The organism is Kiloniella spongiae (genome assembly GCF_001026905.1).
GTDB classification, from domain to species: domain Bacteria; phylum Pseudomonadota; class Alphaproteobacteria; order Kiloniellales; family Kiloniellaceae; genus Kiloniella; species Kiloniella spongiae.
Map to the genome: position 1 here is coordinate 173,015 of NZ_LAQL01000004.1, position 87,764 is coordinate 260,778.

84 protein-coding genes and 4 tRNA genes (1 of these 88 cut by a window edge) are annotated in these 87,764 nt (G+C 45.2%); 18 read left to right on the forward strand and 70 right to left on the reverse strand.

The window, feature by feature from the left end:
• Nucleotides 1-372: the 5' end (the start) of an adenylate/guanylate cyclase domain-containing protein gene (locus WH96_RS07330; RefSeq protein WP_053005756.1), read on the reverse strand. The gene continues 861 nt to the left of window position 1, outside the view; the window shows 372 of its 1,233 coding nt (coding positions 1-372); it begins with the start codon at nt 370-372; the stop codon falls past the left edge of the window.
• Between the two features lie 150 nt (nt 373-522).
• Between WH96_RS07330 and trmFO the strand changes: the two genes are divergently transcribed.
• Nucleotides 523-1,884 (forward strand): methylenetetrahydrofolate--tRNA-(uracil(54)-C(5))-methyltransferase (FADH(2)-oxidizing) TrmFO, encoded by a 1,362-nt coding sequence (gene trmFO / locus WH96_RS07335; RefSeq protein WP_047763610.1) that lies wholly within the window; start codon nt 523-525, stop codon nt 1,882-1,884.
• A 56-nt stretch (nt 1,885-1,940) separates the two neighbouring features.
• Here trmFO and WH96_RS07340 read toward each other — a convergent pair whose 3' ends face one another.
• From WH96_RS07340 to yajC, 5 genes are all read right to left on the reverse strand, one after another.
• Entirely contained in the window at nt 1,941-2,810 is an 870-nt protein-coding gene (locus WH96_RS07340; RefSeq protein ID WP_047763511.1) for a phytoene/squalene synthase family protein, read from the reverse strand.
• 23 nt (nt 2,811-2,833) lie between these two features.
• The gene (locus WH96_RS07345) at nt 2,834-3,211 is read right to left on the reverse strand and encodes an Mth938-like domain-containing protein (RefSeq protein ID WP_047763512.1); all 378 of its coding nucleotides are present in this window, start codon (nt 3,209-3,211) and stop codon (nt 2,834-2,836) included.
• A gap of 12 nt (nt 3,212-3,223) precedes the next feature.
• Nucleotides 3,224-4,201, reverse strand: a complete 978-nt coding sequence (gene secF / locus WH96_RS07350) for a protein translocase subunit SecF (protein WP_047763513.1) — start codon at nt 4,199-4,201, stop codon at nt 3,224-3,226.
• A gap of 15 nt (nt 4,202-4,216) precedes the next feature.
• Nucleotides 4,217-5,785, reverse strand: coding sequence for a protein translocase subunit SecD (gene secD, locus WH96_RS07355; RefSeq protein WP_047763514.1), 1,569 nt, complete (start codon nt 5,783-5,785; stop codon nt 4,217-4,219).
• Nucleotides 5,786-5,911: 126 nt separating this feature from the next.
• Nucleotides 5,912-6,289, reverse strand: a complete 378-nt coding sequence (gene yajC / locus WH96_RS07360) for a preprotein translocase subunit YajC (protein WP_047763515.1) — start codon at nt 6,287-6,289, stop codon at nt 5,912-5,914.
• Between the two features lie 211 nt (nt 6,290-6,500).
• On the opposite strand from yajC, the gene WH96_RS07365 reads away from it, so the two are divergent.
• Nucleotides 6,501-7,373 carry an ATP-binding protein gene (locus tag WH96_RS07365; protein ID WP_047763516.1) on the forward strand — a complete coding sequence of 291 codons (873 nt, stop codon included), beginning with the start codon at nt 6,501-6,503 and terminating at the stop codon, nt 7,371-7,373.
• A 70-nt stretch (nt 7,374-7,443) separates the two neighbouring features.
• Here the strand turns inward: WH96_RS07365 and WH96_RS07370 are convergent, their stop codons facing one another.
• From WH96_RS07370 to WH96_RS07440, 15 genes are all read right to left on the reverse strand, one after another.
• Complete coding sequence (locus WH96_RS07370) at nt 7,444-8,652, reverse strand: M23 family metallopeptidase (protein ID WP_053005757.1); 1,209 nt, start codon at nt 8,650-8,652, stop codon at nt 7,444-7,446.
• Nucleotides 8,653-8,699: 47 nt separating this feature from the next.
• Nucleotides 8,700-9,341, reverse strand: coding sequence for a protein-L-isoaspartate(D-aspartate) O-methyltransferase (locus WH96_RS07375; protein ID WP_047763517.1), 642 nt, complete (start codon nt 9,339-9,341; stop codon nt 8,700-8,702).
• Nucleotides 9,338-10,126, reverse strand: a complete 789-nt coding sequence (surE, locus tag WH96_RS07380) for a 5'/3'-nucleotidase SurE (protein WP_047763518.1) — start codon at nt 10,124-10,126, stop codon at nt 9,338-9,340. The genes WH96_RS07375 and surE overlap by 4 nt, the downstream gene beginning before the upstream one ends.
• Entirely contained in the window at nt 10,119-11,396 is a 1,278-nt protein-coding gene (serS, locus tag WH96_RS07385) for a serine--tRNA ligase (protein ID WP_047763519.1), read from the reverse strand. Before serS ends, surE begins: the two co-directional genes overlap by 8 nt.
• A 148-nt stretch (nt 11,397-11,544) precedes the next feature.
• Nucleotides 11,545-12,369, reverse strand: a complete 825-nt coding sequence (gene tatC, locus WH96_RS07390; RefSeq protein ID WP_047763520.1) for a twin-arginine translocase subunit TatC — start codon at nt 12,367-12,369, stop codon at nt 11,545-11,547.
• A gap of 3 nt (nt 12,370-12,372) precedes the next feature.
• Nucleotides 12,373-12,846, reverse strand: coding sequence for a Sec-independent protein translocase protein TatB (tatB, locus tag WH96_RS21270; RefSeq protein WP_053005758.1), 474 nt, complete (start codon nt 12,844-12,846; stop codon nt 12,373-12,375).
• 69 nt (nt 12,847-12,915) lie between these two features.
• Entirely contained in the window at nt 12,916-13,125 is a 210-nt protein-coding gene (locus WH96_RS07400) for a twin-arginine translocase TatA/TatE family subunit (protein ID WP_046505231.1), read from the reverse strand.
• Nucleotides 13,126-13,240: 115 nt separating this feature from the next.
• A complete protein-coding gene (locus WH96_RS07405) occupies nt 13,241-14,302 on the reverse strand; it encodes an ABC transporter ATP-binding protein (RefSeq protein WP_047763521.1) in 1,062 nt (353 codons plus the stop codon).
• Between the two features lie 134 nt (nt 14,303-14,436).
• Nucleotides 14,437-15,129 (reverse strand): SMC-Scp complex subunit ScpB, encoded by a 693-nt coding sequence (gene scpB / locus WH96_RS07410; protein ID WP_047763522.1) that lies wholly within the window; start codon nt 15,127-15,129, stop codon nt 14,437-14,439.
• 49 nt (nt 15,130-15,178) lie between these two features.
• On the reverse strand, nt 15,179-15,982 hold the full coding sequence (locus WH96_RS07415) for a segregation and condensation protein A (protein WP_047763523.1): 804 nt from the start codon (nt 15,980-15,982) through the stop codon (nt 15,179-15,181).
• Between the two features lie 16 nt (nt 15,983-15,998).
• Nucleotides 15,999-16,691, reverse strand: a complete 693-nt coding sequence (locus WH96_RS07420; RefSeq protein WP_047763613.1) for a site-2 protease family protein — start codon at nt 16,689-16,691, stop codon at nt 15,999-16,001.
• 72 nt (nt 16,692-16,763) lie between these two features.
• A complete protein-coding gene (nagZ, locus tag WH96_RS07425; RefSeq protein WP_047763524.1) occupies nt 16,764-17,780 on the reverse strand; it encodes a beta-N-acetylhexosaminidase in 1,017 nt (338 codons plus the stop codon).
• A 17-nt stretch (nt 17,781-17,797) separates the two neighbouring features.
• The gene (locus tag WH96_RS07430; protein WP_047763525.1) at nt 17,798-18,862 is read right to left on the reverse strand and encodes an SPOR domain-containing protein; all 1,065 of its coding nucleotides are present in this window, start codon (nt 18,860-18,862) and stop codon (nt 17,798-17,800) included.
• On the reverse strand, nt 18,862-20,616 hold the full coding sequence (gene argS / locus WH96_RS07435; protein WP_047763526.1) for an arginine--tRNA ligase: 1,755 nt from the start codon (nt 20,614-20,616) through the stop codon (nt 18,862-18,864). The genes WH96_RS07430 and argS overlap by 1 nt, the downstream gene beginning before the upstream one ends.
• Entirely contained in the window at nt 20,613-21,800 is a 1,188-nt protein-coding gene (locus WH96_RS07440; protein WP_047763527.1) for a deoxyguanosinetriphosphate triphosphohydrolase, read from the reverse strand. The genes argS and WH96_RS07440 overlap by 4 nt, the downstream gene beginning before the upstream one ends.
• Nucleotides 21,801-22,101: 301 nt before the next feature.
• Between WH96_RS07440 and erpA the strand changes: the two genes are divergently transcribed.
• The 4 genes from erpA to ilvD all read left to right on the forward strand — a co-directional run bounded on the left by erpA (nt 22,102) and on the right by ilvD (nt 26,125).
• Nucleotides 22,102-22,449, forward strand: coding sequence for an iron-sulfur cluster insertion protein ErpA (gene erpA / locus WH96_RS07445; protein WP_047763528.1), 348 nt, complete (start codon nt 22,102-22,104; stop codon nt 22,447-22,449).
• Between the two features lie 80 nt (nt 22,450-22,529).
• Nucleotides 22,530-23,315, forward strand: a complete 786-nt coding sequence (gene xth, locus WH96_RS07450) for an exodeoxyribonuclease III (protein ID WP_047763529.1) — start codon at nt 22,530-22,532, stop codon at nt 23,313-23,315.
• Between the two features lie 29 nt (nt 23,316-23,344).
• Nucleotides 23,345-24,076 (forward strand): rhomboid family intramembrane serine protease, encoded by a 732-nt coding sequence (locus WH96_RS07455; RefSeq protein ID WP_047763530.1) that lies wholly within the window; start codon nt 23,345-23,347, stop codon nt 24,074-24,076.
• Nucleotides 24,077-24,274: 198 nt separating this feature from the next.
• The gene (gene ilvD, locus WH96_RS07460) at nt 24,275-26,125 is read left to right on the forward strand and encodes a dihydroxy-acid dehydratase (protein WP_082130379.1); all 1,851 of its coding nucleotides are present in this window, start codon (nt 24,275-24,277) and stop codon (nt 26,123-26,125) included.
• Nucleotides 26,126-26,230: 105 nt separating this feature from the next.
• Here the strand turns inward: ilvD and WH96_RS07465 are convergent, their stop codons facing one another.
• The 5 genes from WH96_RS07465 to WH96_RS07485 all read right to left on the reverse strand — a co-directional run bounded on the left by WH96_RS07465 (nt 26,231) and on the right by WH96_RS07485 (nt 32,978).
• Complete coding sequence (locus tag WH96_RS07465) at nt 26,231-26,854, reverse strand: TetR/AcrR family transcriptional regulator (protein WP_082130380.1); 624 nt, start codon at nt 26,852-26,854, stop codon at nt 26,231-26,233.
• 180 nt (nt 26,855-27,034) lie between these two features.
• Entirely contained in the window at nt 27,035-29,686 is a 2,652-nt protein-coding gene (locus WH96_RS07470; RefSeq protein WP_047763533.1) for a valine--tRNA ligase, read from the reverse strand.
• 86 nt (nt 29,687-29,772) lie between these two features.
• Entirely contained in the window at nt 29,773-30,519 is a 747-nt protein-coding gene (locus tag WH96_RS22660) for a DUF2497 domain-containing protein (protein ID WP_047763534.1), read from the reverse strand.
• Between the two features lie 105 nt (nt 30,520-30,624).
• Entirely contained in the window at nt 30,625-32,016 is a 1,392-nt protein-coding gene (locus WH96_RS07480; protein ID WP_162200130.1) for a TolC family outer membrane protein, read from the reverse strand.
• Between the two features lie 290 nt (nt 32,017-32,306).
• Nucleotides 32,307-32,978, reverse strand: a complete 672-nt coding sequence (locus WH96_RS07485) for a protein-L-isoaspartate O-methyltransferase family protein (RefSeq protein ID WP_047763535.1) — start codon at nt 32,976-32,978, stop codon at nt 32,307-32,309.
• Nucleotides 32,979-33,268: 290 nt separating this feature from the next.
• On the opposite strand from WH96_RS07485, the gene WH96_RS07490 reads away from it, so the two are divergent.
• The 4 genes from WH96_RS07490 to WH96_RS07505 all read left to right on the forward strand — a co-directional run bounded on the left by WH96_RS07490 (nt 33,269) and on the right by WH96_RS07505 (nt 35,513).
• Nucleotides 33,269-33,342, forward strand: a tRNA-Cys gene (locus WH96_RS07490).
• Between the two features lie 494 nt (nt 33,343-33,836).
• Nucleotides 33,837-33,912 (forward strand) — tRNA-Asn (locus tag WH96_RS07495).
• A gap of 69 nt (nt 33,913-33,981) precedes the next feature.
• Nucleotides 33,982-34,284: a Rap1a/Tai family immunity protein gene (locus tag WH96_RS07500; protein ID WP_047763536.1), complete on the forward strand. Its 303-nt coding sequence runs from the start codon at nt 33,982-33,984 to the stop codon at nt 34,282-34,284.
• Nucleotides 34,285-34,559: 275 nt separating this feature from the next.
• Nucleotides 34,560-35,513 (forward strand): tetratricopeptide repeat protein, encoded by a 954-nt coding sequence (locus tag WH96_RS07505; protein ID WP_162200131.1) that lies wholly within the window; start codon nt 34,560-34,562, stop codon nt 35,511-35,513.
• Nucleotides 35,514-35,544: 31 nt separating this feature from the next.
• Here the strand turns inward: WH96_RS07505 and WH96_RS07510 are convergent, their stop codons facing one another.
• Nucleotides 35,545-36,156 (reverse strand): hypothetical protein, encoded by a 612-nt coding sequence (locus tag WH96_RS07510; RefSeq protein WP_047763538.1) that lies wholly within the window; start codon nt 36,154-36,156, stop codon nt 35,545-35,547.
• A gap of 197 nt (nt 36,157-36,353) precedes the next feature.
• Here WH96_RS07510 and WH96_RS21275 point away from each other — a divergent pair, with 197 nt between their 5' ends.
• From WH96_RS21275 to WH96_RS07550, 8 genes are all read left to right on the forward strand, one after another.
• A complete protein-coding gene (locus WH96_RS21275; protein WP_053005760.1) occupies nt 36,354-37,688 on the forward strand; it encodes a pentapeptide repeat-containing protein in 1,335 nt (444 codons plus the stop codon).
• Nucleotides 37,689-37,764: 76 nt separating this feature from the next.
• Nucleotides 37,765-38,409: an NUDIX domain-containing protein gene (locus tag WH96_RS07520; RefSeq protein WP_047763539.1), complete on the forward strand. Its 645-nt coding sequence runs from the start codon at nt 37,765-37,767 to the stop codon at nt 38,407-38,409.
• A 63-nt stretch (nt 38,410-38,472) separates the two neighbouring features.
• The gene (locus tag WH96_RS07525) at nt 38,473-39,474 is read left to right on the forward strand and encodes a cysteine synthase A (RefSeq protein ID WP_047763540.1); all 1,002 of its coding nucleotides are present in this window, start codon (nt 38,473-38,475) and stop codon (nt 39,472-39,474) included.
• A gap of 118 nt (nt 39,475-39,592) precedes the next feature.
• Nucleotides 39,593-41,170 carry a hypothetical protein gene (locus WH96_RS07530; RefSeq protein WP_047763541.1) on the forward strand — a complete coding sequence of 526 codons (1,578 nt, stop codon included), beginning with the start codon at nt 39,593-39,595 and terminating at the stop codon, nt 41,168-41,170.
• A 172-nt stretch (nt 41,171-41,342) separates the two neighbouring features.
• Complete coding sequence (locus WH96_RS07535) at nt 41,343-42,053, forward strand: alanyl-tRNA editing protein (RefSeq protein ID WP_047763542.1); 711 nt, start codon at nt 41,343-41,345, stop codon at nt 42,051-42,053.
• Nucleotides 42,054-42,086: 33 nt separating this feature from the next.
• Nucleotides 42,087-42,935, forward strand: a complete 849-nt coding sequence (sseA, locus tag WH96_RS07540; RefSeq protein ID WP_047763616.1) for a 3-mercaptopyruvate sulfurtransferase — start codon at nt 42,087-42,089, stop codon at nt 42,933-42,935.
• Between the two features lie 132 nt (nt 42,936-43,067).
• Nucleotides 43,068-44,633, forward strand: a complete 1,566-nt coding sequence (locus WH96_RS07545) for an MATE family efflux transporter (RefSeq protein WP_053005761.1) — start codon at nt 43,068-43,070, stop codon at nt 44,631-44,633.
• A gap of 21 nt (nt 44,634-44,654) precedes the next feature.
• Nucleotides 44,655-45,194 carry a GNAT family N-acetyltransferase gene (locus WH96_RS07550; RefSeq protein ID WP_047763543.1) on the forward strand — a complete coding sequence of 180 codons (540 nt, stop codon included), beginning with the start codon at nt 44,655-44,657 and terminating at the stop codon, nt 45,192-45,194.
• 12 nt (nt 45,195-45,206) lie between these two features.
• Here the strand turns inward: WH96_RS07550 and WH96_RS07555 are convergent, their stop codons facing one another.
• From WH96_RS07555 to WH96_RS07765, 43 genes are all read right to left on the reverse strand, one after another.
• Complete coding sequence (locus WH96_RS07555) at nt 45,207-46,208, reverse strand: type 2 periplasmic-binding domain-containing protein (RefSeq protein WP_156176738.1); 1,002 nt, start codon at nt 46,206-46,208, stop codon at nt 45,207-45,209.
• 56 nt (nt 46,209-46,264) lie between these two features.
• Nucleotides 46,265-46,669, reverse strand: coding sequence for a lactoylglutathione lyase (gene gloA / locus WH96_RS07560; protein ID WP_047763545.1), 405 nt, complete (start codon nt 46,667-46,669; stop codon nt 46,265-46,267).
• Between the two features lie 38 nt (nt 46,670-46,707).
• Nucleotides 46,708-47,886: a lipid-A-disaccharide synthase gene (gene lpxB / locus WH96_RS07565; RefSeq protein WP_047763546.1), complete on the reverse strand. Its 1,179-nt coding sequence runs from the start codon at nt 47,884-47,886 to the stop codon at nt 46,708-46,710.
• Nucleotides 47,879-48,706 carry an LpxI family protein gene (locus WH96_RS07570; protein WP_047763547.1) on the reverse strand — a complete coding sequence of 276 codons (828 nt, stop codon included), beginning with the start codon at nt 48,704-48,706 and terminating at the stop codon, nt 47,879-47,881. The genes lpxB and WH96_RS07570 overlap by 8 nt, the downstream gene beginning before the upstream one ends.
• Nucleotides 48,707-49,495: an acyl-ACP--UDP-N-acetylglucosamine O-acyltransferase gene (gene lpxA / locus WH96_RS07575; protein ID WP_047763548.1), complete on the reverse strand. Its 789-nt coding sequence runs from the start codon at nt 49,493-49,495 to the stop codon at nt 48,707-48,709.
• The gene (gene fabZ / locus WH96_RS07580; protein ID WP_047763549.1) at nt 49,492-49,962 is read right to left on the reverse strand and encodes a 3-hydroxyacyl-ACP dehydratase FabZ; all 471 of its coding nucleotides are present in this window, start codon (nt 49,960-49,962) and stop codon (nt 49,492-49,494) included. The genes lpxA and fabZ overlap by 4 nt, the downstream gene beginning before the upstream one ends.
• A complete protein-coding gene (gene lpxD / locus WH96_RS07585; protein ID WP_047763550.1) occupies nt 49,963-50,991 on the reverse strand; it encodes a UDP-3-O-(3-hydroxymyristoyl)glucosamine N-acyltransferase in 1,029 nt (342 codons plus the stop codon).
• Nucleotides 50,992-51,012: 21 nt separating this feature from the next.
• Entirely contained in the window at nt 51,013-51,573 is a 561-nt protein-coding gene (locus WH96_RS07590; RefSeq protein WP_047763551.1) for an OmpH family outer membrane protein, read from the reverse strand.
• Nucleotides 51,574-53,862: an outer membrane protein assembly factor BamA gene (gene bamA, locus WH96_RS07595; RefSeq protein WP_047763552.1), complete on the reverse strand. Its 2,289-nt coding sequence runs from the start codon at nt 53,860-53,862 to the stop codon at nt 51,574-51,576. It lies immediately after the preceding gene.
• A 55-nt stretch (nt 53,863-53,917) separates the two neighbouring features.
• Nucleotides 53,918-55,006 (reverse strand): RIP metalloprotease RseP, encoded by a 1,089-nt coding sequence (gene rseP / locus WH96_RS07600; RefSeq protein ID WP_047763553.1) that lies wholly within the window; start codon nt 55,004-55,006, stop codon nt 53,918-53,920.
• Between the two features lie 113 nt (nt 55,007-55,119).
• Entirely contained in the window at nt 55,120-56,241 is a 1,122-nt protein-coding gene (locus WH96_RS07605) for a 1-deoxy-D-xylulose-5-phosphate reductoisomerase (protein ID WP_047763554.1), read from the reverse strand.
• 80 nt (nt 56,242-56,321) lie between these two features.
• Nucleotides 56,322-57,146 carry a phosphatidate cytidylyltransferase gene (locus WH96_RS07610; protein ID WP_156176740.1) on the reverse strand — a complete coding sequence of 275 codons (825 nt, stop codon included), beginning with the start codon at nt 57,144-57,146 and terminating at the stop codon, nt 56,322-56,324.
• Nucleotides 57,109-57,825, reverse strand: a complete 717-nt coding sequence (locus WH96_RS07615; protein ID WP_047763556.1) for an isoprenyl transferase — start codon at nt 57,823-57,825, stop codon at nt 57,109-57,111. Before WH96_RS07615 ends, WH96_RS07610 begins: the two co-directional genes overlap by 38 nt.
• A gap of 26 nt (nt 57,826-57,851) precedes the next feature.
• On the reverse strand, nt 57,852-58,373 hold the full coding sequence (gene frr / locus WH96_RS07620) for a ribosome recycling factor (protein WP_047763618.1): 522 nt from the start codon (nt 58,371-58,373) through the stop codon (nt 57,852-57,854).
• A 53-nt stretch (nt 58,374-58,426) separates the two neighbouring features.
• Nucleotides 58,427-59,143: a UMP kinase gene (gene pyrH, locus WH96_RS07625; RefSeq protein ID WP_047763557.1), complete on the reverse strand. Its 717-nt coding sequence runs from the start codon at nt 59,141-59,143 to the stop codon at nt 58,427-58,429.
• A 177-nt stretch (nt 59,144-59,320) separates the two neighbouring features.
• Complete coding sequence (gene tsf, locus WH96_RS07630; protein ID WP_047763558.1) at nt 59,321-60,247, reverse strand: translation elongation factor Ts; 927 nt, start codon at nt 60,245-60,247, stop codon at nt 59,321-59,323.
• A gap of 96 nt (nt 60,248-60,343) precedes the next feature.
• Nucleotides 60,344-61,189: a 30S ribosomal protein S2 gene (gene rpsB / locus WH96_RS07635; protein WP_047763559.1), complete on the reverse strand. Its 846-nt coding sequence runs from the start codon at nt 61,187-61,189 to the stop codon at nt 60,344-60,346.
• A 218-nt stretch (nt 61,190-61,407) separates the two neighbouring features.
• A complete protein-coding gene (gene dnaE, locus WH96_RS07640; protein WP_047763560.1) occupies nt 61,408-64,893 on the reverse strand; it encodes a DNA polymerase III subunit alpha in 3,486 nt (1,161 codons plus the stop codon).
• A 188-nt stretch (nt 64,894-65,081) separates the two neighbouring features.
• A complete protein-coding gene (locus tag WH96_RS07645) occupies nt 65,082-65,762 on the reverse strand; it encodes an ABC transporter ATP-binding protein (RefSeq protein ID WP_047763561.1) in 681 nt (226 codons plus the stop codon).
• Complete coding sequence (locus WH96_RS07650; protein WP_047763562.1) at nt 65,755-66,999, reverse strand: lipoprotein-releasing ABC transporter permease subunit; 1,245 nt, start codon at nt 66,997-66,999, stop codon at nt 65,755-65,757. Before WH96_RS07650 ends, WH96_RS07645 begins: the two co-directional genes overlap by 8 nt.
• 26 nt (nt 67,000-67,025) lie before the next feature.
• Nucleotides 67,026-68,345, reverse strand: a complete 1,320-nt coding sequence (proS, locus tag WH96_RS07655; protein WP_047763563.1) for a proline--tRNA ligase — start codon at nt 68,343-68,345, stop codon at nt 67,026-67,028.
• A 173-nt stretch (nt 68,346-68,518) separates the two neighbouring features.
• Nucleotides 68,519-68,908: a hypothetical protein gene (locus WH96_RS07660; protein ID WP_156176741.1), complete on the reverse strand. Its 390-nt coding sequence runs from the start codon at nt 68,906-68,908 to the stop codon at nt 68,519-68,521.
• Between the two features lie 176 nt (nt 68,909-69,084).
• Entirely contained in the window at nt 69,085-69,327 is a 243-nt protein-coding gene (locus WH96_RS07665; RefSeq protein WP_047763565.1) for a DUF1467 family protein, read from the reverse strand.
• Nucleotides 69,328-69,345: 18 nt separating this feature from the next.
• Nucleotides 69,346-69,750, reverse strand: a complete 405-nt coding sequence (gene mce, locus WH96_RS07670; protein ID WP_047763566.1) for a methylmalonyl-CoA epimerase — start codon at nt 69,748-69,750, stop codon at nt 69,346-69,348.
• 13 nt (nt 69,751-69,763) lie between these two features.
• The gene (locus WH96_RS07675; protein ID WP_047763567.1) at nt 69,764-71,449 is read right to left on the reverse strand and encodes a ribonuclease J; all 1,686 of its coding nucleotides are present in this window, start codon (nt 71,447-71,449) and stop codon (nt 69,764-69,766) included.
• 12 nt (nt 71,450-71,461) lie between these two features.
• The gene (locus WH96_RS07680) at nt 71,462-72,238 is read right to left on the reverse strand and encodes a type III pantothenate kinase (RefSeq protein WP_047763568.1); all 777 of its coding nucleotides are present in this window, start codon (nt 72,236-72,238) and stop codon (nt 71,462-71,464) included.
• Between the two features lie 14 nt (nt 72,239-72,252).
• Nucleotides 72,253-73,020 carry a biotin--[acetyl-CoA-carboxylase] ligase gene (locus WH96_RS07685; protein WP_047763569.1) on the reverse strand — a complete coding sequence of 256 codons (768 nt, stop codon included), beginning with the start codon at nt 73,018-73,020 and terminating at the stop codon, nt 72,253-72,255.
• A 4-nt stretch (nt 73,021-73,024) separates the two neighbouring features.
• A complete protein-coding gene (gene nuoN / locus WH96_RS07690; protein WP_047763570.1) occupies nt 73,025-74,479 on the reverse strand; it encodes an NADH-quinone oxidoreductase subunit NuoN in 1,455 nt (484 codons plus the stop codon).
• Between the two features lie 13 nt (nt 74,480-74,492).
• Nucleotides 74,493-76,019 carry an NADH-quinone oxidoreductase subunit M gene (locus WH96_RS07695; RefSeq protein WP_047763571.1) on the reverse strand — a complete coding sequence of 509 codons (1,527 nt, stop codon included), beginning with the start codon at nt 76,017-76,019 and terminating at the stop codon, nt 74,493-74,495.
• A 5-nt stretch (nt 76,020-76,024) separates the two neighbouring features.
• Nucleotides 76,025-77,956, reverse strand: a complete 1,932-nt coding sequence (gene nuoL / locus WH96_RS07700) for an NADH-quinone oxidoreductase subunit L (RefSeq protein WP_047763572.1) — start codon at nt 77,954-77,956, stop codon at nt 76,025-76,027.
• A 7-nt stretch (nt 77,957-77,963) separates the two neighbouring features.
• Complete coding sequence (gene nuoK, locus WH96_RS07705; RefSeq protein WP_046505092.1) at nt 77,964-78,275, reverse strand: NADH-quinone oxidoreductase subunit NuoK; 312 nt, start codon at nt 78,273-78,275, stop codon at nt 77,964-77,966.
• A gap of 2 nt (nt 78,276-78,277) precedes the next feature.
• Nucleotides 78,278-78,892, reverse strand: coding sequence for an NADH-quinone oxidoreductase subunit J (locus WH96_RS07710; protein WP_047763573.1), 615 nt, complete (start codon nt 78,890-78,892; stop codon nt 78,278-78,280).
• Between the two features lie 73 nt (nt 78,893-78,965).
• Nucleotides 78,966-79,454, reverse strand: a complete 489-nt coding sequence (gene nuoI / locus WH96_RS07715; RefSeq protein ID WP_047763574.1) for an NADH-quinone oxidoreductase subunit NuoI — start codon at nt 79,452-79,454, stop codon at nt 78,966-78,968.
• A gap of 56 nt (nt 79,455-79,510) precedes the next feature.
• Nucleotides 79,511-80,542 carry an NADH-quinone oxidoreductase subunit NuoH gene (gene nuoH, locus WH96_RS07720; protein ID WP_047763575.1) on the reverse strand — a complete coding sequence of 344 codons (1,032 nt, stop codon included), beginning with the start codon at nt 80,540-80,542 and terminating at the stop codon, nt 79,511-79,513.
• A complete protein-coding gene (gene nuoG / locus WH96_RS07725; RefSeq protein ID WP_047763576.1) occupies nt 80,535-82,601 on the reverse strand; it encodes an NADH-quinone oxidoreductase subunit NuoG in 2,067 nt (688 codons plus the stop codon). The genes nuoH and nuoG overlap by 8 nt, the downstream gene beginning before the upstream one ends.
• Nucleotides 82,602-82,610: 9 nt before the next feature.
• A complete protein-coding gene (gene nuoF / locus WH96_RS07730) occupies nt 82,611-83,903 on the reverse strand; it encodes an NADH-quinone oxidoreductase subunit NuoF (RefSeq protein WP_047763577.1) in 1,293 nt (430 codons plus the stop codon).
• Nucleotides 83,903-84,508 (reverse strand): NADH-quinone oxidoreductase subunit NuoE, encoded by a 606-nt coding sequence (gene nuoE / locus WH96_RS07735; RefSeq protein WP_047763578.1) that lies wholly within the window; start codon nt 84,506-84,508, stop codon nt 83,903-83,905. Before nuoE ends, nuoF begins: the two co-directional genes overlap by 1 nt.
• Nucleotides 84,505-85,683 (reverse strand): NADH-quinone oxidoreductase subunit D, encoded by a 1,179-nt coding sequence (locus WH96_RS07740; protein WP_047763579.1) that lies wholly within the window; start codon nt 85,681-85,683, stop codon nt 84,505-84,507. The genes nuoE and WH96_RS07740 overlap by 4 nt, the downstream gene beginning before the upstream one ends.
• Nucleotides 85,683-86,303 carry an NADH-quinone oxidoreductase subunit C gene (locus WH96_RS07745; RefSeq protein WP_047763580.1) on the reverse strand — a complete coding sequence of 207 codons (621 nt, stop codon included), beginning with the start codon at nt 86,301-86,303 and terminating at the stop codon, nt 85,683-85,685. Before WH96_RS07745 ends, WH96_RS07740 begins: the two co-directional genes overlap by 1 nt.
• Nucleotides 86,304-86,338: 35 nt before the next feature.
• Complete coding sequence (locus tag WH96_RS07750; RefSeq protein WP_046505071.1) at nt 86,339-86,893, reverse strand: NuoB/complex I 20 kDa subunit family protein; 555 nt, start codon at nt 86,891-86,893, stop codon at nt 86,339-86,341.
• Nucleotides 86,884-87,240, reverse strand: a complete 357-nt coding sequence (locus tag WH96_RS07755) for an NADH-quinone oxidoreductase subunit A (RefSeq protein WP_179188007.1) — start codon at nt 87,238-87,240, stop codon at nt 86,884-86,886. Before WH96_RS07755 ends, WH96_RS07750 begins: the two co-directional genes overlap by 10 nt.
• Before the next feature lie 309 nt (nt 87,241-87,549).
• A tRNA-Asp gene (locus WH96_RS07760) sits at nt 87,550-87,626 on the reverse strand.
• A gap of 30 nt (nt 87,627-87,656) precedes the next feature.
• Nucleotides 87,657-87,733, reverse strand: a tRNA-Asp gene (locus WH96_RS07765).
• Between the last annotated feature and the right edge of the window lie 31 nt (nt 87,734-87,764).

The window sequence follows — 87,764 nt, forward strand, 5'->3', positions numbered from 1 at the left end:
GAAATCATGGATAGCACCTTCGCCAACTAACCGGCGCCTCAGCAGGCCGATCTCTTTACTCAGCATAAAATAAAACGGGCTTCTGCGCCATTCTTCAGAGCCGGAACTTTCATGTGACATGCCGACAGTTTTGACGCCGTTGCCAAGTTCCCAAGTCAACCCCATCGCACTATACAAAGGATGCAGCGTACGAAAAGCGATATACCCGCGAGCAATAGGTAACCCCGCAGACCTCAGCCTTAGACAGCACCCTTCAAATAACTCTTCAATCGTCGTATCCCGAAGTGCTTGCGCCATCACCCAATCAACTACAGAGCCGATCAAGCTGTCTTCATCGCCACCACGTCTAACGCGATCATCTATTCGTTGCATAAAATAAAGAGCTCCGGTTTATTATGTTATTATAGGGAATGAGACAGAAAATATATTTATTTAAAACATATGGGTGCAAAGCAGCTTTTTAGTAGATATAACACAAAAAATTTTATTATTGCAGACGCAATGAATAGTAAAGAGACAATCATGAGCAAGAGTGACCTAAAAGAGATCCATGTCGTTGGCGGTGGTATGGCCGGAACGGAAGCAACCTGGCAGATCGCACAGGCTGGCGTTCCCGTAATACTTCATGAAATGCGTCCGGTTCGGAAAACAGAGGCTCATCAAGGCGAAGGCCTTGCCGAATTGGTCTGTTCCAATTCTTTCCGGTCTGATGATTATGAGAATAATGCCGTTGGTCTGTTGCACGAAGAAATGCGCAGAATGGACTCACTCATCATGTCCTGCGCAGCAAAGCACATGGTACCTGCCGGCGGTGCACTGGCTGTCGACAGAAACGATTTTTCTGATGAAGTCACCAAGCGATTGGAAGATCACCCTCTTGTAACCATCAAGCGAGAAGAAGTTTCAGCACTTCCGCCAGAAGAATGGGATTCCGTCATTGTCGCCACAGGTCCTTTGACATCAGAAAGCATGAGCGAAGTCATTGCCTCTATCACAGGGGAAGAATACCTCGCATTTTTTGATGCTATTGCACCGATTGTTTACAAAGATTCGATCAACTTTGACAAAGCCTGGTTCCAGTCCAGATACGACAAGGTTGGCCCCGGTGGTGACGGTGCCGACTACATCAACTGCCCAATGAATAAAGAACAATACGAAGCCTTTATTCAGGCATTGATAGACAGCGACAAAACAGATTTCAAAGAATGGGAAGAGAACACTCCCTATTTCGAAGGCTGCTTACCAATCGAAGTTATGGCAAGTCGAGGTGTCGAGACGTTGCGCTTTGGTCCCATGAAGCCTGTTGGTTTGACAAACCCACACGGTGATGAGGAGCCCTATGCTGTAGTTCAACTCCGTCAGGATAATAAACTAGGCACCATTTATAATATCGTCGGCTTCCAGACTAAAATGAAATACGGCGCACAAATGGAAATCATCCGTGCAATTCCTGGCCTTGAAGAAGCTGAATTTGCCCGTCTTGGCGGCCTTCACCGTAACACTTTCTTGAAATCACCTAAGTTGCTTGATCATTCGCTTCGCATGAAGCCAATGCCTCGTCTCAGGTTTGCAGGACAGATTACAGGTGTTGAAGGATATGTGGAATCAGCTGCGTCAGGCCTGATGGCCGGACGTTTTGCAGCAGCGGAACGTTTAGGCAAAGATCTACCTGCGCCCCCGATTACCACTGCACACGGCGCGCTGATCAATCACGTCACAGGCGGCGCAGATGCAAAAACATTCCAGCCTATGAATGTAAACTTTGGTATTTTCCCGAATATCCCGAAAGGACCGGGTAAAAAGCTTAAGAAAAAAGATCGTAAACCACTCTATTCAAAACGAGCGCTCGAAGATTTGAAAACGTGGCTGGACGAAAACCAATAATATTGGGAAACCGGTTACTCAGTTTAAAAGGTCGCTCCAGTGGGCGACCTTTTTATTTAATACCGAGAACAAATATTGGCCCACATAAGCTTCCATGTCGTAGAAGCTTTGGGATGATGGAGTACGGCATCAAAAGGATCGTAACTATTGCTCTCAAGCCTTTTGACATACTGATCAGCCAAAGCACCAAGTAACAAAGGGGATTTAGCCAATTTGGGTATGTTATCCGAAAAACTTCGCGCCCTGCTCAAGTGTATTTTGATCTGCTCAGTCAAGGCCTTAGAAATCAAACACAACTCCGGTGATGATTTCAACTCGAAAAGTGTTGAAGTGTTAAGCCCATACTGGTTCATAAGATCTTGAGGCAAATAAACTCTTTTTTTCGCAGCATAAAAAGGCGTTGCCCGAATAATACCAAGTATTCCCCAAGCCAGCCCCATAGATTGGCAAGCCTGCCCTAATGCTTCTGTGGCGCTTTCATCCGCATTTTCTTTGTCATACGTAATATCGGTTGCCAAACTCAATAGAGCAGAAGACGTTCTCACCACATATCCCTCAAGAGCATCAAGGTTTTGCGGGACAGCATCTTCAAGATCAAACTCTCTGGCATTAATAAACTCATCAAGTTTTTCACGCTGCAGTCCGTGATCTTTGACAGCCTTTGCTAATGCTTCAACAACCAGATGTTTACGTGGGTTACCTTCGAAAATACCTTCAATCGCTTCACGCCACCATTGCAACCTTATCATTCCAGTTAAGGGCTCACTGACGACCTCGGCTGTTTTAGCTACTTCCTGATTGAAGGCATAAAGGGCAAAGAGATTTTCCCGCGCCCTATCTTTTGCAAAAAGACAGGTCAGGTAACGATCATAATCGTTCTTCTTAATGTCTCCACCGCAATAGGAAAGGCCAGTATCATTCGACATGTGGTTCGTGCCCGCGGAAAATTTTACTCAACTGCAATCAAAGCAGCGGCAACATTACGCCCTTCAGAAAGAAGTACATTATAGGTACGACAGGCAGCACCTGTATCCATCGCATCCACAACCAGCCCTTTTCCCTTCAGACTATTCCGGAAAGTCGGCGTGATAAATTCACCTTTGGTACCGCACCCAATAATCAACACCTCAATCTCATTTGCTTTTTCGACCAGCGGATTGAGAGTTTCCAAAGACATATCGGAGAAGTTCTGAACGGACCAGGATTCTGTCAAATCTGGCAGTACCAGAATAGAACCTTCATGGTAATAGTCAGACACCATGAACCGACCATTACCATATTTTTCAATAACCTGTTTTCCTTCTGGAATTTTAAGCGATACTTCCATGAAGGTTAACTCCTAACTGGCTTTGTCGTTTTCCTGAACGAGTTCAATCTTCTGACCATTCTCATCCACAAGTCCTTCTTCCTCTTCTTCAGGAATAGAAGGTCTGACGTTTGTAGCAAAGAGTAACGGAACGGCAAGTCCGACAGAAGAATAGGTACCAATAGTAACACCCCAGATAAGACCAAGGCTCAAACCTCTGATAACTTCGCCACCAAACACAAAGAGAGCGATAAGAGCAAGAAGTGTCGTAACAGATGTCAGGATCGTCCGGGAAAGCGTTCTGTTAATCGACATGTTCAGTACGTCGATAACTTCCATCTTTTTATAACGGCGCAATTCATCGCGTACCCGATCAAAAATAACAACCGTATCGTTGATGGAATACCCCGCAATCGTCAATACAGCGGCCAGTGTCGCCAGATTGAATTCGTACTGGGTCAGAGCAAAGAAACCGATTGTCGTGATAATATCGTGTGTCAATGCCATCAACGCAGCGACCGAGAACTGCCACTCGAACCGGAACCAGATGTAGAAAGCGATACCCAGCAAGGCAAAAAGCGTTGCCAGTGCTCCGTCTTCTTTGAGTTCTGCACCAACCTTTGGACCAACAAACTCGACACGGCGATACTCTTCAACGGCGCTGCCCAGCTCATCCTTGACCAATTGAATGGCTTTCATCTGTTCTTTTTCATCACCATCCTGCTTTTGGATGTTGATCAGAACATCTGTTGGTGCTCCGAATTCCTGAAGACTAATTTCGCCCAGACCAAGTGATCCGATACGGGATCTTAAGGAAGACAAGTCAGCAGGTTCCGATGTTCTGATTTCAATCAGAATACCGCCACGGAAATCCACCCCAAAGTTCAATCCACGGGTCGCGACTAACACCAACGACAATGCAATCATGAGTACAGAGAAAGCCATGAATAGCTTTCTTTTGCCCATAAAGTTGATGTTAGGATCTGTCGGAAGCTTTTTAATTAACGCCATGATTTCAGCCTCCCCTTATATACCAAGTGACTGCGGTCGGCGACGGCGCAACCAAGTAACAATAAGCAATCGTGTAAACATAATCGCTGTGAACATAGATGTAATAATTCCAATGGTCAGTGTTACGGCAAAACCTTTGATGGGTCCTGTACCGAACTGGAACAATAAAACAGCCGCAATAAGCGTTGTAATGTTTGAATCCAAAATCGTTGCTATCGCACGTTTATAACCAGCATCAACCGCCATAACCGGCCCACGGCCGTTTCGTATTTCTTCGCGAATGCGTTCAAAAATAAGAACATTTGCATCCACAGCCATACCGATCGTCAGAACGATCCCGGCAATCCCTGGTAAAGTAAGTGTTGCCTGAAAAAGCGAGAGTACGGCAACAATAAGTATCAGGTTCGCGACCAATGCAAAGTTCGCCATGATGCCAAATAAGCCGTAGGAAGATCCCATAAAGATCAGCACCAGCACTAAACCGATGATACTAGCAACCTTACCTGCATTGACAGAATCTTCACCAAGCCCGGCACCGACGGTGCGTTCTTCTAGAATATCAAGCGGTGCAGGTAACGCACCAGCTCTGAGTAGAACAGCAAGTTCTTCTGCAGATTGCGGCGTAAAGTTGCCCGAAATAATACCATTACCCGTTAAAATTGGAGACCTGATAACTGGAGCCGAAATAACTTTACCATCCAGAACAATGGCGAAAGGACGATTAACATTTTCCTGTGTTACTCGTGCAAATCTTTGTGCGCCAGTCGTATCGAATGTAAATGAAATAACAGGTTGAGCATCTTGAAAAGTTGACTGCGCATCGATCAGATTCTCACCACTCACCATAACCCGCTTTTTGATCACATAGCGTTGTGGCTGACCACTAGCCTGAGTTTCCTGCGACAACATAATCTGCGATCCGACAGGCGCTTTTCCTGAATAAGGATCGGCGTTTTGATCAACCAAATGGAATGTCAACTTTGCGGTTTTACCGATCAGACGTTTAATTTCATCTGGATCTTTAACCCCCGGCACCTGAATAAGGATACGGCTTTCCCCCTGTCTTTGCAGGCTGATTTCCTTTGTCCCTGTTTCATCCAATCTTTTGCGTAAAACTTCAATAGATTGGTTGATCACAGCAATCCGACGCTCACGTAGGACTAAATCGCTGTATTCAGAAATAACCTTGGCGCCATCGGTCGAAATCAAAAGCCCCGGATTATTTTCAAAGATCATCTGGCGTACACGGGAAACCATTTCTTCACTTGCGTCACGAAGCGTAAATGTTGCCGCTTTACCCTCAACCCGAAGGTTTTGGTAGCCAATGCGATCAGTACGCAGATTTACCCGAATACCTTCAACCAGATTGGTAAGCTGCTCTTCTTCAACAGCTTCCAGATCAACTTCAAGCAATAGGTAAGATCCACCTTGGAGATCTAACCCCAGGTTAATCTGATCACTCGCGACCCAATCAGGGAACGTTTCAAGAGTTTGTTCTTTGAACAAGTTCGGCATGGCATAAAAAATACCGAGAACAAGAACACCAATAACTGCAAAAATCTGCCACTTGGAAAACTGAACCATAACGGGCCGTATTATCTGTTAATATATGAAATAAACCTGCTCTGGATATAGGGCCAGAGCAGGTAAAAACCACCTCTAAAGATGCTTTTCTAAAAACTTTCCTCTAAACGGAAAGTACAAAAGAAATCAATCTTTAGATTTTTTGTCTTTTTTATCTTTGTCATCGTTAGCCGACTTATCAGCAGGTTCCGTCTTGCTGACAACGCTGGCAATCGTGCTCTGAATAACAGTGATACGAACGTTTTCAGCAATATCCAGCTGAACTTCGCCACCGTCTTTAACTTTTGCAACGGTACCGATAACACCACCAGCAGTAACAACTTTGTCGCCGCGACGAATAGCTTCGATCATCGCTTTTTGCTGTTTCATCTTCTTGCTTTGCGGGCGAATGATCAGGAAGTAAAATACCGCAAAGATCAAAACGAGTGGAAACAGTGTCGCAAACAATTCATTTGGCGAACCAGCGCCACCAGCTGCCTGAGCATAGGCTGTGGAAATCAACATTAATCTCTCCAGAACAAAAGAACTTGGAATCGGTTGCCAAGCAACCCCCAAAAAAAATTACTCGCGGACTATAACTGTCTGGTCCGGAAATGCAAACGAACAGAAAAACAAAGAAAGCATCACGGAATGACAGAGGATTTGACTGACTTGGGCACGCCCGTTAGGGTTCGCCAAATGATTGATTGACAGGCTTTGCGCCGGAGCTAGATAAATGACTGATTTTAAAGACTTATACCCTGTATTGGAACGTATTGCTTCGGCACTGGAAAAACTATCACCACAAGCGCAAAATGTACCAGATCTTTCCCAGGCAGATGCCTATGTATGGCAGACTGATCCTGATGTACTGGAAGCCGTTGAAGAGGTGAATCGGGTTGATTTTGACCTTCTCAAAGGAATTGATCGCCAAAGAGAATCACTTTTGAACAACACCCTGCGTTTTGTCGAGGGGTATCCTGCAAACAATGCCTTGTTATGGGGTGCAAGAGGTACCGGGAAAAGTTCGATTGTCAAAGCCGTACATGACAAGGTGAATTCACTCGCAAAAGAGAATAAATTTAACAAAGTAACACTTGTTGAAATTCATCGTGAAGATATCCCTTCCCTTCCTCGGCTTTTAAAAGTTCTAAAGACCTCCGAACGCCCTTGCATCCTCTTCTGTGATGACCTGAGCTTTGACACTCAAGACGATACCTACAAATCACTCAAGGCTGTTCTTGAAGGTGGCATTGAAGGTCGCCCGAAGAACGTACTTTTTTATGCAACATCAAACCGTCGGCATCTAATGGCGCGTGATATGATCGAAAATGAAAGGTCATCGGCAATCCATACTTCTGAAGCAACAGAAGAGAATGTCAGCCTGTCTGATCGTTTTGGCTTGTGGCTTGGTTTCCATAACTGTGATCAGGATACCTTCTTTGCCATGATCGAAGGTTACGTGGAAAAATACGATATTAAAATTGATCGTGACGCCCTACATGCCGAAGCTCGTGAATGGTCTGTTACTCGTGGATCACGTTCTGGTCGTGTTGCATGGCAATTTATTCAAGATCTCGCCGGACGGATGTCTATCAAGATTCCATAAGCCTCACAAACACCGTTCTTTATAACAGGCACCGTTCTTTATAAGTGATACTTAAAAAATTACCCGCAAGCTAGTTTGTTAGTAATTTCTTTGGATTAACGGCTTCTGATCCTTTGCGAATTTCAAAATGAAGTTGGGGTTTGGAAACATTCCCGGTACTGCCCACCTTGGCAATATTCTGCCCCCTCTTCACCCGTTGGCCACGGCCAACCAAGAGTTGATCTGTATGGGCATAGGCTGTCACCCATCCATCAGAGTGTTTGATCAACAACATTTGCCCAAAGCCTTTTAGTTCGCTCCCGGCATAAACAACAACACCGTTTTCAGCAGCTTTCACAGGTGTCCCCCTGCGCGCGGCAATGTTGATACCATCATTGTGTATTCCGCCTTCCTTTGCGCCAAAGGAAGAGATCACCTTCCCCTTTACTGGCCGTAAGAAATTACTGAATGAACGTGGCAAGGGTTTTGGAACAGGCCCGGTAAAGTTCTTCGGGCTGACTGGAATAACGCTGCGAGTTGGTGTTTTTACCGGTAATTTCTGAGCATTTTTAGCAGCAATATTCGGCCTGTTTGTCGCAGGAGTAACGCTTGCTGAACGAACGGCATTATTCTGCCGTAACGCAGGTAAGTTCAAACGTTGCCCGATATAGAGTGCATAGGGTGGATTAATTTTATTCAATTTTACCAATGCCGTGGTTTCAACACCATAGCGACGGGATATGCTGTAGAGTGTATCCCCGGCAATCACCACATGTTCTTTCGAAACTGGTAACTTGATATTCTGCCCAACCAATAACTTATACGGCGGGGAAAGCCTGTTCAGGATAATAAGTTCGCGAATAGATACCCGCCTTTTACGGGCAATGGAATAGACCGTATCACCACGGTTTACAGTGTACTCGGTAGTTGAAACCTGTGCCAAGTTACTCGAAGACTGCGGAGCAACTCTCGCTTGTTGCAGAGTAACTGTCGCTGTATTGCTTTTCCTGCCCTGCCTTCTTGGGTTTCTTTTTGGCAACGGGATATTTTCAGGAAGCAACGCTGGAATGGCAACACCAGCAACCCGACCAGTTGTTTGCCCCGCGCTTGAAGGGCGCGGTGGGGGTGTTGGTTTCCTCTTTGGCAAGATAGAAGATGGATAATTATAAACGGTTTGGGTTGTCGTCGTTTTTTTTGTCGTTGTCGGAAAGGACGATGGATTGATCGTGCACCCGTTCAGCCCTGCGCATAACAGTAAAAAGACTAGTTTTAGAGTTGGTAGGCTGGTCCGATTAAACATCAAATTAGTTACGAGCGTATTCCTGTACTACAAATCGTCAAAGCCAATCAGTTATTTTTTGGCATCCCGTGAACAAGAGGAACAAAACGAACCCCGCCAAGGTTTTCTTGATCAAATCCGTTTTCGGTCCGCGTAATCCTGATTAATTCCTGATTATTCCCCTGTGAACCCAACGGTAAAACAAGAATACCACCAATTGCCAGTTGCTCAAGCAAAGCTTCCGGAATTTCCTTTGGTGCAGCTGTGATAATTATGCGCTCAAACGGTGCTTGTTCCTTCCACCCCTTGTAACCATCCCCCAACTTTGTGGTCACATTGTGAAGACGCAGATTTGTAAAACGCTCTTCAGCCTCGCTCAAAAGCTCTCGATATCGTTCTATTGTATAGACCCGCCGACATAGCCGCGAAAGAATCGAAGCCTGATATCCTGACCCTGTGCCAACCTCAAGCACTTTCATTCTTTTGGTCACTGAAAGCGCCTGGGTCATCATCGCAACAACCTGCGGCTGGCTCAGTGTTTGCCCCCTGCCAATTGGGAGCGCCATGTTTTCATAGGATTGATCTTGAAAAGGTCCCGGGACAAATGCTTCTCTTGGAATACGTTCAATCGCAGACAAAACACCTGTATCAGAAATACCGCCGCGCCTTAATTCCATAATTAGTCTGATTTTGCGTGCTTCCAGACTCATGGGAACAAAGGTCCCATTTTTATCAGCAGCTCTTTATCGGTCAGATCATACTTTAACGGCGTGATCGTAATATATCCTTCGGCAATTGCCGTCAGATCCGCATTGGGAACAGATGTGTGATGGCTGACAAATTGTCCAACCCACAAATAAGGTCGACCGCTGGGATCATTTCCTTCCACGACCGTTGTTCCTTCGTCGCGATGCCCCTGAGCACAAACCTTAATACCTTTGACTTTCTCAACGGGAATCCCTGGGAAATTCACATTGAACAGCAAGTTTCCAGGTTCGTCCCACGTCGCAAGTTTTGTGATAACTTCCGGACCAAATTTGGCAACAGTATCCCAATGGAACAGGCTTTCGTCCTGATCGTCGGGCCTTAAGCTAAGGGCAATGGATCTTGCACCAAGAATTGCGCCTTCCATAGCTGCTGCCACAGTGCCTGAATAGATAACATCTTCCCCAAGATTCGCCCCTACATTTACACCTGACAGCACAATGTCAGGCACCTGATCAGCCATCAGGTATTTCATGGCCATCAGAACACAGTCTGTTGGTGTACCATCAATGGAATAGCGTTTGTCATCAAGCTTGCGTTCCCGCAAAGGACGGCGCAGCGTCAGTGAATGGCTGGTCGCCGATTGTTCAGATTCAGGCGCAACTATCCAGACATCATCGGATAATTGGTGGGCTATTTCCTCTAGAACAGATAAACCTTTGGCGTGGATACCGTCATCATTTGATAACAGTATCCGCGCGTTGCCAAGATTCTGTAAGGTCTTAGTCATTCAGGAGGATACTTTCTTTACCCCCCATATATGGTCTGAGCACCTCGGGAACAATAATAGAGCCATCAGCTTGCTGATAGTTTTCCATAACCGCAATCAAACAACGTCCAACAGCAACACCAGAGCCATTCAAGGTATGCACAAAAGCAGGCTTCTTCGTTTCCGTAGATCTGAAACGTCCGTTCATCCGGCGTGCCTGGAAATCACCACAAGTAGAACAGCTGGAAATTTCGCGATACGCATCCTGACCGGGCAACCAAACCTCGATATCATAGGTTTTACGCGCACCAAACCCCATATCACCCGTACAAAGAACAACAACGCGATAATGCAGCCCGAGTTTTTTCAAAACGTCTTCTGCACAGCTTGTCATACGTTCCAGTTCATCATCGGATTTATCCGGATGAACAACAGAAACCATCTCTACCTTATCAAACTGGTGTTGACGAAGCATACCGCGCGTATCACGTCCCGCAGAGCCAGCTTCCGAACGGAAACAAGGCGTCAAAGCAGTCATGCGCTTTGGTAACTCGTCTTCCTTGAGGATTTCGCCAGCAACCGTATTTGTCAACGGAACTTCGGCTGTAGGAATAAGCCAAAAGCCATTTTCAGTTCTGAAAGAGTCTTCTGCGAATTTAGGTAGCTGGCTTGTACCGTACATTACATGATCGCGCACGAGAACCGGCGGAATTACTTCTGTATAGCCGTGTTCATCTATGTGCAGATCAATCATAAACTGTGACAAAGCACGGTAAAGACGGGCCACACTTCCTTTGAGAACAACAAATCTCGATCCTGAAAGCTTAGCTGCCAGTTCAAAATCCATTTCGCCAGATTCTTCGCCCAATTCAAAATGCTGTTTTGCGTCAAAGCTCAGTTCAGGCTTGTCACCAACAGTGCGCACAAGAACATTATCGTTCTCATCTTCACCAACTGGTATGTCATCTTTAGGACGGTTGGGAATACCAGCCAGGATCGTTTTAATCTGGTTTCCCAGATCTGATTCGACCGTCTCTTTTTCAGACATGCCTTCTTTGATGCCTGCAACCTCAGCCATTAGATCCGAAGCATCTTCGCCATTGCGTTTCGCAATACCAATCTGTTTTGATGCTTCATTACGGCGCGCTTGCATATCTTGCAACTCTGCCTGTAACGCGCGATGCTGTTTGTCTAGCTCTAGAATTTGAGCAGACATTAGTTCCATATTACGGCGCTTAAGCCCCTCGTCAAAAACTTCAGGGGTTTCGCGGATCAACTTTAGGTCATACATAGGTATCTCTGTCCTTGTACTGAGAGAGACAAAATTCAATTAAAACGATGTGCTTATCAACAGGGTATAGTCAACTCTGAAATAAGCAAAATCTCGATGTTAAGGGCCTTAAACGATCCCGGATTAGAAACATTGTTAGCGGAGAAACTTAGTCAGACGTCACGTCCGTCGAATCTGCATTTTCCGAATCTGCATTTTCTTCTGCGGCGCGTTTGCGTTCCACCATTTTGGCCATAAAGATCGACACTTCGTAGAGAAGTACAATCGGAATAGCCAATGCCAACTGACTCAATGGGTCCGGCGGCGTAAAGATTGCCGCAACGATAAAGACACCAACAATCGCATATTTACGCTTTTCAGCCATCCCTTTGGACGATGCAATACCAACCTTTGCCAAGAGTGTCATCAAAACAGGTAGCTGAAAACAGAGACCAAAAGCAAAAATCAACTTCATCATCAGTGAGAAGTATTCGTTAACCTTGGCTTCTAACTCAATAGCAATGGAGTTTTCTGTACCTTCAACCTGAAACGCGAGGAAAAATTCTGCAGCAAGTGGGAAGATGACAAAGTAAACCAAAGCTCCACCGATAAAAAACAAGATTGGTGACGCAATCAAGAACGGCGCAAAGGCTGACTTTTCGTTTTTGTAAAGGCCTGGGGCAACAAACAACCAGATCTGTGACAGGAAGATTGGACAGCTGATAAAAGCCCCAAAGAAGAAAGCCACTTTCACATAGGTGAAAAAGACTTCTGTAAGATCAGTAAAAATCAACCTCTGCTGACGTTCACTGACCGCGTTTTCTCGCATTACATCAGCCAAAGGGGCCGCGAGGTATTCAAAAAGCTGTTCGGCAAAAGCGAAGCAGGCCAAAAAAGCGACCAACAGAGTAACAACACTCCACAATAGTCGCCTTCTAAGTTCAATCAGATGCTCCAGTAATGGCATCTTCTGTTCTTCGGTTGTATCACTCACTGCTTAGCTGCTTTTTGAAGAAGTTGTATTATCTACCTGAACGGCCTCAGATTGAACCTTTTCAGGGACACTCTTTGGGGCACTTACAGATTCTGTTGTTGTCGAAGGCGTATCCGCAAGCGGCTTTTGAACAGAAGCAAAGGGATTATGATCCTCTTTGTCTTCTTTTGTTATCGCTTCGACCCCATCTTTGACTTCCTGCGATGTTTTGGTCAGCGCCTGTGTGGGATCAATAACATCTTCAACCGTCTTACGAATTGATTCGCTATTGGCCCCTTCCAGCGCTTTTCGCGCGTCCTGAAGATCAGATTCACGAATAACCTCATCAACACCGGATTGGAATTCCCGGGCAAGTCCCTTTGCCTTACGTACCCATTTAGAGACAGTACGAAGGGTATTTGGCAGCTCTTTAGGCCCCATGATCAAAAGGGTAAGAACTGCAACGACCATCATTTCCGACCAACCGATGTCGAACATTGGCTACTGCTCCCTAGGAATTACGGATCCCTGAATATAAATCAAACCCAGTCCTGAATAAGAACTGACTTATGCTTTATCTTTGTCTTCAGAGATTGTTTTGCTTTCTTCCTGATCAGAAGCAGCTGTGTCTTTATTCTCTTCTTTGAGGCCCTTTTTAAAGGCTTTAATGCCTGAACCTGCATCGCCCATAAGCTTGCTGAGCTTTCCGCCTCCACCAAAGAGAACCAAAACAACAACTAAAACAATCAGCCAATGCCAAATGCTGAACGCACCCATTACTCTCTCCTTAGAGACAATTACCTTTAATCTGTAAGGGACTATGGCAAAAAGAAAAGGCGCAAGCAACGATTCATACGTTAGAGCGCAGAGTGTTTTGCCTACGGTGTGTTTTTCAATCAGGTGTCTTAGCAGAAAAGACGAAGGTCAAGCGTTTGTCCAATTCAAGAACGCAGGCATTACCCACGACTGGAATAGTGTGACTATCCAAGCGAGCTTTCACATAAAGATCATCTGCTAACTCATTGGAAATCTTAAAATCTACAAGGTTTGATTTTCCAAGCATACGCGACTTCAGAACACTGGCCTCAACACCTGTTCCATTCACTTTTTCGCCCAGAACAATGCCTTCATGTCGCACCAGCACATCTACGGCGGTTCCATGTCGAAGATTGGGAACCTCAAGCGCACCAAAGGGTGTAGCAACGTGTCCGTCATTACAAATCCCTTTAAACTCATTCACTTCACCAAAAAAATGCGCGACAAAAGCATTTTCCGGATCACTATAGAGCTCGTTAGGAGGGGCAAATTGAACAATCTGCCCCTTGTTCATGATGGCAACGCGGTCCCCCATAAACATAGCCTCTTCCGGATCGTGGGTTACCATCAGAGTTGCAATATTATTTTCTTTGAGAACCCTGAGCGTTTCTTCTCGCACCTGATTTCTAAGCCTGACATCCAGACCGGAAAAAGGCTCGTCCAATAAAACAAGCTTGGGACGCGGGGCGATTGCTCTGGCCAAGGCAACCCGTTGTTGTTGCCCACCAGATAGTGTATGCGGATAAGAATGGAGATAATCCACCATCCCGACTTGTTCCAAGGTCTCTAGAACTCGTGCTTTTCGTTCCTGAGCAGAAAGGTGCTTTAGGCCAAACTCAATGTTTTTAGATACATCTAAATGAGGGAAAAGAGCATAATCCTGAAAAACCAGACCAACACTTCTTTTTTCAGGCGGTAAATCGGCTTTATCATTTGCGACAACGGTTTTACCCATTGTGATTTTTCCAGCTTGGAGAGGTTCCAGCCCCGCAGCCAATCGTAAGATTGTCGTCTTACCACACCCAGACGGTCCCAGCAGGCAAACGAATTCCCCAGCATCAATCGCCAGATTAACATTGTTCACTGCTGCTAGGGTGCCAAAGTTATGGCTAACATTCTCTAAACAGAGGGCCGACATATAGTAACCGTCTAAATTTGCATACAATCTTTGCAGCAACCTCGCAGAACTGCAGTTAAAAATCAATATCAACTAGCATCTTAATCCAAAATGTCGCAGTAAGTTGATTGATTTTTTTGTTTTACAGGGAATATTTATACAGGAAGTGAAGATTGTTCACTTTCTTCATTCGCCAAATCTTCACCAAACCCACTGCTCAGGCAGTCATCGTTATCTTCATCGCTACTTGTTTCCAGATCAACACCGTCGCCAGATACCGATAATAGATCACCATGATCGCCAAGGGCTGTAATTGCAGGTCTAGCGTCAAGTAACCCAGCAACTTTCAATTCATCAAACCCAGGAAGATCATCCAGGCTTTCCAGCGCAAAGTTATCCAAAAAATCCTGACTGGTTGCCCAAGTCACAGGACGTCCCGGTGTCCGCCGCCTACCTTTTGGCTTGACCCAACCGATTTCCAAAAGCGTATCCAAAGTTCCTTTGGATAAACTAACACCACGGATCTCCTCAATTTCGGCCCGCGTTACTGGCTGGTGATACGCAATGATTGCCAGTGTCTCGACACCTGCCCGCGTCAATTGTTTCGACTGGCTCTGTTCAACCCGTAGCAAAGGCGCCATATCAGGCGCTGTACGGAACGCCCATTTATCTTCAACTTTAATAAGGTTAACGCCACGGTTTTCATAATAAGATTTTAATTCCTCCAAAAGCGGCTTCAAATCCCTGTCTTTTTGGAAGTGTCTGGCAAGTTGTTCGACGGATAGCGGTTCTGTCGATGCAAAAAGCAACGCTTCCAAAAGTCGAAGATCATCAAAGCGTGTTTCCATATGCCTCCCCTATCATTCCCATACAAACTTCATCCAACGATTTTTCCGACTATCCGCGTCGCGTTATCGTGCCATCTTTAATATAGATCGGACCATAAACTTCATCTTGTTTAAGGTCGATTTGCCCTTCCCGACACATTTCCAAACTGGCCGCGAACAAAGAAACGATTGCAGATCTGGCAAGAATACCCTGTCCCATTTTAACAGGTAGAAAACGGCTAAGATCCCGCCAATCAGGTATAGTTCCCAGAAAAGCAGATAACCTTTTGATCGCCTCATCCACGGAATGGAGTTCCATCTGTTCTATGAGCAGGCTTTTTTCTTCAGTCCGTACCTGACTGTTTGCATAGGATTTTAACAAATCAAAAAGCGATACATCATAAGTTGTTTTATGGATTACCCCGGTGTTTTCCGGCAGTCCTCGCGCAAAAAAATCAATTCCCAACTGCGGCCTGGACATCAACGTTTTGCCCGCATCCTGCATCGCTTGCAAACGCCGCAATTGAAACTTGAGCGCGGCAGCAAGCTCAGCACCGCTAGGTTCTTCTTCGCCTTCGGGTTCCGGCAAAAGTAATCTTGATTTCAAATAGGCAAGCCACGCCGCCATGACCAAGTAATCCGCGGCCAGTTCCAGCCTTAATTCATGAGCCTGTTGAATAAAATCTATGTACTGATTGGCCAATTCAAGAATGGATATTTGTGTCAGATCAACCTTTTGATCCCGCGCCAACTGTAAAAGAATGTCAATAGGTCCCTCAAAGCCATCCAGTTCAAGAACAAGCGGATGAAGGGCTTTTAGCCCTTTCGACTGTTCTGATCTGTCATCTTCTTCAAAGGGAAGTGTTTCTGACACTGATTTCCTTAAAGAGCTAAGTAATGTTTAGATTTGCGATTGCCTGAAAGAAGGGAAGCATAGCATGAATGGATTTAACTATCACATAACTGATTAAATTCAGATCTACCCCAATTTGGCGACCAATCATCGGGAGAACAAAAATCAAACCGATAAGGATAATCATACCGTATTTTTCCAAACGAGAAAACGGGACAGCTAATGACGTTGGCAAGAGGCCAGTTAACACGCGACCGCCATCAAGTGGCGGTATAGGCAGCATATTGAAAACAGCAAGCATCAAATTAATCGTAATTGCATTTTCTAGGTTTTGCCCAACCCAATCCTTAGCTATATCAGGAACCAAACCAAATATAGCAAAGCCAAACGCAGCGATCAGCGCGATAAGAATATTTGATGCAGGCCCTGCCAACGCAACAAAGATCATATCTCTTTTTGGATTGTTTAAGCGTCCAAAAACAACTGGCACAGGCTTGGCCCATCCCAAAACAAAAGGAGATCCAATAAATATCAACATACTTGGAAGCAGTATCGTGCCAAACGGATCTATATGTTTCGCAGGATTCAAGCTGACACGTCCCAGTTTTGACGCAGTATCATCACCGAGAAGACGTGCAGCATAGGCATGTGCAGCTTCATGGAGAGTAACAGCCAACAGTACTGGCAAAACCCATACGGATGCACCTAAGAGAAACTCGTTAATATCCATAAAGAAAAAGACCTGTGTTTTTAAAATGAGTGCCCTGAAATCCAGAACCAATTGTTATTGCCAGTCTAGTGGCTATACCCAGTAAGAAGAAATTATTTCAGTAAGTTCCCCGAGTGTTGTATCCCAATCTATATGGTTATCTTGGCGCAACTTCCAAGCCAGATCCAATCGAGCAACCTTAGCGCTGTCAATTTCGTGCAGACCTTTAGCAACGGACATCATTTCTTCTTGATCTCCATTACAATGCAGCGCCAAGTCACAGCCAGCAGACAACGCGGCCTTTGCACGTTCTTCATAGGTGCCCACCATAGCTTTCATGGACAGATCATCTGAAAGTAAAATACCACTAAAGCCGATTTCATCACGGATAACTTGCTTAATCACCCTAGGTGATACTGTGGCAATATGTTCAGGATCAATCGCTTCGTAGATAACGTGTGCAGTCATCCCCCAAGGGGCAGAATTCAAGAGCTTGAAAGCCTTGATATCATGACTTGAAAGCTCATCCCGTGAGGTATCGACTCTTGGCAATTCTTTGTGGCTATCGACCATCGCACGACCATGTCCGGGCAAGTGCTTGACCACAGGCATAATACCACTGTGCAGGAAGCCCTCGACAACCTTGGCCCCAATGGTTGCTACTTTCTCTGGTGTCGCGCCATAAGACCGATCTCCGACAATTTCATGTGCGCCCGGTATTGTCAGATCCAATACGGGTGCACAGTCTGCCGTTACACCAAGCTCTCTAAGCTCGTAAGCGATCAAGCACGCATTGAGATAAGTGGCCTTTAGAGCCTTCTCCTGATCCTGATCAAATATTTGTCCAAAGATAGCTGCTGGCGGCGTCTTGCGCCAATGAGGGGGCCGTAATCGGGCAACACGTCCACCTTCTTGATCAATCAAAATAGGCAGGTCATCATTACCAGAAAGCGATTTTAGCTCGGAAGTAAGGTTCTTTATCTGATCAGGGGTATCACAGTTTCGGGCAAAAAGAATATAACCATAGGGCTTAACCTCGGAAAAAAAAATTTTTTCCCAACCGGTTAAACGATGCCCTTCGCACCCAAAAACAACTGAATTCACCCCCATGACCTCACTCCCGAACTCTATTTAACTTTTTTAACCAAGCAATCACGTTTGGCTGATTTCAGTTTTGAGCAAAAATCACTCGCGGCTTTTTTATTATCAAAAGGCCCTGTTTGCAGACGATAGCGAACACCGACGTCGGAAATAGACGCCTTTTCAATAATCGGCTGCTTACTGCTCAAAAGATCGCTCAACTTGCGCTGCATGTTTTTCCATTCAGTCATCGCACCTTCTTTGGATTTCAAAGAAGCCAATTGCAAAACGTACTGTCCGGACACAGGTTTTTGTTGAGTAACGACAGGGGTCGGCTCAACCTTCTTGGCAGTTGTCACAGGAGACGGCTCTGGCACCACAGGATCAGGCGCTTTCAGTGTTTCCACCTTTTTAGCCACTTCAACCTCAGACTTAGGCGCTAAAACGGACTCTACTTCTGATTTTTTTGGATCAGGCGCTTTTGGAATTGTATTCCCTTCACCTGAGTTAGGCAGAGGCTGTTCTTCAACTCTTGTCGTTTCAACCTTTTTGGCAGCAGATTGTGCTGCTTCTTCTGTAGCATTTACCTCTGATTCAACCGCGCTAGTCGTTGATTGAGCCGTTGTTTCAACGGAATTATCAACTGCTGGCTCTGGTGCCTTCGGTGGTTGTGGAATTTCCGGCGGTGGTAACAGCTTTTCGACCTGAGCGGTGCCACTTGCACTGGAATCATTATTAAGGACAAGTTTGTCCTGATGCGGAATAACCATTCCACCCGGTGATTCTGGTTTGGTTTTTTCCGGCGTGGTTTCAGCCTCAATAAGTGGTATGGCATCGGGTATATTATTACTTGGTTTGTTATCTCCAAGCATGATTAGAATACCGCCACCAACAACGGCAACAGCAATCAGACCGAGGCCAATCGGTACAAGCTTTTTAAACAGACCCGCACCGGGATCATCATCAAAATCTAAATCGTCTTCCCAGTATTCTTCATTTGAGAATTCGTCATGAATATCCTGCGCATCCTGATCAGTTGATGCACGCATACTCTCGTTTTGGCGAACTTTCTCAAAATCCTTAAGATCAGTATCGGAAGAGTTTGATGACATCAGCGCATCTCCTCAGCAGGTTCAATTCCAAAGACGTTAAGTCCCGAAGCGATCACAAGTGATGTTGCCTTGACCAGTGCCATACGCGCCTGTGTCAGATCTTGATCGTCAGTAACGATAAAACGTAGCCGGGCGTTGTCTTTACCTTTGGTCCAAAGGCCGTGAAGTTCAGCAGCCAGTTCGTAGAGATAAAAAGCAATTCTATGAGGCTCATGTGCTTCACCTGCGCTTTCCAGAAGACGCGGCCATTCGCAAAGGCGACGGATCAGGCTTAATTCGCCTTCACTGTTTAACTCTGACAGATCAACTTTCTCCAGAGCTGCTATAGACAGATCCATATCAGGAAACTCGTTCTGCGAGTGCTTGAGAACCGAACAAGACCGCGCATGGGCGTACTGAACATAGAATACGGGGTTATCGCGACTTTGTTCCACAACCTTCTCAAGATCGAAATCGAGCGAGGCATCATTTTTACGGGTCAGCATGATAAAGCGGACAACGTCTTTGCCAACCTCGTCAATCACCGATCTCAGGGTAATAAAGTTCCCAGACCGTTTTGACATCCGGACCATTTCACCGCCACGCATAAGGTTGACCAACTGACAAACCTTGACATCAAGGCTGCCTTTTTTCTCGGTCATTGCAGTGACAGCGGCCTGCATTCGTTTGATATAACCACCGTGATCCGCACCCCAGACATTAATCATGGTATTAAAACCGCGACGATATTTATCCAGATGATAGGCCATATCACCGGCAAAGTAAGTCCAACTACTGTCAGATTTTTTGATCGGGCGATCTACATCATCACCAAAATCAGTTGATTTGAAAAGTGTCTGGGGACGCGCTTCCCAATCATCTGGCTTTTTGCCCTTAGGAGGTTCCAGCACACCTGTATAAACCAGATCGTTGGCTTCCAGGAACTTCATAACTTCATCGACACCACCCGCTTCAACCAAGGCACGTTCAGACGAATACACATCCATCACAACACCCAGCGCCGCGAGATCACCACGAATAAGATCAAGCAGTTGATCAATGGCAAATTTCCGAACGTCAGAAATCCAGTCAGCTTCTTCTTTGCCCAGCCACTTATCGCCATCTCTGTCAGCAAGTGCTTTACCGACAGCTTTCAAGTATTCACCGGGGTAAAAACCTTCGGGAATTTCGCCAATATCTTCGCCAAGTGCTTCGCGGTATCTCAGATAAGCAGAGTTCGCCAGAACATTGACCTGATTACCCGCATCATTGATGTAGTACTCTTTAGAAACGTCATAACCGACCTTGGCAAGAAGAGCAGCAAGTGCATCACCAACGACGGCACCACGGGCGTGACCAACGGTTAAAGGGCCAGTCGGGTTTGCGGAAACATATTCAACATTGACCTTCTCGCCCTGCCCCATGTCAGAATCACCATAGGACGTACCAGCTTTGAGGATTGTTCCAACCTGTTCAAACCAGAACTTTTCATCCAGACGCAGATTAATAAAGCCCGGTCCCGCAATTTCGACCGACGAGATAACATCCAGATTTTCGAGACGTGTTGCCAAAAGACTCGCAAGATCGCGCGGTTTCATTCCAGCAACTTTGGAAAGAACCATGGCAGCATTGGTTGCAACATCTCCATGCGAAGAGTCGCGAGGTGGTTCAGCAGCAACGCGACTGAAATCCAGACCTGCCGGAATTTCTCCGGCAGAAGCCATATCTTCTAATTGCGCAACAACTTTACTTCTTAGGTCTTTGAAAACGTTCATTTTATCTCAAAATCCAGATTAAAAATCTGTCTATGTTGTTCAAAAGCGTATCGGTCGGTCATACCAGCGATATAGTCCGCGATCAATCGGGCGCTACGCTTTGTTAGTTTTGTACCAGCCTCAAGACGCCAATAGTCCGGAAGCTCTTCTGGGTGCTCTGAATAATGCGAAAAGAGGTTTCTCACAACCTGCTTTACACGTTTACGCATTTCTTTGACTTTTTCATGGCGATACATGTGTTCAAATAAAAACGCTCGTAATTGCTTTTCTGCCTCACGAAACTGATCCGAAAAAGCAACCATTGCCCTACTCTGACAACGAATATCAAAAACCGTCTTCGGATTTGCTTTCCCTAATCTTATTTGTGTCTCGCACAAAACATCACTGATCATATAATCAACCAGCCGACGTACCGCTTCATGGACAAGGCTTTCTGTTTCCAGATTAGGGTATTTCTTTAAAACCTCGCGGAATATATCACCGACTACCGGAATGGGCAAAAGATCATCAACACTAAAAAGCCCTGCCCTGATACCATCATCTATATCGTGATTGTTATAGGCGATATCATCTGAAATAGCCGCAACCTGCGCCTCAAGACTGGCAAAGGAAGAAAGTTCCAGATCCCGAGCATTCTTGCAATACTTTGACATAGATTCCGGCACATATTCTTCACAGCTGTTCGGACCTTCAACAGGACCGTTGTGCTTTGCTAACCCTTCAAGGGTCTCCCATGTCAGATTAAGCCCATTAAAATCGGCATAACGCCGTTCCAACTGTGTCACGATACGAAATGTCTGTTCGTTATGATCAAAACCACCAAAGGGTTCCATAACGTCATGCATGGCATCTTCCCCCGCATGACCAAAAGGGGTGTGCCCAAGATCGTGGGCAAGCGCAACACCTTCAGCCAGATCTTCATTGATGCCGAGTGTCCTGCTCAAAGATCTGGCAATTTGCGCAACTTCCAAGGAATGGGTCAAACGCGTTCGAAAATGATCGCCCTCATGATAAACAAAAACCTGCGTTTTATATTGTAGCCTGCGAAACGCAACGGAATGGATAATACGATCTCGATCCCTCTGAAAACAAGTTCGGGTCTTGCTAACAGGCTCTTTCAACAAGCGGCCTCGGCTGCTCTCAGGAAAAGAAGCATATAGTTTTTTCGAATCGTTTTGCATCATAGGGAAAGACTAACCTGCGAAGAGACTTAGTAAAGTAATTTGAAGTGTTTAGGCCTTAAGAAAGAGAAAATTCTAAATAAAATTACTCAATTGTAAAAAAGCTCTCGCTTTCAAAAGAAAATACCTGTGAAGAATGCCCACAAAAATGCAGGCGAAAAACGCCAAGGAAAACATCTTAGCAGGAACTTTAAAAAAATTAATAGATTTAGGTGTCACTATAACCTATCTATAGAGTCAGGTTAACAACAAGCCTCTCATGCAAGGTAAATCGCACTGCAGGCTTACAGGTTATGAGTAGAACATGACAACAGACAATCAAACTCCTTTTATCTCCTTATCAAGCAGCGCGGCAAAGCGGGTGGCTTGGTTGGCAGAACAAGAAGGTAATCCAGGCTTGATGTTGAGGATAACAGTCTCTGGCGGCGGTTGTTCCGGTTTCCAATACGGTTTCTCTTTTGACAGTTCTGTTAATGAAGACGACAAAACCTTCCAAAAGGACGGCACCAAAGCTGTGATTGATGAAATGTCTTTAGACCTTCTAGACGGTTCAGAGATTGATTTTGTCGAAGACCTGATGGGTGCATCTTTTCGCATAACAAACCCGAATGCGACGGCTTCTTGCGGTTGCGGCACTTCATTTGCCATATAAACGTGGTGCCATATTATAAGGTGGGGCGTCCCCTTGTGCCCGCTTCCTAACTTTGAAATCTCTAGTGTGAGCCTTATCCAATGGTCAAAATCGCGACTTGGAATGTCAATTCCATCAACAAACGACTTCCTAATGTTCTCGATTGGATAAAAACGGCTTCTCCTGACGTACTTCTGCTCCAAGAACTAAAAACAGTTGCAGAGAAGTTTCCCTACATGGAATTTGAAGAGCTAGGGTACCATGTGGAAGTCGTAGGGCAAAAAAGCTATAACGGCGTTGCCCTCATATCAAAAGAACCTATTACAGATGTCATAAGGGAACTTCCCGGTGACCTCGAAGATGATCACGCCAGATACGTCGAAGGGACAACTTTCGGCATAAGGGTTGCCTCTATCTATTTGCCCAATGGCAATAACAACAGCAACCTGACCGACGAAATCAAATTTCCATACAAGCTAAAATGGATGGATCGCCTGAACGCCCATGCCCAAAAGCTGTTGCAGACGGAACAGCCTATTGTTCTTGCGGGTGATTATAACCTTATCCCAACTGACGATGATGTCTTTTCCCCAAAACGCTTTGAAGGAAGCGCGCACACCCATCAAAGTTCAAGGGATCGCTTCCGTGTCATGGAAAATCTTGGCTACACAGAAGCATGGCGGGCTTTAAACAAAGAAGCACATATTTATAGTTACTGGGACTATCAGCGCAGTGCCTTTGACCATAACAACGGCATCCGTATTGATTTGATGATGCTGTCACCACAAGCAGCAGACATTCTAACAGGATGTAGTATCGATAAAGAACCTCGCGGCAAAGAATCACCATCTGATCACACCCCGGTATTTTGTGAACTATCTGCCTAACCCATCCTAAACGCACATAGGCATCAGAGATGTTCTTTCCTCTATTCGATAATCTGCCAAGACTTCTTATCGACAAACCTTGGGTTACAATAGCGGCCATTCTTTGCTGCTGTGTTGTCTATTTCATTCAGGCCATGTCCCCAGAACCCTTCATGGTGCGAATAATATACGGGTTGGGACTAATTCCCGATGTATTGCTTGGCGTTGCTCAACGCCCCCAATCAATTGACTGGATTGCCCCTATATTTACGCTTATTACCTATAACTTTTTGCATGGTAGTTTTATGCACCTTGCTGGAAATATGGTTTACCTATGGGTTTTTGGCGATAACATTGAAGATGCCATGGGGCACAGACGCTTTTTTGCCTTCTTTATCTGTTGCGGCGTAATTGCAGGTATAGGACAAACTCTTATTACTGGTTCTCCCCAATCACCAATTGTTGGGGCAAGCGGCGCAGTATCAGGTATTCTTGGCGCGTATTTGCTACAATACCCAAAAGCAAAAATCCTTATTCCAATCTTTATGATCCCGATTTTCGTTCGCGCTTACTTGTTACTTGTTTTCTGGATCGGTTTCCAAATATTCTCAGCCTTCTTACCAGGCCAATCCGATGTTGCCTGGTGGGCGCACATTATTGGATTTTTTGGCGGTATGGCTATATTTCCTTTCTTTCGCCACAAGACCTTGCCGCTCCTTTGTCCCGATGAACTCCCGCGTGGCATAAAAATACGAAATAAATCTAAGTATTACCGGGGATAGATTAAATATTACCGGGGATAGATAAGGTCCAGTACGCGATAAGAACTCTTAAAAAGCTCTCACCTTCTCCAAATTTTCCTTAGATTTGGTAACTTTTTTATTCTTTTGCGAAATAACCATGGACGTGAGCCCATGGATTACCTAATTATCTTACAAGAAACTTAATTTAAGACACGACGTAACGTTAGGATTATTACTGTGCCTGAGTATCGTTCAAGAACCTCCACCCACGGCAGAAATATGGCCGGTGCCCGCGGCCTTTGGCGCGCAACTGGTATGAAAGATGATGATTTTGGAAAACCGATCATCGCCATTGCCAACTCATTCACACAGTTTGTCCCCGGTCATGTCCACCTGAAAGATCTTGGTGGACTTGTTGCTGAAGAAATTGAAAAATCAGGCGGGGTTGCCAAAGAATTCAATACTATTGCTGTTGATGATGGTATCGCAATGGGACACGACGGTATGCTCTATAGCCTACCATCACGCGAAGTCATTGCAGATGCCGTTGAATACATGTGTAACGCACACTGTGCTGACGCCGTTGTCTGTATTTCCAACTGCGACAAGATCACACCCGGCATGCTTATGGCAGCGATGCGTCTGAACATACCGGCAATCTTCATTTCCGGCGGCCCAATGGAAGCGGGTAAAATCATTCTGGATGGGAAAGAGCGCAAACTGGATCTCGTAGATGCCATGGTTGATGCAGCTGATCCGAATGTCAGTGACGAAGATGTTGCTGCTATCGAAAGATCAGCTTGTCCAACCTGTGGCTCTTGTTCCGGAATGTTTACAGCCAATTCCATGAACTGCCTAAGTGAAGCAATGGGGCTTTCTCTTCCTGGCAATGGTTCTTTGCTTGCAACACACCAAAGACGTGGAGAGCTTTTCAGAGAAGCCGGACGCCGTATCGTTGATCTTACCAAACGATATTATGAAGAAGGTGACGAAAGTGTAACCCCGCGTGGTATCGCAACCTTTGAAACCTATCAAAATGCAATGGTACTCGATATCGCAATGGGCGGATCGACGAATACGATCCTGCATATCCTTGCGATGGCAAAAGAAGGTGGTGTTGATTTCACCATGTCTGATATTGATGCCCTTTCCAGAAAAGTGCCTCAGTTGGCCAAAGTCGCACCTTCGACAACCAAATACCATATGGAAGATGTACACCGCGCCGGTGGTATCATGGGACTGTTAGCAGAATTGGATCGCTGTGGATTAATTCACCGGGACCGCCCTACAGTTCACGAAAAGACATTGGGTGATGCTATTGATAAGTGGGACATCATGACAACCGATGATCCCGAGGTGAAAAAGTTCTATTCAGCAGCACCGGGCGGTGTTCGAACCACCGAAGCTTTCAGTCAGGACCGCTATTACTCATCCCTTGATGATGATCGCGCCAACGGCTGCATCCATAGTGGTGAAAACGCCTTTAGTCAGGAAGGTGGTCTTGCCGTTCTGTTTGGAAACATTGCCCTGGACGGTTGCGTTGTTAAAACAGCCGGGGTTGATGACTCCATTCTCAAGTTCACAGGAAGCGCCCGTATCTTTGAATCTCAGGATGCCGCAGTAGCTGGCGTGCTCAGCGGTGAAGTTGTCGCCGGTGACGTTGTTGTTATTCGCTACGAAGGTCCCAAAGGTGGACCGGGCATGCAGGAAATGCTCTACCCCACCAGTTACCTGAAATCCATGGGATTGGGCAAAGCCTGTGCTCTATTAACCGATGGACGTTTTTCTGGCGGAACATCAGGCCTATCAATTGGTCACGCATCTCCCGAAGCTGCACAAGGTGGCGCTATTGGCCTTGTTGAAGCTGGCGATGCCATTGAAATTGATATTCCTAATCGGACAATTAACGTTCTTGTCAGCGCTGAAGAGCTGGATATGCGCCGAAAAGCCATGGACGCCAAAGGCAAAGATGGCTGGAAGCCTGTGAAGCCACGCGATCGTAAAGTAAGCTCGGCCCTCAAAGCTTATGCACATTTCACAACTTCAGCCGATAAAGGTGCCTATCGCGACGTTGATCAACACGATTGATAGATTAAACATCTGTTATAACAGTTAAACTATAACAATTTTAAAAGGCCGCAGAGTTAATAAAAACTCCGCGGCCTTTTTTTCGTTTTCATAAATACTTTTTTCTTACCGGAACGCGAGTGAAATCATCTCCAATAAAAAATCTCTACCCTTTTTATAAAGAACTTCTTGATCATCGCCTTTTGCATTCGCCAAAGGTGTCACCAACGCTCTTTCAAAATGAAAAATTAACGTCCCGTGTTCTTGTAACTCGCATTCAGATAAATGAGATTCTTGATTAGCCATCAACTTAGCAAGCCGTTTAGACAGAACAATGCTATGATCAAGATCCAGTTGCCTCAGATCTTCGTTCATTCCCATAGCTTTCAGCAGCCGATCCCTTACAATCAACTCAGTTTGAACCTGATTAAGCGCATCAAATATTTTAATAAAGAGTTTACGCCAGCCCATCTGCTTGGATTGCTTCATCTCCATGCGATCAAAAACATCATCCATTTCATTCAGCCAACGTTGATAGAGCGCAAAGATAATGGCTTCCTTGTTTGGAAAGAACTGATAGAGCGTGGCAATGTTCACATCAGCAAGTTCAGAAATACGGCGCGTGGTCAGTTTGTCCACACTATTCGTTGTCAATAACGTTGATGCAGCAAGCAAGATTCTCTCGACACGCTGCTTTGATCTCTGCTGGGCTGGCAACCGCCGCCGGACTAATGTAGGGCTTGGAGTCATCTAGTAAATCTTTGGTTATCATTTTTTACGAGAATACAAAGACCAAAGACAATTTTATATACGTAGATAAACGTATATCCTGTTTAAATCAGCAATTTAGCGTTGTCATTAGCTTACAAAAAAGCCGCCCAAATTGAGCGGCTTTTTTGTAAATCTATCGAAATACGATCAATATTATTTCTACAGATTGGCAATCCGTGCCAGTGCTTCATCCAACTTTGTTTTCACTGACATGAACTCTTCACGGCGTGTTTTCTTTTCCGCAACAACATGTTCTGGGGCGCGAGAAACGAAATTTTCATTTGAGAGTTGCTTGTCAATTTTTGCAATCTCTTCGAGCGTTTTTTCCATTTCTTTATTCAGGCGAGCTGTTTCCTGCTCGACATCGATAATGCCTTCCAGTGGCAACGCAAAAGTCGCATCATCCAGAACAATCTGAATAGCCCCTTGCGGCAGATCTTCATCCGTAAAATCAACAGAGGACAGTCCGGCGAGCCACTTCACAACATCTTTGTATTGATCAACCTTTGCCTTAACCGCATCAGAACCATCTTTAAGCAAAAGTGGTGCCTTGAGTTTTGGCGGGGTATTCAGTTCAGCACGTGTCGCCCGGATATCAGAGATAAGCTTGATAACCCAATCCATCTCTTTATCAACATCAGCATCTGTATGCCGTTCGTCAAACTTTGGCCACGACGATGAAATAAGCGGTGCCGCCTCTTCATTCCCCAGATTTTCCCAAAGTTCCTCGGTAATATAAGGCATAATCGGGTGTAGCAGATGAAGTGTCTGTGCCAAAACCCAGGCAATTGTTGCTTTGGTCTCATTGCTCGTCGCTTCATTCCCCGCAGCCAATACAGGCTTTGTGAATTCAACATACCAGTCACAATATTCATTCCAGAAGAAACGGTAGAGTGCGTTAGCTGCATCGTTAAAGCGGTAATCATCCAGCGCTTTGTCAACGGCTGCAGTCGCAGCAGCAACACGCCCAACAATCCATTTGTTGATCGGCTCGTTACAGCTGAGCGGATCAAAGTTAGGATCGTAGACAGCACCATTCATTTGACTATAGATCGACGCATTCCAGAGCTTGGTTCCAAAGTTGCGATACCCTTCGACACGGGATGATGCCAATTTGATATCACGCCCGGGTGCCGCCATCGCCGCCAGGGTAAAGCGCAAAGCATCACAGCTGTATTCAGAGATAACTTCCAGAGGATCAATAACATTACCCTTGGACTTAGACATTTTCTGACCGTTTTCATCGCGCACAAGGGCGTGGATATAAACAGTTTTGAAAGGCACTTCTTTCATAAAGTGCATGCCCATCATCATCATTCTGGCAACCCAGAAGAAAATAATGTCAAAACCGGTAACCAAGACATCGCCGGGATAATAGCGTTCCAGTTCTTTCGTCGTCTCTGGCCATCCAATCGTAGAGAAAGGCCAAAGAGCAGAAGAGAACCACGTATCCAGGACGTCAGGGTCACGAATCAACTCGACTTCTTTACCAAATTGAGTAAAGGCCGCGGCTTTGGCTTCTTCTTCAGTTTCTTCAACAAAGATTTCACCATCAGGACCATACCATGCCGGAATTTGATGCCCCCACCACAACTGACGGGACACACACCATGGCTGGATATTACGCATCCAGTCGTAATAGGTGTTTTCCCACTGTTTAGGTACAATTTCTGTCTTGCCAGTTTCAACAGCTTCCAAAGCTGGTTTGGCAAGTGTCGCCGCATCAACATACCATTGATCAGTCAACCAAGGCTCAATCGGTACATTGGATCTGTCGCCATAAGGGACAGAATTCAAGTGATCCTCAATCTTGTCGAGAAGTCCAAGTTCTTCAAATTTAGCGACAATTTTCTTGCGGGCGACAAAGCGATCCAACCCTTGATAATCATCCGGCGCATTTTCATTAATGTGCGCGAACCTATCAAAGATATTAATCATTTCCAGATTACAACGACGTCCAACTTCAAAGTCATTGAAATCGTGGGCCGGCGTAATTTTAACCGCGCCGGAACCCGTTTCAGGGTCGGCATATTCATCAGCAACAATCGGGATTAAACGCCCAACAATTGGCAGTTTCACATTCTTGCCAACCAGGTCCTTGTAACGATCATCATCCGGATGTACTGCTACACCGCTATCACCCAGCATTGTTTCCGGACGTGTGGTGGCAACAACAATGTATTTACCGTCTTCACCATCAATCGGATAACGGAAATGCCAAAGCTTGCCGTTGCTTTCCTTTTGGACAACTTCAAGGTCAGAAATCGCGGTAAGAAGCTTTGGGTCCCAGTTTACCAGGCGTTTGTCTTTATAGATCAAGCCTTCTTTATGAAGTTGAACGAAGACCTTGCGGACAGCTTCGGAAAGCCCTTCATCCATTGTAAAGCGCTCACGTGGCCAATCAGCAGATGCACCAAGATGCCGCAGTTGTTTAACAATCGCCCCACCAGACTCTTCTTTCCACTCCCAAACAGAATTCAGGAACTTCTCACGACCAAGATCGTGCCTAGAAATTCCTTTTTCTGCGAGTTGGCGCTCAACAACCATCTGGGTTGCAATACCCGCGTGGTCAGTTCCTGGCTGCCAGAGGACATCATGACCTTTCATGCGTTTATACCGTACCAAGACGTCTTGTAGGGTAAAGGTCAACGCATGTCCCATATGTAGATTCCCCGTAACGTTTGGCGGGGGCATCATAATGGTATAAGGGTCAGACGGGGAATTAGGATCTGCGGAGAAAGCTCCGGATTTTTCCCAACGCTCGTAATGCTTTGCCTCAACTTTTTCAGGGCAATAGGTTTTGTCCAGCATTACTGGGTTCCTCTTAACTAAATATTCTATGTGAAATAACGCTAGCATTTGCTAGCAGTTTCGGAAGAAAAAAGAAAGTCCGGGCCTTATAAATCTTCGGCCCGGCGCACCATCTTTTTAATTTCTTCGCGAACAATCCGTTCAACCATTGGGCCTAAGCGGACATCAAGCCACGCTTTAAGCTCGGGAACGAGCGCCTCGCGAACAATATCTTCCAAAGTTTTTCCAGTACCAATGGCAAGGGAACGCTGAACTACAGCGGCACGTGCAATTTCAGAAAGTGCTGAAGATGTGGAATCCTGTGTTTCTTCCTGAAGAATGCTTTCAGCGTCAGGCGCATCAAGATCTATATCGTCACCTAGATCAATATCGACAGCTTCTTCCTGAGGCTCTTCGGCTACAGCAGCAATTTCGATTTCATCTTCAACTTCAACTTCAACTTCATCAAATGAAATATCGCCAAGATCGGTATCTTCAACAGACTCTTGATCTGCTTCCAATTCAGGTTCTTCAGCGACCTCTTCAACTTCGATTTCGTCTTCTTCGGGCTCGCCCATAGATGATCTAAAATCGTCTTCGATCGAGTCTTCATCAGAAGCGGTCTCAACAGGTTCCTCTTCAGCAGAAGCTTCGTCTTCGGCAACCTCATCGGTTAGCTCGAGAACATCATCATCTTCTGCTTCAGGTTCGTCAGCAGCAGGCTCTTCTGCCTGTGCCTCGGTCCCCTCTGACGCTTCACCTTCTGGATCGTCTTCAGAAATAATCCGGCGAATTGACGCCAGAATTTCTTCCATTGACGGTTCACCCTGGGCTTCTGCTTCTTGATCACTCATTGAAATGCTGTCCCACCGCTTCCTTAACTGCGAACATTACCTGTTACCAATACAATTTCGGTAATATAAGTTAGATATTATTGAAAAAGAAGGGCTTTTGCACGTCTAATTTTCAACACCCAACCCAAACCACTTATCTCTTACATTATTATAGTCTTCAGCCGGATCAAAGACATTAACAGGCAACCCAATGTATTGCGCCGTCATTTGGCCCATTGTGCTCAGCACCTGATAAGTTGCAACAACTTCATCTCTTTGTGCACGAACAAGATTCACCTGCGCGTCGAGTAATTCCTGTTCAGCATCAAGTACATCCAATACGGTTCTTTCCCCAACTTCCTCTTCCTGGCGTACCCCGTCCAAGGCTATTTCTGCAGCATTGACAGAAGAGGTAAAGGATTTGATTTGCGCTTGAGAGCTAACGAGATTTTCCCAAGACGATGTTCCTTGTTGCTCAACAGCGCGCATTTGCTCGACAATCTGGATTCTACGCTGATTTGCAGTCTGTTTTGCCTGACGAACCCTACTGCTAACCAATCCTTGTTGATAGAGCGGCACAACCAGCTGAGCGATAACCTCACCAGACGTACTGTCGATGTCTTCCCCCGATGTTTCATCAGAACGACTAACGCGACCAACCAGAGATAGGTCAGGATATAACTCACCGGTTATCTCTCTGACTTCGTTCTTCGAAGCCATTTCGTTGTATTTTGCAGCACGAAGAGCCGGGTTATTTTCCAATGCAACGCCCAACAACTCATCTTCACTGCTTGGTAAAATCGCAAAGGGAGCAGGACGCGCCAGAGCTTCATCAGGATATTCACCAACCACTTCTTCAAACACGGCTTTCGATGAATTCAGCGTCCCTTCCGAGGCAATCCGCTGGGCTGTAGAGGTTGAATATCTGGATTCTGCCTGCGCGACATCCGTTCTTGTCAACTCACCAACATCAAAACGATCGCGGGTTGCTTCAAATTGCCTGGTCAGAACTTTCTCATTGTTAATATTAAGATCCAGAATAGCCTGGTCCCGCCAAACATCAGCATAGGCTGTTACCACCCTCAAGAGGACATCCTGTTCAACAGATGTGACAGATGCACGTTCTGCCAATACCAAATTTTCAGCCTGTTCTGTTGCGGCCTGTGTCTGCCCTCCCTGATAAAGAGATTGCGTCACCTGCAACGTCGCATTCAAAGGCTGCGTTGTATCGGTTGAATCCCCGGTTGGAGTATCCGTATCAGTTCGGCGGACACCTGCTGAAGAGGTAATTCGAACGTCAGGACGCCATTCAGACAAGGCCTGAGGAACACCTTCGTTAACGGATTTCAAACCTGTTTGCGCACTGGAAAGCGATGGATTGGTTTCATAGGCCTTAATCAAGGACTCATTCAACGTTTGAGCCATTACACCACTGGAAAAACCAGTGTAAACTGCAACGCTAACAATAGCACACCGACTTAAAAGTGCTTTTTTTGTGTTTCCAATAGATTTGATCATCACGTTGTCCAAAATTAATCCAATGCCAAACTTAATTTGATAACGGTCCCGCATTGCGCGGTTACCTATAGAATGAAATGAGACCGTACATGTGGTCTATATCTGTGTCTTTTAAAGAGCATACAAAAAGTTATTAAACAGGTCACAGGCTATTTACAACTTTTTGTAAATATAAAAACTGGCGCTAACTGCGCCAGCTTTTGATACAGCCTTTAACGCTTCTACCTTGGCTTTAACGTTCTGCCTTGGTGCTAGCTGTCACTTAACATGAAGACAACACATCAAATTTATTAAAATGAAAATGCTTCTTTAGCTTCAAAGCCGGGTAGCAGAGGCGTATTTGCATCAAAAACCACCCGACCGGAACAGTTCCCTGCATGTTTTTCAATCAATGTTGCATGTCCCAGCGTCTGTTTATCTCTGGCATTTACATCCTGAACAACCACAATCAAACGGCCCTTTTCAGCTAGTTGTTCTAACAGAGTATCTGGCACTTCAGACACAGCACCACCGAAAACGATCAAATCATAAGGTGCCTGTTTCGGATACCCCTCAGCCAGATCAGCCTTAACTGCAACCGCATTTTCCGTGCCGTGTGATGTAAAACGATCATTCATCGAATCAACCAGATCATCTGTATCTTCGATTGCCACAACAACACTTACAAGCTTGGACAACACCGATGCGGTATAGCCGGTCCCGGCACCAACAACCAATGCTGTATCATTTTCCTGCGGATCAATTGACTGAAGCATCCGCGCAAGAACCATCGGCTCCATCAAATAGCGACCATGTTCCAGCGCCAAATCTTCATCCACGTAGGCAATAGCTTTTGAAGCTTCCGGCACGTATTCTTCCCGTGCCACATTTTCAAACGCAGACAACACGCCATCATGTGTCACCTTATTAGTGCGCAACTGGCAATTAATCATGTTCATGCGAGCTTGTTCAAAGTTGTTCATCGTTAGAAACGCCGATTATCTGTAAGAATTTTGTGGGATAATAACCAAGTGACCCCAACCTTTCCAGACAAAGTATCGGTTTTTATTATTTTTATCTGGTTAACAAAGACTCTAACAAAGCACCAATCTAACAGTAAGGTGCCCTTCCCCGGCTTTTTAATGCCTAAATCACACTACCAGGAGATCTCTCAATACATAAATGAAACTGGAATCGAGATTGATCTCTTGACCTTCGCGATAACGGCTACTATACACTGCGGCACTGCTAACGAATGAATATTCGTCAGGATGGCCCGGTGGCAGAGTGGTGATGCAGAGGACTGCAAATCCTTGTACGTCGGTTCGATTCCGGCCCGGGCCTCCAAAATCCTCCCCCTAACGATTTAGCCAATCTGTAATAAGATATCCCGATCTGTACTCAGTCCAAGCGGCCGTTTCTTTTCTTCAATACATATCTAAACAACATCAATACCTGCACAACATCTAAAAAATCTGGATGGAACAAAGAAACGGAATAGAGACCATACCGAATCAACAGCGCTTGCGTTAAATAAACACCCTTATTCCTAAAACAGTCTTCGGTCAGATCAGAATCCGCACCTGATTCGCCCCAAACTTCTTACCCGATATAAGAACAAATACCTCTCCCCCGTAGCTTCCCGCTTTTCATCGAAAGCAAGAAAGCAGAAATAAGAATCTATTTTTCATTGCTAGCAAACCAAGGGGAGTCATAAGCACCACAAGCCTTTGATTTAAAAGGAACAAAAAAAATTAAAAAAAATGCATAAAAGTTATTGCCAGCATGTAACACCACTGTTATAACCCAACCCGTCGCCAACGAGGCGGCACAAACATTGATCCGCGATAGCTCAGTTGGTAGAGCAGGTGACTGTTAATCACCCTGTCGCAGGTTCGAGTCCTGCTCGCGGAGCCATTACAAAAACCCTAAGTTGTTGAATATCAACGATTTAGGGTTTTTTGTTGTTTGTTAGGAAATTATACTTTGAAATATTGTATTGCCCTTATTTTTGTCTTTTTCTGTAGCAAGGCGTTTTCAACTGAAATTAATAATGGAAATGAGCTTTATCACGCCTGCAATACAGAACAAGAAGATTGCGATCGCCATATACAAGCAGTTTACGATACACTTGAATACAGAGAGCTAATATGTCCGCCAAGAAGCGTTACAAGTAAGGAAGTTAGAGATATTCTTGTCAAAAAACTTAGCGAAAACCCTAAAACCCGTCACAAGCCATCAATTGAGTTACTTATGGGTTGGCTCTTAAAACTTTTTCCCTGCCAATAAATACACAACACATTTACATAGGCTAATTGCGATCGCGCCCCTGTTGCGAGCACGTTATATAGCTTTGATCGCCAACATAACCACTCCCATCAAAGATTTGACAAAATTACGCGTTACCTCTTTCAAGCACTTTTGATCTTTAGGGGTAAATAGGATTGCGCTAAATATTTTTTGATTGATTGCAGAAATTTCAATTTTGCAATCAACCTATAGAGTTATATAAAGATGAAAATTCGTTAACTATACTTTCAGGGTCCATGATCAGCGATAGACATATGGTGTTCAAACTCTTCAAAAGCTCTGCCTTGGCTTTATCCCTTGTGACAGCCTTTCCCTCTGCAACGACGTTTGCTGACGGCATACTCTTTGCTAGAGCTGCGCAAGAAGCACAAGACAACGGCAACCTTGAACTGGCAATAGAGTACTACACAGACGCCCTAAACGAAGGTGATCTATCTAAAAAACATCAAGCCTATGTTCTTAATAATCGCGGCACACTCTTTTTAGATCTGCGCATTCCCCAAGAGGCCGAGCAAGATTTTATACAGTCAGTTAAGCTACTTCCAACCTATGGCGATGCCTATTTTAATCTGACCTCGCTCTATATTGCACAAGACAAAAATGACAAAGCATTGTCCTGGCTGAACAAGGCACTGATCGAAATTCCCGAAGATGCAGAGCTTTTATTGAAAAGAGGCGTTCTCTACCGAGAAGAAAATGAAATTGAAGCAGCTCTTCAAGATGTATCACAAGCTATTTTGATAAAACCTGAGCTAGGCAAAATTCTGATCAATGAGAGTAACCCTTACCTTGGTAGCTATATAGAATACGCAACCATTGATCATTTCATCACTATCCTGTCCGAAGAACCGCCATCACTTGATGCCTATATAAAGCGTACAAAAGCCTATCTTAGCACTGGTTTTCTGGAACAAGCCTTGACTGATGCAGAATATGTTATTGAGCTAGAGCCGAAATCCTTTGACGCTTACGAGGCCAAAGCAATCATCCTCTTTTCACAAGGAGCCTATGACAAAGCCATTCGCGCTTTTGATCTCGCTCTGCATTATGCCCCCAACAATCCAGAAATTTTTTATAATCGGGGACGGCTCTACAAAAGCCTTGGCGATAACAACAACGCCTCGTTTGACTTTCAAATGGCCTATAGCATCAACAGGCAGGAAAAAAAGTATCGAAAAGAGTTAAAAGAGCTCGGCCTTGTCAGATAAAAGTTAATTCGAAATTCATCTGATCAGGTACTCAGCGACTATTGTTCTGATCAAAAAGTTTGGCAATTCGACGTTGTTGGGTAACGCTCAACGATGGCCAAATCTTGTCCATATTTTCTTTGGCTTCTTTGGCCCCTGCCAAATACGCCCGCCCGTACCAAATATAAGCCGCCTCGTTTGGATCAAGATCTTTGTTGGTTTTTGGCATCATACCCTGAACATACATCCAGGCCAATAATTCCATGGCCTCTTTATCACCCGCATTGGCTTGCTTGCTGATCGTAATCAGATCCTGTTTATACAGTTTTCCACCCTGAACATTCCTTGCGGCGCCTACCCTACTTTCCAGTATTTTAGCTGCCTTCAGCATTCTTTCTGCTTCAGCTTTTTTATTATTTTCCAGGGTATCGCGATAATTGGTATAGGACTTATCCAGATCAATCTCCTCTGGAAGATCTGAACACCACTCAGGCGGTGTATAGTCCCCCCCACATTGGTCCCAGTTCTGCAAGAGGGATGACTTTTCCCAGTTTTGAGATTTTGATGGTTCAGACGCGTTGACGCCCCCTCCAAACGCCGAGAACAAAAGCGCGAAGGACATAACATAAAAAGTATCGGACCAAAATTTCGTCACATCTAACATAGTTGTTAATTCTATCAGACCCAAAGCTAAGATATTGTAAACGAGAAGACAGTTTATAATGAAGAGATAATGAAACACAAAAAAACAATAAGCCTTCGTCTGGGTTCTATGATACTTTTTAATTGCGGCACCCTTTTATTTTGCTCGCCCTGATCCTTTTGAGGTTTCTTATAGTTTGTTAGGATATGGAAGCTTGAATGAAAGAAGATAGCGATCACAAGCTCGACCGTGTAAATCAGATTTGGGTTGATGAAGCTGTAGTTTCTCATCGCAACTATCTGGATGGACGTGTCGGTGGTGCAAGGTTGTTTCTTTCATTCAAAGATGCAAGAAAACTAAACTTCTCCGATCTTGTACTCGATACCGCTGAAATGGTCGGGGCTGATCTTGTCGATAGTAATTTCTACAAATCAAAGTTGGAACGGGTTAACCTTTTTGGGGCCGATTTATCCGGCGCTGATATGAAAGATTGTTCACTTCGGAAAAGTGATCTGCGAGGTGTATGTCTCAAAAACGCCGACCTAGAAAACGCAATACTATCCGGCGCTGATATTCGAAATGGTTTTATTCTGATCAGAAAACCCGACGGTACTTATGCGCCAGTGAAACATGATGATGCATCCAATTTTGACGGTATTAATCTGAAAGATGCAGATTTAAGTGACGCAAAGCTTGGTCGTGTCATCGGTCGCAGAACAAACCTGACCAATGTAAATTTTAAGAACGCAGATCTGTCTGGTGCCGTGATGGCAAACTCTGATGTTAGTGGATCAATCTTTACGGGGGCAGATCTAACCGATGCAGATTTTAGTGGTTGCGTGTTTCATGGGGCAAATTTAAGTGGCGCCTTATTGAATAATACGAATATGGAAGGCGCTGATCTGACAGCAGCACATTTCAGTAACAGCGATATGACCTATGCCAATACGAATCAAGCCAGCTTGCCCAAAAGCATTGAAGATCTTGACCGATCAATCCGGGGTATTCTCGAAGATCACCTAGTATGGATCAATTCTCTAGGTAGAGAAGGAAAACAAGCAGCCTTAACCGAATACGACCTGCAAGGAAATGATTTAGCAGGCATCAACCTACAAGCTGCCGAGCTATCCTTGACCAACCTGTCTAATTGCACTTTTCTCGCTAGCCGTCTCAACATGGCCAATATGTCCGGCGTCATGGCCTTGAACTCTGACTTTAGCGATACTGATTTGCGTGGTGTAAAGTTGGAAAAAGCAAACCTGACTGGCGCAAGCCTGCGTCATAGCCGCCTCTCCCCGATGATGATACTCGGAACACAAGGTAGCTCAGTCTCTGCAAACCTCAAAAATTGCTGCCTTGATCAAACTGATCTAGAGAGCACCAATCTGCGCCATGCCGACTTAACGGGCGCACGGGTTCGCTTTGCGAATTTAACCAATGCAGATCTTTCCCATGCAAAATGTGTCGATGTCGACTTTACCGGGGCTGACCTGCGGAGCGCAAATCTCGAGAAGGCGGACTTACGCGGTTGCAAAGGGTTAATTTTAGAATAATACATTTATTTTTTGTATTATAAAGTAAATCACATTTTCTATTGTATTTTACAATTAAGATCCCTAATTTCTGATCATGGATAAAGCAACACACAAAATCGGCTCGTTGAACGAAATTGGCCAAGTCGAAGTCATTGAAAAAAGAACCGCGTTTAAAGGTTATTTTCAAGTCGACTCCTACTGCTTTCGTCACACTCTGTTTGAAGGTGGGCTCTCACAGGAAATTCAGCGTGAGATTTTTGAACGTGGCCACGCAGCAGCCGTGCTCCCCTTTGATCATAAAACCGGTGAGATCATTTTGATCGAACAGTTTCGTCCCGGCGCCTATGCAGCCTCTCAAGATCCATGGCTTCTAGAAGTTGTTGCAGGGATTATCGAAGAGAATGAAAACCCGGAAGAGCTAACCCACCGGGAAGCCATGGAAGAAGCCGGTTGTACGTTAGGACGCCTGAAAAAGATTGGGACCTTTCTGATGACACCCGGCGGTAGCTCAGAAACGATTACCCTCTTCTGCGGCGAAATTCTGCACCAAGAGAAAAAAGATTCATATGGCCTAGATCATGAAGGCGAAGATATTCGCACCCACACAATGAAAGCAGAACAAGGCTTTGAGCTTTTGACAGATGGCAAAATCACCAATGCCATCACCGCAATTGCGCTTCAATGGTTGGAATTAAACCAGACATCACTTACATCAGTATGGTCTAATGAAACGAATTGATGACTGACCTCTGAAATAAACAACAGACAATACGAATTCAACCTATACCTACGGACGACACAAATGGATATTCGCGACGGATTTATTGACAGCATCGGTAACACACCCCTCATTCGCCTGAAACGGGCATCAGAGGAAACAGGTTGCGAAATCCTTGGAAAAGCCGAATTCCTGAATCCCGGCGGATCAATCAAGGATAGAGCCGCATGGGCCATTGTAAAAGATGCCGAAGAAAAAGGTATCCTCAAGCCCGGTGGCGTGATTGTTGAAGGTACAGCAGGAAATACCGGCATTGGCCTTGCCCTCGTCGCGCGGGCTCGTGGATACCGCTGCGCCATTGTCATCCCGGAAACTCAATCGCAAGAGAAAAAGGATATGCTGCGCCTCAGCGGTGCTGAACTCTATGAAGTGCCTGCGGCTCCTTACAAAGACCCGAATAACTACGTTCATTACTCACAGAGACTGGCACAGGAACTTGCCGGACAGGAACCGAACGGTGTGATCTGGGCAAACCAGTTTGATAACGTAGCCAATCGTCAAGGACATATAGAAACCACTGCCCAGGAAATCTGGAAACAGACGGACGGCAAAGTTGACGGTTATGTCAGTGCAGTCGGCACTGGTGGCACGTTGGCGGGTGTTTCAATGGGTCTTAAAGAGCACAACAAAAACATTCAAATCGCTTTGGCTGATCCTCATGGTGCGGCCCTCTATAGTTATTACAAACACGGCGAATTGAAATCCGAAGGATCTTCCATTACAGAAGGCATTGGACAGGGACGCATCACTGCCAACCTAAAAGGCGCAGTAATTGATGAGGCCTTCCGCATCAGTGATGAAACAGCTATCCCGCTGGTCTTTAACCTCTTTGAAGAAGAAGCACTTTGCCTTGGCGGCTCCAGCGGCGTGAATATTGCCGGTGCAATAGAGCTCGCCAAGAAAATGGGCCCCGGCCATACCATCGTCACCATGCTCTGTGACCTTGGAACGCGTTACACCAGCAAACTCTATAATGCAGAATTTCTGAAAGAACGCGGTCTCCCTGTGCCGAAATGGGTTGCATAAAGCTCTCTTACAGATTTAAAAAGAAAAGGCTGCTCATCGGGCAGCCTTTTCTTATGCCTATTCAACGTCCTAATTTATTTCACATAATCTAAAAACCAAATAACAATTCAACATCCCTATGACGAAACAAAATAACAATACGGAATGGGGATGGCTCGACGTCACCTCACCCTTCACCCAAAATGAAGGCTTCTTTGTTGATCAAAACAACGAGATACACTATTGGCCCACAAAAAGCGGACCCGGGTATAAAATCAGTGAAGAAACTGCTTTTAAAGTCATGGATCAGGGCTTTCAGAATGCTCATTGGCAAGTAGTTATCATCACGATAACAATATTCGGAATCATGCTTACTTTCAGGTCTTTAGCCGCGTTATTGTATCCTTTTGTTACGGAATATTTTTCCCCAATTTTTTTCTCAATGACAGTATTAATGATATTTGTCGTAGGGATTATGGCACCTGCCTCACATTATATAGTTCTTGCCCATCGAAAACTGCGCATACTACCTGAAATCTTAAAACTGCTAACTAATCACGAAGAAATCAATCATTCCCGCCCAAAAGTACAATATTTAAAAACCCTCGGCTGGAGCGGTAGTCGCTTTAAGTATTACTGCACACTTTTCTCAATAATTATAGGATTTGGAGGAACATCAGGAGTATTGTTTTTCGCTTCTTTTGAGGGAATTTTCACTGAAAAAATTCTACTTGGCGAGAAAATCACTTTACTCGCTGGAAGCATAGTATGTTTTTGGATCGTTTTTCTTATCATCAAACGATGCATATATGGTGCCTGGCCAGATGAAGTCAGACTGTATCAATTTTCAGAGCACCCCGACGAGTTTGTTGAATCTGTATCTCGTCCTCAATCCCGCTGGAAAAGCTTCCTTGAAAAGCTAGACTGGATGACTAGTGGGTGGCGGCTTCTTGTTTTTGGAACTCCAGTACTAATCATCGGGATTATTCTTCTCGTTGAAATCATCGCAGAACCTATCACAGTTGAAAACCTGACAGTTCAATATGACAAGGCTATATTTAAACCTATCTCAGAATTAGAAGATCTCAGCGTCCCTGAAAAAGTCGTTATAAAATGGCCATCCCCACTCATTGTATATATGAGTTCACCTGATTCAAATGACCCTAATTCGATTTTAATTCTCGAAGAGATAAAAAGAGTTCTACCAAAATACGCTGAAACTGCAGGGCTTGAGCTTTACATAACTAATGAACAATCAAATGGTGTCGATCTGACTATTCAAATGTCCCCTGATTTCATGTTCGACCCAAACGGAGATCATCACCCCTATGATTACGATGGGCAATATCAAAACGGGCTATTTCTCTCTATGACCGTGAAAATAAGTCCTAAATCGTTTCATCAAATATTGGGAGGCAATTACTTCGGCGATGGGAAGGCAATCCGCGAAGCTCACCGACAAATGGTAAGTGATATTCTTTTAGCCACATTGGGAGTCCCGAGGTATACAGGAACTGTTACAGATTGGTACGAAGATAAATCAGGCGAGCGATTATATATGCCCTATGCACTTCTTGCACTGCATTATGATCACCGGGTTAATCCAGGAAAGAATCAGGCAGAAACACTCCCTGTGATTCGAAAAATAGCCAAAGAATTAGAGGATGCTGAATCTTTTGAAATCTGGTTCAGACGGAAAAACCAGCATACTCAATAAAAGTAAATTTAGATAAGAACGGCCCCCTAAAGGCCGCTCTTTGAATGGCCTTTAATGTACCCGGACAATATTTTCCAAAAAATAACGTCTTAAAGCTACACCTTCACCTAAGCGCATGATAACTTTATGCGAAATAAAAAGAAAACCTGCACAAACCCTTTGAGGTACCCCAATGGACTTGCTCTTTTACAAAGATGCTTATCAGAAATCTTGCGACGCAACAGTGACCTATTCTGAGAATGGTCAAGTTCGTTTGGATCAAACATTGTTTTATCCTACAGGCGGTGGGCAACCTGGGGACAGCGGCTGGTTAGAGCTTTCAGATGGCACAAAAAGTAGCGTGATCGAAGCCAGAAAAGGTGAAAGTCACGAAGATGTTGTTCTGCACCTTGAAGAAGGTGCCCTCGCCCCACAGGTTGGCAGCACGGTAACCGCCTTTCTGGATTGGGATCGTCGCTATGCGCACATGAAAATACATTCCTGTCTGCACTTACTCTGTGCTTCTGTTATTGGTGACGTGTCAGGCGGACAAATAAGCGATGTCAAAGGGCGTTTAGACTTTAATCTCCCAGACACAGCAATTGATAAAGTCGCACTAGAAGACAAAATCAATCAACTAATTTCAGAAAACCATCCGATAACGCAGGACTGGATTTCAGACGAAGAACTGGATAACAACCCTTCAATGGTTCGGACGATGTCGGTCAAACCACCACGTGGATCAGGCAAAATACGTTTGGTCAAGATCGGTGAAGATGTTGATCTTCAACCCTGTGGCGGAACACATGTTAAATCAACGGGTGAAATTGGCCCAATCAAAATTGGGAAGGTTGAAAACAAAGGCAAACAAAACCGTCGTATCAACCTGACATTTGCATCATAATACAGAGGGAATACTATTTTGGGGGATACCACCTTGTCTGAAAAATTTAATTCTGTCGTATCAACCGAATGGCTTGCTGATCATCTTGAAGCTCCTGATGTCAGGGTTGTTGATGGCACTTATTACCTGCCCAATGAAAATAAAGATGCGCGCATTTTATACCAAGAAGCACACATTCGTAACGCGATTTTCTTTGATATTGATGATATTTCAGACACTGATAATCCCCTCCCACATATGATTCCCAGCGATATTAAATTCGCGTCAAAAGTAAGAAAACTTGGTCTGGGCGATGGCAACAGAATAGTTGTGTATGATCAACGAGGGTTGTTTTCAGCTGCACGTGTCTGGTGGATGTTCCGACTGTTTGGGCACAAGGATGTCGCTGTATTGGACGGTGGCCTTCCGAAGTGGCTCTCAGAACATCGTCCTGTAGACGACAATACCGTTCATCCCGGTGAACGACATTTTACGCCGCGTTTCAACAGCTTTCTCATTCGAGATAAAGAACAACTTCTACGCAATATAGAAACCGGAAAAGAACAGGTTCTGGATGCACGGGCAAGCGGACGATTCAAGGGGGAAGTACCAGAGCCGCGCGCAGGTATTCGCTCGGGTCATATCCCTGATTCGTACAATCTCCCTTTCACAAATCTTTTTAAAGAAGATGGCACCTTGAAAGCATCTCAAGATATTAAGAGTACATTTGAGAAAGCTGGAATTGATTACAACAAACCTGTCGTGACATCTTGTGGTTCCGGAGTTACCGCAGCTGTATTGAGCCTCGGCCTGGAACTAACAGGACACAAAAAAACATCGCTTTATGATGGTTCCTGGTCCGAATGGGGACAGGAAGGTGACACCCCTGTTGTATCCGGATAACTATTATTATTTTTGAAACACGTATCGCCTATGTTCTGATCTGAGAATATAAATGCTCTGATCATCGGAGGTACAAATATTGATGCTACGAAAATTTAAACAATAAAACCATAATCAGAATAAAACTATAAAATGAGCTCGAACACCTCGGAAAAAGAAACCGGTTCTGAACAGCAAGAAACGATTAATGCCCGTTTTGTAACTGGAAGCATTCTTCGACATGTGATCAATATGACAGCAACAACCTCTGTTGGTCTGATGTCGATCTTTTTTGTTGAACTGGTTGATATGTATTTCATCAGCCTACTGGGTGAAGAATCTCTGGCGGCTGCAATTGGTTTTTCCGGCGCAATAACCTTTTTTATCTTCTCGATCAGCATTGGACTATCGATTGGCTTAGCTGCCGTTGTAGCCAGAGTTATCGGTGCTGGTCAGGGAGATCAGGCAAAAAGGGTTATATTTAACGGTCTTCTCACTTCATTCGTTATGATGTCCTTTATTGCCGTTCCGGTGTATCTCTACACCGAACAGCTTTTATCCCTAGTTGGGGCCGAAGGAAAAACGCTAGAGTTCGCAGTAAAGTATATGAAGATCACAGTGATCTCATTGCCTGTCATTTCCATTGGTATGTCGATGGGGGCCGTTCTGCGTGCCGTTGGAGCTGCCAAAGCATCCATGATCTCAACGGTATTGGCTGGTATTGTTAACATTGTACTTGATCCTCTTTTCATTTTTACGCTGGATCTTCATATCGAAGGCGCAGCCTATGCAACCTTGGTTGCCCGTCTCACGATGGCAATTGTCGCAGCATGGGTTCTGGCACGTCAACTTGGGCTATCTGTGTTCAAGTTCCAGGGTGGATTATCTGGCGATATTTCTTCAATTTCAAAGATCGCTATCCCTGCAGCATTGACAAGTTTGGCGACACCTTTTGCCAACTCTTATGTCACAACCTCTGTTGCAGGATTTGGCGCTGATGCAGTTGCCGGTTTGGCAATCATTGGGCGTATCACTCCCTTTGCGTTTGCCGTCGTTTTTGCACTGTCAGCAGCGATTGGCCCCATTGTTGGTCAAAACATTGGTGCTGTGCAAACGGCACGAGTTAAATCAGCTCTCAATAGTTCGCTTCTTGTCATTTTTGTTGTCGTTTGTGCCACATCGCTCATCATGACGCTTTTTGCAGACACTATAGCCGCAATTTTTAATGCCTCAGGACTAAGTGCAGAGCTTGTAGTCTTCTTTTGCATCTTTACATCGTGGAGCTTTGTATTCAGCGGGGCACAATTCATCGCAAATGCTGCCTTTAACAACATGAACAAAGCAACCTGGTCAACCTTTGCCAACTGGGCAAAAGCGACAGTTGGTACTATCCCATTTATCTGGTTGGGCGGTGAATGGGCAGGCGCAAAAGGCATAATCGCGGGACAGGCCATTGGCTCTGTTCTTTTCGGCATTATCACTATTATCGTCGCTTACAAAATAGTAAATAATCCAATTAATCTCACAAAAAAACGTGATGACAGAACACGTTATTTCGGGGCATGGTTACCTGCAATATTACCTCAATTTGGTTGGCAAAGATTTATGGAAGAAAGATGGAATGCAGACCAGCGTGATGAGAAAAAAATAGATAAGTTTTCAGAGATCAAATCAGATATGATCTCTCGAACTAACCATAAATCCAATAGCAAGAAATAGTGTACGAGAAAGTTTAAGGAAATGTCGACAGTTCCACAGATTGAGGTAACTATTTCTTATCTCGAAATGCAAGAGAGGCCCCAAAATTTACTCCTGCAATCTCCACAGGGGAAAAGAACATCACTCATTCGTGCGTACAAACCAACGGTGTCTTTCTATCGATACCTCTATAACACAATCGGGGAACCTTGGTTATGGTGGGAAAGACGTGTTCTATCTGACGATGAACTATCCCAGATTATTCAAGATGATAATGTAGAGATATACGTTCTCTATTACGACGGTGTCCCTGCCGGGTATGCGGAACTTGATCGCCGTAAACCAAGTGAAATAGACCTTGCCTACATGGGATTAATACCGGACTTTATCGGACAAAAATTAGGCCCTTATCTTCTGTCATCCATTATAGATATTGTATGGTCATACGAACCAACACGCCTAACGGTTAATACCTGTAGCCTTGACCACCCAAAAGCGCTGGGCGTATATCAAAAATGTGGCTTTAATATATATGACAGAAACGTCAAGACGATCGACGATCCAAAACACAGCTACTTATAGGCCAAAAACGAACTAACGCAGCCCATCAACGGTTAAGACGCCGCCTTTTGTGGTCAGTTGATTTGGTCCTCGCTCAAGCATTATATCGCCATTATTAAAATGGCGCATATAGATTTCTTCATAGTTACCATAGCTCTGCAGTACCCGATAAAACCAATTATTATCAAGTCCCAAATCCTCACCAAATGAGCCTTTGACACCAAGTAACTTCTGAAGGTCGGGATTTACTGTTGAAGATGCAATATAGTCAACATTTTGAGAATGAATGCCTCTACGTTCACTTTCTAGCAACGCCCCGGTATAGAGACGCACGATTGCCTTCCACTCTTCATCGTCAGACGAAACAAGCATACCCAGATTATTACTTGAAGATATCGAACTTAAAATGAATGGGGTAGGAAAAATACCGGATACCTTCTTTAGAAAAATAGCCTGCTCAACTCTCGGCAAGGCTACAGCTCGACATCCATGGCTTTTCACAGCCTGCAAGAGCTCGTCTTCCGTCTTATAACTCAGTACGCCAAAACTGACCTGATGTTTTTGTCCAAATATTGCCAGCTCTGTTTTATCAACCCAATCTAGTGAGCAAATTTTCTTACCGCTGAGATCCCGAACTTTATAGCCTTTGAACAGAATAGCTATATCAAGGCTATTCACAAAAAGAGACCCGGCATTTACGTGCCCCCCTTGATGAGATAACGACGTCCTGTTCGCAAGAGCAACAACATCTACCCGACCAACTGCCAGCTCTTGACCAGCCGCTCTCTGCGTCAGAGAGACGAGTTTAACTGCCTTGGGATCAGGAAAGAGTGCTAACGCAAGACCTCGACAAAGATCTTCGCCCATATCTTTGACTGGGAACTTTGAAGTCTGGACAACACCGCATCGTAGATACCCCCGATCCTCGATATTATCGCGAACATCACCTGCATTGGCAGAACCAGCAAGACCAAACACTCCGCTAGATGCCAGTAGTATGAAAGTTCGGATATATTTGAAAAGATTTCGGCTCATGCAATTAACAACTCATCAAGAGTTTAAGAAAGGCAAATTGAAATTATTCCCTCAAACTATTTCTTCTCAATCAGTTCGATTTTATAACCATCAGGATCTTCAATAAAGGCAATGACCGTTGAACCATGCGCCATAGGGCCGGGTTGACGGGGAATATTTACGCCTTCTTTTTCAAGTAATTCACAGGTTTTATAAATATCAGGTACGCCAAGCGCCAAATGCCCAAATCCGTTGCCAAGTTCATAGGCACCCGTTTGATCCCAATTATGGGTAAGTTCAATAACAGTGTTATTGTCTTCATCACCATATCCAAGGAATGCGAGTGTAAACTTTCCAGATGGATAATCATTTTTTCGAAGCAGCTTCATACCGAGATGACGCGTGTAAAAATCAATCGATTTTTCGAGATCTAAAACTCTGATCATTGCATGTAAAAAACGAAAAGACGTATTTTCTGACATTTTGCTTCCTCAAAAATGAAACGTATTTCAATAAAGAACTAATGTTTGGCTTCCGCGATAACTGACAGAATTGTTTTTGCAGCCTTTGTGCTTGGCATATCATCCCCAGCTTTTAACATCACAATAGCCTCTTTGTAGCCACTGATCTGTTCTTCTCTTTTCTCTTTATCATGAAAGAGAGAAGAGAGACGCTCGACCAAATTAGGAACATTACACTTTTCCTGTATCAGCTCAGGCTGTACTTCCCGATCCAACAAAATATTGGCAAGACTGGCGTATTTTATTTTCAAAAGAAATTGAGCGAGAAAAGCCGTTAGCGGAGCAACTTTATAGGCGACAACAGTTGGCACTTGATCAACAGCCAATTCCAAAGCGACTGTCCCCGACGCTGCCAGACCAACATCAGAACATTTAAATGCCTTATGTTTACCTGTTACACCTTCAATAACACAAACGGGTGTTGGCCAGTTCTCAGTCAATTCATCAATAGCGGGGCGAACATTTTTTACTGTCGGTATCACACACTGTAAATTCGGTAGTGTTTTCATTAACTCAGCAACGGTTTCTCTAAAGACAGGTCCAAGTCTTGAAACTTCTCCCCGGCGGCTACCAGGTAGTACAGTTAGAATCGGTGCTGATGGATCAAGGGAAAGTTCTGAACATATTTGATCTCTGCCAATTCCCGTCAACTGTTCTCCTTCAAGAACAGGATGACCAACAAAAGTTGTCGCTAACCCGTGTTTTTCAAAATACGGGGGTTCAAAAGGAAGAAGCGTCAATAAATGATCCAGATACTTGGAAATCTTCTCTGCTCTCTTTGGCTTCCAAGCCCATACTGATGGCGCAACATAATGGATAAGAGATATAGATTTTCCTTTAAGGCCTTTACTTACTTTTAAACTAAAACCGGGCGCATCAATAGTGACAAGGGCAGACGGGTTCATTTCAAGAACGTGTTCTTTTGTCTGCTTAATACGCCGTAAAATGTTAGGAATGTGCGGCAGAACTTCGGCCAACCCCATCACCGATATCTCTGAAATAGGAAACAGACTTTCCAGCCCCTCAGCGGACATACGTTCACCGCCAATACCGGCAAATCTGATGTTACCTTCCGTTTCTTCCTTAAGAGCAACCATAAGGCGCGCACCTAATTGATCTCCTGAAGGTTCTCCCGCAATAAGGTAGATTAATGGAACGTCTCTTGTCGTCTCAGTCATAATCAGCAGGTTCAATACCAATAAGAAACAGCCCTGCCTCGTTGGCAAGTGCAACAACCGCATCCCGGTCGACAACCAGTGCGCCGCCAGCTTCAATGGCAATGCCTCTCAACCCTGCCTTGATTGCTCTTTTTACCGTTTCAATACCAATCGTTGGTAAATCAGCGCGTCTCTCCTGCTGAGGCTTTTTTAATTTAACCAAAACACCGCCAGCAGCATCTCGTTTCAAGTCTGCGCAACGATCAATAAGTGCATCGGTTCCTTCAATCGCTTCCACCCCAAGGACGAGCCCTTGTTGTACCACAACTGACTGCCCGACATCTACCAAACCCATCATGCGTCCAACTTCGACACCACGTTTTATATCTGCGAGAGCCTGTTCATCGGGAGAGATTTTGCCATAGATTTCTTTGGTAGCCAGAAGATCGTGCAAAATATCGTCAACCCCCAAAAGATTAAAGCCTTCAGATTCTAAGGCAGATACAACTGATTTTAATAGGCCATCATCGCCAAGACTCTTCGCACCAATCTTTGCAAAAAACTGTAAAGCGCGCCAGTCAGGACGTAGTTCTGACATTGACGGCCTTTTAACGGGACCAATCATCACAAGATCAGTCACATGTTTTTCTTTTAATTTGGAAATTATTTCGCCAGCAGCACCCAACCGAGACCAGAGATGATCAACGCCAATAACGGTTTGATTATCTGTTTGCCCTTTGAAGGCAATGACGAAGAAATCTTGTCCCGTATCTTGGCAAAGTTTAATCAAACGCCGAGGAAGTTCTCCTCCCCCGGCCAGAATTCCAAGTTTACAGGACATTTATTTCGGTTGGCAAATAGCGCGCGAAGAGTCCGTACCGATAAAGTCCAGAACTTCTTTCGCTGTAGGATTATCAGAATACGTCTGCTTCGCTTTTTCAAGTCGTTCGGAAAGTGTTCCTTCATCTGAGAAAAGCGTCTTGAAAACGGATTGTAAGCTGGAAATATCATCACGTGGTAATCCGTGACGTTTCATACCAACCAAATTAAGTCCACTCAATCTCGCACGTTCCCCCATAACCATACCAAAGGGAATTACATCATTTTCAACACCAGACATCCCGCCAATCATGGCATTACGCCCAATACGCACAAACTGATGCACAGCTGAAAGCCCGCCTATAATGGCGAAGTCATCAACCTCAACATGACCGCCGAGTGTCGCATTATTTACCAGTATCACGTTATTACCAATGATACAGTCATGCGCGACATGTGCTGACATCATCAGAAGGCAATTGTCACCAATTTTCGTAACCAAACCACCACCACTGGTTCCGGGGTTGATTGTAACGTGTTCGCGAATACGGTTATTTTTCCCAATAATAAGTTCTGACTTTTCACCATCAAACTTGAGATCCTGAGGCTGGTGCCCGATCGAAGCAAAGGGAAAAACAATCGTTCCCTCGCCAATAGAGGTATTCCCCGCAATAACAACATGGCTGTGCAAAACAACATTGGCATCAAGTTTTACATTTGAACCAACAACGCAATATGGTCCGATTTCAGTTGTATCATGAACCGTTGCACCATCTTCAATAATAGCGGTGGAATGAATAGTCACAATCAGTCGTCCATAATCATTGCTGCAAATTTGGCTTGGGCAACAAGTTTTCCATCAACCATTGCCTTACCTTCAAACTTCCAAACTGCGCCACGGCTACGTGTCTTGGTTACATGAATTTTCAACTGATCACCAGGCGTAACAGGCTTACGAAAACGAGCTTCATCAACCGTCATAAAATAGACCAGTTTACCCGCCGCTTCACCATCCAGGGTTTCAACAACAAGTACCGCTGCAGTTTGAGCCATCGCTTCAACAATAAGAACCCCAGGCATGATAGGTTGTCTCGGAAAATGTCCTTCGAAGAATGGTTCATTAATGGTCACATTCTTTAGGCCTACCGCACCTTCGTCCTTGATAATATTATCAACACGATCAATGAGTAGGAAAGGGTAACGATGGGGAATCATTTCCTTGATTTCAAGGATGCCTACAGAGCGTCCCTCACCCGCTGTTACAACTTCTTCACTCATTTAACTACCTTTCTTCGTATTCAACTGTTTTTTCCACATTGCAACCAAACGGAAAAATTCTTTAATTGGCATCGCGGGCGTACCAGCAACAGCCTGCCCGGCTTCAACATCTTTAATAACTGCAGCACGTCCAGCAATCTGAACACCTGTGCCCATCGTAATGTGGCCGCTAACACCCGATTGTGCGCCCATCACGACATAATCACCAAGAACACTACTACCAGCAACACCGGATTGTGCAACGATTACACACTGTTTGCCAATTTGAACGTTATGACCAATTTGTACAAGATTATCAATTTTAGTGCCATCGCCAATAACAGTATCTGGCCCGGCCCCTCTATCGATTGTCGAATTCGCACCAATTTCGACATTGTCACCAATGATAACCCGCCCGAGCTGGGGAACGTTAACATAGCCATCTGGTTCCATAGCAAAACCAAATCCGCGATTACCTATGCGAACTCCAGAATGGATTTCACAGTTGTTCCCCATAAAGGAATATTCAACAGTCGCATTTGCCCCAATACTAGTGTTCTCACCAATCTTACAACCATCATGAATGACAACGTTAGGAGCCAACTGGCATCCACTGCCGATCTCAACATTCTCACCAACAACAACACCAGCGGAAATAACGCAATTATCACCAACAGATGCTGTTTCAGCAATAACAGCTGTTGAATGGATAGAATTTGATGAAGTAGAAATCGATGGATAGAACTTTTGAGCAATCAAAGCATAAGCTTTATAAGGCTTATTCGTCAGGATAAGCGAAACTCCTTCAGGAGCCTTACCGACAAACTTTTTATCTAAAATACAGGCTCCGGCTGATGTATCTGCCAAGGCAGAAACATATTTTTTATTATCTAAGAAGCTGATTTCATCACTTTTTGCATCTTCAAGAGACCCGACATCCTTGATAACCAGATCTGGATTTGAACCATCAGAAAGCTCTGCTCCAACATGGTTGCAAAGTTCTCGCAGTGAAAAAGGACCCGCATTAAGAAAAAACCGAGAATCAGCCATCGTAAAAAAAGAGCCTTAAAATTATTTAATTGCTAAAGCAGGTAATGAAGCATTCAAACTTTGAATAACCTCATTTGTTATATCCAAACTATTACCAGAATATACAAGTGACGTTTTAGCCAGTATCAAATCAAGTTTTTTGGCTTCGACAATACGCTTGATAACAACATCAAGATGTTTTGTTATTTCATTCAACCCAGAATTTCTGAGCTGAGTAAGTCCTTTATTTCTCTCTTTTGCCTCGCTACGAATAATTGCAGCCTGCTTATCCAGATCAGCTTTATTCTGTGCAAATGCTTCTGGCGAAAGAATAGATTTTTGACGAACAAGCTCCTGATGTTGAGCTAAAAGTCCTTGTTCTTTCTGCCTGAACTCTTGCTGAAACTGGTTTTTTCTTCCCGTGACAGTTTGGTTCACCTGCTTCATAGCTTGTGATTCTTGCAAAACCTTCTTTGTATCAATCACAGCAATTTTAAGCTGAATATTTTGCGCATTGGCTACAGATGTGAAGTTGATGCCATTTGCAATAAACGAGAGAACAAAAGCGGCAAAGAATATATTTTTTAAACGCGTATGTATCACTTAGAAATTAGTCCCAAAGCTAAAGCTGAAAATTTCGGTTTCGTCATAATCTTCTTTCAATGTGGCAAAACCAAGATCCATTGCAAGCGGTCCGAAAGGTGAATTCCAAGTTACACCAGTACCAACAGAAACTCTTGGGTTTGATGAATCGTCCACGCCAGCATCATTCCCATCAATATTCCAAGCTGCGCCAAAGTCTGTAAACACACGGCCTTTAACACCAAACTCATCAGGAAGACCAAGAGGGAAAGTAAGTTCTAACCCACCATTATAAAAGTGTTTACCGCCCAACGCATCATCACTCGCTCGATCACGTGGTCCAACGCCACCATTTTTAAAGCCTCTAAGCTTATCTCCGCCAAGGAAAAATCTATCGACAATTCTGGTATCTTCATCAAGACCAATAATATTACCAACTTCGGCACGTGTTCTTAGAATAAACTCTTCATTAAACGAATAATAATGAGTCCCACCTAAAGACACTTTTAAATGCTGCACATCCCCGCCCAAACCAGCGAGTTCATTTTCTAAAGTAAGAAGATAACCATCGGTTGGGTTTATACGTGAATCAAGTTTATCGTAAGTTAGCGTGGACGAGATAGCAGACTTGATCGTTGTCCCTTGTTGTTCTTTAACAAGAGAGGCAGCATCCGCATCAACATCTTCGATTTCAATATGTTCAAAACGATACCTGAGAACCTGACGTAGCTCTTCTGATAAATCATAACCAATGCGTAACGCACCACCTGTTTTCTTTTCTTCAAAAGAAAGGCTATCTTCATCCCTTGTGACACGGAAGATATCAAAACCGGCAGCGATCTCCTTATCAAGGAAGTATGGTTCGGTAAAACTAACGTCCGCTTCAGATCCAGACCCACCTAGGGCGATATTGAAACGTAAATCCTGACCTCGACCAAGCAAATTTCTCTCTCGAATACCAATTGATCCCAATGGACCTGATGATGAAGAGAAACCAGCACCAAAAGTCAATTCACCAGTAGACTGTTCTTCAACATCAACCTTAATAACAGTTCTATCTGGTGTACTTCCGGGTTCATTATCAACATTAACCGCCTGGAAGAAACCAAGTCTCTGTATTCGAGTCCTTGACCGCCTTAACTTCGAGCTATTAAAAGCATCCCCTTCGACAAGTCGAAACTCACGACGAATTACTCTATCCAGTGTTCGACTATTGCCTTCAATATCAATACGTTCTACGTACACTTTGGCGCCTTCAGAAATACTGAAGACAAGATCAATAACCTTATTTTCTGTATCTTTATCAGGTTGTGGTCTCACATCCACAAAAGCATACCCTAAGTTACCGACGGCATCCGTTAAATTATCAACTGTTTTATCAATTAGATCTGCGTTAAACCACTCACCTTGTTCTGGTAAAATTTGATCTTCAACAGTTGTAGGATCAAAATCTTTGAGCGCACTATCAACTTCTACAGCGCCAAATGTATAGCGTTCACCTTCCGAGATGGTGAACGTAACAACAAAGGACTCTCTATTTGACGTCAATTCAGCAACAACAGACTGCACTTCAAAATCAGCATAACCTTCTTTCAGGTAGAACCGACGGAGAAGTTCTCGGTCAAAGGTTAAACGATCAGGATCATAGGTATCACTGTCCGTAAGGAAATTCCAAAAAACAGTTTCTGAGGTAGACACAATATCTTGTAAAGACCCATCAGAAAATTCTCGATTCCCAATAAAATTAACTGTTGTTACGTAACTTTTATCACCTTCGCTAACCTCAAAAACTAAATCAACCCTGTTTTGCGGTAACTGAATAACTTTAGGTTCAACTGTCGCTGCAAAGCGACCTGATCTACGATAAAGTTCCAGTATTTTTTGAGCATCGGCTTGGGCTTTTGTACGTGTAAAAACAACTCTTTCACGAAGAGACGTTTCAGATGAGAGTATATCATCTTTGATACGCTGATTACCCTCAAAGGCTATCCTGTTAATAATAGGATTTTCAACGACGACGACGATAAGATCACCGCCCTGACGCTTCAAAGATACGTCCGCAAAAAGACCAGTTGCAAAAATGCTTTTTAAAGATCTGTTTAAAAGGATGGGATCAAAAGTATCACCGGGGTTTACTTCCATATAGGAACGAACAGATTCAGGCTCAATACGCTGTGTTCCCTCGACAATGATATTATCGATGGTTCCACCAGACATAAGCGCCTGAGCAAAAGCCTTATGACTATTTCCAACCTCTACGACCAGAAACAGCCCCCCAATTAATAACGAAAGAAGCGTCTTACGAAACACATTTACCCCCGGGTAACCCGCATGAACTTGATTTCACAAGCAGATTTAGAACGACTTATGTAATCCATAAATCGTTCCAGGTCACAAATAACATTAAGCTCAATACCAGAGCCAGTCCAATTCGAAAACAATATTCTTGAGCACGTTCATTTAACGGCTTCCCAGAAACTGCTTCAATCATATAAAAAAGTAGATGTCCACCATCTAACATTGGAACAGGTAGCAAATTCAAAAGCCCTAGATTAATAGACAACATTGCCATTAACCCTATGTAATACTCTATACCTGCTTCTGCGGCCATGCCTGACATCTTGGCAATCTGTATGGGACCACCAAGCTCTTTGACAGAGCGATGTCCACTAAACATTTGGCCAATAGCTTTGAACGTTCCAATGGAAACATCATAAGTTTCCACGACCGCAGCGCCAATTGCAGATATAAAGCCATGCGTTTTCAAGGAAGATTTATCACTTAAAATTCCAATCAACCAACGCTTTGCTTCGCGACCATTATGATCAGTATAGATATCAACCTTTGGCTTAACTGTCAGATGAACAAGCTCGTTGTCTCTCTCAACGACAACATCAATCGGATCTCCGGACCCTAACTGGACAAGACGTTGAAGCTGCTCGAAACGATCTATTTCTGTACCAGAAGCTTCAACAATTTTATCATTAGCCTGAAAGCCAGCAGCTTCAGCCGCACTATTTTCCATAACCTTGGCAACAATCGCCGCTGAATAAGGCTGTCCCACAAAACTGTATAAGCCAGTCAAAAGAATAATCGCGAGAATGAAATTCGCAATCGGTCCGGCAGCGACAATAGCAGCACGCTGACCTAATGATTTAGCCTTAAAAGTTGTTGCAAGTTCTTCTGGAGATAAATCTGAATTACCGGCTGATGTTGAACTGCTAACATCAGCATCTCCAAACATCTTTACATATCCACCCAAGGGGATAATGCTGAATTTCCATCTTGTCTGGTTTTTATCGTAAAATCCGAATAATTCAGGGCCAAAGCCAACAGAAAAAACATCAACCTTTACACCATTCTTTCGTGCAACCCAGTAATGTCCGAGTTCATGAAAGAAAACCAGAATGGTTAAAAGCACTAAAAATGCGAGAAGCGGTGTAATAAATCCCATTAGATATATCTTGTAACCATTGTCATTATAATCATATTTATCAAGAAGCACGGCATATTAGCCGTTTGCTCGCCTATTCAAAAGCTTTTTTGCAGAGCAAACTCTGTAAAAAATCAATTTATCTGTGCCTTACTCCAATTACGGACTTCTTTATCCAGCATTTTAACAGTTTCAAGAGAAACTGTACCAATCGAATCAAAAGTATGAACGGCTTTTTCAACGAGTTCTGAAATACCCAAGAAAGATATCCTTGTCTGCAAGAAAGCTTCTACAGCAATCTCGTTTGCAGCATTAAAAGCAATTGTTTTATGCTCTCGCAATGCTTGCCGCGCTATTTCAAGTGCAGGAAACTTATCATGATCCGGCGCCTCAAAAGTAAGTTGGGATATATCAGCCAGATTCAGTTGTTTTACAGGCGCTTTCATTCTTTCAGGCCAAGCGAGCGCACAGGCAATCGGAGTTCTCATATCCGGGTTCCCCAATTGAGCAAGAACCGACCCGTCTATATAACTGACTGTCGAATGAATAATAGACTCCGGATGAATAAGAACCTTTATCCGATCTTCAGATAAACCAAACAGATAAGCAGCTTCAATAAGCTCTAATCCCTTGTTCATCATTGTCGCTGAATCAATTGATATCTTGGCACCCATATCCCAGTTGGGATGAGCAAGAGCTTGCTCAGGTATAACCGTTGCCATTTCTTGTTTTGAAAAACATCGAAACGGTCCACCGGATGCGGTTAAGGTAATGTGATCAATACCCGATTTATGGTCAAAATCAAAAACCTGAAATATGGCGCTATGCTCTGAATCCACTGGAAGAAGAGTCGCATTATTTTTACGCACCTCCTCAACCATTAAATCCCCGGCACAAACAAGTGCCTCTTTGTTCGCCAACAAGATGGTCGCGCCGCGTTTAATAGCGGTTAAAGTCGGCGCTAATCCGGCAAAGCCGACAATGGCAGCCATGACCTGATCAGCCGGACGTGCTGCTGCTGCCAACAAAGCATCTTCACCCGCAGCAACTTCTATGCCTTTACCCGACAAAGCTGATTTAAGATCTGTATAAGATTCTTCATCAGCGACAACAGCCATTTTGGCATTAAGCTCAACCGCCTGTTGTGCCAGCAGATCAACGTTTCTGTTCGCGGTTAAAGCCTCAACGTCAAACAGCTCTGGCGATCGCCTTAATAAATCCACCGTGCTGGTACCAACTGACCCTGTAGAGCCCATGACAGTTATAGACTTCTTCACTACGGCACCCTTACCTTACAACGATTTGTGTTTGATGAACGCGCATAGTTCCAGCTGCTTCAATATACAAGATGAATAAGAAAAACCAAAAGTGAGCAAGCCAAGAGTCCATCTACACGATCAAACAAGCCACCATGCCCTGGAATAAGGTTACTTGAATCTTTTGCATCAAATTTGCGCTTAATGTGAGACTCGAAAAAGTCACCCATTTGAGAAACAACAGCCAGAACAGCCCCGGAAACACTAAGAATGATTGGATCATATAGTTCTGTAATTTCAGCGAAAACATAACTAATCACAGCAGCAGATATCATTCCACCAATTAGACCTGCCCATGTTTTCTTAGGACTGATACTTGGGGCTATCTTGGGTCCACCAATTGATTTACCAGAAAAATAGGCCCCGATATCTGTCGACCAGACGACAAGTAAAATCCAGAGAACAATCTCAAAACCATTCTCATAGCTATTGCGCAACCACAGCAAGGAATATGTAGTAACTGAGAGATACACTAACCCTAATGTTAACCAAAATGCCAGGCCAGAGTCCTTATCAACAAACCGCGTATACACGTAGAGAACAATTGTAGAAGACAAAAGGGCCGGAATAAAAAAGTCCGTATACCCAAAAGCACTGAAGGTTAGTAATCCAGTAATAGCAACGACAAGAAACCAACCCGGCGCTTTAATCTTGCGTCGATAGCACAACGAGGCCCATTCCCAAGCAAGGATAAGCCCAGACAGAACAATAAGTTCATCACTATAGGGAGATCCCAGATAAACAGCAGCGAGAACAGGTGGTCCAAGAACAATAGAAGAAAGTGACCGAACTAGTAGGTCGCTCTTTTTAGGCTGTTTCTGCTGCGGATCCATAACGTCGTTCACGTTTCTGGTACTCCTCGATAGCCAAGATCAAATCTTTTTCAGAAAAGTCAGGCCAGTATTTTTCAATGAAAACCATCTCGCTATAGGCAAGTTGCCATAACAGAAAGTTACTTATACGCATTTCACCGCTAGTACGGATAAGAAGATCCGGATCAGGAATATCCGACGTATATAGCTCTCGATTAAAATCATCTTCTGTGATTTCATCGCAATCAAGATCGCCATTTTTAACTTTACACGCAATCTTCTTTGTTGCTTCGACAATTTCTTGTCTCCCGCCATAGCTCAAAGCCATGATTACAGTCATCTTTGTATTGTCGCGGGTTTGTATCTCGGCATCGTCAATCAGACGAACAATATCTGTTGCAAGTTTAGAGCGATCCCCGATGACCTTCAGGCGAATACCAGCCTTATGGAATGTTGCCAGTTCGCTCTGTAGATACCGGCGCAACAACCCCATAATATCATTGATTTCACTTTCAGGACGATTCCAGTTCTCAGACGAGAAACTGTAGAAAGTCATGTAGGGAATACCAATTTTTATTGCCGACTTAAGCAACTCGCGCAAAGCTTCTGCACCTTTACGGTGCCCGAACGCGCGGGGCAGATGTCTGGCATTAGCCCACCGACCATTCCCATCCATTATGACGGCAATATGTTTTGGTATTCCCTGTGTCATCGCTAAATCAGAACAATCATGCAGACCTAAACCTGCATGATCTCCTCTTCTTTTTGCGCAGACGCGTCATCAATTTTCTTGATATGTGCATCTGTTATTTTCTGGATTTCATCGCCCCAGCTATGCATTTCATCCTGAGAGATATCACCATCTTTTTCCATTTTCTTCAGGGCTTCCATGCCATCGCGACGAACATTCCGAACAGCGACCTTACCTTGTTCAGAATACTTACCTGCAATTTTAGTCAACTCTTTACGACGCTCTTCAGAAAGCGGCGGGATCGGCACACGAACCAGTTGTCCGTCTGGGGAAGGGTTCAAACCAAGACCAGATTCTCTAATTGCTTTTTCAACAGCACCAACCATCGATTTATCCCACACTTGAACGGCAAGCATACGGGATTCAGGAACGGTGACAGTACCAACCTGATTAAGAGGCATAGAAGCACCATAGGCATCAACCATAATCGGATCAAGAAGCGCAATAGACGCACGACCTGTCCGCAACCCGGTGAATTCCTTGTTCAGTGCTTCTAGCGCACCGTCCATACGACGTGATAAATCTTTAATGAGGGCATCTTGCGACACAGCCTATCCCCTTCTTATTTAATAATAGTAAAACAGCCTTCGCCGCCGACAGCTTTGGCGAAAGAACCAGTTTCATAAATAGAAAACACAATAATCGGTATATTATTTTCCCGCGTCAGTGCAATAGCAGAATGATCCATAACACCTAAATCATCTGTAAAAACACGCTTATAGGAAAGACTTTCAAAGCGTTCTGCTGTTGGATCCTTTACAGGGTCCGCAGAATAAACGCCATCAACCTTTGTACCCTTAAGTAACACTTCACATCCCATTTCCGAGGCGCGCAAAGCAGCAGCTGTGTCAGTCGTGAAATAAGGATTACCCGTACCAGCGCCAAAGATAACAACCCGCCCTTTGTCCAGATGACGTTCGGCGCGACGGCGAATATATGGTTCGGCAACAGTGTCCATCGGAATAGCGGTTTGAACACGGGTTTCGACACCAACTTGTTCCAAAGCATTCTGCATAGCCAGCGAGTTCATCACTGTTGCAAGCATACCCATATAGTCAGCGGTTGAGCGTTCCATACCAGCAGCAGCGCCGGATAGACCGCGGAAGATATTTCCGCCACCAACAACAACACAGACCTCAACGCCCATCGTGACGACTTCTTTAATATCAAGCGCAATCTGGTTTACTGTTTCAGGATCCAGTCCGAATTGGCCATTCCCCATAAGCGCTTCACCAGAAAGCTTCAAAAGAACACGTTTATATTTGGGTGCGTCTGTCACAGAGATCTCCTTTGCCCACTACGATACGAAATCATCCTGTTATCTGAACACTCTTTTAGCGTAAAAATGTGCTCGAAAAAAGACAATCCTAGTGGAAGCGAGTGATTTTGAATACAAAAATGGCCCCGACCTCTCTCCCAATTGGAAGAACAGATCGCGGCCAAATTCGTGTTTTACTTAGTTACCGAGTGTCGCAGCAACTTCAGCAGCAAAGTCTTCTTCTTTTTTCTCGATACCTTCACCAAGCTGGTAACGTACGAAACCAGTTAGTTTTACAGGAGCACCAAGCTCTTTAGCAAAAAGCTCAACAGCTTTACCGACAGAGTTTTCACCATCGATAACATAGCCTTGCTCTAGCAAGCAAACTTCTTCGTAGTACTTGCGAAGACGACCAACGAGCATTTTTTCGATGATCTCTTCTGGTTTACCAGAAGCACGAGCTTGATCAGAAAGAACTTCTTTCTCACGTTCAAGAGCCGTAACATCAACAGAATCACGATCAAGTGCCTGTGGGTTAGCAGCAGCAACATGCATTGCAACCTGCTTACCAAAAGCTTCAAGCTTCGCAGCATCGCTAGATGATTCAAGAGCAACCAATACACCAATTTTACCAAGACCAGGAGCAGTCTGGTTGTGGATGTAAGAAGCAACAACACCTTCGCTAACTTCCAAAGAAGCAGTGCGACGAAGGCTCATGTTCTCGCCGATAGTTGCGATGTTTTTAGTCAACACGTCAGCAACAGTGCCCTCACCACCTGGGTAGTCAGCGTTTGCAAGCGCTTCAACATCACCACCAACAGTCAGAGCTTGCTGAGCAACAGCTTTAACAAAAGACTGGAACTGTTCGTTACGAGAAACAAAGTCTGTTTCTGCGTTAACTTCTACAACAGCACCTTTAGCACCATCTGTAGAAACAGCAACAAGACCTTCTGATGCAACGCGGCCAGCTTTTTTAGCGGCGGCAGCAAGGCCTTTTTTACGAAGCCAATCAACGGCTCCTTCTAAGTCACCATCAGTTTCGGCAAGGGCTTTTTTACAATCCATCATGCCGGCACCGGACTGATCCCGGAGTTCTTTAACCAGAGCAGCAGTAATCTGGGCCATTTTCTATCTCTTTTCAGAAATTAAATATCAACATAGACACAAGTACGAGAACGGCGGCATTGGAGCCGCCGTTCTAATCGTTCATTTGCGAACAGCTTAAGCTTCGGCAGCAGCGGCTTCAGCAGGAGCTTTTTCTTCGGAAGCAGCTTCAGCGACTGGCGCTTCAGCAGGAGCTTCTTCAGCAGCTTTTTCTTCAGGCAGCTGCTCGGCAGGTGCTTCTTCAGAAGCGCCGATATCTGCACCAGAAGCAGTTAACTCTTGCTGTAGACCATCAATAACCGCATCGGCAAAGAGGTCACAGTAAAGGCTAATCGCACGGATCGCATCATCGTTACCTGGAATTGGGAACGTGATGTCAGCTGGATCAGAGTTTGAATCAAGGATACCAACAACAGGAATTTTTAATTTCGCGGCTTCAGCAATTGCAAGGTGCTCCTTGTTTGTGTCGATAACAACGATCACATCAGGAATGCCACCCATTTCCTTAATTCCGCCAAGAGCGCGCTCTAGCTTATCGCGCTGACGTGTAAGATTAAGAAGTTCTTTTTTAGTCAGGCCACCCTGATCATTGTCAAGACGCTCATCAAGCTCTTTCAGACGACGGATAGAGTTAGAAACTGTTTTCCAGTTCGTGAGCATTCCGCCCAACCAACGATGGTTAACATAGTACTGACCACAGCGTTTTGCTGCTTCAGCCATTTTCTCACTTGCCTGACGCTTTGTTCCAACGAACAGAACGCGACCGCCACCGGCAACAACTTCACGTGTAAAAGCAAGACCTTTGTGGAGCATTGGTACGCTCTGCTCAAGATCAAGAATGTGGATGCCGTTACGTGCACCAAAAATGTACTGAGACATTTTCGGGTTCCAACGACGAGTTGTGTGACCGAAGTGAACACCAGCTTCTAGAAGCTGACGCATTGTAAATGTGGGAAGCGCCATAGAATAAAACCTTTTCTCTTCCGGTTAAACTTCCGCAGGCCGTAATCTCCATCCAAGATGGAAACACCAGAAACGAAGAACAACTGTTCTCGTTAGACCTACGTGTTGTTTTAGTAATGTTGCGGGTGATACTCCCCTAGAGCAAAGGATGCAAGTCTTTTCTCACCCATAAGTGCATTCATTATAACTATATCATGAAAAGTACAGGATATAAGGAATTAAACCTCTTCCAGATCGATGCCTTCGATTGCCTTGATTGCCTGACGAATAGAAGGTGAAACAGTGTAACCTTTTGGGAGTTCCAATTCCAGCTCCTGACCGTCTTTTAGTCCGAGAACAACCGAAATACGCCCCCGCCCCTTTACGGCGTGATTATCCAGTATCGTTTTCAATGGATCCAAAGGCTTATCAGAATTAATATAAAGCTTTAGGCCTGTATCAGTTAACGAAGCAGCATCATCAAGAGGCGTCACAGCCTGAAGGAGAAACCGGGGTTCATCATCATCAGGCTTCACTTCCCCTGTGAGAGTTGCCAAAAGCGGGACATTGCTCTCTAGAATTTCACGGCTGGCCAAGAGTACATTCGAAAAGACCATCGCCTCAATCGTACCATGTGCATCTGAAATTTGTACAAAAGCAAACTTAGAGCCCTTCTTGGAAATCCGTTCCTGCTTACCAACGACAATGGCACCAATTTTAAGAGGACCACCCTGCCCTTTGTATTTCTTGGTTTGCTCAATCGCCTCGGCAATATTAACAGCCCGCAAACGCTTTAAAATCTGAGTATAGGTATCAATCGGATGTGCAGAGAGATAAAAGCCAATCGCGTCGAACTCGTGTTTCAGCTTTTCCAGTTCAGGCCAATCGGGCACCTTCGGCAAAGCTAAATCAATCATGGTCGTATTATCATCACCACCAAAGAGGTTAACCTGATCACTCTCTCTTTCATGTGCCGCCGCCGAAATATTTCGGACAATATTTTCCGCCCCAAGAAAAACCTGCTGCCTGTTAGGTGACAAGCTATCAAAAGCACCGGCCTTGGAAAGGTTCTCAACCAGGCGCTTATTAATGGTCTTTGAATCAACGCGCCCGACAAAGTCTGTCAGATTGTTAAAAGGGCCATTTTCATTTCGCTCATTTGTGATGTTCTCAATGGCTTGCTCCCCAACGTTCTTCACCGCAGCCATAGCATAGCGAACCGCTTTATTACCGTCATCCATCGTTTCAACCATGAACTCGGCATATGACTTGTTAATATCCGGTACCAGCAACGGAATTTCAAGACGTGACAATTCTTGTCTGAAAATATTCAACTTATCTGTATTAGATATATCATAAGTCATGGTCGCGGCCATGAACTCGACAGGATAATTCGCCTTCAAATAAGCTGTATGATAGGCGACCAGTGCGTAAGCTGCTGCGTGACTTTTGTTAAAACCATAGCCCGCAAATTTATTGACCTGATCAAAGATCTCATCCGCCTTTTCAGCTTTAACGTCATTCTTAACCGCACCCTCGACAAAGATCTTACGTTGTGCATCCATTTCCGCTTGGATTTTTTTACCCATTGCACGACGCAGCAAATCCGCGCCCCCGAGGGAGTATCCGGAGAGCTGTTGCGCAATCTGCATGACCTGTTCCTGATAGATCATAATCCCGTAGGTTTCTTTCAGGATGTCTTCGATCAGCGGATGCATGTAATCAGGCGTTTCTTCACCTTTTTTACGCAAAATATAGCTCGGGATATTCTCCATAGGACCAGGACGATAAAGTGCCACCACCGCAATGATATCCTCGAACCTATCGGGCTTCATACGCTTTAGAACATCACGCATACCAGTGGATTCCAACTGGAAAACACCGACGGTATCTCCGCGCCCAAGCAACTCAAAAGAAGCCTTGTCGTCTAGTGGTACCTCGCTCAGATTAATCGATATTCCCGAAGATCGTATAAATTCGCACGCACGCTCCAGCACTGTCAGGGTCTTCAGGCCAAGAAAGTCAAACTTCACCAAACCGGCTTGCTCAACAAATTTCATATTGAACTGAGTAACCGGCATATCAGAACGTGGATCGCGGTAAAGCGGTACCAACTGATCAAGTGGCCGATCCCCGATGACAACACCAGCCGCATGGGTTGAAGCATGACGAAAGAGACCTTCAATCTTTTGGGCAATATTCAAAAGATTATCGACGGCTTCGTCCGTTCTGGCCATCTCCCGGAGTTGAGGTTCCTGTGCAATGGCTTCCGGTAATGATGTTGGTTTGGCTGGGTTATTAGGCACAAGCTTGCACAAGCGATCAACTTGCGGGTAAGGCATCTGCAAAACACGCCCGACATCACGCAGCGCCGCGCGCGCCTGCAGCTTACCAAATGTAATAATCTGCGCGACCTTATCTCGCCCGTATTTATCCTGTACGTAGGTAATCACTTTATCGCGCTTGTCTTGACAGAAATCGACGTCAAAGTCAGGCATGGAAACACGTTCCGGGTTCAAGAACCTTTCGAACAGCAAGCCCCAGCGCAAGGGATCAAGGTCGGTAATAGTCAAAACCCAGGCGACCACAGACCCCGCCCCGGACCCACGCCCAGGACCAACAGGAATATTCTGATTTTTTGCCCACATAATAAAATCGGCAACAATCAAGAAGTATCCAGGGAATCCCATCTGTTCGATGATCCCCAATTCATATTCGAGACGTTCACGATATGGTTTGGCGACTTCATCACGCCTGGCATCATCCATATCGACGGTAAAGACGTGTTTTTCCAAACGACCTTCCAGCCCCACTTCTGACTGGTGGCGTAATTCTTCGGTTTCGGAGCGACCATCGCCTGTATCAAATGGGGGTAGGATCGGCGCAATTGGTTCTACAAACCAGGAACAACGCTGTGCAATAATCAAGGTATTCTGAATAGCCTCTGGTATATCCGCGAAAAGGCGTTTCATTTCATCCGCAGATTTAAAGCGATGCTCGGCAGTTAGTCGACGACGTTCACTTTGAGAAACATAAGCACCTTCCGCTATACAAATCAGAGCATCGTGCGGCACATACATATCATCCGCAGCAAAGAAGGCTTCGTTTGTCGCCACCAGCGGCACATCGTGTTTATAGGCCAGATCAATCAAACGTTCTTCAACCGCCTGCTCTTCAGGTAAACCATGACGCATCAACTCGGCATAAAACCGATCCTGAAAAAGATTAGCTAACCGTGTAAAGATAGCCTCTGCATCTGCGTTCCTGTTTTCCAACAATAAACGCCCTACAGCACCTTTTGGCCCCGCACTCAAGGCGATCAGGCCTTCATTGCTCCGTTCAAGATCAGCCAGCGTTACTTGTGGCGTTAGACCCGTTTCCGTCTCCATAAAAGCGTGGGAAATCAGGTGCATCAAATTCATATAGCCCTTTTGGTTTTGAGCTATGAGAACCAGTTGATCAGGTTCGGGAACAATCGCACCGGTTCGCTTATCAGCATCTGGGCGCGCAACCATTAACTGCGTCCCCATAATTGGCTGAACACCCGCCCCTTTGGCAGTTAATGAGAATTCAAGCGCCCCGAACATGTTACTGCTGTCCGTAATTGCAGCAGCTGGCATATCATGTTTCTTGCACAACTCGACAAGTTCTTTGGCCTTAATAGCCCCTTCTGACAAGGAATAAGCTGTATGAACCCGAAGATGAACAAAGTCAGCATACGCCATGACGAAACTCTCAAATCAAATAAAAATGTAATGTAAAATTCCAGAACCAGTCATACTCCAGATAGCTCTGAAAATGCAAAATAAAAACCCGACATCAAAAGACATCAGGTTTTCAAAAATATCTATATTTACTTATAAAATTCATATCTTTAAGTAAATAATTTAAAGCGCAAACTTAGATAATAAATTTAGCGAACTTTACCATTTTCAAAATGTAAAACCCGATCCATACGTCCTGCCAACTCGTGATTATGGGTTGCGATCAAGGCCGTAAGCCCTACAGAACGAACAAGCTTTAGCAGTAGTTCAAAAACCCTGTTTGCTGTTTCCGGATCAAGATTTCCCGTCGGCTCATCAGCCAGAAGAACAGATGGTGCATTTGCCAATGCCCGCGCAATCGCTACACGCTGCTGTTCACCACCGGACAATTCCGCCGGACGGTGAGACATACGTTCGGAAAGCCCCACCGTATCCAGAAGTTCACTTGCCCGTTTATGTGCTTTTTTACGGGATAACCCCGTGATCATTTGCGGTAAAATAACGTTTTCTACAGCCGAAAATTCTGGGAGCAAATGATGGTATTGATAAACAAACCCGATGGTATCGCGACGCAATGCAGTTCTGTTTTTATCACTCAAAGAAGCTGAAGGCGTTCCATTAACCAAAATGTCACCGCTATCAGGCTTTTCCAGAAGCCCAGCACTGTGCAACAGAGTTGACTTCCCTGCCCCGGAAGGACCGATCAATGCGACCAATTCACCCGGCTTGATATCAAAACTGACATCATTAAGCACATGCAATTCTTTCGCCCCTTGTTTATAAGCTTTATTCACACTAACAAGGGCTAGGCCTTTCATTTCATTATTCATAGCGGATTGCCTCCACAGGATCTAACCGTGCTGCACGCCATGCCGGAAAGATCGGGGCGAGAAATGAAAAGAACAAAGCCATGCCAACGACCTGAAGAACTTCGGATGTTTCAACAACGGCTGGCAACTTGGAAAGGAAATAGATCTCGGCATCAAAAAGATTGGTTCCGGACAAACCCTCAAGCCATTGCCGGATCGTCTCGATGTTTTCCGCAAAGGACAGACCAAGTACAAACCCAGCCAGCGTCCCGAAAACACCAATAGATGCCCCACTCAGGAAGAAAACCCTTAAGATCATCCCTCGGGTCGCTCCCATGGTTCTCAGAATTGCGATATCACGCCCCTTATCCTTCACCAGCATGATCTGGCCGGAAACAATATTGAAAACCGCAACAAGGATAATAAGCGACAAGATCAAGAACATAACATTACGTTCGACCTGAATGGCATTAAAGAAGCTGGCGTTACTTTGTTGCCAATCCCGCGTGACAATGCCCGTCCCTATCGCGTTGTGAATATCACGACGCACCACATTGGTCAGATCCGGATTATCAACAAAAACCTCAATCGTATTTACCATTTCAGGTAACTCAAAGAAAATCTGCGCGGCATCAAGCGTCATATAGATAAAGCTACTATCGTATTCATACATGCCAATATCAAAAAGCGCGGCAATGGTATAGGCTTTAAGACGCGGAATAGAACCAAAAACAGTAACCGAGCTGTTAGGGGATACCAAGGTAATCTTGTCGCCGACGCCAAGTCGCAAGCTTCTAGCAAGACGCTCACCAATAACGACATTGTCACCAGTGAAATCATCCAGAGATCCAGCGACAATCTTTTCTGCAATCAACTTACGTGCTTTGAGATCCTTTGGCGCCATACCACGAACCAAACCGCCCGTGGCGGTACCACTGGCAGTGACCATGACCTGCCCTTGCACCTGTGGCGTAGCACTTTTCACTCCAGATAAAGTACTGACACGTTCGGCGATCGTTTCGTAATCGATCAGATCACCTTGAACCCCGACAACGGCAAGATGACCATTAACACCCAGTATCCGACCAAGAAGTTCCTGACGAAAGCCATTCATGACGGACATGACAATGATCAAGGTCGCAACGCCTAGGGCAATACCAACAAGGGAGAAGCCCGCAATAACAGAAATAAACCCTTCTTTACGACGGGAACGGAGGTAGCGTAAGGCCACCATGCGCTCAAAAGCACCAAAAACCATAAACTATCTCTCTTCCCGTCTAAATCCTAAAGGCCTAATTTAGAAAGAGCAGCTTCCAGCGTTAGCTCTTCTTTCTCACCAGTCTTGCGATTTTTCAACTCAACTACGCCATTTTTAAGGCCGCGTGGTCCGATAACCATCTGCCATGGTAAACCAATCAGATCCATGTCTTTGAATTTGGCACCAGCGGATGTATCGCGATCATCGTATAAACAATCAACACCAGCTGCATTAAACTTCTGGTAAAGATCATCACAAGCCTTTGCACAGGCTTCATCTTTGGCTTTCAGGTTGATCAAACCAACTTGGTACGGTGCCACTGCTTCCGGCCAAATAATACCGTTCTCATCGTGGCTGGCTTCGATAATCGCACCCAAGAGACGGGAAACACCGATACCGTAAGAGCCCATAAAGACAGGAACGTTTTCACCTTCGCTGTTAAGGACATAAGCCCCCATTGGCTCAGAGTATTTAGTACCAAAGTGAAAGATATGTCCCACTTCAATACCGCGGCACTGCATTCTTTTATCTTCAGGAACAGATCCTTCGAAATCTTCTTTGACGTACATTTCATCCGTTGCCGCATAGATGCTGGTCCAGTCATCAACAATCGGCTGCAAATCACCACTATAATCAACATCAGAAGATGGGGATGCTTTTTCCAGAAAGTCAGAGTGACAGAACACTTCGGACTCACCTGTATCGGCAAGAATGATAAACTCGTGACTGAGGTCACCACCAATTGGCCCTGTATCAGCAGCCATCGGGATCGCCCGCAATCCCAAACGCTCAAAGGTGCGCAAGTAGGCAACAAACATTCGGTTGTATGCAGCCTTGGATGCTTCGAAATCAATATCGAAAGAGTAGGCGTCTTTCATAAAGAACTCACGACCACGCATCACACCAAAACGCGGGCGAACTTCATCGCGGAATTTCCATTGGATGTGATACAGGTTTTTCGGAAGATCTTTGTAGCTTTTTACAGCATTGGCAAAGATTTCTGTGACCATTTCTTCGTTGGTTGGTCCATAGAGCATATCGCGGCCATGGCGATCTTCGATACGCAGCATTTCTTTGCCATAGTCATCATAACGACCGGATTTGCGCCACAAATCAGCGGGCTGAATTGTTGGCATCAGGATTTCCTGTGCCCCTGCCCGGTTTTGCTCTTCGCGGATAATCTGCTCGACCTTACGAAGGACTTTTAAGCCCATCGGCAACCAAGAATAGATTCCAGATGTTGCCTGACGGATCATGCCCGCACGAAGCATATAACGGTGAGAGACAATCTGTGCCTCGGTTGGGTTTTCCTTCAATGTTGGAAGGAAATAAGCAGAAAGGCGCATCTGGATATCCTGGAATGCTATGAGATTAATAATAAATAAGGAACAATTCAGTTATAGGACTGAAAAGTATGCGGTCATATATATGGGATGAAATGGCACTTGTCCATGACAGAAAAACAAGCTTTTCCTAAGAACTATAAGCTTGTTTAGGATATCAGGTAAGAAGCGGAAAACTACTCTCTGTCTAATATTTCCTGACACTTCAGGGATAATTCTCGTTGCTCCTCACTTTGAAGCTGTTGGCCATTAAAAAAGGCATCACCGTTTTTGTGTACTTCAACAACACCGATCTCGGCATCAGCTTCAAAATTCGCTTTGTTCGCCGGGATGTTATACCGCTCAAACATATCAACTGTTATCGGGATGCGAATAATTTCCGGAAGAACAATCGGCTGCGCATTCAAATCCGCCGGAACAATTTTTTTACCTCGTTTGGTTACTCCCGACGTATAAGCGACATCATCACTCGGATGGTGAAGCATCAATCGACGACAATCTTCTTCTTCAATCGTTATCACACCTTCTTCCGATGACTTTACTTCTGCTTGCGCAGGAACAGTCATGCCCAAGAAAAACACGGGAATCATTGCAAATAAGTGAAAAATATTTCGCAAAGAAGAACAATGATAACAAAGCATTATCACACCATATTAAGAAAATAAGTCAAAAAGGGCCTACTGATAATAATATCAACAGGCCCTTTATAAATCTATAACACTTTCCTGCTTGCCTCTTTTAGCTAATAGGTCAGCTCACCAATTGTAATCAATTTGTTGGTGATGACGTAATAAGCAATGCCCCACAAAACACCCGCAATAGCACTGGTAATAAGCGCTTTACGTAAAAGCATCGGATTTTTGGGGGCCGAAGGTTCGTGACCGACTTCAGGGTTATCTTCAGCTCGAACACCAAAGGGAAGCGCCATGAAAAATATCAACCACCAAATAATAATGTAAACAAGAATACCTGTAACCCAGTTCATCTATCATACTCTCTCGACTTAAGCCTGTTCCAGCTCAACAAGGGTTCCACAAAAATCTTTTGGATGCAGGAAGAGCACCGGTTTGTTATGTGCGCCAATTTTCGGTTCACCGTCCCCAAGTACTCTTGCTCCTTCTGCTTTAAGTTTATCCCGTGCAGCAATAATATCATCAACCTCATAACAGATATGATGAATACCACCCGCAGGGTTCTTTTCCAGAAAATTACCAATCGGAGAATTCTCACCCAGGGGATAAAGGAACTCAATTTTGGTGTTGGGAAGATTGACAAAGACGACTGTTACACCGTGATCTGGTTGATCTACGGCTTCCGTGACTTCCGCACCCAACACATCACTATATTGTGCTACCGCTGCATTCAAATCGGGCACCGCAATCGCAACATGATTTAAACGACCAATCATTGTTAAACCTCTTTTAATCCAAATAGGAAGCTAGTCGGACAATATGTACATCCGTGACAGGTTTTTTGCTGTAGAGTTTGTTAAAATGACGCCGTACAGCACGAATAGCAACTTCGCGTACAATACTATCGTTTTTCATCTCTGATTTTTTAAGCGTACCAAAGATATCTTTCAGATAATCGATTGCGTCTTCAAAATCGTCAAACTCTTCATCGAGATCAAGAACGCCCTGAACTGTCAACTGAGGGGTATCTGCCAGCATGTTTGCTTCGTCGATGACCAAGGAAACAACAGCCGATCCGTTATACATCATTTTCTGACGCGCTTTGATAATCGGACTATCGATCGGAATGAGGCGACGGTCTTCTATCGCGAGAAGCCCAGAATCTATTTCTTTAATCTTTTCTGCTTTCCCAGGGGCCAAGCGAATAAGGTCACCATTTTTAGCTACAATCTGAGTTTTAACACCGCACTCAGCAGCTAACTTAGCATGCGCACGTAGATGCCGCGCCTCACCATGAACAGGTACAGAAACTTTAGGCTGCACCCACTCATAAAGCTTGCGAACTTCTTCTTTGCCCGGATGACCGGATACATGGACATGTTCGTCCCGATCAGTAATCACCCGAACACCCAATTCAGATAGATTGTTTTGAAGCCTAAAGATTGATGTCTCATTACCCGGGATTATTCTGGACGAGAAGATAATCGTATCATCCTCTTCCAGATATACATGCTTGAAGCCATCCTTTGACAAACGTGACAGTGCAGAGCGGGGTTCGCCCTGACTCCCCGTACAGAGAACAAGCACCTCACTCTTCGGCATATAGGAAAATTCATCCTCAGACAGCAATGGTGCGACAGTCTTCAGATAGCCATTTTCACGGGCAGCAGCATAAATCCGATGCATGGAGCGCCCAAGTAATACAACACGACGGCCACAAATTTCTGCCGCCTTCATAACGGATTCAACCCTTGCGACGTTACTGGCAAAACACGTTACAGCAACCCGGCCTGTGCATTTTGCAATAACATCGACAAGCCCGTTGCGGACAGAAGCTTCAGATCCGGATTCACTGTTAGACATGACATTGGTTGAATCACTAACCATCGCCAGAATATCTTCATTAGCCAACGCCTGAAGACGCTGCTTGTCATAATGTGGTCCGACCAAGGGTTCGGGATCAAACTTCCAGTCACCGGAATGGAAAACCGTGCCACATGCTGTTCTAATCAACAGGGAAGCTGGTTCAGGAATCGAATGGGTCATGGAAACCAACTCAATTTCAAATGGTCCCGCGGTAAATGTTCCTGCAACCGGAATAACAGTAATCTCGGCTTCGTCTTCGATACCAGCTTCAACCAGCTTGGAATAAACCATCGACTTGGTAAAAGGCGTACAATAAATCGGGCACCGCAATTCAGACCATAAATGAGGAACAGCACCGATGTGATCTTCATGCGCATGGGTCAGAACCAAGCCAACAAGGTTTTCCCTCTGCTCCTCGATAAAAGTCGGGTCCGGCATGATGACATCAATACCCGGGTAGCGAGCACCATCGGCAAAGGAAATTCCTAAATCCACCATCAGCCATTTACCATTATGGCCATAGAGGTTCAGGTTCATTCCAATTTCACCTGTACCACCAAGGGGCAGGAAAAAGAGTTCGTCTTTTTTAGCGACAACCGCTTTACGCATTTCTTACCTAACTTAAGTCTTTTGACTATTTAATTCATAGATGGCGATCAAGCCACGAAGGGTTACATCTTTATCAATATGATCAATGACATCTGTCGCCGTATCAAATAACTGCGCCAAACCTCCCGTTGCAATTACCTTCATCGGTGCACCATACTCATGGCGGATGCGTTGTACCATGCCCTCGACCATAGATATATAGCCCCAGAAGATCCCGGATTCCATCGCGGGAACTGTTGCCTTACCGATTACTTGTGAAGGAGCTTTGATATCTATTCGAGGGAGCTTTGCAGAGGCCATATAAAGTGCTTCGATAGACAGATTAACACCTGGCGCAATAACGCCCCCTTCATACGCACCGTCAGTACCAACAATATCAAAGGTTGTGGCCGTTCCAAAATCAATCAGGATCAGGTTGCCACCATAGCGTTGATACCCAGCCACAGCATTCACAAGGCGGTCAGCACCCGCTTGTTCAGGTTGATCAATATTAATTTTTAATCCCAAATCAATTTTACCCAGCTCGACCATCAGGGGCGTACAGGAAAAATAACTCTGGCACAGGGTTTTCAGATTATAGTTTGACGCAGGGACAACATTCGCAAGGATGGCACCCGTTATATCTTTTGGCTCTAGGCCTTTTAAGGCCATAAGTTGCGTTAACCAGACAGCATATTCATCAGCGGTTTTTTTGCTATCGCTGGTCGCGCGCCAATGGCCTTTTTGGTCATGCCCATCATAAACGGCAAAAACCACATTTGTATTACCTGAATCAATAACAAGCAGCATTGTCTGTCTCGTTTTTAAGAAGCAAAAAAGACATCCCCTGCAGTAACCAAACGCTGTTTGCCACTTTCCAGATCCAAATCCAATGCGCCATCTTTATCGATGGTAACAAAACGTCCGGATAGAGTTTCGCCGGGAAGCCTGACGTAAATTTTTTCACCTAAGCCATGTGCCTGATCCAGCCAGGCTGAACGCACACTGTCGAAGCCTTCTTTCTTCCATAGTTTATATCTGGCGTCAAAACTATTGATAAAGCTTTCCAGTAATTTATCCGCTTCAACCTCATCAGAAAGGCCCTGTTCGCGTAAACTCGTCGCAGGGTAGCGGGCATCATCTGGATAGTGTTCGATGTTTACCCCGACCCCCATGATCAGATAATCGAGCTTGCCGGAACGATCAGCCTTACTTTCGAGCAGGACACCAGACACCTTTTTTCCGGAAAGTAAAACATCGTTTGGCCACTTCAATCCGGGAACAAGTTTTCTATCTAATTTTCGAATAGCATCCGACAAAGCCAAAGACGCGACAAAGCTTAGATTGGCAGCTTCGGCAATAGATCTTTCAGGACGCAAAAGTGTCGAAAAATAAAGGTTACCGACAGGACTAACCCATGTACGCCCTTGACGTCCTCGCCCTGCAGATTGACGAAGGGCCCAGACGATCGTTCCGTCTCGGGCCCCTTGTTCAGCAAGAAGGCGAACCTCATCATTTGTACTGCCAACCTCTTCTTTACAGATCACTGAAAAAGAAGACGGGATTACAAGGGATGAGGTTCCCTCTGTCATATCTTTACCCGGCAAAGAGAGACGACGCAGCTACAGCTGCGCCATCCATAATCGGTGATGAGAACAAAATGAAGAACACGATAAAGGCAGTTGTCACTGTCAGTACCAATGTCATTTCAGCACCAATTGGTTTGTCGAAAGATCCACTTGGTTCATCAAAATACATGACTTTAATAATGCGGAGATAATAAAACGCACCGATCACAGAGGTCAGGATACCGATCACAGCCAATGTTGTCAGTCCGGCGTCCACAGCAGCAGCAAAAACCACATACTTGGCAAAGAAACCTGCCAGCGGTGGAATACCAGCCATAGAGAACATGAATATCGTCAAGGCCAATGCCATTGCCGGGCTGGTTTTACTTAAGCCTTTAAGATCATCAATGCCTTCGACCATGTTGCCTTTTTGGCGCATGCTAAGAATACAGGCAAAGGTTCCCATATTCATAAAGATGTAGATGGTCATGTAGATAACAAGACCTTCGACACCAGCCTGCGTTCCGGCAGCCAGACCAACCAGTGCATAACCAATATTACCGATGGAACTATAGGCCATCAGACGTTTGATATTGGTTTGTTTGATCGCAGCAAGAGAACCTAAAATCATGGACGCAAGTGCGACAAACACAATGATCTGTTGCCACTCCGCAACCAACGATCCAAATGGATCACTTAACAACCTTGCAAACAGTGCAATGGCAGCAACCTTTGGCGCAGAAGCGAAAAAGGCTGTTACTGGTGTTGGCGCACCTTCGTATACATCCGGTGTCCACATGTGGAATGGTACAGCTGAAATTTTGAACGCGATCGCGGCACAAACAAAGACCAGACCAACAACAAGACCAACCTGTGGGGACTCATTACCAGCTGCAAGACCGGAAATAACTGTTCCCAGCGTGTCAAAGTCCGTAGTTCCGGTAAATCCGTAAACCATGGAACAACCGTAGAGCAACATACCTGAAGACAAGGCACCCAGGACAAAATACTTCAAACCGGCTTCTGAAGAACGAAGATTCTCGCGACGAATGGCGGCAATAACATAAAGCGCCAAGCTCTGCAGTTCCAAACCGACATATAGTGACATCAAGTCATTTGACGAGATCATCATCATCATGCCAAGTGTTGCCAAGACCATCAGCACAGGGATTTCAAACCGAGCCATGCCTTCACGTTCTACGAAACGCTGGGTCATCAAAATACCAAAACCGGATGCCGTCAAAGCAACAAGCTTCATATAGTTCGCATAGGCATCAACAACAAAGAGCCCCCCGAATGCCACGCCCTGCTTTTGCCCTCCAAAGAAGATCAAGCCGAAAGCGACAGCAATGACAGCAACTGACAAGGCCGACACAAACCCAGCCGTTTTATTGCCAGCATAAGCACCATACATCAGTAGCACCGTTGCAGAACATGCCAGGAAAATCTCGGGCAATGCCATTGATAGATCTGTTGTGATCATCTTGATAGCCCCTCTATTGACCAAAGACCTGCGCAAACATCGGCGCGGCATTCGAGGCTGCAATTGCAGTCTCATAGTTAGTGATAAGATTACTTACTGATGCAGACATAATGTCCAGGAAACTTGGTGGATAAATACCCATCCACAGTGTTAGAACGATCAAAGGTGCAAAGACCGCTTTCTCTCTCCAGTTCAGATCAAGAAGTGCCTTAACATCATCCTTTTCAAGTTTCCCGAAAATAACCTTGCGATACAGATAAAGCATATAGGCAGCACCCAGAACCATACCTGTAGCGGCGAGAGCCGCAACCAAGGTATTAGCTTTGAAAGCACCGACCAAAACAAGGAATTCACCAACGAAACCACCCGTTCCCGGCAAGCCGACAGATGCGAGCATAAAGACCATGAACATAAGGGCATAGACCGGCATCTTGTCAACAACGCCACCGTAAGCCGCAATCATACGTGTATGCATCCGGTCATAGACAACGCCCACGCAAAGGAAGAGCGCGGCAGAGACAACACCATGTGACAGCATCTGATAAATAGCGCCTTCGATACCCTGTTGGTTTGCCGCAAAGATACCAATTGTCACATAACCCATATGCGCAACGGAAGAATAAGCAATCAGCTTTTTCATATCTTCCTGCGCCAGAGCAACAAGTGATGTATAGATCACCGCGACAACAGAAAGCGTATAAACCAACGGCGTGAAATACACCGATGCTTCAGGCATCATCGGAAGCGAGAAACGCAGGAAGCCGTAAGCGCCCATTTTCAAGAGTACCCCGGCAAGAATAACAGATCCTGCTGTTGGTGCTTCCACGTGCGCATCAGGCAACCATGTGTGAACAGGCCACATCGGAACTTTCACTGCAAAAGATGCAAAGAAAGCAATCCAGAGCCACTTCTGCATTTCTGACGGGAAAGTCGTCGTCATCAACGTTGTGATATCAGTTGTACCTGCAAAGGAATACATTGCGAGAATAGCAACCAACATCAGTACAGAACCAGCCAACGTGTAGAGGAACAGTTTGAAGGCTGCATAAACACGACGCGCACCGCCCCACACACCGATGATCAGGAACATTGGTATCAATACACCTTCGAAGAAGATGTAAAAGACAACGATATCAAGCGCACAGAACATGCCAACCATCATGGTTTCAAGAATAAGGAATGAAACCATGTATTCCTTCACACGCTTGTTCACAGCACCCCATGAAGAGATAATACAAATTGGCGTCAGAAGTGTTGAAAGCAGAACAAAGAGAACAGAGATACCATCCACGCCCATCCGATAAGATAGACCAAGTGATGGCATCCATTCAACTTCTTCTACAAACTGGAATTCGGCAGTTCCGCGTTCAAAATTAGTCCAGAGAAGAAGAGAGACCGCAAAAGTCACACCGGATACCCAGAGGGCAACCCAGCGTGAGTTTTTGGCAACAGCCTCTTCACTATCCCCCCGGATAAGAAGAATGATGAGCGCACCCAACAAAGGGGCAAAGGTCACAATTGAGAGAATATGATCTTGCATAGCCCTTAACCTGCGTTGGAAACGATGTACCAGGTAATTAGGGCAACAACCCCAATCAACATGGCAAATGCGTAGTGATAGACATATCCGCTTTGCAGACGGCTCGCTTTACCCGCAAGAGTGCGTGTAAGAGAACTAACACCATCAGGCCCATAAGCGTCAATTACAGCGCCATCCCCTGATTTCCAGAGGAAACGGCCGATCTTGACGGCAGGACGAACAAAGAGGAAGTCATAGAGCTCATCAAACATCCATTTTCTGTAAACAAAAGTATGGATTGGTTTGATAATAGACACGAAAGTCGCCGGAAGGCTGGGCACAAACATATAGAACACATATGCCAGTACAATCCCGCTAATTGCAGCTATTAATGGTACAAGTTTAACCCACGTCGGAACATGATGTGCCGCTTCAACTGTATCATTTGCTGCTAGAACCAGAAGTGAATCACCCCAGAATGTTTCTTTAAGATCACCGACGAAATAGTTGTATCCCAACCAACCGGCAAAAAGAGCTCCAACACCAAGCACAAGGAGTGGGATCATCATCACCATTGGTGATTCATGAACACCCTTCATTGTGTGTTCGTCAGCACGTGGATCGCCGTGGAAGGTCATGATCAGCAAACGCCAGGAATAGAACGCTGTCATAAAGGCCGCAGCTGTCCCCGCCCAGAAGGCAAACATACCCTGTGTAGAATGATCAGCATAAGCAGCTTCAAGGATAAGATCTTTCGAAAAATATCCAGAAAGCGGCGGAATACCTGCCAAGGCAATTGACCCAATCCACATCAGAAGGTAGGTCGCCGGGATCATTTTCCAGATACCACCCATTTTGCGCATATCTTGTTCGTGATGCATCGCATGAATGACAGAGCCTGCACCTAAGAACAACAAGGCTTTAAAGAAAGCGTGTGTCATCAGATGGAAGATTGCGCCACCATAAGCAGATACACCAATCGCAAAGAACATATAGCCAAGCTGTGAACAGGTTGAATAGGCAATCACGCGCTTGATATCGAACTGTGTCAGACCGATAGTCGCTGCAAAGAAAGCTGTTCCCGCTCCAACGTAAGTAACCACTTCAAGGGCTGCAGGTGCATATTCAAACACAGGCGAGAAACGGCAGAGCATGAAGATACCTGCTGTCACCATCGTCGCCGCGTGAATAAGCGCAGAAACAGGTGTCGGACCTTCCATCGCATCAGGCAACCAAGTGTGAAGACCAAGCTGAGCCGATTTACCCATGGCACCAATAAAGAGCAACAGACATATAATCGTCAGGGCATGCCCTTCATAGCCAAGGAATGTGAACTGAGCAGTCGACAGCCCTTCAGCCTGAGGGAAGATTTCAGCGAAGTTAACAGAACCAAAGAGAACAAAAACACCCATGATGCCGAGGGCAAAGCCAATATCGGCAACGCGGTTGACCAGAAACGCTTTCATCGCCGCCGAACAGGCCGAAGCCTTTTCATACCAGAAACCGATCAGCAAGTATGACGCCAGACCAACACCTTCCCAACCAAAAAACATCTGAACCAGATTATCAGAGGTAACCAGCATCAGCATGAAAAAGGTGAAAAGAGATAGGTACGAAAAGAAGCGTGTAATTGACTTGTCTTCGGACATGTAGCCGATTGAATAGAGATGCACCATTGATGAAACAACAGTTACAACAATCAGCATTACGGCTGTAAGCGTATCAACCTTCAACGCCCAGGATAACTGGAAGTCACCGGAATTAATCCACGTAAACAAAGGCGTTACTCTCGCGTTTCCATCGATAGCGACATCAAAGAAAACAACGAATGATAAAACAGCTGATACAAGTAGTAACCCAGTGGTTAGCACTTGTGCTCCGCGATCGCCAATCCACTTGCCAAACAGGCCAGCAATAAACGAACCTAACAGAGGGAGAAAGACTATAAAGTTTTCCATCGTCGGATTAGCCCTTCATCATGTTGATATCTTCAACCGCGATAGACCCGCGATTACGGAAGTAGATAACCAGGATCGCCAGACCGATCGCGGCCTCAGCAGCAGCAACAGTCAAAATAAAGACGGCAAAGACCTGACCAACCAGATCACCCATATGGGTAGAGAAAGCCACAAAATTGATGTTCACGGCCAAGAGCATGAGCTCAATAGACATCATGATAACAATGACATTCTTTCTGTTCAGAAAGATACCAAAGATGCCTAGCGTAAATAGAACAGCCGCGACAACCAGGTAATGGGCTAGACCAATTTCTAACATGGTTAGATTCCACTCCCGCTGGATACTTTTTTGATTTCAACGGACTCTTCACGGCTACGATTGATTTGATCAGAAATAACCTGTTTACGAACACCGTCACGTTGACGAAGCGTCAGAACAATTGCCCCGACCATCGCAACCAACAAGATCAAACCACACGCCTGGAAGAGATATGCGTATTTAGTATAAAGTACCTGCCCCAAGGCCCGTGTGTTATGGACAGTGTCCATATCCGGAATTGGTACCGCCGCTGTAGCGACAGCATCGGGTGCTGTAAATGATGAAGACAAGATCACGACAAGTTCCAAAAAGAGAACCAGACCGATAGAGCCGCCAATCAGCAGATATTGTTTAAAACCCTGTCGTGCGCGCTCGATGTTAATATCAAGCATCATAACGACAAAGAGAAAGAGTACGGCCACAGCCCCAACATAGACGACCACTAGGATCATCGCGAGGAATTCAGCGCCCATCAGGACAAAAAGACCAGCCGCATTGAAGAAGCAAAGAATAAGAAAAAGAACCGAATGAACCGGGTTCTTCGAAGAAATCACCATAACTGCCGAAGCGATGGCAACTGCTGCAAATAGATAGAAGACGAGAGCCTGAATGATCATTTGGCTACCCTTTCTTTATAGGCCTGGTGTTGGCATATGATTTTTTTCATAAACACTTTTTTATCCCAAGCTTTTAGCGGTAAGGAGTATCCAGCGCGATGTTCTGCGCAATTTCGGTTTCCCAACGGTCGCCATTCGCAAGCAGCTTGTCTTTGTTATAGAAAAGCTCTTCACGTGTCTCGGTCGCAAACTCAAAGTTTGGTCCCTCGACAATAGCGTCGACCGGGCAAGCCTCTTGGCAAAATCCGCAATAGATACACTTCGTCATATCAATGTCATAGCGTGTTGTTCGGCGACTGCCGTCATCACGCGGCTCAGCTTCGATTGTAATCGCCTGTGCCGGGCAAATAGCTTCGCACAGCTTACAGGCGATACAACGCTCTTCCCCATTCGGGTAGCGACGCAAAGCATGCTCTCCACGGAAACGCGGGCTAATTGGCCCCTTTTCGTATGGATAGTTAAGGGTAACCTTTGGCTTAAAGAAGTATTTAAGCGTCAAGGCCATACCGGAAAGCAGTTCGGTCAAAAGAAGACTGCGGACTGGGTTTTTCATAAAAGCCATCGTCCTCTATCTCTCCATATTTCTTTTTATTATTTTCTTTTCCATCACCGGATCCCCTATTGAGCAACTGGTAACAGGTCAAAGGTAACCAGTACACCAGCCGTCAAGAACACCCATAACAGGGAGAACGGCAGGAAGACTTTCCACCCCAAACGCATCAACTGGTCATAACGAAAGCGCGGGAATGTGGCACGAACCCAAAGGAAACAGAAAAGAACCATTGCAATCTTCAATGAGAACCATACCGGACCAGGTATCCAGTTCAACGGCGCAATATCCAATGGCGGCAACCAGCCACCAAGGAATAGAATAGCTGCCATCGCACTCATCAGGATCATGTTTGCGTATTCCCCAAGGAAGAACAACGCAAAGCTCATGGAAGAATATTCAACCATGAAACCTGCCACGATTTCAGACTCACCTTCGGGTAAATCGAATGGGGAACGGTTTGTCTCGGCCAAAATGGAAATGAAGAAGATCACAAACATAGGCAGCAACGGGAATGCATACCAGTTCAGAAGGCCGTAATCACCTTTTTGCGCCATCACGATATCCGACAGGTTCAGAGATCCCACACACAAAAGCACAGTGATGATCACCAATCCCATGGAAACTTCGTAGGACACCATCTGAGCCGCAGAACGAAGCGCACCAATGAAAGGATACTTCGAGTTAGAAGCCCATCCTGCCATGATTACACCGTAAACACCCAGTGATGAGATCGCGAAAAGGTAGAGAATACCGACGTTGATATCACTGACCACCAGGCCTTCACCAAAGGGAATAACAGCCCAGGCAACAAGACTAAGGATAAATGTCAGCATCGGCGCCATGATGAAGATGATCTTGTTAGATCCAGAAGGAAGAATAGTTTCCTTCATCATCAATTTGACTGCATCCGCAAAAGGTTGCAATGCACCGAAAGGTCCAACAACGTTTGGTCCTTTACGGAGCTGCATCGCACCAATTACTTTACGTTCCGCTAGCGTAAGATAGGCAACCGCGATCAGCAAAGGACCGACGATTACCATAATTTGCGCAACGATCATGATCGTTGGCAGAGCGTATCCTTCCCAGAATTCAACCATTTGTTCCAGTAGCTCCCTGCTTTTTACCCAGTACAAATTGCTCTGTACAGGCAGACATCGTTTCAGATGAACGGCTGATCGGATCAGTCATATAGAAATTCTTGATGTTACTTGTGAACGGATCGGAAGATAGCTTTTCCTTACTCTTCGCAACATTACCCAAGCCGGTTGTTGAAACTTGATCAATGGCCGCAAAGACAGGATTAACGTCGATCATTCTCTGCCGAAGTTGTCCCAGATTGTCATAAGGCAGAGTCTCACCAACCTGTTCAGATAACGCGCGAAGAATTGTCCAGTCTTCCCTTGCTTCGCCTGGCGGGAATGTTGCCAGACGTCCCAATTGAACACGGCCCTCAGTATTCACATAGGTACCGTTCTTCTCGGTATAGGCAGCACCCGGTAAAATCACATCCGCAGCAGATGCACCCGCATCCCCGTGGTGACCTTGATAGATCACAAAAGCATTTTTCAGCTTGGCGGTATCAACCTCATCTGCACCTAACAGGTAAACAGCTTTAATAGAGCCCTTTTCAGCGCCATCAAGAATACCCGCAACATCAGCACCATTTTTGCCCGGCACCAAACCAAGGTCGAGGCCAGCAACTCGGGAAGCCGCTGTATGAAGAACGTTAAACCCGTTCCAATCATCTTGAACAAGGCCGTATTTATCGGCAATTGCTTTCGCTTCAGCCAGAACAGCAGCACCATCTTCACGGGTTAATGCGCCCATACCAACAATAATCATTGGCTTTTTGGCATCTTTAAGCACATCAGCAAAAGAGTTTTTACCAGCCGTAACTTCTTTTAAAGTATCTGGACCTGCGCCCAAATATTCATACTCATAGGTCAGATCAGCAGCTTCACCAATCATGCCGACTTTAAAGCCACCTTCCAGGAAGCGCTTACGTAGACGGGCATTTATTAGCGCAGCTTCCCAACGTGGGTTTGTTCCCACAAGAAGAACAGCGTCAGCGTCTTCGATACCAGAAATAGAGCTGTTAAAGAGGTAAGTCGAACGGTCATCAGCACTCAGCTTGGCGCCGTCCTGACGACAGTCGATGTTTTCAGACCCCAGGTTAGTCATAAAGTCTTTCAGGGCTAACATTGACTCAGCATCGTTTAGATCACCGGAAATTGCTGCAATCTCAGTCCCCTTAAGGGAAGACAACTGCTCTTTGATTGCAGCAAAAGCTTCATCCCAGGATGCTGCTTTCAGCTTGCCATCGACACGGACATAGGGGCGATCAATGCGCTGACGGCTTAAACCATCGGTAATGTAGCGGGTCTTATCAGTGATCCACTCTTCGTTTACATCTTCATGGATACGCGGAAGAACACGAAGAACCTCACGTCCACGAACATCAATACGAATGTTGGATCCGACAGCATCCATCACATCAATGGAATTTACCTTTTTCAATTCCCAAGGACGGGCATTGAACGCATAAGGTTTGGATGTCAACGCACCGACAGGACAAACATCAACCAGATTACCAGATAGTTCAGTGTTTACAGCCTTTTCCAAGGTCGTGATCTCAACATGACCACCACGATTTAAAAGGCCAACTTCTTCAATACCAGCAACTTCGGTTGAAAAGCGCACGCAACGTGTACACTGAATACAGCGGGTCATGATCGTTTTGATCAACGGTCCCATGTATTTTTCAGTAACCGCACGTTTGCTTTCTTTGTAACGTCCGTGATCCAATCCAAAGGCCATGGCCTGATCCTGAAGATCACACTCACCACCCTGATCGCAAATCGGGCAATCAAGCGGGTGGTTGATCAAAAGGAATTCCATCACCCCTTTACGGGCTTTTTGAACAACTTCGGTATCGGTCTTGATAACCATGCCTTCACCCACCGGCATTGCACAGGATGCAATCGGTTTCGGAGCACGTTCCATTTCGACCAGACACATCCGGCAATTACCGGCAACGGAAAGACGTTCGTGGTAACAGAAACGTGGAATTTCTGCGCCCGCAAGTTCACAAGCCTGAAGAACTGTCAGGCCGTCTGCGACTTCAATCTCTTTACCGTCAATCGTCAACTTTGGCATCAGTCTCTCCTACTCCGCTGCCTGGCGCGATTGCTTGTATTCGTTAATCCGACGCTCTAGCTCCGGACGGAAATTCCGGATCAAGCCCTGGATCGGCCAAGCTGCAGCATCACCAAGCGCACAAATCGTGTGACCTTCTACCTGCTTTGTAACATCCCAAAGCATGTCGATTTCTTCAACATCAGCTTCACCACGAACCATGCGCTGCATAAGACGGAACATCCAGCCTGTTCCTTCGCGGCACGGTGTACACTGGCCACAGCTTTCGTGCTGATAGAAATGAGAAAGTCGGCAAATCGCTTCGACAACATCCGTGGATTTATCCATAACGATAACCGCCGCGGTACCCAAACCGGAACCCGCTTCGCGTAGGGCGTCGAAATCCATGGTCATGGTATCGCACACGTGCTTTGGTAGCATCGGAACAGATGACCCACCGGGAATAACTGCGAGCAGGTTATCCCATCCGCCGCGAACACCACCTGCATGCTTTTCAATAAGCTCACGCAGAGGAATGCTCATCGCTTCCTCGACGTTACAGGGCTTGTTCACGTGGCCAGAGATAGAGAAAATCTTTGTACCGGTGTTATTTTCACGACCGAACTGTTTCCACCAATCGGGGCCTCTGCGCAAAATGGTTGGCGACACAGCAACTGTTTCCACATTGGTCACAGTTGTTGGGCATCCATACAAACCACAAGCAGCAGGGAATGGTGGTTTCAGGCGCGGTTGGCCTTTTTTACCTTCCAGACTTTCCAGAAGCGCCGTTTCCTCACCACAGATATAAGCACCGGCACCGCGGTGAACATGGACATCAAATGCCCAACCAGAACCGCAGGCATCATCGCCCAGTAATCCATCAGCTCTTGCCTGCTCAATAGCCGCTTCGAGCCGCGTGGATTCCAGATAGTACTCACCGCGTATATAAATGTAGGCCGTATGTGCGCCCATTGCGAAACCAGCAATCAAGCACCCTTCAATAAGTGTATGAGGATCATTGCGCATGATCTCACGGTCTTTACAGGATCCTGGCTCTGATTCATCAGCATTGACAACCAGATAGCTTGGGCGGCTTGGATCTTCTTTCGGCATGAAAGACCATTTAATGCCAGCCGGGAAACCCGCGCCACCACGGCCACGCAGGCCAGAGTCTTTCATACGGTTGACAATCTCTTCGCGACCAAGAGCAACCAGATCTTTGGTATCTATCCAGATACCACGTTTCTTGGCACCTTCAAGACCCCAATCATCCTGTCCGTAAAGATTTTGGAAAATACGATCTTTATCTTCTAAAAGTGGCATCACTCACCCCCTTTTAGGGTTGTACGCTCACCCTCTGGTGCAGAAGTCAAACGGCCGATTTGCGATCCGATAGGAACGTCTTTGCCTGCGCGAAGCTCTTCGACGATTTCCATCATGCGCTCTGGCGAAAGATCTTCATAATACCAGTCATTGATCTGAACCATTGGCGCGTTACAGCAAGCGCCCATACATTCAACTTCAACAACAGAAAAAAGACCATCTTCACTGACGTCGCCAACTTTACTAACGCCAATTTTATCCATTGCCGCTTTCAAAATGTTATCAGAACCATTCAACCAGCACGGTGTTGTCCGGCAAACCTGGATAAAGTACTTACCGACAGGTTTAAGGTTAAACATCGTATAGAAGGTTGCAACTTCATGCGCACGAATTGGCGCAATCTCAAGGTATTCAGCAACATATTCAATTGCTTCAGGCGGTAGCCAGCCGTCATTCTGTTTTTGCGCAATATAAAAAAGACTAATGATCGCGCTGGCCTGACGGCCTTCAGGATACTTGGCAACAATCTTTTCAGCTTCACGAAGGTTTTCTTCGGTAAACTTAAAGTCGCCAGTTTTGGCTTTTGGAAAACTACTGGTTTTCATCGGTCAACCTCGCCGAAGACGATATCCATTGAACCCAGAATAGCAACACTATCAGCCAGCATGTGCCCGCGGCACATATAATCCATGGCGGCAAGGTGCGCAAATCCTGGTGCTTTGATCTTACAGCGGTATGGTTTGTTTGATCCATCAGCGACCAGATAAACACCGAACTCTCCCTTAGGAGCTTCGACCGCGATGTAAGTTTCACCAGCAGGAACGTGGAAACCTTCTGTATAAAGTTTGAAGTGATGGATCAACGCTTCCATAGAACGTTTCATATCATCACGACGTGGGGGAGTAACTTTGTGATTTGGTGCGAGAACAGGCCCTTCAGGCATTTTCTCGATGCATTGCTTCATAATATGCAAGGACTGGCGCATTTCTTCGACACGAACCAGATATCTGTCGAAACAATCACCGTTCTTCCCGACTGGAATATCAAAATCCAGTTCGTCATAACAATCATACGGTTGTGATTTACGAAGATCCCATGCAATACCGGAACCACGGATCATTGGACCAGACAGTCCCCAATCCATCGCTTCGTCAAAATTCATAACCCCGATATCAACCGTTCTTTGACGGAAAATCCTATTTTCGGTCAACAAACCTTCAAGATCATCAATAAAGGCCGGGAAGTTGTCACAGAATTCTAAAACATCTGGCAGCAATCCGGCTGGAAGATCCTGGTGTACACCACCCGGGCGGAAGTAGGCCGCGTGTAATCTGGCACCACAAGCACGCTCATAAAATTCCATCAGAATTTCGCGTTGCTCAAAACCCCAAAGGATCGGTGTCATGGCACCAACGTCAATCGCAAAGGTCGTGATATTCAATAGATGATTTAGAATACGTCCTATTTCGCAATAGAGAACGCGGATATACTGACCACGCTTTGGCACTTCGATATCAAGCAGCTTTTCAACAGCAAGAGCAAAAACATGCTCTTGGTTCATCGGCGCGACATAATCTAGGCGATCAAAATAAGGAATTGCCTGTAAATAGGTCTTATACTCAATAAGCTTTTCGGTTCCACGGTGCAGCAAACCAATATGCGGATCTGCCCGTTCTATGATCTCGCCATCCATTTCCATTACAAGACGAAGAACACCGTGAGCGGCTGGATGCTGAGGGCCAAAGTTTAACGTAAGAGGCTTAATCGTTGCTTCAGGCATTAAGCAGCTCCCTCTTCATTTTCCTGTTCGGCTTTCTCATCACCCGGCAGGTTCACAATACCTTCCCACGGGCTAGAGAAATCGAAGTTCCGGAATTCTTGTGTCAGTTTCACAGGTTCATAAACAACACGCTTTTGCGTTTCGTCGTACCTAACTTCAACATAACCAGTAAGCGGGAAGTCTTTGCGCAGCGGATGCCCTTCGAAACCATAATCAGTAAGCATACGACGCAAATCCGGATGATTGGCAAAGAAGATGCCATACATATCCCATGCTTCACGCTCGTACCAGATCGCAGAACTAAACAGCCCTGTCACAGATTCAACAGGCGTTTCATCGCTTGTTGAAAACTTCACCTTGATACGTTGGTTATGAGTAAGAGATAGAAGACAGTAAACGAGTTCAAAACGATCTTCTCTGCTAGGGTAATCGACCGCGGTCAATTCCACCAGCTGCCTGAACTGACAGTTTTGATTGTCTCTTAGGAACTTTATAACCTTAAGAAGGGTATCTGACTTTGCCCAAATGACGAGTTCGTCATTAATAAGCTCAGATCCAGTTACCGCCTCTCCCAAGGTAGTGACGATATAATCGCCCAAGTCCAGTAAAGCCTGATTCATATAGTTCACCAGTATTTAGGAATGCCTGAAATAGGCTACCTGCGGAATTTCGCGGTTCGTTTGATTTTCTTCTGAAGCTGTAGAATACCGTAAATAAGTGCCTCAGCAGTTGGCGGGCACCCCGGAACGTAGATATCGACAGGAACAACACGGTCACAACCACGAACAACAGAGTAGGAATAGTGATAATAGCCACCGCCATTAGCACAAGACCCCATTGATATTACCCAACGAGGTTCTGGCATCTGGTCATAGACCTTACGTAAGGCCGGTGCCATTTTGTTGGTAAGTGTACCAGCAACGATCATTACATCGGATTGACGGGGTGACGGGCGGAAAACCATTCCGAAACGATCCATGTCATAACGGCTACACGCCGCATGCATCATTTCCACCGCGCAACAGGCCAAACCGAAAGTCATCGGCCATAGTGACCCTGACTGCGCCCAACCTGTCAATTGATCCATACGCGCCAACACAAAGCCACGTTCGGCGAGTTCTTCGCCAACGTTTTGCAGAACAAGATCTTGTTCCGGACCCGGCGGCAGCGGTGCCCCTTGCTTGAGAGCTGGATTAGAGATTACTCCCATTCCAATGCCCCTTTCTTCCATTCGTATGCAAAGCCAATCGTCAAAATGACCAGAAAGATCACCATCGACCAGAAACCGAAGAGACCGATATCACCAAGTGATACAGCCCAAGGGAACAGGAAGGCTACTTCAAGGTCGAAAATAATGAAGAGGATTGCTACTAGGTAGAAGCGCACATCAAAACGGCCACGCGCGTCATCAAACGCTTCGAAGCCACACTCATAAGTACTGATTTTCTCTGAATCAGGGTGCTGTTTAGCCATGATCACAGAAGCTAGCATCATTGCGATAGCCAACCCCACTGCAATTCCGAGAAAGATCAGAATTGGCAGATATTCAGCCAACATCCCATCTAAGCCCATCTCTCCAATACAATCTGCACGAGGGTTACCGCACAAATCGCCTTTCATGTCGAATATGACAAGAGGCCTTTATGGCCCTATTTTTTAAGTATGTACTAAATATCGCCCAAAGGCGACATAAGCAAACATAGAATCGCCACAATCAAGAAAAAAAATCGTGTTATCCCAGTAGCGAAATCAAGTATTAACCGAAGAACAAAAGAAAACACATTCCGTTCTATAGGATAAACATTTGTAATATGTTAAAGGATATGGAGATATTTAACGATATGGGGTGAATACCATAAGAAATGATGGCGAGGATGACGAGACTTGAACTCGCGACCTCTGGCGTGACAGGCCAGCGCTCTAACCAACTGAGCTACACCCCCGCAGTAGAGTGCCATCGGTGGACGGTTAAATGGCGAGGATGACGAGACTTGAACTCGCGACCTCTGGCGTGACAGGCCAGCGCTCTAACCAACTGAGCTACACCCCCACATAACCATCCCTGCGGACGAGGGTTTATT

Coding starts and splice junctions, on each gene's coding strand:
- trmFO (WP_047763610.1), top strand. CDS start 523: ATGAGCAAGAGTGACCTAAAAGAGATCCATGTCGTTGGCGGTGGTATG.
- WH96_RS07340 (WP_047763511.1), bottom strand. CDS start 2,810: ATGTCGAATGATACTGGCCTTTCCTATTGCGGTGGAGACATTAAGAAG.
- WH96_RS07345 (WP_047763512.1), bottom strand. CDS start 3,211: ATGGAAGTATCGCTTAAAATTCCAGAAGGAAAACAGGTTATTGAAAAA.
- secF (WP_047763513.1), bottom strand. CDS start 4,201: ATGGCGTTAATTAAAAAGCTTCCGACAGATCCTAACATCAACTTTATG.
- secD (WP_047763514.1), bottom strand. CDS start 5,785: ATGGTTCAGTTTTCCAAGTGGCAGATTTTTGCAGTTATTGGTGTTCTT.
- yajC (WP_047763515.1), bottom strand. CDS start 6,289: ATGTTGATTTCCACAGCCTATGCTCAGGCAGCTGGTGGCGCTGGTTCG.
- WH96_RS07365 (WP_047763516.1), top strand. CDS start 6,501: ATGACTGATTTTAAAGACTTATACCCTGTATTGGAACGTATTGCTTCG.
- WH96_RS07370 (WP_053005757.1), bottom strand. CDS start 8,652: ATGTTTAATCGGACCAGCCTACCAACTCTAAAACTAGTCTTTTTACTG.
- WH96_RS07375 (WP_047763517.1), bottom strand. CDS start 9,341: ATGAGTCTGGAAGCACGCAAAATCAGACTAATTATGGAATTAAGGCGC.
- surE (WP_047763518.1), bottom strand. CDS start 10,126: ATGACTAAGACCTTACAGAATCTTGGCAACGCGCGGATACTGTTATCA.
- serS (WP_047763519.1), bottom strand. CDS start 11,396: ATGTATGACCTAAAGTTGATCCGCGAAACCCCTGAAGTTTTTGACGAG.
- tatB (WP_053005758.1), bottom strand. CDS start 12,846: ATGTTCGACATCGGTTGGTCGGAAATGATGGTCGTTGCAGTTCTTACC.
- WH96_RS07400 (WP_046505231.1), bottom strand. CDS start 13,125: ATGGGTGCGTTCAGCATTTGGCATTGGCTGATTGTTTTAGTTGTTGTT.
- WH96_RS07405 (WP_047763521.1), bottom strand. CDS start 14,302: ATGTCGGCCCTCTGTTTAGAGAATGTTAGCCATAACTTTGGCACCCTA.
- scpB (WP_047763522.1), bottom strand. CDS start 15,129: ATGGAAACACGCTTTGATGATCTTCGACTTTTGGAAGCGTTGCTTTTT.
- WH96_RS07420 (WP_047763613.1), bottom strand. CDS start 16,691: ATGGATATTAACGAGTTTCTCTTAGGTGCATCCGTATGGGTTTTGCCA.
- nagZ (WP_047763524.1), bottom strand. CDS start 17,780: ATGGGGGTGAATTCAGTTGTTTTTGGGTGCGAAGGGCATCGTTTAACC.
- WH96_RS07430 (WP_047763525.1), bottom strand. CDS start 18,862: ATGTCATCAAACTCTTCCGATACTGATCTTAAGGATTTTGAGAAAGTT.
- argS (WP_047763526.1), bottom strand. CDS start 20,616: ATGAACGTTTTCAAAGACCTAAGAAGTAAAGTTGTTGCGCAATTAGAA.
- WH96_RS07440 (WP_047763527.1), bottom strand. CDS start 21,800: ATGATGCAAAACGATTCGAAAAAACTATATGCTTCTTTTCCTGAGAGC.
- erpA (WP_047763528.1), top strand. CDS start 22,102: ATGACAACAGACAATCAAACTCCTTTTATCTCCTTATCAAGCAGCGCG.
- xth (WP_047763529.1), top strand. CDS start 22,530: ATGGTCAAAATCGCGACTTGGAATGTCAATTCCATCAACAAACGACTT.
- WH96_RS07455 (WP_047763530.1), top strand. CDS start 23,345: ATGTTCTTTCCTCTATTCGATAATCTGCCAAGACTTCTTATCGACAAA.
- WH96_RS07465 (WP_082130380.1), bottom strand. CDS start 26,854: ATGACTCCAAGCCCTACATTAGTCCGGCGGCGGTTGCCAGCCCAGCAG.
- WH96_RS07470 (WP_047763533.1), bottom strand. CDS start 29,686: ATGCTGGACAAAACCTATTGCCCTGAAAAAGTTGAGGCAAAGCATTAC.
- WH96_RS22660 (WP_047763534.1), bottom strand. CDS start 30,519: ATGAGTGATCAAGAAGCAGAAGCCCAGGGTGAACCGTCAATGGAAGAA.
- WH96_RS07480 (WP_162200130.1), bottom strand. CDS start 32,016: ATGATCAAATCTATTGGAAACACAAAAAAAGCACTTTTAAGTCGGTGT.
- WH96_RS07485 (WP_047763535.1), bottom strand. CDS start 32,978: ATGAACAACTTTGAACAAGCTCGCATGAACATGATTAATTGCCAGTTG.
- WH96_RS07505 (WP_162200131.1), top strand. CDS start 34,560: ATGGTGTTCAAACTCTTCAAAAGCTCTGCCTTGGCTTTATCCCTTGTG.
- WH96_RS07510 (WP_047763538.1), bottom strand. CDS start 36,156: ATGTTAGATGTGACGAAATTTTGGTCCGATACTTTTTATGTTATGTCC.
- WH96_RS21275 (WP_053005760.1), top strand. CDS start 36,354: ATGAAAGAAGATAGCGATCACAAGCTCGACCGTGTAAATCAGATTTGG.
- WH96_RS07520 (WP_047763539.1), top strand. CDS start 37,765: ATGGATAAAGCAACACACAAAATCGGCTCGTTGAACGAAATTGGCCAA.
- WH96_RS07525 (WP_047763540.1), top strand. CDS start 38,473: ATGGATATTCGCGACGGATTTATTGACAGCATCGGTAACACACCCCTC.
- WH96_RS07530 (WP_047763541.1), top strand. CDS start 39,593: ATGACGAAACAAAATAACAATACGGAATGGGGATGGCTCGACGTCACC.
- WH96_RS07535 (WP_047763542.1), top strand. CDS start 41,343: ATGGACTTGCTCTTTTACAAAGATGCTTATCAGAAATCTTGCGACGCA.
- WH96_RS07545 (WP_053005761.1), top strand. CDS start 43,068: ATGAGCTCGAACACCTCGGAAAAAGAAACCGGTTCTGAACAGCAAGAA.
- WH96_RS07550 (WP_047763543.1), top strand. CDS start 44,655: ATGTCGACAGTTCCACAGATTGAGGTAACTATTTCTTATCTCGAAATG.
- WH96_RS07555 (WP_156176738.1), bottom strand. CDS start 46,208: ATGAGCCGAAATCTTTTCAAATATATCCGAACTTTCATACTACTGGCA.
- gloA (WP_047763545.1), bottom strand. CDS start 46,669: ATGTCAGAAAATACGTCTTTTCGTTTTTTACATGCAATGATCAGAGTT.
- lpxB (WP_047763546.1), bottom strand. CDS start 47,886: ATGACTGAGACGACAAGAGACGTTCCATTAATCTACCTTATTGCGGGA.
- WH96_RS07570 (WP_047763547.1), bottom strand. CDS start 48,706: ATGTCCTGTAAACTTGGAATTCTGGCCGGGGGAGGAGAACTTCCTCGG.
- fabZ (WP_047763549.1), bottom strand. CDS start 49,962: ATGAGTGAAGAAGTTGTAACAGCGGGTGAGGGACGCTCTGTAGGCATC.
- lpxD (WP_047763550.1), bottom strand. CDS start 50,991: ATGGCTGATTCTCGGTTTTTTCTTAATGCGGGTCCTTTTTCACTGCGA.
- rseP (WP_047763553.1), bottom strand. CDS start 55,006: ATGGGATTTATTACACCGCTTCTCGCATTTTTAGTGCTTTTAACCATT.
- WH96_RS07605 (WP_047763554.1), bottom strand. CDS start 56,241: ATGGGCTCTACAGGGTCAGTTGGTACCAGCACGGTGGATTTATTAAGG.
- WH96_RS07615 (WP_047763556.1), bottom strand. CDS start 57,825: ATGACACAGGGAATACCAAAACATATTGCCGTCATAATGGATGGGAAT.
- frr (WP_047763618.1), bottom strand. CDS start 58,373: ATGGACGGTGCGCTAGAAGCACTGAACAAGGAATTCACCGGGTTGCGG.
- tsf (WP_047763558.1), bottom strand. CDS start 60,247: ATGGCCCAGATTACTGCTGCTCTGGTTAAAGAACTCCGGGATCAGTCC.
- rpsB (WP_047763559.1), bottom strand. CDS start 61,189: ATGGCGCTTCCCACATTTACAATGCGTCAGCTTCTAGAAGCTGGTGTT.
- dnaE (WP_047763560.1), bottom strand. CDS start 64,893: ATGGCGTATGCTGACTTTGTTCATCTTCGGGTTCATACAGCTTATTCC.
- WH96_RS07645 (WP_047763561.1), bottom strand. CDS start 65,762: ATGAATAATGAAATGAAAGGCCTAGCCCTTGTTAGTGTGAATAAAGCT.
- WH96_RS07650 (WP_047763562.1), bottom strand. CDS start 66,999: ATGGTTTTTGGTGCTTTTGAGCGCATGGTGGCCTTACGCTACCTCCGT.
- proS (WP_047763563.1), bottom strand. CDS start 68,345: ATGCGCCTTTCTGCTTATTTCCTTCCAACATTGAAGGAAAACCCAACC.
- WH96_RS07660 (WP_156176741.1), bottom strand. CDS start 68,908: ATGACTGTTCCTGCGCAAGCAGAAGTAAAGTCATCGGAAGAAGGTGTG.
- WH96_RS07665 (WP_047763565.1), bottom strand. CDS start 69,327: ATGAACTGGGTTACAGGTATTCTTGTTTACATTATTATTTGGTGGTTG.
- mce (WP_047763566.1), bottom strand. CDS start 69,750: ATGATTGGTCGTTTAAATCATGTTGCGATTGCGGTGCCCGATTTGAAT.
- WH96_RS07675 (WP_047763567.1), bottom strand. CDS start 71,449: ATGCGTAAAGCGGTTGTCGCTAAAAAAGACGAACTCTTTTTCCTGCCC.
- WH96_RS07680 (WP_047763568.1), bottom strand. CDS start 72,238: ATGCTGCTTGTTATTGATTCAGGTAATACAAATGTGGTTTTTGCCGTT.
- WH96_RS07685 (WP_047763569.1), bottom strand. CDS start 73,020: ATGACAGAGGGAACCTCATCCCTTGTAATCCCGTCTTCTTTTTCAGTG.
- nuoN (WP_047763570.1), bottom strand. CDS start 74,479: ATGATCACAACAGATCTATCAATGGCATTGCCCGAGATTTTCCTGGCA.
- WH96_RS07695 (WP_047763571.1), bottom strand. CDS start 76,019: ATGCAAGATCATATTCTCTCAATTGTGACCTTTGCCCCTTTGTTGGGT.
- nuoL (WP_047763572.1), bottom strand. CDS start 77,956: ATGGAAAACTTTATAGTCTTTCTCCCTCTGTTAGGTTCGTTTATTGCT.
- nuoK (WP_046505092.1), bottom strand. CDS start 78,275: ATGTTAGAAATTGGTCTAGCCCATTACCTGGTTGTCGCGGCTGTTCTA.
- WH96_RS07710 (WP_047763573.1), bottom strand. CDS start 78,892: ATGATCATTCAGGCTCTCGTCTTCTATCTATTTGCAGCAGTTGCCATC.
- nuoI (WP_047763574.1), bottom strand. CDS start 79,454: ATGGCTTTTATGAAAAACCCAGTCCGCAGTCTTCTTTTGACCGAACTG.
- nuoH (WP_047763575.1), bottom strand. CDS start 80,542: ATGGTTGAATTCTGGGAAGGATACGCTCTGCCAACGATCATGATCGTT.
- nuoG (WP_047763576.1), bottom strand. CDS start 82,601: ATGCCAAAGTTGACGATTGACGGTAAAGAGATTGAAGTCGCAGACGGC.
- nuoF (WP_047763577.1), bottom strand. CDS start 83,903: ATGCCACTTTTAGAAGATAAAGATCGTATTTTCCAAAATCTTTACGGA.
- nuoE (WP_047763578.1), bottom strand. CDS start 84,508: ATGAAAACCAGTAGTTTTCCAAAAGCCAAAACTGGCGACTTTAAGTTT.
- WH96_RS07740 (WP_047763579.1), bottom strand. CDS start 85,683: ATGCCTGAAGCAACGATTAAGCCTCTTACGTTAAACTTTGGCCCTCAG.
- WH96_RS07745 (WP_047763580.1), bottom strand. CDS start 86,303: ATGAATCAGGCTTTACTGGACTTGGGCGATTATATCGTCACTACCTTG.
- WH96_RS07750 (WP_046505071.1), bottom strand. CDS start 86,893: ATGGGAGTAATCTCTAATCCAGCTCTCAAGCAAGGGGCACCGCTGCCG.
- WH96_RS07755 (WP_179188007.1), bottom strand. CDS start 87,240: ATGTTGGCTGAATATCTGCCAATTCTGATCTTTCTCGGAATTGCAGTG.